The sequence below is a fragment of the Agrobacterium salinitolerans genome (genome assembly GCF_027498475.1).
In the GTDB taxonomy this organism is placed as follows: domain Bacteria; phylum Pseudomonadota; class Alphaproteobacteria; order Rhizobiales; family Rhizobiaceae; genus Agrobacterium; species Agrobacterium salinitolerans.
This window is the reverse complement of record NZ_JAPZLN010000008.1, coordinates 1-113,893: the sequence shown is the minus strand read 5'-3', so window position 1 is coordinate 113,893 and position 113,893 is coordinate 1. Positions and strand designations below refer to the sequence as shown.

Below are 113,893 nucleotides of genomic sequence, written 5' to 3'. Positions count from 1 at the left end.
CGGATAGTGGTGTAGACGCCATTGTATCCGCCATTGATGGCGAGAAAGGCTTCGGCGTCATAAGGCCAGTCGCCAGCAAGCGCATCTCGAAGTTCGGGAACGATACGGCTGCGCTCGTAGCTGTTCAAATCACTGACGGAAGTCGCGTGTAACATGGCCTTGGCAAGTGGCGGAAGCAATGCTTGATCGGGCACCGCCATGGAAAGATCGAGAACATTGGCGCCATAATGACCCGCGCTGGCCAACCGCTCCGGCTTTGCGACGAAGCGGTCCGCACAAACCCAGGTTCCGTTGCGCCCACGACCGCTGACGATCTTCTGCTGGCGCAATTCGCTCCAGGCTTCGGAGATCGTGGCGGGACTGACCCCCATCTCGTAGGCCAGATCTCGAATAGCGGGCAGCCTTGTCCCAACCGGCAATAGTCCGGCTCTTACGAGAGCGCTGGTTTCCAACGCAATTCCGCGAATGGTCTTGTTGGTTATTTTTTCAGCAAGCCAGCGGGCTTCGATGATCTCGCTCAATTTTCTCTCACTTTAAATGTTCAATAACGTAATAACATTTGTACGATCTCGAGTGTACATTTACTCTCACGGCATCGAAAATACAAACGAGTAAAAAATCATGCCGTTGAAACTTCGTCTTGCGCTTCGCGATTGGGATTATATGACGCCCCTCGTTCTGGCAGATGTCTCTTCTCCAAAGCTTCAGATCGAGGTCGATCGGGTTGGTACGCTCATCTCCAACATAGCTGAAGACGATGCTCACGACGCCGCCGAAACATCCTTCAGCCGCTACGCGCAGCTGCGCCACGACGGCGATGAAAGCGTTATCGGCATGCCGAATTTCATCATGCGCGGCTTTCGCCACCGCTGCGTTATCACCACCAAGGATAGCCCGATCCGCACCCTTGCCGATCTTGCAGGCAAGAAAATCGGGGTGACCGGCTGGCGTGATTCCGGCAATACCTGGACCCGGGCGGCGTGCCGACGCGAGGGCGTCGGCGTTGAAGACGCCATGTGGTATGCCGGCCGCCTGACGGAAACCCATCCCGTTACCGACCGTCTGGATGGCTACGGACGTCCAGGCAGGATTGAAGCGACACCCGGCGAACGGCCGATGGTCGACTTGTTGAAGGAAGGCGGGCTCGATGCCGTATTTACGCCATTCATGCCCAAAGGGTTTTTCGATCAGGATTCGCCTTTTCGACAGGTTCTGCCGGATTACCGGGCGTCGGAAGTCGCTTATTTCAACGAGGTTGGCTACGTGCCTGGCATGCATCTTATCGGGTTCAAGGCGCACATCGTGCGTGAAAATCCCTGGGTCATGGATGAACTCAGCCAGCTCATCGACGCTTCTCAAAAGATGTGGCTGGAAAAACGCGAAAAATACGCCGACACCACGCCATGGATGATCGACGAATTGCGCCGTTGCGCTGCGGATCTACCGCCGGACTGGAATGTCAGCGGCTTCAAGGCAAACGAAGTCATGATCGCCGATTTCGCCAATGAGCTTCACGCTCAGGGCATTCTGCCGCGGCTTCTGACGCCAGCGGAACTGTTTCCGCTACACGCCGCAGGCAACTGACGAACAACAGACAGGCCTTGGCAATTCAATCGTTGCAAACAAGAAGGGGAATACCGAAATGCAAACGAAACTCATTGCTTCCGCAGCCCTTGCCGGGCTCATTCTCGCCGGACCGGGTTTGGCCGAGACGGCTGCCGTTCCAAAGCAGAGCGTGAACGAGGAACTTCGCGCCCGGCTGCCGGAAAAAATCCGCTCCGAAGGCAAGATGGTTTCCGTCAACAACGGATCCTTCCCTCCCTATGAAATCGTGACGGGCACCAAGATGGAAGGCGCAAGCGCCGACCTGACCGATGCTCTGGGCGAGGTTCTCGGCATCAAGATCGAGCACGCGACCGTCGGCGGTCTGCCAGCGCTTCTGGCGGGCGTCAACTCCGGGCGCTACCAGTTCGCCTTCGGGCCGGTAGGCGATTTCAAGAGCCGCGAAGAGGCCAATGATTTCGTCGACTGGGTACAGGAATTCGTGGTCTTCGCCGTTCAGAAGGGCAATCCCAAGGGCATCGTCTCGCTGGACACATCCTGCGGCCAGCGCATTGCCGTCATGGCGGGCGGCTCGGCTGAGCGTGTCATTCAGGCCCAGGCTGAAAAGTGCAAGACCGATGGCAAGGGCGCCATCGAGGTGCAGTCCTATACCGACCAGCCGAGCTCCATTCTGGCTGTTCGCTCCAAGCGCGCCGATGCCTTCTTCTCCTCCCAGGCGCCGCTGACCTATTTTGTGTCCCAGGCCAATGGCCAGCTGGAATTGACGGGTGTCGGCCAGAAGAACGGCTTCGACGATCTCTATCAGGGCGCTGTCGTTCCCAAGGGCTCGGAACTCGGTCCGGTTCTTCTCGATGCCATCAAGGTGCTGATGGACAACGGCACCTATGCGACGATCATGAAGAAGTGGGGTCTCGAGAACAACATCCTCAAGCAGCCCGGCATCAATCTTGGGGGCCAGTTGCCAAAATGACGACCTCTGTTGACATGAAAGTGCCGCCTTCGGGTGGCACTGATCTGCGGGACGTGGCGACAGCCTATACCCCGTTCAGAACCGGGCGACTTGTGCTCTGGGTGGTCATCGCTCTTGTCGTCGCCAATTTTGCCTGGATCGTCGCCAATAACGAGAACTTCGGCTGGCCCGTCGTTGCGCAGTATTTCTTCGACCCGACCGTCATCAGTGGCCTCTACGTCAGCCTTGGCCTGACGGTTGTCGCCATGATCCTCGGCGTTATCCTCGGCCTCATCATCGCCATTGCCAGAATGTCCAAGGACGGGCTGGCAAGCTCGTTCGCTTCGCTGTTCATCTGGTTCTTTCGCGGTACGCCGCTGCTGGTCCAGCTGATCTTCTGGTACAATATGTCCACGCTGTTTCCCCAGCTTTCACTTTCGATCCCTTTCGGACCGACCCTGGCAAGTTGGGACACCAATTCCGTCATCACCCCCATGACAGCAGCGATCGTTGGCCTGGCGCTCAACGAAGCCGCCTATATGGCGGAAATCATTCGCGGCGGACTTCTTTCAGTAGATCGCGGGCAGGCGGAGACGGCTGAAGCTTTCGGCATGACTAAGGCGCGCGCGCTGTGGCGCATCATCATCCCGCAGGCCATGCGTTCCATCGTCCCGCCAACGGGCAACCAGCTGATAAGCATGATAAAGGCGACCTCGCTCGTCAGCGTCATCGCGATGGCCGATCTCCTTTACTCGGTCCAATCCATCTATAACCGCACCTTCGAGATCATCCCAATGCTTCTCGTGGCAGTGATTTGGTATCTGCTCATCACCTCGATTCTCAATGTAGGCCAGAACTACATTGAGGCCTATTATGGCCGCAGCGACCGCCGCAATACGGGTGTTGCCAAGCCCGCGCTGGAAGAGGAGGCAAGCCATTGACCGCAGTTGCAAGCACAAAGCCTCTCGTCGAGGCACGCAATGTCCATAAGTCCTTTGATCATCTCGAGGTTCTCAAAGGCATCGATCTGGATGTGATGCCGGGTGAAGTGGTGGTCATTCTCGGCCCCTCAGGTTCCGGCAAGTCAACTTTCCTGCGCTGCATCAACCATCTGGAGTCCATCCAAAAGGGATCGATTGCCGTGGATGGCGAGCAGATCGGCTACCGAGTAAAGAACAACCGGCTGGAGAAGCTTTCCTCCAACGGCATTGCGCGCCAGCGCCGCAAGATCGGCATGGTGTTCCAACAGTTCAATCTGTACCCGCATATGACGGTGCTGCAAAACATCATAGAAGCGCCAGTCGGCGTCCATGGTGAGAGCCGTAATGATGCGACCGAAAATGCCATGCGCCTGCTGGAACGCGTAGGTCTGTCCGAGAAAGCCGCCTCCTATCCGCGTCAACTTTCCGGCGGACAACAGCAGCGTGTCGCCATCGCGCGCGCCTTGGCCATCAAGCCTAAGCTCATGCTGTTTGATGAGCCGACCTCAGCGCTCGACCCCGAACTCGTCGGTGAAGTTCTCGCCACAATGAAGGATCTGGCACGGCAAGGCCTCACTATGATCGTAGTCACTCATGAAATAGGCTTCGCGAAAGAGGCGGCAGATCGGGTGGTCTTCATGGATGGCGGCCACATCGTTGAGATGGGCAAGCCGGAGGAGGTCATCGGCAACCCGCAACATCCGCGAACCCAGGCGTTCCTCTCGCGCTTCCTGTAAGCGATACATTTTCTCCCCAACTTGGCGCCAGCTCAACGGCTGGCGCACTTTTCAAGACCTTGGTGTACCCATGCTGAACGACAATCAATATGCCCGCGTTTCCGATTTCGAGCCTATGGAGGCAGAACTCAAGGCGATGCGCCGATATCTGCACGCCAATCCCGAGCTTTCGCTGGAGGAGGTCGAGACTGCCCGCTACGTGGCGGAAAAGCTTGAAGCATGGGGCTATGAGGTCACCCGCAATGTCGGCGGTCATGGCGTCGTGGCCCGCCTGAAGAACGGCACGGGTACCAAGAGCATCGGCATTCGCGCCGATATGGATGCACTGCCCATTTTTGAAGAGACAGGACTGCCCTATGCCAGCAACACGCCCGGCAAGATGCATGCCTGCGGTCATGACGGGCACACGACCGTTCTCTTGGGCGCCGCCGAATATTTGGCCCGCACCCGACGTTTCGACGGCACGGTGACCCTGATCTTCCAGCCCGCGGAAGAAAACGGAAAGCCCTCCGGCGCGCAGAAGATGATCGAGGACGGCCTCTTCGAACGCTTCCCCATCGACGCGATCTTCGGTCTGCACAATCATCCCGGCGTACCGGAAGGCACGATTTTGACGCGCTCCGGACCGATGATGGCCTCTTCCGATACGGTGAAGATCACCGTCAAGGGTAAGGGTGGCCATGCATCGCGCCCGCATCTGACGGTCGATCCTATCGTCGTGGCCTGTAATCTCGTCGTTGCACTCCAGACGGTCGTCTCGCGCAACGTAGACCCAACCCAGACGGCGGTCGTCACCGTCGGCACCATCCATGCGGGAGAGGCGGTCAACGTCATACCGGAATATGCCAAACTGGCGCTCAGCGTGCGCTGCTTCGAGCCAAAGGTGCGCGAGCTTCTGGAACGCCGTCTCACCAAACTCGCGCAGTCGATCGCGGAAGCCTATGACGCGACAATCGAGCTGGAATACGAACACGGCTATCCTGTCGTTGCCAATTCGGAAGCCGAAACCGCCTTTGCAAGGCTTGTGGCGGAAGAGCTGATCGGAAGCGAAAAGGTCGCCACCTGCCCGCTCATCCCCGGCAGCGAAGATTTCTCCTACTTTCTCGAACACAAGCCTGGCAGCTTCCTGCGTCTCGGCAACGGCATGAACTCCGCCATCCTGCACAGCCCCAAATATGACTTTGCCGATGACAGTCTTAAGTTTGGAGCAGCCCTATGGGCGCGCTTGGTTGAGAAATTTCTGCAACAGTGATCGCAATTTGCGAGCCGATGCGACCACTCAACACAATCTGTCCGCTGAACGCCCTTATCGGCATGTCGGAAGCCATATGGATCTTGATCCGCATGAATAATCTCGCCACAAGCTTAACGATCTTGTGGCCGCGAAGATTCTTGGTCGGACAATTTCAACTTGGCTTCCCGAAGTTGTAGCAGCAACGGGCGATGTTCGTCGTTGCTCAAGCGGCGTATGCTTGAATCTTGGCATCTAGCACTCCACATGGAGCGGCATTTCTACCTGCCTTATGCTGACGCGCTGCTGGACGACCGTCTCTCGTGGCACAACTCCACCAGTTGCCACATAGCGATCAAACCGCCTTGTATGTAGTAGAAGTAGAGCGCATCTTCAACGATCTAAATTAGCTGCACCGTTGAAGCCTTGGGTAGCTCTTGAACGGATTCGAACCGTCAACCTCTGAGTTCAAGTTCTTCTTTAAACATTAATCAGGTGAATCAGGATGTTAGTCACGGCTCCGGGCTGGAGGCAGATCGGCATCCTCCGCAAATAGTGCTGGAAAACCGGGGCTTTTGCCCACCCATCTGCTTCCGCACGTGACAAAAGGCTCTCCTCTGTGCTGGCTCGTTTGATATAGCCCTATGATCATTGAACAGAGACCGTTATTGTGAATTCTCGCGCTGTAGTCCAGATATGGCTGCGAACAGCGCCACCATAACTTTTGAAAGACATCCCGTGCCGCGCAAAGTCGTCGATACCCTCATCCTTGATCTTGACAACACCCTCTTTGATTGGTTCGCGGTATGGTACGCGTCTTTTGAGCCAATCTACCGGGAGATAATAAAACAGACCGACCGCGCCGAAGCAGAAATTCAGGCTGACATTCGAAATTTGCATCGGATACGTCGCACCTCCGAATACACATTCCTTCTCGAGGAAATTGAAGCACTTGCCGACTTGCGCCAGCGCGGGGACATTCGAGCGGCGTTCCGAGAAGCTATCGAATTGTCGAGGCAGGGTCGAGACCTCAACCTCAAACTCTACCCAAGCGTTTTGAGGTCCCTGTGGCGGATTAAAGGCCAAGGCACGAAGATCGTCGCTTATACGGAGTCCATGGCGTTTTACAGCGCGTACCGCCTGAAGCGCTTCGGCTTGGACGGTGTTATAGACATAATGTTTAGTCCTGAGGACCACGATATGCCAAGCGGCGTGTCGGTCGACAGTATGCGAAGACTTCCAGAGGAATTCTACGAATTACAGGTTACGGAATCGCGCCACACCCCGCCGGGTGAACTCAAGCCAAATCCACGCGTGCTGCTGGATATCATCAAGGCGGTAGGCGCGACGGTCGATCGATGCGCCTACGTCGGAGACAGCCTTTTCAAAGATGTTGCGATGGCTCGCGATGTCGGTGTCTTCGACATACACGCAAAGTACGGCGAGAGTCAGCGCCGCCCTGAATATGACCTTTTAAGGCAAGTGTCCCATTGGACGGAAGAAGATGTACAGCGTGAAAAAGCCATCTTCGAGAAGGGTCACGACTTCGAACCAAGTGCAGTGCTGACAGATTCCTTCGCTGAGATTTTTATTCACTGCGACTTCGAGTCGTTCAATATCAAACCTAGTACCATCGTAGATGACAAAACGGCGACCCAGTATGCTCTTGAAACTTGGAAGAAGACCGTCGACGTCCAACAGCATTTCAATGATCTAGAAATGCGCATAAGGAATTTCGCGATAACGGTGGTGGGTGCGCTGATCGCTTCGGTGGGCTTTACCTATCAGCAGGGCCTTCAGGCGGATGTGTTTGGTGTCAGGATTTCAGCGGGCGTGGGGCTTGTACTCGCTGCCGGCTTCGCTTGGTTAGCCTTCTTTTTTATGGATCGATATTGGTACCATATCTTCCTCCGGGGAGCCGTTAAGCACGCTAGCACGATCGAAAAAGAGTTTGCCGATCGAATTCCGGGGATCGGTCTCGGCACGACGATCTCGCAAATGAGCGGCGATGTAAAAATCCTCTGCTGGAAAACGAACTCCGAACGACGACTCACGATATTCTATGCTGCAGGCTTAGCCATGCTGGGAGTAGTCCTTCTCACTCTGCTAATCGCGCAGCCGCAACGTCCGAGTGACTACCCGCGCGATGCGCGTGTCCTCGAAGAGTCTAAACGGCCGTAGCATCAAGACGCAGCCACCTCGAATTTTAACGCAGAAGGCGGGCTCTGAACCGAGGACGCCCGCCTTCGTTGCCGAGCATCCTCTTTCTGATCTGAAAAATGACGATTCCACACGGTCATCGCCTAGGATTTTCCTCGACGACGGGTTCCTGAAACGTGCTCGGGCTCGCATTTCGCGTATGTCCTAGGTTGAAATACCGAGACAACAGCCCTAACGTGCTTGCAACGCAGAGAGGAGTAACACCGCCATTTCGGAAAAAGACCGTCGCTATTGAGACGGCCAGTCCGGCGTTGAGCGCGCTTCCAAAGCTTTGCCATCAAGCATACGGTCTAATAAGGATCGACGCTGAACGTGGATAACATGACCGAAGACAAAATTATTGGCTACCCTTTTCGTTTTGGCGGTACTTGGTACATAAGAAAGGCGAGGAACGCCGAAGAGGTAGTCGAGCTGATCACCGCAGCTGGTGTGTTCGTTGGCATAACCCCTGGCAAGCTCAGCATCGTCCATGGCGGCTATGTCGATACGGGTCGGGAAGGCGTGCTGAGCTTTCAAGTCTTGCATGCTGAGCACCCCATAGAATACGACACCGATTTGGATCACACGATCAGTATCGACCCACGGAAGATAGTCGAAGCTGAGGTCAGCAAGAAAACCCCGAATTGGCATCTCGTGGAAGCCGCCAGCCGGGAGTTTGTTGATGACGATCCTAACCGAGTTCGGTTTTCTGTCGATGCTGCCCATATCCAAAGGCTCGGTGAGCAGCTTGTCAGCAAGCAGGAAACCGCGCTCTCTGAACTCATCAAGAACGCCTACGACGCAGATGCTACGAAGGTCACGCTTACTTTCAGCAGTCAAGAAAAAATAGGCGGCAGTCTCGTTATCGAAGACGACGGCGTGGGGATGACCGAGGACGTCATCCGGTCTTCGTGGATGCGGATATCAACGAACGCGAAAGATACCGAGCCCACCTCGCCGGTGTTCGGTCGTGCTCGTGCCGGTAAAAAGGGTATTGGACGATTCTCTGTGCAGCGTTTGGGGAAGCGCCTCACATTCGTGTCCAAACCAGCAGGTGAAAGCTTTGGTTATCGCGTTCAGTTTGACTGGGACCGCGACTTCATTGCGGGTGCTTCACTTCAAGACGTATTCAGCTCGATAGAGCGCTTTTCAAAGCCCTCTGAAGATCATGGTACCCGACTTCAAATCGAGGACCTGCGTGAGCGATGGTCAGCATCGGATATCGAAAAGGTGTGGCGAGCTGTCGTCCTGCTACAGCCACCATTCCCCGTAGCGATCGACGATACCCACCTCGCTCTGGAGGGGGGCTTTAGGGTGGACCCCGGATTCAAAGTAGAAATTAACGACATTTCCCAAGAGAGCCAGCGCGAGCTATTTTCTATCGAACGGTCGTTTCTCTCGCATGCGCTTGCAACGATCACGGCTGCTATCGATGATAAGGGTATTGCCACCTTGCGGGTTACGTCCCCGAAATTCGAGTTGGATGAGCAGGCAATATGCGAAGAAAAGTTTCTTTTGACTGGTCCGGTCAAACTGGATTCGCGATACTTCATTTACAGCCCAGAACATTTTTCAGGCTTATCCATTCAACAAGCCGCACGTATGAGCCGCGAGTTTGGTGGCATTCGAATTTACCGCAATGGCTTTCGCGTCCAGCCGTACGGTGACCCCACGGACGACTGGCTTCAGCTAGCTGCCGATACTGGTCGCAGAAATATTCTCGTCCCAGCGAACAACTCGAATTTTTTCGGTCAAGTCAGCATTCCTCCTTTGTCGGAATCGCTATTCGAGGAGACAAGCAGCCGTGAAGGCCTCATAGAAAATGAAGCATTTGTGGAATTGCGCCGTTTCACCCGTTGGGCGTTAGAGTGGGCTGCAATCAGAATAGCTTCAACACGCAAGCGTAAGACCAGAGCCGGCGAGCGCAACTATGTTCCCGAACAGAAAAAGCCCTCCGAGGTTCTCAGAGACTTCCGAGAACGCCTAATTACGAGTCGGCAAGACAGCGACGTTAACGAAGAAGTCCAAGAAAGCCTTGCAGAAGCGGAACAGCTCATCGTCGAGTACGAGCGGGTTGTAGAGGAGCAGCGCGCGGCTTCCATCGAGTACGAGGAGATGCTGCGGATATTGGCTTCGCTTGGGATATCAATCGGCGTCTTCGGCCACGAAATCAAAGGCTCTCAGGGAGCACTAGTATCAAACCTTCATCTGCTGAACGATCTCGTTTTGGAAGTTGCGGACCCGGTGATGAAAGGCAAGCTTTCCGACCAGCATCTGGAGCTGCAGAAAGCGGTAAGCCGCGTCTTCGACATCGGAGGATACATCGCTGGATTGCTGTCCCAGACTGAAAGCCGGGAACTTAACGAGCTGTCAGTGCAAGGATCCGTCCAACGGTTCGTGGCGCAGTTCAAAAACTACATGACCAAGCAGGGTGTCGACTTTGTCCTCGACATATCGCCACCTTCTATCCGGACAACGGCGATGCACTCGGCCGAATTTGACTCTATGCTGCTTAACTTCCTGACCAACGCAGTCAAATCGATGAAGCGTGCCAAGGCCCATCCTAAAAGAATCAGGATATCCGCGCGGAAAATCGATCAGCACATCGTGCTCGCATTCGAAGACAACGGCACAGGATTAGAACCGGAAATCGCTGACCGCATATTCGATCCATTCTTCACGACCAGTGCTGGTTCGGAGGAGGACGGCATAGCAGGCCCCGGCACGGGATTAGGTCTAAAAATTGTTTCGGACATCGCCGAAAGTTATGGCGGATCCGTTTCGGTTGCCACGCCCAGTCATGGGTACAATTTCAAGATTGAGTTTCGCATTCTCTCAAAATAGGATTTCAGCAATCGATGTATAAGGGCGTTTTTGTAGACGACGCGGACGAGGCCTACGCCGGCGTTATGAGCACTCCTGGTGAATTGGAATTCGAATTCCTAAAGGTATCGCCTTTGACCACCCAGGCTCTGACTATCCGCGAGCGTAACCCACATGTGGTCGCGTTAGACTATAGGCTCGATGAAGTCGATGCTGGTATCGAGGCTGGACATACCTATAAAGGCAGCGGGCTAGCTCAGCTTTTAAGGGATGCCGCGATCATGCATCCAGCCAACGACTTTAGTCTCGTGCTAGTCTCCAACGAAACCAAGCTCAAGGCGGCATATGATCCCGATAAGACAGCCCACGATCTTTTCGACAAAGTATATTCCAAAGAAGAGGTCAATGAGAACCGGGACCGAGTTAGAACAGAGCTGATCGCTCTAGCCCGTGCATACCAGACTCTTCGACAGATGCACACGAAGTTTGACATCTCAACGATTCTTGGCGCGAATGAGCTTGATACCGAGCAGCTCGACAGCCAGGAGCTCCGTCGTTCTTTCGAGACCGCCGCAGCTCCGCACCTTATCGTTCGCCAGCTACTTCGAAACATGATTGAAAGGCCCGCAATCCTGATTGATGACCATTGGGCCTGTGCGATGCTCGGGATCAACCCGGAAGATTTTCATTTGATCGCACCTGTGCTCCAAGAGGCAGGAGTCCTCTACACCGGACTTCTCGGAGATGGATGGCGCAGATGGTGGTCAGGGAGACTTGAGGTCTTCAGTGAGAAGATATTCGAGGACCGACCATCAGGTCTGACCTCTGCCGAACGCGCGGCAAAACTAAGCGATACGCTAGGGAAGAAAATCAGACCGAATATGTCTCCCTGGAACGGTAGCGTCGACGAGTATCCAGTATTCGCCTGCGCTTCATGCGGCCGTCCATCGGAACTTCGCCACTCGCTTGCCGCTTATGACCCCCGAGCCCCACGATACACGACGCGTAGGCGGATCTGCTGGGATTGCATACAGAAAGACACCTATAAGCATCTAAACTCACCTTTGGAAGTGGATGAAACAGATGCGGATCTTGTAAACGACGTCCAGGAAATGGAACGTACCGAAGGTGGAAAATGACTGATTTCAGGGCGGAGGACGCTGGAAAAGCTCTGAGTGTTATCGCGGAAAAGCTACACTTGGCCGGTATACTTACCCAAGAGGGCCGTTCCGCGCTTTCCGACGAAAGCAAGAACATAATCAAGCAGAAGAGATCAAAGTCATGGTCGGTTGAAATCAAGCCTGCACGGCCTATTTCGTTCGCTCGCGCCAAGGACAAAGATGGTCACGACATTCAACTCAACCTCATTTCGAAAATAAAAGTCGCGCAGATAGACGAGCATCATCCGCCTTTTGAGTCTCTCGATATAGCGTTGGAGATGTTTGATCGCGTCGGCGACCCAATCGGAAGATGGCATGTAGATCGGGCGAATGCAGGGCAGAGCGGTCCGTCCTACCACTTGCAGTTCGGCGGCCATGCGCGGGGACATCGCGCAACGGATTTTCCCGTCAAGGAACCACGTTGGTGTCATCCACCAATGGAAATTGCCCTCCTTTGCGAAGTTGTTTCTGCCAATTTCTTCGAGGCGCTTTGGAAAAAACACCTTCGCGACGATCCCGCGTGGTGCAAGTCCATCCAGCTATTCCAACAGCTTTGCTTCGAAGCCTACGCAAAAATACTCGCAGATTGCCTACGCGTCGGTCAATCGACGGCACTGGGCTCAATGTGGGGCGATCGTTGGGTGCGAAAGGCAAAAAAATAGAGATCAAGGACGACGGCGCTGGCGCACCACTGCAAGCGCCCGTAGAAGATCATCGGAAATTTTCTTCGCAGAAGACAGGCCAGCAGCCTCATATATGAAGCTGTCGGCTCGCTTGGACGCTTCGATTCCGCTTCCGCGCCTAAGCAGCCGGTCTAGTTCTTGGAACACCGAATTCAATTCCTCTGCACCAACGTTGGGCATCAGTAGCTGCAGCCGCTCGGCATCACGTGGTTCGTGTTTCAAGACTCCAGATCCGTATCTTCGCCCCACAATTTCCGCCGACATTTGGCTGAATGACGTCAAAATGCTGATAGCGGCCAATTTGCGCATTTTGGCCGATGCCGCCGCGGGATGGAAGAACACGCGATGTATCGTGTTCGTCGACGTCCCATCGGTTTCGTTTAGCACAAGTCTCGGGCCCTCATGATGCATCACTGGAAAGAAAGCGTCTGGATGTCTGCCATCATATGTCTCAGACCAATGACGGCGCTTGCGGAAGGTACTGTTATCCTCGCGCCGCTTTGTATCGAAGGTCGAGAGATATTTTTTGATCGACGCACATTGGTCCTGTTTCCCAAGCGAAACCAAAAACGTCTTACCTCCCTCCGCAGCGTATTTCTGGAAATCCTCGTCGACAAGAGCGATGCTCGGCGATGCCTTGAATTTTGAAAGCACCCTGATGCAAGCGGACTCGGGGATCCCGGCGGCTTCCAGACCTGAGCGGCTCAAAACAAAAAAATCGTTCGCGCCCGTGACTACGCCAATTTGGACCTTAGCGAGCTTGCCAAACACCAATACGCTCTCGTGAGCGGCCACAGTCGAAAACAGCGAGGTTTCAGCCGACGTCAGGCTGAGGCTTGCCGCACTAGGACCGCTCACATCGCCCTTCCAAAGACCCTCATCCCATCGTGTTACCGTCTTCTCGAGTTCCTCGAGATCAGCAGCTATCCCTACGGCCATTCTCCCGTCTACCTCTGACGCCAAGAAACCGTCAGCTAGCAACACCACAGTTTCCTCGTCAGTTCCTTCCGAAACGAAAAGTCGATCGCGAACTATGAATGCCGCAACGCGCTCAAAGCGGCGCGGAAGATAATCCCTTAGCGCTTTCGCATAGTCAGCCTGCATGAACGCGCCAGGCAGAACCCAAGCCATACGCCCACCAACTGCGATGAATCTTAGACTGTGCCAGATGAAATAAGCCCAAAGGCTACTCCGACCTCGAACGCCTGGAACTGGCCAAACACGCGAAGAAAGATCTCGTACTCTCTCCTTTCCTATGCGCTGATGGGGAATGTACGGAGGATTTCCGATCACCGCCGTAAATCGGCTCGGCCAAACGTCAACGTCAAGACAGTCGAGGAAATCGCCCTCCACGAAACCGTCCAAGTCGCTCCGGCCATTGAACAGCCTCGACAGATGATGGAACGCCAAGGGATCGATATCACAGCCGAACACTCTTTTCGCGGGATCAGTTGCCCCTCTGCGGGTCAACGTAGACAAAGCGGAAGCAAGAAATCCACATCCGCCGAAACTAGGCTCGAGGATAAGATCCTCAGCTCCACGGATTGCCCAATCTGAAAGTATCCCGCTAAGCCGTTGCGGCGTGTAGAATGCCCCGAGCTGGCGTCGTTCTTGTAGTCCTCGCGCTGCATTGGATGCATCGAACGCAACAAATTCGCCCCCGCGCTTGTCCAAACCAGAATGAACGTTCACAAAATTCATCACCGCCTGCTCAGCCTGCCAAAATCTGGATAACCCAATCGAATATCACGCCCAACTAACTCCGAATCTTCTTTTAAAGGCTCCACCAAATCACTCTTTATCAAACTGGCGTCGCCAGCAATAGCAAACTCTACATTGCCAATCGTCTGCTAAATCGCATTGGTTGCGTTTGGCTTCATGGGACCCTGATATTCCTGTTGCTTGCTATTCATGCCGTCCATTGGAATTGAAGCTACGGAATGCCAATCAGAGGAGACCCCATGCACGAAACCTCCCCCTCCCCGTCATCTCGCGCAAGCCCAGTTCCAAAACGATCCGCCGCGCCGCCTGCGGCGTCACCTCGAGCGACTTTGCCACCATCCCGGCCGACACCAATGGCTTCGCCATCACCAGTTCAACGAGCTCCGGCAATTTTGAAGACGTCCGGCGCCCCTCCAGCTTCCGCTCCATCAACGAGCGCGCCAAAACCAGCCGATCATGTTCTTTCGTCCCGATCTCGGCGGCCGCCAAAAGCCCGTGGGCAATCGCGAGCAGCCGCGTTTCGCGGTCGCGGCCGCGGCGCCGGTCGACCGGAATGGTTTTCAGGCCAAGATTGATGGCGGCCAGATGGGCACCGGTGGTGATGCCGGCCTGGCGCAGGATCGAGGCGCAAAACGGCCGGCCGAGCCAGGGCGCATGCTGCAGAACCAAAATCTCATTCCAGGCATCGAGGGCGATGATGGCCTGCAGCACTGTCGGCAGCTCCTTTGCCTGGCGCAGTACGTCTCGCCACTCGTCGAGCCGGGCATCCTCGTCCCAGTCGAGATCGTAAACAAGCGGATCCTTCTCGGCGGCACGGGCGTCGGCGCGATCGGGCCGCTTCGCCTGCTGTATGGCAGCATCCGACCGGGCCAGTAGCGCATCGATGGCGGCATAATCGACACCCGGAAGGTTTTCGATGTCATCACCATCGTCCCCCTTCCCTTCCAGCTCGACCATTCTTGCGGGCCAGAGACTGCTGTCATCCACGGGGCTGTCAGGGCCGTCTGATGGTCCAGGCCACGCCTGGGTCTGTCGGAGCGTGCGAATGCCTTCCGGCGAGAGTGCCCAGTCGGGCGACTGACCAGCAATCCGCCGGCGGGTGCGCAACACGTCGCGGGCAATGGTGAGTTCGTGGGTCGGCGTGCGGATGTCGCGGGTAGCATCGTGGAGGACGAGGTCTTCGAGATGCACCAATTCGCCGTCGATCCACAGCGATGCGCAAGCGTCGGCAAAGTTTTGGCGTTCGAGAAAACCGGCGCCGACGGGAGAGCGGGCGATGCGCTCGTCGAGGCGAGTGAGCGCGACACCGGCGTCGAAAGCCGGTCGCATCAGGGTGTTCATGCTGATTTTTGAAACATGGTAAGCCATTGATATTATGGTAAACGATCTTTTAAACGAACGCTATATCAATATTGCGGTTCTCTACATGGTATGATTTCTGGTTGGCGTCTTAACCATCGATAAGTATCGCTTATCGCTGGTAGATTGACAGAGGCCCCGAATCCGTCGAATCTGGGCTAAATCACGCTCAGCAAAGGCTCCGAAAACATGGAAGATCGCGTCCGCTTCGCCCTCGAAAAGCTGCTCAACGTCGCCCACGGCGATACCGGACAGAGCTGCCGCGTGGCCAATTTCATCCTTGCCTGGTGGAACGCCAACGTGCATGGCGGCTTCGACCTGACAGACCTCGCCGATCTCGATCCTGAAATCTGCGACGACATGGTCACCGTCTTTACCTGGATGGCGCGCGAAGAAACGCTCTCCTATCCGGACGCCTACAAGCCGGAGATCATCCAGATCATCCGCCGCTGGCGACCGCACGTCGAGATCGACTGATGGCGTCCCCAAAGAAATCCGCCGCCCTATCCAGCGTCGAGCGCCGTGCCGTTGAGCTCGACACGATCGCCTCGGTGCTGCCGATCGAGCGCCGGGACGAACTGGCCGAGCTTCTGAGCGACCACGATGTCGAAACGTTAAAACACCTCGTCAACCAGGGCATGGGCGACAATACGCTACGGGCACTGACCTCCGATCTCACCTATCTTGAGGCTTGGGGCCTGGCCGCCACCGGACAGTCCCTGCCCTGGCCAGCACCTGAAGCACTATTGCTCAAATTCGTCGCCCATCATCTATGGGATCCGGAAAAGCGTGCTACCGATCCGGAGCACGGCATGCCATCCGAGGTCGACGAAAATCTCAGGCGTCAAGGCTTCCTGAAATCCATCGGCCCGCATGCACCTGATACGGTACGACGGCGGCTGGCGAGTTGGTCGACTTTGACCAAATGGCGTGGTTTTTCCGGTGCCTTCGCCTCCCCTGCCCTCAAACAGGCGATCCGGTTGGCGGTCCGTGCCGTTCCCCGGACGCGCCGTCGTAAGAGCGCCAAGGCAGTCACCGGCGACGTGCTGGCAAAACTGCTGGCGACCTGCGCCGCCGGCAGCCTGCGCGATCTGCGCGACCGGGCGATCCTGATGGTCGCCTTCGCCTCCGGCGGCCGTCGCCGTAGTGAGATCGCCGGGCTTCGTATCGAACAGTTGAGCCCTGAAGCGCCCATCGAGATGCCGGAAGGTTCTCCCCTCCCCTCCTTGGCGATTCACCTCGGCCGGACCAAGACGACCAATGGCGAGCAGGATGAGCTCGTCTATCTCACCGGCGGGCCGGTCGAGGCGCTGAATGCCTGGCTGGCGACTGCCAAGATCGACAAGGGGAGCGTGTTTCGGGCGATCGGGCGTTGGGGGACGGTTTCGAAGCGAGCGCTCGATCCGCAGTCGGTCAATGCCATGATCAAGCAGCGGGCGACCATGGCCGGGCTGGAGCCCGGAGAGTTCTCAGCGCATGGCCTGCGATCGGGGTATCTGACAGAGGCCGCCAACCGCGGCATTCCTCTCCCTGAGGCCATGGAACAATCGCGTCACCGATCAGTTCAGCAGGCCTCCAGTTACTACAACAGCGCCACCAGACGAAGTGGACGGGCAGCGCGTATGCTTTGATGACGCATCATTCGAAATGAATGAGTAGATTCTGCTTTTAAAATCAGACCCGCAAGTCTGCCTCACGAGTGACAACCCGTTGTGAGTTCTCGATTTGCGGACCCACCCCGTGATGAATAGAGAGCATTGCTATCGATCATATAATTGGGATATATGATCGATAGAAAGGGTGCTTATCGATCATGAAATGGAACTGGACACAGCAAGGTTGGCCAAAATTCACCTACGATATGGCTCTGCTTGAACCTTTCGAGAGCTGTTTTCAGCGCGCGTCGGGAGAAGTTATTGGCGCCATCCGTCATTTCGACAGCAAGGACCGTGATCTCCTCCGCATCGAGCTTCTCAGCGAAGAGGCTGTTAAGACCTCGGAGATCGAAGGCGAAATGCTCGATCGCTTGAGCGTACAGTCCTCTTTGCGCCGTCAGCTTGGTCTGGATGCCGACGCTCGGCCGGTCAAGCCGCAAGAACGCGGCGTCGCCGAAATGATGGTCGACGTTTATAGGACTTGGTCAGCACCTCTTGAAGACAAGACCTTGTTTCGCTGGCACAGCATGCTGATGTCAGGCAACCGCCATATTGGGACAATCGGCGGATATCGGACGCATGATGATGCGATGCAAATCGTATCCGGTCGGCATGACAAGCCTACCATACACTACGAGGCGCCCCCCTCGCGCCAAGTTCCAGCGGAAATGACCGCCTATCTGGATTGGTTCAACAGGTCAGCCCCTGACGGCCAGACTCCCACTCCAGCCCTGACGCGCGCCGGGATAGGTCATCTTTATTTTGAGAGCATCCATCCGTTTGAAGACGGAAACGGCCGACTTGGCCGCGCTCTTGCGGAAAAGTCATTTGCACAGAATCTCGGACAACCAAGCCTGATTGCGCTTGCCTATACCATAGAGCGGGGTCGCAAGACCTATTACGATCAGTTGGAACTCAATCAGCGGAAGCTCGATATCACCGACTGGCTCATCTACTTCGCGGAGACAATTCTCAAGGCGCAGCAAACCACTCTCGAACGAGTTGCCTTCTACATCGCCAAAGCACGCTTCTACGACCGGTTCCGTGATCAGTTTAATATACGGCAGGAAAAGGCTATCGCTCGCATATTCCGCGAAGGGCCTTCGGGCTTCAAAGGTGGTTTGAGCGCTGAAAATTATGTCTCAATCACTCAGGCCTCTCCTGCGACTGCGACACGCGATCTACGTGATCTGGTATTGAAAGGTGCGCTGACGCGTACAGGTGAGCGCAGGCATACGCGCTACGCGCTAAATCTATAGCATACGCTCCCGCCTTATTCGGCGCTTGATTCCTGCACAGTGGTCAGTTCTCGAAAAATGGCGGCCCCATCGACATGACTTGGCGATGTACCTCTACCAACGACATATTCGGCCCATACGCTTCTACCGGCCTGCTGTCGGTCACATGTTCAGCCAGAAAGCAAAGTTGGCCGAAGGCGAACCACTACACCTTGTCATGCTGGGATTGACCTTGCCCCCAAGTTTTATCCAGTTTTGAGTTCACTCCAGCGGTTTTGGATCCTACGACCTACTTCATTAACGACACTTGTATGGAGATCGACTCCAACCTCACCGGGTGATCCGTCAGGCCAACTGCTCTAAATCGCAAGAACGCATTATTTGCGCTCAGACCCGCAGCCGAACAGCGAGTGAATTATTGCTTCGCTCACCGAGACCACCAGGCTCAAAGTTAATTTGCTTGGCCATCTCGACAGTGTGCGTACCAAGATCGTAAACGCCCACCCCAAAGTCGGATTGATGAGTTATTGCCCTAGCCATATAGAGCCGATAAAATGTTCGCGACGTAGGAACAGGCGTGCACCGTGACAGAGCAGAGCATCTTATGGGAACAGGACGGGATAGACTCTGGCTGGCTCTTTGCCAAGAACATCGGCTCAGTGAGAAGCAGCTCCAGTTATCGCCCCGGGGGCTGGTGGTTTCTGCCGAAGTGGCTGCCCGACTCGCAAGAAAACGACATCGGCCCCTTCAAAACCAGAACTGCCGCAGTGGCAGAAGCAGAGAGACTAGCCACTCACCGACTTACAAAATAAGCATCCATTTCTGTCCGCCGTGACCTTAAAAGCGGCCTACCCTATATCCGATTCGCCTTGATGCGTTTCCAGGCAAGACGATCTATCCATTTGCCGATCATGATGGTCGTCGAACGAGCAGGGTAGTGGACCTGCTCTACCCCGCCTTGGTGACAGACAGCATTCGGGCGGCGGAATTCTCTACAGGTTAGGGACTAAGGATTCATGAGGCAGACAATTGGTCACCGACCCAGATCGGAAACTTGAGGGTCGTAGGGTTCGTAAAACTGCGGGCTCCGTTGATCTATCTCAAATCTCTCACCCAGTTGGCCTGCTGTAAGAGGTCAAATCCGAGCACGAAATCTGTAAATCAATCCAGCGCGGCTCGCTTCTTAAGGACTGATCCCCAAAGTCCTAACGACGATGCGCCTAAAAACAAATAACGACTCGGTCGCTTAACCCCGCGTCTCCACGAACAAGCAAGCGACAGAAGCTCAAGAAAGTTGCGGTGAGATCCACCCTGCTCAAATGATCGCCGCACATATTAATCCGGCGCCACGATGCCGGCCAAAGCTCTCTGACTACGCGATCGACAACCGGCACGCTGGAGCCGCCACAGGGGAGGGGACTTTAGCAGCAGCACCCATCAGGCCTGCGTGCACATGAACGGATATTGCCATTTTTCTAAGTGCATATTCTGCCGAAGAATTTCGCAAAAAAGCTTCGCTTGCGATGATGACGCTCGCTGGCGGGCAGCGTTGCTTCGGGCTTCGCCATCCCCATAAGAGCAAAAAACTCGGCGCTAGCGCCTTACTCGCTAACCGATCAACCCCAGCTCCAGTTTGGTTCCACTTCATAATACTCAGATCAATCATGCCGATGCCTTCACACACCAGCGGGAAGGCATCCCCAGCGGCTAAACGCGACAGCCAGCTTTGCGTCATCGGTACCCAGCAGATCATCGGACTTTACAATTGTAAACTTCGTGGACCGCCCATAGGGACTTTACAACTGTAAAGTTTTCGAATGGCCAAAGGCGGTTTCGGCGTTAACTTTCGATTAACTAAAAACGCCTTGTGGAATCGGATGCTCTCTGGCATCGTTGACGGAAATAACGTTTTAAAGAGCAAATAACCGTCAAGAGGAATTGATGCCACAAGCCGCAGCCCATAACGTCAGGGACACCGCGTCAAAGATCGAAGCCTACACAACGAGGCTTTCGGCTGAGCTCCGTGACATGCGCGAAGCGGCTTATCCACCAGAGGCCCGCAAATCATTCTCTAAAACATTTTCCACAGTAGACCTAGCACGCTTGTTGAATGTGCCAGAGAGCACCCTAAGACAATTGACGATCGAAGGGAAAGGCCCCCAACCTGATCGCGCCGACAACAATCGTCGAACTTACACGGTTAGTCAGGTGAGGGAGCTACGCACATTCCTCGGGGCTCTTCGCCCAGACGAAGCCGCGCAGTTGTTGCCGTCACGTCGAAACGGTGAAAAACTGCAGGTTATTGCTACCGTCAACTTCAAGGGCGGAAGCTCAAAAACCACAACATCCATACATCTCGCGCACTTCCTCGGTCTGCAAGGTTACCGCATTCTCTGCATCGATCTGGACCCACAAGCGTCGATGACAGCGATGTTCGGAATTCAACCCGAGTTCGATCTCGGTCCAAATGAAACGGCATATGCAGCGATCCGATACGACAACGAGCGCCGTCCGTTCGCTGATATCATTCGCTCGACTTATTTTCCCGGTGTCGATCTCATTCCTGGGAATCTGGAACTAATGGATTTCGAGTTCGATACGCCAACTTATCTTACCTCAAAGACCAGGGATGAGCTTGGGCTGTTTTTCGAGCGCTTGAGCGCCGCCCTGAGGAGTGTTGACGACCAGTATGATTTCGTCATTCTCGATACGCCACCTTCATTGGGATACTCAACGCTCGCAGCCCTCTACGCCGCGACGGCACTCGTCGTCACTGTACACCCTGCAATGCTGGATGTGGCATCTTGTAACCAGTTCCTGATCATGATTTCCGACCTTTCAGAGGTGCTTGAGCAATTCGGTGCTCAATTTGAGCATGATTTCTTTCGTTTCTTACTTACCCGCGTGAATCCCAATGATGGCCCTCAAAAGTATATGGCCGGCGTAATGCGACGACTGTTTGGTGATGACGTCCTGGTCGCCGAGGCTTTAGAATCAACCGCTATCGCCGGTGCGGCAGTGGCCAAGAAAACACTCTACGAGCTGGAGACAGGCGAGGTAGGCAGAGAGGCGCTTAAACGAGCCCTTGAAAGTGCCGATCGGGTCAACTTCGAGATTCTTAGTCTGGCTCACAAAGTATGGGGGCGTGATATATGAAAAAGAACATTCTCAAGCGCATGGCCGAAGAAGCATCAAGCCGTGTAGATGTACCGGAGGATGGAGCTCAGGAAAAGCCACTGCTTTCTCGTCGCAGTTCTTCTCCCGTCATCTCCAACGTCGGGAGAGCATTGAGCCATTTGTCTGAGGATAGTATCCTTTCGCTAGATCCGGCCAAAGTTGACCGTTCTCCCTATCACGACCGCTTTGAAAACGATCCCGATGCCGAGGTCGAACTTGACATTTTGAAGGTCTCGATTGCGGCGGAAGGACAGAAAATCCCTGTTCTTGTCCGACCGCACCCGTTAAAGCCCGACCACTATCAACTTGCATATGGGCATCGCCGCCTTCTCGCGATTAAAGCAATGATGGCTGAGGCGGATCGGCCAGAAATCATCAAAATTAGGGCCTACGTCCGCGATTTAACCGATCGGCAGCTCATTGAGGAACAAGCGCTGGAGAATGGAGTGAGGGAGAACCTCACTTGGATCGAACTTGCGATGTGGGCCGTTCAACTCAAGGAAGCAGGTCTATCTCATCGGGCAATTTGCCCGGTGCTTGGCCTGTCAGAGGCCAGCGTCTCTCATCTCTTTCGCGTGACTTCTGTTATCCCGAGCGACATCATTTATGCAATCGGCCGTGCCAAACACGTAGGACGCCCGAAATGGACGGCGTTTGCGGAATTGCTGAAAGGCTCGGGTAAGATTGATGCCGTCCGTACAGTCCTCGGAACGGAAGAGTTTCTCAAAGCTGACGGCGCTGGGCGCATAGCCATAGCAACCAGAGCCGGCAATGAGGCCTCTAAACCCAATCCTGGGGAAGAGCCTACGACGGTCGATTTTGCCTTGGGCAAACGTCTCTTTGGCCGCATGAAATCATCATCATCAGGGACGGTCGTTACGATCCCGAGAAAAGAGGATCATTTCGCACAATGGTTGGCTGATCGCATGCCGGACTTGATGCGTGAGTATGAAAACCACGCTGACTGATCGCACGATCAGCTAAGCTAACTCGCAACTTATAAGGAGCAGCAGCACAAAGAAAAAGGCCCCCAAAACGTTTCCGTCGTGGAAGCCTCTCTATTCCTTAGCAAGATTGAGAATCGCATTTTCACGAATCCTAGTCAAGAGTCTTGGCACCGTTTTGGTGAGCTGATTTCTTTTGCCTGAAGAAAGGTGAAGGAAAATGCAGAATAGTACGGTGACGACGCCTTTTGGGCGGCGACCGATGACGCTTGCCTTGCTTGTAAAGCACAAACAAGTCGATCAGCCAGTCCCGGAAACAAAACGCAACAAATGGAAGCTCTTTCGGACCATTTGCGAAGCTCGCCGGGCGCTTGATATTAGTGACCGATCCCTAACCGTTCTCGACGCTCTACTGTCGTTTTACCCGTCGGAAGAACTCTGCTCTTCCAACAATCTAATCGTGTTTCCGTCGAATGCCCAGTTGTCTATTCGAGCTCGCGGGATGACTGCGGCCACGCTCAGGCGACATCTTGCGGCCCTTGTTGAAGCCGGTCTCATCTTGCGCAGAGATAGCCCAAACGGGAAACGTTTTGCCCGTCGTAGCAGGGCAGGGGAAATCAATCAGGCCTTTGGCTTTAGCTTGGCTCCACTCGTATCCCGTGCCAAGGAGCTCGAAGATACCGCTGGTCGAGTGATGGCCGACCGTGAACTCGTTCAGGCACGGCGTGAGCAGATCAGTGTCTACCGCCGCGAGATTACCAAACTTATTCAAGCGGCATTGGACGAAGAAGTTGAGGGCGAGTGGAATAGTCTCCACAACCTCTTCAGGTCTCTTCTATCATCGTTTCCGCGCCGTCCTTCCATCGATGATATGGAAGCGCTGTTAAACCATTTGACGAAGCTTCGCTCAAAGATCATCAAGCTATTGGAAGATCATTATAAATCGCAAAATATGAGCGCCAATGAGTCCCAAAATGAGCGCCACATACAGGATTCAAAAACACAATCCTTTTATGAATCTGAAAACGAGACCATCACGCATAAACCTTCGGCTACAAACGTCGTAGTAAATGTGAAGACATCAAGCCATGAACAACAAACAGCTAAAATTGAAAATCACCCCCTAGAGAGAGCAAAGCCAAACGTCCCTCTCGACACCGTCCTGCGCGCCTGTGAGGAAATTCACCCCTATGGACCTGGAGGATCCGTCAAAACCTGGCGAGACCTGCTGACCGCAACTGCAGTCCTGCGATCAATGCTCCAGATAAGTCCCTCGGCCTTCCGTGAAGCCTGCCTAGTGATGGGACCGGAAAATGCCGGAATTGCAATTGCGTGTATCTTCGAAAGGGGAGGGCAGATCAATTCCGCAGGTGCGTATCTTCGCGACCTCTGCAGACGCGCCGCCCAACAACAATTTTCGGTAAAACCGATGGTCGCAGCCCTACTGAGGTCCAAAGCAAGCCCGTCACGAAGCTTTTGTGCCAATGTTGCGGCTGGATAATGGGAACCGCCCTCGTCTATCTGATTTGGTCACGCGAAAGAAGTGATTGGGCTAGGCCTTGGCCGATCAATCGAGAAACGTGACCGAGTCCATTTACACTATGGCGGAGAGCCGGCGGCAAGCGATGAAGACATACAGGCAGGGGGACTCCAATCATCTCCCCAAGGAAAAACGACTTGGCACAGATCATCCAGAAAATCACGCTCAATGCCGGCTCCGATATTGCGTCGACCCTTCAAGGCTATGTGGACGGTTTTCTAGCTTGAGCGACATCGTCTTCGCTCAAAAGGCTCCCGACTAGTCACTGTCAGAACCCTGGGGCGCTGTATAATGGCTGGCCATGGATTGGATGATCCTTATTACCAGTCGTAACCGCGAAAAAGGAGCCGACTTGCGGTCCCATCGACGATAGCTATCTGTTGTCATCCGTTATTTCTGCTGCTTTGCAGCATTACATATGTGTGACTAATTTGATGTCGCTTGGGGGGTAATTGCATCAATAATTACGAGGATTTTCGATGCCGACCTCTCCCGATCTGGAAGCCGTTGCCCGCCGTGGCGGCAAATTTCAGCGTATGGCAGCGCGCATACCGACCTATCTAACGGATTTCCGGGAGAACCCGGCCTGGTTACCCATGTTCATGCTGGCCCGGACGATGCCATTTCGCAAGGCCCACTGGCTCACAGCCCGTGCTGTACGTGGCTCCACGGAAACGACTTCCTCGATGTTCGGGAACCTGAGACCGGAAATCATCGCCGACGAATTGCGTCGAACGGGAATTTTTAACGGCTTGTCCCTGCCACCCGATGTCCAACGAGAGCTGTCCAGTTTTGGCCGTGAAACGCCTTGCTTCGGAAATTTTGAACGGAAACTTGAATTCCTTCCTGCTGAACATGCAGAGGCTGAACGGCGCTTTGGACGTACGATCCTGAGCGGGCATCATTTCGAAAAAGTGATGGGATGCGATGCCGCATTGGCTGTCCAGGAGGATCCATTGCTCATCGCGATCGCCAGACACTATTTGGCGGAGAAGCGAGACTGATTACCACACGGACCTGGTGGAGCTTTCCAACGAAATCAGCATCCGAGGCAGATCTGAGCCGTGCGTCCTTCAAATATCATTTCGATCTTGATGACTGGCGTATGCTGAAGTTCTTTTTTTATCTGTCGGACGTGGACAAGGACAGCAGCCCTCACGTCTATGTTCGTGGTAGCCATAATCGTCGCCGTTTGAAGCATCAGCTTACGCTTCTTGTGGGGCATCCTGCAGAGGAAGTGCTGGAGTATTATGGCTCGGAAAATGTTGTCGAGTTGACAGGTAAAGCCGGGACCGGCTTCGTTGAAGATCCGTTCGGATTTCATATGGGCACTCCGGCAAAGACAACCCCGCGCCTGATGATGGAGGTGGGCTTCGGCGTTTCGAAACCGTCAAAGCGGCGGTATCATGGTGAACCCATCGTCCGGTAGTTCATCAACGAGAAACCGGCGCATGTGGCGTAGCCGGGTATAAAAGAAGAGGTCTCATACTCGGGGCCTCTACGCCGGTCGGTTTGCAAATCTCGTTCCGACCCCAACTTCGGTAAAAAGACGGCCAGCTTCTGCGGGAAAGGTCAGCGACGATGGATTTCGCACGGCGAAAACCCATTTCAATTCGTAACAACGCGACGGCAAGGGACAAGAACTATTGTCGAACGAGTGAAACGACATTTTTCCGGGCACCGGCAGACAAGGAAATTATAGCACGAGGGTAATATCAACGCGGGTGGCAAACGCGGCGACCTGCCGCATTTCTCCAACATCCGAATAGATCGGGACATTGCTGATCTCGAGCATATCGGTCTCTGCGACGCGATCTCCGAACAGGAGCACTGCTTGCTGTGGATCACACCGTTTAGACGTCCAGATCAGGCCATGCGCGGCCGGCCTGCTTTGATGAATAGCCAATGCCCACTGAGCAGTGATGTGATAGTCAGTGGCCGTCGTATCGATGAGGTCTGCCCTGCGGATGCCCCATTTGGCGAGATCAGGTGCGAACAGAGGTATCAGAGCAAGATCACGCTTCAGCTCGACGACGGAATGGGCAAGCGGCTTGATATTGTCGACACCAACAGTTTTGTTCGGCTCGTCGATCGGCACATCATGAAAGATCGTCTCGTGAACCGCGCATTCGTAATCGGTCGCGAGATATTGCGTTGGGATAGGATCGCTGCCCAGGAATAGCGGCGCAAAGCGGCTGGGGCGACCCTTTCCAGGATTGAAAGAGCAGCTTCCGAAACGCTGATCATGAACCCTGTGGAACCTCGTCCCCGCCTTGATCTCGTGTGAGTTCGAGGCGGGGAAGGGGGAGGGAGGCGAGGAAATCATCCGGCGATATTTTCCGCCTCACGGGCTGCCGCCGACACCACCACATCGCCGTCTTTCAGGGCGTCGACCGGGCGCTTGCCGGCAAGCCATCCATTCGGGGAGGTAAACCAGAATGCCAATTGCCAGCCGGACTTTTTCTCACCAAGCAGGGCGAGCGCTCTGGCAACGGTTTCAATCGGCTGCCCTTCCTCGAACTGGAAGGCCGGAAAATACTCGACGCCGCCATGCCTGATCGAGAAGACCTTGCCCTTCATCTTCCATCGCGAGGCGGTCATGCTCTTGTTCTTGGAACCATGTCCGGCCACTTCCGCCAGATGCTTGCTGGTAAAGCTGGGCCACTCCCCAAAAAAACGCGCTCTCGCTTTCGCATTGCTGTCATACAGCAGCCTCTCGACGTCGGCATTGGGAGGCGTGCGCATATAGACCGAAACCAGCGCGTCGATCGCGTCATCGGTCAGCTTGCTTTGCCGGGCTTCGACGATGGCCGGGACATGCTCGACGATATCACGGATGGTTTCCCGAACCGCCTGGTTTGGGGTGTCGACCAGCACGACCATCATGTCATCCACATCGGTTTCCGGCGTCGAGTGCATCGCAGTCGCCATTGCCCTGCGCAGTTTCGCGCCGATGGAAGACGCACGCTGTTTTCCTGTCAGCTTACGCTTCAGCAGGGGGCCACCGGCGTCAGATGTTTTCCCGCCGGAAGCAGAATCCATCTCGACCTGTAGCGCGTGGGCGAATTCAGCGCCATCATAGACGCGAAGACCATTGGTGGCAGCCATCTCGATGCTCCAAGATATTTCGGTTACCTGTCGTATTATAACCTATATCACCGAAGGCTTGTTTTCAAGTGCGACCCCATTTGAGTCGGCAGGGGGGCGAACGCCACAGCAAAAAAATAGGGCCACTGGTTAACCAGGGCCCTGTAAGATGTGAAGGTCAATAACCTCCAGAGGGGAACAGCTGATACGATGGCACTGGGAGAGGCCATCAAGTGCATCAACTGTGTTCTAAATGCCTGTTATGTGTGCAGTGCGCAATCATTTATTGTGCATTGCAGCTATGCGATAGACAAAACGTGCACTTGCGCCTCTTGAGAAAGCCTTCCACCGATTGCGTCGTGACCGCGGCAGGGAAACTCAGGCTTTTTCATCGATTTCCTTCTGAGAGAGCGCTATCATCCTTCAGCGTAGATCGCGAAGTTTGCTCCTCATCGACTTCGCCGAAGCCTGATTTGTACGAGAGGCCCCTTTTCCCCCGAGAATAGCTGCCCTGTGTGCCGGTACTTCGGAGAGATTTGATTCGCGTCAATATCGGATTGTGTCGCAAAAAAGTCAGTTTATCCGCGAGGTCACGATCAGCTTTCGAAGGTGCTCAGCTTTTTCAGAAGGTCTTCGGATATCTCGAACTGACGCGCGGTTCCCCGCCCCATCGAATTCGTCCCCATGGTTTCATTCAGCATGCCTCGCTTGACGAGAAGATCGACAGTCTCCTTCGCACCGCTCCGCGTGAGCGCAGTAATTTCAACGATATTGGAAAGAGTTAGCTTCTGATGGGCCTGGCTCATCGTGTAGAGGATCGTCATCATGCCGATCTCTTTCAGCCGCGCCTGCGGTGTTTCGTCTTCCAATGGATGATCGAGGATCTCGTGGAGGATCAGCCCCGAGAAGGCAAGGTTGTGCAATTGTGTCTTGAGCGCCCTTGTCATGTTATTTAACTGTGTTATATACGTTAGTAAAATTGCGTTGCGCTCCTGCCGGACATTGTTGCCGTAGCGCGCTGTCGTTGTTCCGGAGGGGCAAGTCCATGAAAAACCTTCTGCTGAATAGTCTGCTGTCTGTTTCCTTCATGCTGCCATCCTATCTGATTTCCGGCAGCAATGCGCGTGCCGATGACTGGGGATGTCAAGTTATTCTGTGCCTTTCCAATCCCGGCGGGCCAACCCAGTATGCGGAATGCCAGCCACCGATCCAGAAACTCTGGCGCGCACTTGCCAAGGGGCATTCGTTTCCGACCTGCAGCGGTGTCGGGTTTCGTAGTTCCCAGCCCGGCTACGAGCCATATTATTGCAATGAAGGTGATCGGCTTTCGGGCAGTTACGGACCTCGCGGTCAACAGGCGACCTGTGTTTCGACCACGCTCCAGCGCGTGAGCCCTTCGCTTTGCTCTTCCGGTCGCGACAACTCAGGCGACGATTCCGGCTCTGTCTTGTCGGCACGATGGCAGCGCCAGGGCGGCCGGCTCCAGTGCATGGGTTATCCGATCACGCGCCCCAACCTGCGATCGCAGCCGCACTATATCGACGTGACCATCGATGGCGTCGGCAGGCAGCGCGTCTGGTACTGAGCATGGGCGCCACGTTCGTCGATATCGCGCAGAATTGCGCGCCAATGGTCCAGGTGGAAACGCTGGCCGCAGTCGTTAGCCTGGAAAGCAGGTTCCTTCCCTTCAATATTCGCGTCAATAGCGGTATGCCGCTTCCCGCGCAGCCCGCCAGCAAGGCGGAGGCGATCGAAATGGCGACGTCCCTGATAGCGGATCACCAGGATATCCAGATCGGGCTTGGCGGTATCGGCGTCGAGGAGCTTCGCAAACTCAACCTCTCCGTTTCCGACGCCTTTGATCCGTGCTTGAACCTCAAGGCGACCGCAACGCTTCTCGATGGCTATTACCGTCTCGCCTTGCGTTTTGGTGCTGATCCCGCCCGGGCCGAAACGGTGATGCTCCAGTCCTGGTACGGGCGGGATGACCCTTCGGTCGGAGAAATGGTCCGGTATGACGAGCAGGTGCGGAGGGAGGCAAAACGGCTTTCTCCGAAGCTCGCGTCGCTCGCGATTGGCGGGCCGCTTGATCGCGCGGATACCGCGGAGGAACAGGCTCAAGATCAATTGGCCCTGCCAGTCCCCAAACAAGCCGCCCAAACCGAAGAAACCGCATCATGGGACGTGTTCAGTTCCAGACGGCACTCTTCAGTTCTCGTTTTCCAGAATGAACGATCGGAGCAGAGTGAATGATCTCCAGAACCAGCCTTCGTCCTCTTGTCGCCTCCATGCTCATGGCCATCGCCATTGTCGCCTGCCTCGTCGAACCGGCCTTTGCCCAGTCCGCCGGCATCGAGACCGTGCTGCAGAACATCGTCACCATGCTCACCGGCAATATCGCCCGCCTGCTGGCGATCATCGCCGTAATCATCATCTGCATTGCCTGGATGTTCGGCTACATGGATCTGAGAAAGGCCGGCTTTTGGATCATCGGTATCGGCGGCATTTTCGGGGCGACCGAGCTGGTCAACACCATCGTCGGTAGTTGATGTCCATGACGAGCATTCCCGCCCTTGAAGAAGACACGCTGTTCCTGGCCTGCACTCGACCGGCCATGATCGCCGGCGTGACCATGGAAGCGATGGGCATCAACATCATGCTGACCACCATCCTCTATATCACCGCGGGATCGATTGCCTATGCGCTTGTTGGCATCATCTTCCACCTTGTGTTTCGGGCGCTCGTCAAGCACGACCACAATATGTTCCGCATCCTGCTTGCCTGGATCGAGACCCGCGGCCGCTCGCGCAACGCTGCCTATTGGGGTGGTGCAACACTCTCGCCGTTGAAGCTTGTCCGCCGCTACGACGAAAGGGATCTGAGCCTTGCCTAGCCTTGTGACGCTCCGGTCCCGAGAGCTCGGACCGGAGACCTTCATCCCCTATGTGCGTCATGTCGACGAGACCACCATTGCGCTCGAGTCGCGCGCGCTGATGACCGTGCTCGTTCTCGAAGGTGTCTCCTTCGAAACCGCCGATATTCTGGATCTCAACGGCCTGCATCGCAGCCTCAACACGCTCTACCGCAATATCGCCGACGAGCGGTTGGCGCTCTGGACGCATGTCATCCGCCGTCGCGATAACGACTATCCCGAAGGACACTTCGCCAATCGTTTTTCCGATGGTCTCAATGCCAGATACCGCGAGCGGATGGTGCGCGAGGACCTTTTCCGCAACGATCTTTACCTCACCCTTATCTGGTCTCCGAGCCGCGATCCCGCCGAAAAGGCAGCCAATCTCCTTTCCCGTCTGCGCAAAGCGCGCCGATCCGGCATGGAGCTGGACGAAGCGGCGCTCAAGCACCTGCAGGACAAGGTGATCGACGTCGCTGCCGGGCTGAAGCGCTTCGCCCCTCGTGTTCTGTCTCTCCATGAGTACGACGGTATCCTGTTCTCAGGGCCAAGCGAGTTTCTTCACCAGCTTGTCGGCGGGCGGCGTGAACCCGTGCCCCTGACGGAGGGGCGGATTTCATCGGCGATCTATTCGGACCGGGTGATCTTTGGTCGCGAGACGGTGGAAATTCGACATGAGGCGGAAACCCGCTATGCCGGTATGTTCGGCTTCAAGGAATATCCGGCAACGACGCGCAGTGGCATGCTCGACGGTATCCTGACCGCTCCGTTCGAGCTCGTCCTGTCACAGTCCTTCGCCTTCACCTCGAAGGCGGACGCCCGCACGATCATGGGCCGCAAGCAGAACCAGATGGTCAGCGCCGGTGACAAGGCTGCCTCCCAGATCGAAGAGCTCGGCGAGGCGATGGACGATCTCGAATCCAACCGCTTCGTGATGGGCGAGCATCATCTCGGCCTTGCGGTCTTCGCGCCGACCGTGAAGGAACTGACCGACCATATGGCGAAGGCGCGCGCGCATCTCACCGGCGGCGGCGCTGTTGTCGCCCGCGAGGATCTGGGGCTTGAGGCAGCCTGGTGGGCGCAACTGCCGGGTAATCTTCGCTATCGTGCGCGCTCGGGTGCAATCACGTCCCGCAACTTTGCGGCATTTTCTCCCTATCATTCCTACCCGACCGGCCAGAAGGATGGCAATGAATGGGGGCCGGCGGTCGCCATGCTGAAAACCGCTTCCGGTTCGCCGTTTTATTTCAATTTCCATCACAGCGATCTCGGCAACACCTTTGTCTGCGGCCCGTCGGGCGCCGGCAAGACGGTGCTCCTCAACTTCATGCTCTCACAACTCGAAAAGCATGATCCGCATATGGTGTTCTTCGACAAGGACCGGGGTGCAGACCTTTTCGTTCGTGCAGCCGGCGGCACCTATCTGCCGCTCAGGAACGGCGTGCCGACCGGCTGCGCGCCGCTGAAGGCGCTTGATCTGACGCCAGAGAACAGGATATTTCTCGCTCGCTGGATCGGCAAGCTGGCGGGAGCGGCGACACGGGAATTGAATGTCAGCGAGCTGCGCGATATCGCCTCAGCCGTTGACGGTCTGGCGGACCTTCCCGTCGAGCGCCGCTCCATCGGCGCCCTGCGCACCTTCCTCAACAACACCGATCCCGAAGGCATTGCCTCGCGGCTCCGGCGATGGGAGAAGGGAGGGCCGCTCGGCTGGGTCTTCGACAACGATCTGGACGACATCGGGATCGGCGCCAGGTTCATCGGCTACGACATGACCGACTTCCTCGACAATGAGGAGATCCGCGCGCCGCTGATGGGCTATTTGTTCTATCGTGTCGAGCAATTGATCGATGGCCGCCGGATCATCATCGTCATCGACGAGTCTTGGCGCGTGCTGGAGGAGGAAGAATTCCTCGCTCTTGCCCAGAACAAGCTGAAAACCTTTCGCAAGCAAAACGGGCTGATGGTGTTCTCCACTCAAAGCCCGCGTGACGCGATCAGATCACCGATCGCTCATACGATCATCGAACAGTGCCCGACGCAAATCTTCCTGCCCAACCCGCGCGGCGACCGCGCCGACTATGTCGACGGCTTCAAGCTGACCGAGCGCGAATTCGAGCTGATCTCACGCGAGCTCTCGCCCGAAAGCCGGCGCTTCATCGTCAAGCAGGGCCACAACAGTGTGGTTGCCGAGCTGAACCTCAACGGTTTCGACGACGAGCTGGCGATCCTGTCGGGCCGGACAGTGAATGTGGAACTGGCGGATGCCATCCGCGCCGAACTCGGCGAGGGACACCAGGACTGGTTGACCGTGTTCCAGCAAAGAAGGAGGACATCATGATCCGTAACGGCAGGACAGGGCTCTTCCTGGCAACCGTCACGCTGCTGGCGTCGGTCGGTTTCGCGAATGCTCAGGGCATTCCCGTTACCGACCAGGCGGCGATCGCCAAACAGATCGAGAGTATCGCCCAGCTCAAGTCCCAGCTTGATGCGCTGAACCAGCAGCTCCAGCAGGCGCAGCAGCTCTACGGCTCGCTGAACAAAATCACCAACATGGCCGATGTCGCCAGCCTGCTGAACGATTCCTCGATCCGCAAGGCACTGCCGCAGGACTTCAATGCCATCGAAAGCCTGTTCAAGGGATCCGGGAGCGGCGTGTTCGGTGACTCCGCTTCTAAATTCCTCGAAGGCAATTCCATCTACCGCACCGATGCCAACGACTTTTACGCGCAGGAACTCTCACGCGTCCAGAACAAGAACGCCGGACAATTAAGTCTCGGCCAGCAGATCTATGACGCCGCCACCAAGCGCATCGACGGCATCGATGAACTTCGTCAGAAGATTTCCAGTGCTGCCGATGCCAAGGATATCGCCGATCTGCAGGCCCGTCTGCAGGCTGAAACCGCCTTCCTGCAAACCGATATCCTTCGCATGCAGGGCTTGCAGATGGTCCAGCAGGCGCAGGTGCAGGTCGACGAGCAACGCAAGGCCGAAGACTGGCGCCAGCGCATGGATACCATGGGAGCGGCGCTCAAATGAGATGGTTCGTGTTTGGTGCGGTGCTTCTTCTTCTGACCGCCTGCTCCCCCGAGAATAAGAAGGTCTACACGGTCGATGAACTTGTCGCCGACGAGGCCTTGCTGACCAAAATCATCGGTGAATGCCGCAACAATCCGGGCGAACTCCACGACACGCCCAATTGCCGCAATGCCGAAGCCGCCGATGGCAGGCTCCGCCTTGAACGCATGCGCAAGTCGCTCGGAGGCTGAGCCATGTATGAGGTGTTCAGTTTCGTCGACGGCCAGTTCAAGACGCCGCTCGAAAATTTTATCTCCACTGGAACCTCGAACATCGCCAACTGGGTGAGCGGCCCGCTGACGGCGGCGCTGACGCTTTACGTCGTGCTCTATGGTTATCTGGTGCTGCGCGGCTCGGTGCAGGAGCCCATCCTGGAATTCGCCTTCCGGGCGATAAAACTCGCCATCATTGTCATGCTGGTGCGCAACGCCAGCGACTACCAGACCTACGTCACCAATATCTTTTTCGACATCCTGCCGAAGGAGATCGCCGAGGCGCTGAACTCCGGGACAGCGCTGAGCGCCTCCACCTTCGACAGCCTGCTGGATAAGGGCCAGAAGTGCGCCTACGAAATATGGTCCCGAGCCTCCTGGCCGGTCGATATCGTCACCGGCGTCGGCGGCATGCTGGTGATCGGCGCGAGCTTCCTCGTCGCGGCGATCGGCTATATCGTATCGCTTTATGCCCGTCTGGCGCTCGCCATCATTCTGGCGATCGGGCCGATCTTCATCGCGCTTGCCATGTTCCAATCGACGCGGCGGTTCACCGAATCCTGGATCGGCCAGCTTGCGAACTTTGTCATCCTGCAGGTGCTGGTCGTGGCCATCGGCTCTCTGCTGATCACCTGCATCGACACGACCTTTACCGCAATCGAGGGTTATAGCGACGTGCTGATGCGGCCGATCGCGCTCTGCGCCATCTGCATCGCCGCTCTCTATGTCTTCTACCAGTTGCCCGGCATTGCCTCGGCGCTCGCCGCCGGCGGCGCATCGCTGACCTACGGCTATGGCGCGGCGCGGGACGCGCATGAAAGCACGCTCGCCTGGGCAGCCTCGCACACGGTCAGGGCGGCCGGCCGCGGAACACGCGCCGTTGGCCGCCGGTTGACTGCGAACCGGGCGGAATGACCGCCTCGATATCAAGGACATTGGACAGGTTACTTTTAGATGATCCGCATCCTCTTGCCACTTTTGCTGAGCGCCAGTCTTTCCGGTTGTGCCTCGATTTCCTACCCGCTGCCCAAATGTGACGGCTATTCCAGGCGTCCGCTGAACCGCTCAATGTGGCAGTGGGAGGACAAGGAAAAGCTGCAGAAGCCTGCCAGCGAGAACGCTCAGAACCCGGTAAGCCTTGGGGTGCCTTACGCCGAAGAACCGGCTTCCGTGACGCCGGCAGCGTTTGCACATTTCGATGTCGCAGACTCCTACCGGCCATGCGAGGGCAACTGAGATGGTGAACACCGACAGCCTCAAGAGCTATTTCGACAAGGCGCGCCGCTTCGATCAGGATCGGCTGATCCAGGTCGAGCGTTCTGCCCGTATCGCCTGGTTCGTCGCCATCGCGGCCAGCGTGGTCGCTGTCGTCTCCGTCTTCGCGATCGCCGGCCTCACGCCTTTGAAAACGGTGGAGCCGTTCGTCGTGCGGGTCGACAATTCCACGGGGATCGTCGACGTGGTGTCGGCGCTGACCTCCACCGCCGGCACCTATGACGAAGCCGTCACGAAATATTTCGCGGCCAGATATGTGCGCGCCCGCGAAGGCTATGTCTGGAGCGAGAGGGAGGAGAACTTTCGGACGGTAGCGCTTTTGTCGACCCAGCCGGAACAGACCCGCTTTGCGGCGGCCTACCGTGGCAGCAATCCGGACTCGCCGCAGAACACCTATGGCCGGAGCGCGACCTCGCGGATCAACATCGTTTCGATCTCGCTGATCAACGCCAATGTGGCCTCCGTCCGATACATGCGCACCGTCACGCGCGGCGATGACGTTCGCACCACGCATTGGGTGGCGACGCTCACCTTTTCCTATGTCAACGCTCCGATGTCCTCCACCGACCGGCTGGTCAATCCCCTGGGCTTCGTCGTCAGCGAATATCGCGCCGATCCGGAGGCCATCAATTGAAACAGAGATTTTTGCCCGTTCTTTTCCTGATCGCTGGCTTTTCCTCGCCGGCATCAGCTCTGGAGATCCCGCGCGGGGCGTCCCAGGACAGTCGGGTTCGGTTTATCGACTATCAGCCCTACAACATCACCCGCGTGGTCGGCACGCTGCGTTCGTCGGTGCAGGTGGAGTTCGCAGCCGATGAGGAGATCGCCCATGTCGCACTCGGCAACAGCGTCGCGTGGGAGGTGGCGCCGGCCGGCAACATCCTTTTTCTTAAACCCCGGGAAAACCAGCCGGTGACCAACATCTCCGTCGTAACGACCAGACGGGACGGTTCGACGCGCAGCTACCAGATGGAGTTGACGGTCCGGGATGGCAGCGTCGAAGCCGGACAGAACACCTATTTCTATGTGAAATACCGCTATCCGGCCGATGAAGCGGAGCGCCGGAGAGAAGTCGCGGCCGCTCGCGCCCTGGCGGCGCAGGCCGGCGAAGCCGATCGGGTTCTGTCCCTTCACGAGGCCTACGGACCCCGTAACTGGCGGTATTCCGCTCGAGGTTCGCAAGCGCTCGAACCGCAGGCCGTCTATGACAATGGCAAGGTCACGACCTTCGCCTTTGTCGGCAATCAGGAAATGCCGGCGATCTACATGGAGAATTCGGACGGAACGGAAAGCCTCGTTCCAAAATCTGTCGACGGCAATCTGGTGCTGGTCCACGCGATCAGCCGCAAGTTCATCCTGCGCCGCGGCGGCGATGTCCTATGCATCTTCAACGAGGCCTACGATCGCGTCGGCATCAATCCCGAGACCAATACGACGTCACCGTCGGTCGAGCGTGTTGTCAAGGCCGCCCCCGGCACGGCGCAATAGGAGTTGTCATGGCCGACGAAGAAACCACCCGGATCCCGGGCGAACGTGCCGAAACCTCGACTGCCCGGCGGATCGACAATAACCCGATCCTCAAACGCGGCGCGGTTGCCGCCGCAATCGTGGCCTTTGTCGCCTTCGCCCTCTGGTCGATGCGCGGGCAGAACAAGCCGACGGATGGTGCTCAGCCGGAACGGGTGGTCATCCGCCAGACATCGGATTTCGAGCCGGCCAAGGAACCGGTTCAACCCCTGACGATGCCGGCCGAAGCCCAGCTTCCGACACCCGTGATCACCGAGAGCGCGGCCACCGACGACGACAAGCTGCTCGACGCTGCGCGGCGCGCGCCGGTGATGGCCTATGGTGCGGAAAAGACGCCGACCGCCAGGCGCCAGCAGGATGATGCCAACACCGATGCCGCCTCGAACTATGTTCCGCTCGCAAACACCCCGGGCAGCTTTACGGGGCAGGGAGAGAACGAGGATCAGCGCTTCAACCGTATGCTGACCCCGACGCAATTGCAGGGCTCGCGCGCCGGCACACTCGGCAACCGCGATTTCATCGTCGCCATGGGAACCTCCATCCCTTGCGTACTCGAGACGGCGCTTTCTTCCGATCAGCCGGGATTCACCAGTTGCGTCATCAATCGGGATGTCCTGTCGGACAACGGCCGTGTCGTGCTGATGGAGAAGGGAACGCAGGTTGTTGGCGAATATCGTGGCGGACTGCGCCGCGGCCAGAAACGCCTGTTTGTCCTCTGGAACCGCGCGAAGACGCCGAAAGGCGTGATCATTACGCTCGCATCGCCGGCGACAGACGCTTTGGGTCGTGCCGGCATGGACGGTTACGTCGACACGCACTGGTGGGAACGGTTCGGTAGCGCCATCCTGCTGTCGATCGTGGGCGACGTGACATCCTATGCCAACAGGCAATTGCGCGACAGCGACGTTGATGCCCAGAACACCACGAGCGCAGGACAGCAGGCCGCGGCGATTGCCGTCGAACAATCGATCAACATTCCACCGACGCTTATGAAACATCAGGGAGGGCTGGTCTCGATCTTCGTGGCGCGCGATCTCGATTTTTCCAGCGTCTACCGGCTGCGCGTGACCGAACCGCGCAACCGCGTCTATGACCGCGCCGTTCTCGGCGATTTTGCCCCGGACTCGAAGCTGGTAACGAAGTAGGTGTTGCGATGACTGAAGCTGCAGATTCCGGTGTCGTGCGAGAGCTTCTCCTGCCGCTGTCGCCGTTCCTTCGCGACAAGGCGCTCTATGAGGTCATTGTCAACAGGCCCGGCAAGGTCGTAACTGAAGGAGCGAATGGATGGCAGGTCCACGATATGCCGGAACTTGCCTATGACCGGCTGATGCGCCTTGCTCGGGCGGTGGCGAGCTACTCCAATCAATCGATCGACGAAACCCGGCCGATCCTGTCGGCGACCCTGCCCGACGACGAGCGAATCCAGATCGTGATCCCGCCTGCGACGACGAGGGGAACCGTCAGCGTCACCATCCGCAAACCGTCCTCGGTGTCGCTCGGCCTTGACGATCTTGACCAGGGTGGACTGTTCGCCGGGGTGGTCCGCACACAAGAGAATAGCGGGCAACCGGACCAACGATTGTTGGAACTCCATCGCGCCGGCGCTCACAGGCAGTTCCTTCGGGAAGCGGTGCTGGCGCGGAAAAACATCATCATTTCCGGAGCGACGGGATCGGGCAAGACGACGCTATCCAAGGCGTTGATCCAGTACATCCCGGATACTGAACGCATCATTTCCATCGAAGATACCCCGGAACTCGTCATCCCGCAGCCCAACCACGTCCGTCTCTTCTATTCGAAGGGTAGCCAGGGGACTGCGAAGATCGGCGCCAGGGATCTTCTCGAATCCTGCCTGCGCATGCGGCCGGACCGAATATTGTTGCAGGAGCTCAGAGATGGCGCGGCCTTTTACTACATCCGCAATGTGAATTCCGGACATCCCGGTTCAATCACGACGGTACATGCCGACTCTGCGCGCCTTGCCTTCGAGCAACTAACCTTGTTGGTGAAGGAGTCGGAAGGTGGTGGCGACCTCGAACGGCACGACATACGCGAAATGCTGACGATCGCGATCGATATCATTGTCCAATGCAAACGGATCGACGGACGGTTTCGGGTGACGGAGATCTATTTTCGCGACGCGCTTGCGTCTGGCACTGGAGAGCGCCGAAAATAGTGCCACCGATGTTGAACTGCACTCACCGGGCGGCTAATCGTTATGGTTGCTGCCGTTTAGTGTACTTTTCTCGGAGTTTTTCCAGGTTGAAGCGCCAAATGCCTTTCTCTTGAATCTCGCACATTAGCTGGTCGGCTGGGGTGAAGGATTCAAGCAGGGTGACATCCTGCATAGACGAATTGATCATGTCTTGCAGGTAGAGGCCGATAGGCTGCTGATCCTCAAAGAAACTGGCCCGGAACAGGGAAAGCCACCCCATTAAGAAGGCTAGCGGCGTTTCTGTACTGTAAGGCTTGATGAACCCTGTCGCTGGTTGGGCACCGATCTTGTGCGGGAATGGCAGGCCGATCTGCTGAGTGAACGGCGCATTCAAGTGCGGTGATAGGATCAAAGCAATTTTCTGGTCCAAGAGGAAGACGCCGTCGAGAGGCAGGACTTGCTCACTCTCGATGTATTCCATGACCTCCAGCAGGATAGATTGCCACGAAGACGACGTTTCGGTGGCAACGAGGAAATATGGGCGATAGAAAACATAATAGGTTGCCCAAACGTCCGGAGCGTCAATGCGCACCAAACGCGACATGTTTTGTGCCCTGAGTGCGCGAAACCTGCGAGCTTTTCGGAGTTCGTCGGGCATGACGGAGCGCGCTAGATTTGTCTTCACCTCACCGGCAGCGAATACGCCTTCGACGAAGAACAGGGTTGGATTGTCCCGAGCGGACGGAAAAGGTTGCGATGCATTAGAGAACACGAGATCTATCTGGCCTGAGCGCGTCTCCGTGCTATCGCTTTCCGACGCGATGACCTCACCAGTGCCCACAGTCACTGATCGCGGTAAATTCCTTTCGAAGAAATCGCGCGTGGCGATCTCAAGTGCATTGCCACGAAGTCCACGATGCTCGAAACGCTGCCGTGCTATGGCCAGTTCGAGTTCAAGGATTTTTTGTTGTTGAACGAATAGGTCTTTGAAGTCCATCGCAATGCTCCTTAGCTTAACCACGGTCCGGTTACTAGGCCACCATGATCTCAAAGGCTCCGATCTCCAGCTCAGGCAATGGCCGCCGTGTGAATGTTGCAGATCTGAGGACGTAATATTATAGCGTCCAGAATAGCTGCTTGAAGGATAACGAAATGAAGGTGCAAGCTTTGCTATTGGCATGGACGCTGGGACTCACTTCCACTTCAGCATCCGCCGCCGATATCGATGTCGATGTGCTACAAATCGTATTAAGGTACGGGATGGTGCAGGCTGACTTGAAAATCACGAATAATCTGCCAACCCGCGTCGGGCCAATCTATATCAACTGCGCGTTTTTGGACGCCAATAGGCGCTTTATCGACATCGGAAGGGGCTTGGTTACAGCGGTGGCCCCCGGTTCCGCAGCCTATACCAAAACAGCTATTGTAACGGACGAGCAGATTCAATCTGCCAAGTGCATGATCAGCAATCCACAGAGGTAGGCTTGATCTTCTTTTGGAAAAGCCATTTTGAGCCCTAGCTAAACTGAGCGTAATAGTCGCCAAGGTTGGTTAAGTTGGGGGTCAACAGGAGATGATGCATGCTAAAGCTCTTCCTCTCACTGGGCTCCAGTTCGATGTGGTATGCCGTGGTCGCGCTTGTGTTCTCAGCCAACAAGCCGCGCGTCGTTTACCTCCATTCCGAAACATGGATTGACTGGAGCGCGTTCGATCACAAAAATCCTGAAATCTGTAGGGAATGGCGGCTTTGAAGGCACTTTTGCGTCATGAAGCCCAACGGCCCAAAATTGCCGCTCATTCATTCAATCCGGATTCCCGCTATTACCCAGAAACAAAGGTCAAGCCTCGTTCTTGGCATGGCGGGCGGCGACCCAGGAAAGATTGGGAATGTCGCCTCCACCAGTCTTCACGACTTCCGTTCCGTGGAACATAATACCGTATCCGTGCTCGCCTTCCCAGGTGCAGGCAAGCTCAACCCCGAAATAGGGAAGCTGGCCCCTGACATCATGAATGACAATATAGAGGAGGCGTATTAGCGGGCGTATTGTTGGCTCGTCCCATCGTTCAGGGAGAAGCCGGCCATCGCCGCGCGTGACCTGGCTCTCAATACGCGGCAGTCCAGGCAGGTCGGCAAGAATGGTCTTGATGATCGCACGCTCAACCACTTCGTCATTCGCAATCAGCCAGCGTGCTGTTTCAAGCATGACGGAGTTGGGCGCATCACCTGAGCCGTCGTCATTCTCCAGCGCAACGGGTACTTCCCCAGGTTCAGCGAAATCGGGATACCCTCGGCGTGGATGGGGTAGAGCCACAAGCGAATGCCAGAGCGTCGAGGTTAGCGGCATTGGTAGCGCGGTTTGCCAGTATCCGTCTCCTCCGTAAAGAGCGGGAAGCCCCTCAGCGTCAAACACTGTCTTGCCGGGCGCGATCTTATCCAGAAGCATATTTCACCTCTTACCAGTAGGACGCGGTTTCGAGACAGGAGAATTTCCCGTCCGAGTGGGCATATAACGAGCAGTGCAATTTTTACGCAACTCAAAATAGCGCGACACAGTGTAGTCTAAGGAACGTTTCAGCTTCCGACTTCTCGAAACTTTCGAGGGTAATGCGGCGTCGGATTGGAGACCATCCGCAATGGCCGCTAGTGTCGCAGACTCTACATGTGGGCCAGGAAGCGGGAGCGATTTCCGTTTCCCAGCCGGTTATCCGGCGAAATTTGCAAGTCTCTCTGGTTTCAGTTCCTCGCAACAGATTCTGAACGGATTTTTCTCTGTAGCCAGCAACGAGAAGAATGCTGGGGGAAGCGGTGAGGGTGGCGGCCGGCAAAGAGGGAGAGGGGGGAAGGGGAGTTCGTGGCGGATTGTGGCGGTCGGAGAGAGGCTCCGGCCGATCCGCCACGGAGAAACGACATGGCACAGGCCATCCAGAAAATCACGCTCAATGCCGGGCGCGACATCCCGTTCAACAAGCTCGTTTTGAGCCAGCAGAACGTTCGCAAGATCAAGGCGGGCGTCTCGATCGAGGAGCTTGCCGAAGACATCGCTCATCGCGGACTGCTGACCAGCCTCAACGTTCGCGCCGAGACCGATGCCGACGGCAACGAAACCGGACTTTACCGCATCCCGGCCGGCGGCCGCCGTTATCGCGCGCTGGAACTGCTGGTCAGCCAGAAGAAGCTGTCGAAGACGGCTGCTGTTCCATGCATCGTCAGTAAAGGCGAAACGCCCGAAGTCGAGGACTCGCTTGCCGAAAACATCAAGCGCGTTGACCTTCATCCGCTAGACGAGTTCCGGGCGATCATGACGCTTCGCGAACAGGGGCTCGATGAGGAGGAGATCGCCGCACGCCTCCACGTCTCGGTTGCAACGGTGAAGCAGCGTTTGCGGCTGGCGTCGGTCTCGCCGCGGCTTCTGGAACTCTACGCGAATGACGAGATGAAGCTCGGCCAGGTCATGGCGTTTTCGATCACCAATGACCACACTCGGCAGGAGCAGGTTTGGGATACGGTCTCAAGGTCGTATAGTCAGGATGCCAATTACATCCGTCGCATGTTGACGGAAACTGCGGTCCGGGCCTCCGATCGCCGCGCCACCTATGTCGGCATCGACGTCTACGAGTCTGCCGGTGGCGTGGTCATGCGCGACCTGTTTGAACCGGACAATGGTGGATGGTTGCAGGATCCGGCGCTACTCGAGCAACTCGTGATCGAAAGGCTGACCGCAGACGCGGAAGCGCTCAGGGCCGAAGAAGGCTGGAAGTGGGTCGAAGCGGCGTTCGACTTCTCTTACGGTCACGCCTCCGGCCTTCGCCGTTTTTATGGCAGGCAGGCGGAATATACGGAGGAAGAACTCGCCCGTCATGATGCCCTGAAGACGGAATACGACAAGCTTGACGCCGAATATGCCGAGACGGAAGACTATTCCGAAGAAACCGAGGCCCGACTTGAGGAACTTGGCAATGAACTGGATGCGTGGAACGACCGGCCCTATGTCTTCGATCCGGACGACGTCGTGCGCGGCGGCGCCTTCATCTCGCTCGCTGTCAACGGCGAATTGAAGATCGAACGCGGTTTCGTCCGGCCCGAGGATGAGCCGGTTGTCGAGGCGGATGGCGGTGACGGCGATAGCCTCGGCGGACACGATACCATTTCGGGGTCTGCGATTGGCGGCGTCTCGATCAACGGCAAGTCTGCCGCTGTCGAGGAGCCGGAAGACGATGACGGTAGGCTTCGCCCGCTTTCCGATCGCGTTATCGAAGATCTTACAGCCGCTCGCACTGTTGCCCTTCGCAATGCGCTGGCGAACGACCCGGTGATGGCCTTCATAGCCGCTCTCCATGTCGCGGTCCTCAAGATCTTCTACAGATACGGGGCAGACTCGTGCCTGGAGATCACGCTGCAGCATACCACATTTGGCCAGACTCAGGGGCTTGTGGATACGGTGTGGGCGAAGGAGATCGAACAGCGACAGGAATCCTGGGGCCATGATCTCCCCGCGAACGCCGACGAGGTCTGGGACTATCTGATCACGCTCGATGAAACCAGCCGCATGGCGCTGTTTGCCCATTGCGTTTCACTGTCGGTGAACACCACGGTTCAGGCGTGGAACCGGCGGACCAAGGAAAACGTCCATGCACGACAGCTTGCCGGCTCGCTCGACTTCGGTATGGTGGAAGCGGGTTGGACGCCGACCGTCGACAACTACCTCGGGCGTGTGACCAAGGCGCATATCCTGCAGGCAGTCCGCGAAGCGAAGGGCGAGCAGTCAGTGCAGCTCATCGATCACCTGAAGAAGCCGGACATGGCGCGCGAGGCTGCCAGGCTGCTGGAGGGCAGCGGATGGCTCCCTGAAGTGCTGCGGCTTCCGGTCACCGAACCCATGGCGGTTGCCGAGGTCGATGTGACGGCAACGGATGACGTTGGCGAAGCCGGTGCCGTCGAAAATACTGACGTCGATCTGCCGGCCTTCCTGACCGAAGGCGAAGATGCGGAGGAAGTGTCCACCGATCCGGTCAGTGACGACGACGAGCATCTGGAAGCCGCCGAGTAACCACGTCAAAGCCAACCCTCACGGAAGCCCGGCCTCAAGCCGGGCTTTTCTTTTTTCAGGAGTGGAATGATGCCTGTTTATACGATCGAAACGACCTATACCCTGCCGATATTTCGGCACCGCACTTACATCGCCGACACGCCGGAGGCAGCCTGCAAGGCCGCGCTCGTTGACGACAATTGGGAGTCCTTGCAGAAGGATTATGATGCCTCCGGCGAGGTTCACGTCACCGGGATATGGGAGGGTGAAAAGGCTCATCACACCGGATCATCGTTCCCCGTACCGTCACAGTTCGACGAGGCGCTCCAGCGCCGCGCCGCCCACTTCGAGATCCTGCTCGGGCTGCTCAAGATGATGGTCCACGATACCGGTGCGATGCGAGCTTCGTCGTCGGGCTGGCTGGCCAAGGCGGCCTGGGCGGTCGCGCGAGGCGAGGCAATTCTCGCCTATGCCCCCGATCCCCAAGAGCCGGTCGGTACTCCGAAGCCAAGTCACATTCTCGCACGTTTGCACGAAGAGCGGGTCATCAACGCGATAGCCGCCGTACTTGATGTTGATGACAGCTTCGGATCACTTTCCCCGGATTCGGTGACAGATGAAGAGATCCGGTCGGCTTGCGAGACCACCATCTCAATGGTGGATCTCTCCGATGCCGTGAGCAACGCCGAATTTCAGGCGGCAATGACAGCGCTCCGGGTGGCGCACCGTCGTCTCTATCCAGATTGACGCAGATGAACCGCTGTTGGTACGGGTTGCGGTTTCGGTCAGCAGGGAAGGGAAGAGTGGGGTCGGGAGAGGGCGAACCGGGCGGTTGAGAGAGGGCTGCCCGGCCTGATCCCACCGCCTCTCTGGAGAACGATCGATGTCAAAATTCGAAACCAGCCCCCAAACCGCCACCATCGTCCCTGACGAGCGCCGCCTGGAATTCCTCCCCATCCTGTTCGGGCGCTCGCTGCTGATCATAGGGGAGAACGCTGTTTACAGTCTCATGGAACGCCTCAGCCCCCTCGATTATCGCGGCGGGTTCTGGGACTTCTATGAGCATGAGGGCAAGCCGCTGTTCCTGGCGCCGCGATCCAGATCGCGTTTTCGGATCACGGGCGAGATTACCGGGTTTCAGGGGGAGGCTTCTGCGGAAGCGGCGGGGATTATCGCCACGCTTTTTGCTTTCTCGCATCTCTCCTTCCGGCACCCGTCGGACCATCTCTCGGAAGGTTATGGCCGCCTCTACGCCTATTCGGCCGAGCATCCCGAAGCCTCCGAGATTTTTCAGGCGATCGACTGATGTGCGATGTCTGCCCGCCTCGGTTGACGCGGCTATCCAGCAATCTGAGTGGATCGGTCCGGACGGTGTGCCGCCCGGACGAGCCATCCCGCAATCTGAAAGGGTCGAAGCCGATGACGACACTGGAAAGCCACACATTCGTGACCATCTCGACAGGTCATGTGAGCGCCGTAACCGCGAGGATGCTCGACAACACACCCTGCGCGGAATGGCCTTGCGTTGGAGGGAGTTACGCCGACTATGGCTGGTTCTTCTACGCCCATGACGAAAACGCCGGCGAAGGGGACGAGCAGATTCCCGACGATCTCTTTGCCGTCATGACATGGGCGCGTCAAAAGGGGTTCAGCCATGTCCTGCTCGACCGCGATGCTGAACAGGTCGATGACCTGCCTTGGCACGATTGGTGAGACCGGTGTGTCGGCCCCGGGCTATTCAGCGCAACAGCCGCATTCTAAAAAGGACTGCGTGTCGCGCCGACCATCGGCGACGCAATCGCCGATCACATCCTCTCCGATGGTGCGATAGATCATCCGCCAGGGCTTGTGATGCCGAGACCGGTCAATTCCTTCGGAACATTCCCCCCGGGTGGGCAAATCTTCCAGCCCCAGACAGGCTTCCTCAGTTTCGACGAGAATCCGTTCAGCGGTCTGGATGCCACCGCGGCTGGCAGGCAAGCGGTAGCTATCGTCGAGATCCTGTTCCGCGTCATCAATAAACAGCTCCTGATACGGCATCAGGCATCGGGCTTCGCCAGGCGCGCACGAACGCGCGCGAACGTTTCTTTCGCGGGGCGCCTTCCCGTCCTCGACCTGCTTGTTCGTCAATGCCAGCACCTTCAAAAGCGCCAGCGCTTCCTGCGTTTCTTCATATTGCGTGATGTGCTGAAGTACCGCTTTCGCTTCGCCGTGCACTGTGGTCACCACTGGCTGCCGATCATCAACGAGCTGGCGAATAACTTCCGGTGCATGCGCCTTGAGGTAGCCGATGGGCTTTACCTGTTCCGACAGTTTCATCGATCCGATCTCCTTTTGACCAGAATATATAGACCGTCAAATGCCCGCCCGGAAGCGATGATTGCCAAGTCGCAAGAGGGGGAGGCGGGCCGTTTGCCGGGTGGCGGTTGCCGGAGGGCCAGAGAGAGGGCTTTCGCAATCGCTTGCATCGCGGTGCCAGCCCGATGGTGATGTCACCCATTCTTCCTCCACCAGCCCGGTTGGCCGCGAGAACGGCCAGCCGGGCTCTTTCGTTTCAGGAGACTTCAGCATGAACACCATGATTTCCAGCCCCCCTCGGACCCAACGACCGGCGTTGTCCGGTTTCAAGGTCGACATTTCCCGCGGCGAGCGCATTGGGCGGGTGTCGTCAGAATGGTTCTCGCGTCCGGACGACGAGCGCTATCTGTCGCTTTCCGATCTTCATCGCGTGGTCAGCGCCAGAACCGAGCAAGCGCGTGTTCGCACCGTCGAGACCGCCGAAATCCGTGTCGATGCGACCCGCGGCAATGCCGAGCGCTTGTCCCTGATCGTCCCCGGCGGGCGTGAACCGCTGGCACCGACACATTGGAGCTACGGGCAGCTTTGCAGCCTGGTCGGTGCGCCTGCGAGCTACATGCGCCAGCTCCCCGCGCCGCTCGCCGCGATCAATCTTCAGCATGGGCTCCTGAGCCACAATGCCGAAATGATGAAAACCCTGGAGATGGACGACGGCCGCCTCGAACTGCGAGCGGTCACCGGTCCCGAATACGGCCGGATCTGGGACAAGGATCTGATCGCCGCGATCATGAACATTGCCGGCAATGGGACGGGTGACACCATCTGGAAAGTCCCGGGCTTGCTCGACTGGTCGACCATGACCCATAATCCCTTCGTCGATATCACGAAGGACACGACCACACTTTATGCCAGCGATCGCGACGTCTTCGTCTTTCTGTGCGACGACGCCCACCCGATCGAAGCGGGCCGTCTGCCGAACGGCGAACCCGATCTCTATTTCCGCGGCTTCTATGCCTGGAACTCCGAGGTGGGCAGCAAAACCCTTGGAATTGCAAGCTTTTACTTGAGAGCAGTGTGTGCCAACAGGAATTTGTGGGGCACCGAAAATTTCGAGGAAATCACCATTCGCCACTCGAAATTTGCCGCACAGCGCTTCGCCCATGAGGCCGCTCCGGCGCTGACAAACTTCGCAAACTCTTCGCCGGCACCTTTCATCGCCGGCATTCGGGCCGCCCGTGAACGTATCGTTGCCCGCAATGATGAGGATAGGCAGACGTTCTTGCGCCGCCGGGGTTTCTCCAAGGCCGAAACGGGCAAGATCATCGAGACGGTTTTGTCCGAGGAGGGCAGGCCCCCTGAGAGCATTTTCGACTTTGTGCAGGGCATCACCGCGCTGGCGCGGGGAAAATCACATCAGGACACCCGGCTCGAACTCGAAGGCAAGGCGAAGAAACTGCTCGAAAGCGCCGCCTGATCACAGGGGCTCACCGCAAATCCTCATCCATCCCTTCCATCGCCCGGCCGTCGCGCCGGGCTTTCTGTTCTGGAGAACCGAAATGACAGATTTCTCATTCCACGCAGAGGTTGCGGCAGAAGCCATCGAAAAGGTCGGCCGGCTGTTCAACGCCACGATCGACGATATTCTGGGCGAGTTGCTACAAAACGCACGTCGCGCCGGCGCGACAGAGGTGGTGATCGACCAGATTAACGATCCGCATCTCGGCAAAGCGGTGCGTATCACGGACAATGGCGCCGGTCTCGAAGACCCTCGGTCACTCTTTTCCCTGGGACACAGCGGCTGGTCCGAAACCCTGTCCCGGTCAGAAGACGCAGCGGGCATGGGGTTCTTTGTTCTTGCCAATCGAGGCGCCACGATCGTCGCCCGGCGGAAGGGATCCTCGGGCTCGTGGCTCGTCCAGGCGACTGCAGACGCCTTTCATGGCAAGCAACCCGTCAACGTCGGGTCTGGGCCACAAGATCATCAGGGTGTAACCATCATCTTTCCCGAAAAAGGAAACGAGAACGTCGCCGGAGCCGTTCAGCATGCGGCCCGCTTTTATCCCATCCCGGTGGAATTCAATGGCGCGATCATGCCGTCGTCGGATTTCCTTGGCGATGCCGAGCATATCGAGGAATGGCATGGCATCCGGATCGGCGTATTCAGTGACAACCCCGGTCGATACAATTTCGACAACGCCAATTTTCACGGTGTGACGCTCGGGACGCCGCTGCCCGAGCTTCGTCAGTCATGGCACCGATCCTTCTTCGCAGGGGTCGATGTCATCGATTGTGCCCATCTCAAGCTTGTGCTGCCGGCGCGCAAGGAGGTGGTGCGCAACGAAATGTTCGATGCCCTGCTGGAGGAGATCGACCGCATCTATTTCCGCCTGATTGCTGCTTCCGGCCCGCATAGCCTGTCGTTCAAGGATTATCAGCGGGGACGCACTCTTGGCATCGCCCTCGATGAGGCTGCACCTGCCTTGAGACCATTTTCCCCGGTCTTCGCGGAATCCGACCGCAATGAACTCTTGCCCGCAAAGCCAGTCGGCCCGAACGCTCACATCTACGAGGGCAGCGGTCCCCTTGAAGAGCAGAATGTCGCGCGTGCGTTTGCCGCTTGGGGCGATGCTCCGCCGATTTTCGAACCGAACCACGCCTTTGCTGGCCATCTCTGGTACGACCGGCTAAGCAGGATCGTCCTCAAGAGCTACAGGATGGTCATTGGCGATGCCGGTGAGGAGATCGATCCAGTCGGCTCGTTCGAGACCGAGGGTCGGCCTGACCGGCTGGAGATCGTTCTTGAGATGGGAGATGCCAAGGCGGTGGATATCCGGCATCTCGAAACCGATCTGATCGTCGCAGGTCCCGAATACGGTTCGCTCCACGAGGCGGACATTCAGGTGACGCGACAATCGACGATCACACCGGTGGCATTGCGCATGTTCCTGATCGATGCATTGTTTTGCCCATCCGACGATACAGACGACGCGTCCTATGATCAGCAACTGGAATGGTTTTCTGACGAAGCGGAAGACCTGAGCGTCAACCTGCTGCAATCAGCGGCCGAGGCTGACATCAATGCCATTATCCGCGCCGTCGAGCGTGAGGTGGCGTGGCGTGTCCCGAAGAAGGGATCGATCGTGATCCGGATCGATGACCGCAAGGTTTCCGTCGAAGGGATGCCGTGCGCTGAAGATACCGCCCCGGGATCTGACTCTGACCTCGCCGGTTAGCAGCGACCGTCGCATCGGCATTCAGCATTTTCTCAAAAGGACCCGGCCATCGCGCCGGGTTTTGACGTTCATGGAAAGGAACCGTCATGACCACCCTCGAAACCAGAATTTACACCTATCCACCTATCCCGCTCGCCGACATCAGTCCGCTCGAAATGCTGATCCTCACCAATATGCTCGAATGCAGCGAGACAGACGCGGGCCTGGTGCTCTTCACCGATTTCGGGCCGACCAATCCGATCCGCGTCGCGCGCAGCGAACTGATCGACGCATTTCGCGCCTCGGCACAATTTGCCAAGGAGCCGGTCAATGTCTTCATCGCCAGCCGTGTCCTCGCCCTTCTGCCGGCCGGCGGTAACGCGGTTGAGGAGGACGCGATGATCAACGTCGATCTCAGCGAGTTCCCATGGCAGTTCATCGTCCAGGGTATCGTTGCGCGATCAGCGGATCTGCGCGAGGTCACGGTGATCCAATGGACGAACCATCCCTCGCAACGCCCCGAGTCATACGGCGCCGGCGTTTCGCTGATCACCGCCAGGGCCATCCATCATGCGAGCAGCGAAGATCTTCTCGCCCGCTTCAGGCTCCAGGACCAGGCGCTGCCATCCGTGGCATCGCCTGCGGCCCCTTCGGACACCGGCGGCACCTTGTCCTTATCCGGTATTGCTGCAATCGATCCGTTCACGGTGAAAGAGCTTGAGACGGCGCTCTGCATCTGGGAGGCCATGCTGTATTTTCGCGGGCTTCATCAGGATGGCCGGCCGGTCCCCGACACGATCGTCCGTATGTCGGAAATCTGGGATGCGGTAGGATGGAGGGCTATGCGGCTCCATGTTCGCGCGCTCGTGCCCTTTGCACTCGACGTCTATGACGGCCTGTTCGAGGACCTTGAGGAAGAAGGGTTCACCTTCGATTTCGACTTTGCGCCGGCCTTCGTCGAGGCACTGCACTGGTCCGACGAAGGAGCCTACCGCGAGGGCGAACGGCAAGAGTTTCTCGAAGACGTGATGGTGGCCGTGAGGCGCCATCGGCAAGATGTCGTCGCGCAAACGCATCCGGCTTCAATCCGGACCTTGGCCGGGCTGGCTTGTGAGGACGAACGAACATAGCCCTGTTCAAGGCAACCATCGAGATTCTTGTCGATGTTGATCATGAGGCCGAAGCCTGAGACTGCGTCGCCGAGACTTTACGCGAGCTGCTTGCCGAAACTGGTCTATGACGTCGTCAGGCGCCGAGATCGCGGTTGTTCATGGGCGCGCCGCCGTTTGACGGCTGCTCGGCCGTGTTTGCGTTAATAACCTCAGCCATTTCATTGGCAGCGACCTGGTTGCTTGCCGCCTTCAGGTCGATTGCGCCCCAGATCGAGTTTGGTTGCGTGGATTGGCGACGCCGGTTCTTGAACTCGACGACAAACGGCTTCTTCTCTGGCTTCATGGTGCTCCGGCTGATTGTAGCAGATGGATTTCTCCGTAGCAGGTGCTCTTATTCGCTGTGTCCTGTCAACGGTCAGTGGCGCGGAACCCGGATCAAGGGAGCGAGGGTATTTCGCCGTCCGCCACACGCCAGACCCACGGGGTGATCTCCAGTCGCGTTTCGATCATGTCGGCGAGCGCACGTTCATAGTCGTCACCGGCGCCTGGAGGGACGATGAACATTGCGACGGGTGCCGGCTTCTGCTCGGGCATGATCACCGACACGATCGGCGCATCGCGTGGCAGATTGAAACGCAGCCCTTTGACGGTTTTCCGCTTCAGGTGACCGAGCTTCTCCATCAGCCTGAGTTCGTGAATGTCCTCGAACGGCAGCCAGTGATCGTTGACCACCATCAGTGCGACCTCTTCGACGGATGCGATGCCGGCGGCGGAAATGCCGAAGGTGGCGATGACGATCAGATGGAACGTCTCGCTCGATCGCCACAGTTCGAGTTCGGTCTCATAACGCGCCGCCAGCCGCCGCCATGCGCCGTCCTCGATCATCAGGGGGAACGGTGTGTGTCGCACGACGATTTTCTGGCCTTCGCGCGCCGGGGAAAATTCCTTCACTTCGGCTACGATTATCATCAACTTCCGCGGCCCGGACTTCGTCGCCTGCACGCCCTTGAGCGCCGCCGCGCGTCGGGCCGCGATGCCATCCTTGTCCTCCGGCTGGAATACTTCCGGCACGTAGAGCATGTCGATAAGAGGGCCGCCTCTCGCCGACATCTGTGAGGCGGCATTTATGAGACTGGAGCGAACCCGGCCCCAGCCGCGCCTGCCTTTCCAGGTTGAACGCCATTCCGTCAATTCGCCCGCCTCCCAGAGATAATGAAGCATCGCCCTGAGCGACAGCTTTCGAGCCTCGCTGCGGATGCCGGCCTCTGATGATTCTGCCGGTGCACCTAACGCAGCACGCGGTCCCCGTTTCGTCAGCGGAAAATCCAGTTTCAGGTCGGTCTTGCCGCTGGCGTCGACCTGGATCGCATTGCCGATCAGCGGGCCAAGGCCGGAAAGCTCGTAGGGCGGCTCAAAGGAGGGGCATGCAGGATCATGGTCTCGCCCCGATAGCGGCATCCGCTTGATGAGATACTGGTCCTCGACGCGGGCGATATACATTGGCACGGACGGATTTTTGCACATGCACATTGGTCGCAAACGTTGCTCGTAGGCTTGCGCGAGAAACACCTGCCATTCAGGCTCGGTTTCCTCGATGACATGATCTCCGATTGCGAATTTCCGCATCACTGCTCTCCCTGTCTGCTGTCAAATCTATGCGGCCATCGTGCATTTTACTACCGCAAATTAGTCAGTAAGGCATGGGATGCTGCTGCACCCTGAGCAACAGGGTGTAACGCCGCGAGCGCCACAGTCACGAAGGGAAGCCGATCAGCGAAGAGGAGAGGGGAGTTCGACCGGCAAAGGTATGGTCCGGCCGAGACTGGAGAGAGCATGTTTCGGTCCGGGGTTATCGGCAATGCCCCCACGGACCACCTGCCTATCGACGCCTGCGCGTCCGGCACGATCCCGCTTTCTGCCTCTGAGCAGCCGACCGCGCACATCCACAACCCGTCTGCCCGGTAAAACCGGGCTTTTCTGTTTCAGGAGAAAAGAATGGCAATACCCAATTATGTCAGAGCAAACTTCCGGACCCTGCTGCGCGCGGCGGCGGACGACAATCTTGCGCTTATGGAATGCGTCGATTCCGGCACGCGGGAGCCTCGTTACGTGCTGTGTGCTGTTGGAAGTGACGGAACGAGCCACGTGTTCACGCCTTTTGGGCACCTGGCCGACGGAAACCCTTACGAAACCTATTTCCCTCCCGATCCTGACAATCCTGAAGGCTTTCTGACTGGGCAACAGGTCCGATCCGGCGATCGGTTGCCGAGCGACGACGACGGTGGAGGCGGGAATGCAGATCCGGCGTAAACCCCGACCGGATGAGATGCCACATCATCTCGCCCATTCGCTCTATTCAGCGCGACTTGGGGCGCATGATCAGGGTTGCTATCGTTCGACGCCTCCGGGTGCGCCGGATGTCGCCGCGCTCGTTCGTCCCGGCATGATGGTCGGCACGTCCTATGGCACGGGCGGAATCGTCATCATGATCGAAGGTTCCCATGTCCATGTCACGACGGACGGAAGGGAATATCCGCATTTCACGATCGTCTATGTGCCGGCCCACCGGTTCGGCAGGCACACGAAGGTCGATCACAACTGGATCAATGAATGCGTCGCCGTCGACGGCCGCATCCTGATGTTGTTCGAGGCCAACACCGACGAAGTCTTTTTCGAAGCTGTGCCCATCGGCCAGCCCTGAACGGCAGCACCTGTCGCTCGATCGACCTCAGCTTCCCCCTTCCAGCCAGACCCGACGCTCCACATGGAGCGTCGGGCCTTCCCGTTTTCAGGAGAGCATCATGACCATTCCTGCAATCGAATATCACCGGCCGGCAGCAGCGCCGGCCTTCCTGAAATTCCGTTTCGAGGTCGTGCGGCCCGTTTGTTTTGCGATCGTCTATTGGGACGGTCCGGGCGACACACTCTACGCCTTCGAGGATCGGACCGCGTTCGAGCGCCAACGCGCCACGGCGGAGCGTCATGTCGTGCATGTTCATGAACTGTCGGCTGAGGCTGCGGATTGGATCGCTGACGGTGGCAAAGCCGTCCTGCATGAAGTGTCGGCAGGCGGCGTCGCGGCGTTCGGCAACCTCAAGCTCGCGCCCCGCTAAAGGCCGGGTGCCCGCCGCCTTTGTCGCCCCGGAGGGAGAGAGGGGCCGGAAAGGGGAGCCTGCCGGGGCTTGGAGAGCGTCCGGGTGGGCTTGTCCTTTCCCGCTCTCGACAGGATCTCCCATGAACGTGATCTCGACCCCTGCCGCAAACGCGGTCGCCACTTCGCTCGTTTCTGCCGGCCGTGCGGACAGTATTCTCAACGCCAGCCATGAGCTTCTTCCGTTTCTCGAACGCGGCCATGCCATCGGCGCAGCCGATCTCCGGACCATCCTGACGAAGGCCTTCGGCGGCTCGGACGCTGCGGGCTTCTGGTCCTGGAAGGACGCCTATGAGGCGATGGAAGTCATGCAGGTCCTGTTTCTGCGCAAGTTCGGTTCGGCGATTGCCGCCCGCGCGAACGCGCCGCAGACAGCGCTCACCATGTTGACCAAGGTCGCAGGCCTGGTCCCGACCCACACCCGGCGCTCCGAGGAAAGCCAGCAACTCCAGCAGTTTTCCACGCCGATGCCGCTCGCCTATGTCGCGGCCCGCGCCGCCGGCATCATGCCCGGCGATATGGTGCTCGAACCATCGGCGGGAACCGGGCTGATGGCGATCTTTGCCGAACTCGCTCGCTCGCGCCTCGCGCTCAACGAATATGCGCCGCTCCGCTGCGGTCTTCTGGAACGCCTCTTTCCGGGTTCGCAGGTCACGCAGCACGATGCCGCCCACATCGACGACTATCTCGATCGCGCGGTTCGACCGACCGTCGTTTTGATGAACCCGCCGTTTTCCGCCGGCGTTCATGTCGAAGGTCGTATGACTGAGGCCGCATGGCGTCATCTCGCCTCCGCCTTCGCGCGGCTTGCCCCCGGAGGCCGTCTGGTGGCGATCACCGGCTCCAGCCTTTCTCCCGACAATCCCAAATGGCGCGACGCCTTCGTCCGGCTTCAGGGCCGCGGCGCGGTTCTGTTCAGCGCTGCGATCGACGGTTCCGTCTATGCCCGCCACGGGACGAAGATGGAAACCCGCCTGACGGTGATCGACAAGATCGCCGCCGCCGATCCGGCAAAGCTCGCTGCATCGCAGGGTGTCGCCCCCGATCTGGAAATATTGCTCGCCTGGATCTCCGGCCTTCCGCCTCGCTCACCCTCCACCGCGCCGAATTCCATCGGCGCGCTGAGCAATGAAATCCTGAGCGCCTGCGCGGCGAAGATGGCCACCCGCAAAGCCGCCGGCACCATGCGTCCCGCGGCGGTGATGGTCCCGGCAAGCCGCCCTTCAGCCGTTCATGCGCCGCGGCCTGTCGCCTCAGCCGCATCCCGGATCGACGATGAAATCGTCGTGCTCTCCTACGAATTGCGCAACGGAACGATAAACGGCCGCGCCGATGTCGCCGATGGCATCTACGAACCCTACCGGTTACAGGCGATCCGCATTCCGGACGCAAAACCGCACCCGGACAAGCTGGTCGAATCCGTCGCCATGGCCTCGGTCGCGCCGCCCAAACCGAGCTATCGCCCGCATCTGCCGAAGAGCATCGTCATTGGCGGGGATCTTTCCGACGCCCAGCTTGAAAGCGTGATCTATGCCGGCGAGGCGCATTCCGGCTATCTTGCGGGTCACTGGTCCGTCGATGCCACCTACGACAATCTGAAGGCCGTCACCCCGCAGACGGAAGGCGGCGTCCGCTTTCGCCGTGGCTGGTTCCTCGGCGACGGGACGGGAGCCGGCAAAGGGCGACAGGCGGCGGGTATCATTCTCGACAATTGGATCAAGGGTCGTCGCCGTCATTTGTGGATTTCGAAGTCCGAAACCCTGATCGAGGATGCGCAGCGCGATTGGGCCGCACTCGGCCAGGAAAAGCTGCTGATCACGCCGCTGTCACGCTTCCGCCAGGGCAAGCCGATCAAGCTCGACGAGGGCATCCTGTTCGTCACCTTCGCCACGTTGCGCACCGACGAGCGCGAGGGCAAGCAATCGCGCGTTCAGCAGATCGTTGACTGGCTGGGTCAAGGGCCAAGGAGCGGCGAAGCCGCGACAGGGAACGCAAAAGGCTTCGATGGCGTCATCGTCTTCGATGAAGGCCATGCCATGGCCAACGCTGCCGGCGGCAAGTCCGAACGCGGCGAGAAGTCTGCCTCGCAACAGGGCCGCGCCGGTCTTCGTCTCCAGCGCGCCCTCCCAGATGCCCGCGTCGTCTACGTCTCCGCGACCGGCGCATCCGAAGTGGAGTCGCTCGCTTATGCCGAACGCCTCGGTCTATGGGGCGGCGCGGACTTTCCTTTCTCGACCCGGTCGGAGTTCATCGCGGCAATCGAGGACGGCGGCGTGGCGACGATGGAAGTGCTCGCGCGTGACCTGAAGGCCATGGGGCTATACGCCTCCAGGTCTCTGTCCTTCGAAGGTGTCGAATACGACATCCTCGAACACGAACTGACCGAGGAGCAGGTCCGCATCTACGACTCCTATGCCGAAGCGTACCAGGTCATTCACAAGCATCTCGATCAGGCGCTGGAGGCTTCCGGCATCACGTCCAGCGGCGGCACCCTCAACAAAAATGCGAAAGCGGCCGCGCGCTCCGCCTTCGAAAGTACCAAGCAGCGCTTCTTCAACCATCTCCTGACATCGATGAAGACGCCGGCGCTGATGAGCGCGATCAAGGCGGATGTGGCAGAAGGCCATGCTGCAATTGTCCAAATCATTTCCACCGGCCAGTCCCTGATCGAGCGCCGCCTCGCCGAAATCCCGACCGAGGAATGGCATGACATTCAGGTGGATGTCACGCCGCGTGAGATCGTCGCCGAATACCTCAATCATTCCTTCCCGACCCAGTTGTTCGAGGAATATTCCGACGCCGAAGGCAATCTCCTTTCGCGCCCGGTCTATGATGCCGACGGCAATCCGGTCTTGTGCCGCGAAGCTGTCGTCCGCCGTGACGATCTGCTCGAACGGCTCGGCAGCCTGCCGGCGATCCCGACCGCGCTCGACCAGATCGTCCAGCAATTCGGTACGGAAGATGTGGCCGAGATTACAGGCCGAACGCGCCGCATCGTTCGCCGCCAAGATGGCGGCATGATCGACCGCTTTGCCGTCGAAAGCCGGCCGGGCAGCGCCAATCTCGACGAGACCCGCGCCTTCATGGACGACGAGAAGCCGATCCTGATCTTCTCCGAAGCCGGCGGCACGGGGCGCTCCTACCATGCCGATCTCGGTGCGAAGAACCAGCGCCTGCGTCTGCACAATCTCCTCGAAGCCGGCTGGCGCGCGGACGTTGCCATTCAGGGGCTTGGTCGCAGCCATCGCACCAATCAGGCGCAGCCTCCGAAATTTCGCATGGTCGCCACCAATGTGAAGGCCGAACGTAGGTTTTTGTCGACGATCGCCCGGCGTCTGGACACGCTCGGGGCGATCACCCGTGGGCAACGCCAGACCGGCGGGCAGGGGATGTTCCGTTCTGAAGACAATCTCGAATCGCAATATGCCCGCGATGCGCTGCGGCAGTTCTACAAGCTCGTCCATGCCGGCGGCATCGAAGGCTGCTCGCTGGAAAAATTCGAGGCGATCACCGGCCTGTCGCTGACGGCGGAAGAGGGCGGCCTGAAGGATGAGCTGCCGCCGATCCACACCTTTCTGAACCGTATGCTCGCGCTCACCATCGCCATGCAGAACCTGCTGTTCGATGCGTTCGAACAATTGCTGGCCGCGCGCATCGAGGGCGCGATCGCCGCCGGTGTCTATGACAAGGGACTGGAGACGCTGACGGCGGACCGTATGACGGTGAAGAACCGGCGGCTGGTCTACACCCATCCGGTCACCGGGGCGCAGTCTCATCTTCTGACCATCGAACGTATGGATCGCAACAGGCCGATGCTGCTTGCCGATGCTTTGAAGCTTGCCGCGCGCGATCCGCACGCTGTTCTGATGATCAACGGCAAGTCCGCCCGCCCGGCGGTGCAAGTTCCGACCCGATCGGTCATGCTCGACGACGGTTCCATCCAGCCGCGTGTCGCGCTTATCCGGCCGATGGACGAGATCCGCTTCGAAATGCGCCAGCTCGAAGAAACGAACTGGGAAGAGGCGGACGAACAGAACTTCTCGGCCGCATGGGAGGAGGAAGTCGCCAGTCTCGCCGAATTCTCCATATCGACCATGCATGTGGTCTCGGGTCTCCTGCTGCCGATCTGGAAACTGCTGCCGCAGGATTATTGCCGGGTCTATCGCCTCCAAACTGATGAGGGCGAGCGTATCGTCGGACGTCTGGTCTCCTCGGAGGGGCTGACGCGGCTTTGCCGGAATTTTGGGCTCGACCAGACCGAGGTCGTCAGCGCCGCTGAAATATGGCAGTCGCTGCTCGGTGGCTCTGCGGTGGTCGCCCTTGCCGGCAACATGACGCTCAGGCGTGTCCGCGTGATGAACGACTATCGTGTAGAGCTCACTGGTTTCACCGACGGCATGCGCGAAAGACTACGATCCATGGGCCTGTTCTCCGAGATGATCGCCTGGAAGGTCCGGTTCTTCATCCCGACGTCGGAGGAGGGACCGGGGATCCTCTCCCGCCTCATCGAACGTCATCGCATCGTCGACGTCGCCGGCCGGGGATGATCGCCATGTTGTCCGCGTCCGAACTGGCGGACCGTCTCTCGCAGAACGCTGAGGCGGTCTGCCGTCACTATCTCTCCGCCGGTCGAAGGGCCGGCAATTACTGGGTCGTTGGCGATGTCGCCAACAGCAAGGGCAAGTCGCTCTATGTCCATCTCTCCGGCTCTCGCAAGGGAAAGTGGGCCGATGCGGCGACGGCTCAATATGGCGATCTGCTCGATCTTGTGCGGGAAACCTGCGGGCTGGTGGATTTCCGCGATGTGGTCGACGAGGCGCGGCGTTTCCTCAGTCTTCCCCAACCCGCCCCGGCGTCGTCCCGCGGGGGCGACGCCCGCGCCGATCCTCCGGTCGACAGACCGGCAACCGAACGCGCGCAGCGCCTGTTCCGAATGACGCAGCCGCTTGCTGGCACGCTGGCCGACGGCTATCTGCGCCAGCGCGGCATCCTGCGGGCGGCTCTGCATCCCGCGCTCCGGTTTCATCCATCGTGCTACTATCGCGATCTTGTGACGGGAAGGACCAGCAGTTACCCGGCACTGATCGCAGCCGTCGTCGATCGCTTCGGAACGATCACCGGCGTGCACCGCACCTATCTCGATCGCTCCGGGCTCGATCCGGGCAGCATTGGCAAAGCGCAGGTGGACACGCCCCGGCGCGCGCTCGGCGGTCTGCTTGGGAATGCCGTGCACTTCCGCTTTCCGTTTCATGTTCCCGTTCCGGTCATGGCCGCCGGCGAAGGCCTCGAAAGCATTCTTTCGCTCATCGCTGTGATGCCCGCCATGCCGATGGTCTCGGCATTGACCGCCAATCACCTTGCCGCCTTCCGGCCGCCGGACGGGTGCGAGCGCCTCTACATTGCCGCCGACGCGGATGCCGCCGGCCGGCACGGCATCGAGGGATTGAGCCGCCGGGCGCAGGCGCTCGGCATCCTGCCGCTCGTGCTCACCCCGCAACTCGGCGACTTCAACGAGGATCTGCGCCAACTCGGACCGGACCGCCTGATCGCCAATCTGCGGGCGCAACTCGCCCCTGAGGATGCTCAGGCTTTCCTGTCCGCGTGATCGGGCCGTGATGGGGAGGTAAGGCGGGATTGCTGCGGCGCGGGTGGGAAGGTCGGTGCCCTGCCGGTCCCCGCCCGGATGGGCGCGCGCCTGCGGGCCTGCCGGGAGGCGACCCTTACCATGCGGCGGGCGGGCCGCCAGCCACCGCCGGAAAGGTTTTTTCCCCGCACCGGCTCTTCTCGCGCATCGGCCGCTCCGAAACCCGGTTCCCGGTGTTCGGGCCGATGCGGGGCCGGTGCTCCTCGCGGGACAAAAAACCTCCCCGGCGGGGCCCACTGCTTTGCGTGGCCGCCGCGCGGGGCGCTGCGGTTCTGGCCCGCCGCCGCATGGACAGGGATCGCCGTCAGGCCGCGAGAGGCGCGGCCCAAACCGACGGAGACTATCATGACCCTCATGCTTCCTAACGACGACGCCTTCGAGCCGCATCACGCATCCTCTCCAACCGACCGCTTCATCTACGAGATGCAACTCTACGGCCATCGCCCCTTTCAGGATGAGCCGGACCCGCGCCCACTTCCCGAGGAGCCGGTCGTCCAGTCGGCGCTGACCGCGATCTTCGACGCTCTCTACGAGATGCTCGGCGACACGCGGCTGGAACCCGATCTCGAAGACTTGCTCTGGTCGGTTCCCAATCTCTTCCACCGTGCCGGCGAGCGTATCCAGCGCGAGCTTCAGCGCAACGAAGATGCGCAGCGTACCGGCCAACGCGAACAGGATGGATCGGAAGTCAAGAGCGTCGAACTCGAACGCCATATCGCCGAAGGCATCACCCTTCTGGAGCGCCGCAACGCCTTCGAGTTCATGCGCGATGTTGCAGCCGATCTGTTCGAGGCGCAGACCGGATCGACCTGGCGCCCACGCACCGGCTCCAAGGTCAGCCACGCCAACATGACCGCGGCGATGATCGACTCCAGGGATTTTCTCTCCGCCCGCCGGCGCACCGAGACCGCTGTGCTGATCCCGACCGGCACTAAGATCGCTGTTGGCGGCGGCATGGATTACAACGACCATGAGCGGATATGGGCCGCACTCGACAAGGCCCATGCCAAGTATCCCGATCTGGTCTTGATGCATGGCGGTTCGCCGAAAGGAGCCGAGCGCATCGCCGCTTGCTGGGCCGAGGCCCGCAAGGTGACGCAGATCGCCTTCAAGCCTGACTGGACGAAACACGCCAAGGCGGCCCCGTTCCGCCGCAACGATGCCATGCTCTCGGTCATGCCGGCGGGTGTGATCGTCTTTCCCGGTTCCGGGATTACCGACAATCTTGCCGACAAGGCCCGCGGGTTCGGCATCCCGGTCTGGCGTTTCGGCGGAGACAGTGCGTAAACGGTCCCTTCGGAGGCCGCGCGGCCCATTCGCAGCCGGCCTCTGAAATATTCCCGGGCCATCGTGTGGCCCGGTGCTGTCGGCTTATCGCGCGCAAGGAAGGTCGACGTTGCCCCTGAAGGTACCAAGTATGGTTGATGTAGCATCTGCGGATGCTATAGTTCGATCAGGATATCGTATGACTGACGAGGGGTGCCATGCCGAACTCTGTTTCATCGTTTGAACAGCGACGCTCATCTCTTCGTCAAGCGGAGATATTCGTCATGTTTCCATTCCGCACAGCCGTCGTGCTCGGCGCTCTTGGGTTTGTGAATTTCGCGCTTGTGTTCAGGCAACAGGAGAGCCCATCGTGGCTGGCGACTGCAGCAACGGTCGGCATGTGGGTCCTTGTATTGGCGAGTATTCTTCGCTCAGTGATCGCACTGACGACCTCGCCGGACGGTCGCTATAACCGTGGTGCGAGCATAGCTGCGGCGTTGATCGGCAAGTTCATATCGGCTCTGCTCGAACTCAAGCGCAGGTATCTTGAGACTCGGTTCGAGAATCCGGCATCATCAATACGCTTCCGTTTTCCGTGGCAGATGAGGCATAGCGCTGTCTCGCCGTCGCTGCGGTGTATCGAGGTGCTGCTACTGTTGGTGGGAGCAATGCCTTCCGCGCTGATCCTTCTCGCCTTCGGATTGATTGTCGGCAATGCCGATCTATGGGGATCGGCACTCGGACAGCCTGCTTTTGCGATTACTATCGCTGTCGCTCTCGGATGGATGACCGTTATTCTGAGCGCTATCGCGGTCTTGCTTGTTTTGATCGACGCAATGTTTCTGCTCTTTGCCGAGGGCATCAAGGCGGATTTCGCGAACAGAGCGCACAGAATAGGGAGCTGGTTAACAACGCTCCGTTGACTTCAGTCGACCAGTCTTCAACGCGCAATCTGCCTACACAACTGAACTTGCCGAGATTGGTGATGACGAGCACCAGGCCTCATAGCTTGGTGTGACGTGCAGGGCATGACAAATTCCAATACAGGTTGGGCACACCTGCATGTGACGTAAAAAGCGGCGAGTATTGATACCAGTTTGATAAGTCGTCTATCTTTTGCGAGCAATAATGGAGATTTCGACATGATCAGTGCCGATTTGGGCAAACAGCTCGAAAGCTATATCCAACACCTTGTCGATACGGGTCGCTATGGCTCCAAGAGCGAAGTGTTACGCGAGGGCGTGCGGCTTGTGCAGGACAGAGAAACGAAACTGGCCGCACTCGATGCGTCGATTATGCGCGGGCTGGCCGATGCTGACGCTGGCCGCACGAAGCCAGCCAGTGAGGTGTTTGACCGCCTGGAGGCCAAATATCGTGCGATGGCTGCACAGGATGAACAGTCCACATGATCGTTGAATTTTCCGGCGAAACGAAATGCGATTTTGAACAAATCGCGGATTGCATCGCTAAAGAGAATCCACACCGGATGCCGACAGGGTGCCTGCACAATAATAAAACTCAAGCCTTGCATTTCTGACGATTTGTGTACACATTTTCCATTCAAACGGAGCTTCGCTATGCCTCAATCCCGGCAACAGACATCTTCCCCCCGCCGTGTCGGTGTACGCGAATTTCGCGGCAACCTGACGTCCTTCCTGAAACAGGTCGAGGATGGTCAGCGGTTTGTTCTCACCTCCCATCATAAGGTCGTCGCGGAAATAGGGCCGCCATCAAAGGATATTGTCGTTCGCAAGCCCGGCGCGTTGCGCGGGAAGATTAAAGTTGCCGAAGACTTCGACACCCTGCCAGCGGATGTTCTGGCCTCAATGGAAGACGAGGCGTGAGGCTACTTCTCGATACGCATGCCTTGTTGTGGTGGCTGAACGACGATGAGAAGCTGGGGAACCATGCGCGTAGCCTTATCGGCGATCCTGAGAACGACGTCCTCGTCAGCTCTGTCTCCCTTTGGGAAATCACCGTGAAGCTGCGGATCGGCAAGCTCGATGCCGATATAGAAGAGATTCTTGCGATCTTGCCGATTCAGGGTTTCTATCGGTTGGATATCACAGACGCACATCTTATCGCTCTTGCTGCTCTCCCGCTTCATCACCGTGATCCCTTCGATCATCTCCTCATGGCCCAGGCCGTGGCAGAGGAGGCGCATTTCGTTTCGCAGGATCAGAATGTTCCGCTTTACGGCATTCCGTTAGTGACTTGCTCGGATCCTGTCGCTTTGTGATCTCCGACGGGCCTGGGCACCGTCGATGAAGCCGCTCCAGTTCGCTCGGTACTGCTGGCTTGCCGGTAGGCAGCGTGCCAGAGGGTTCACTGTCCGGATGAACGAGCGATAACCGGGCAAGCTGGCAAAGATCGCGCATCGGATATCGGGCGCGCGCAGCGCCACCAGATGTTGCCGCACGGTCGGCAAGGGGCAAGACGGTCGCGGTGCCGATCGTTCCGCCCCCGAAGGCATGGCGAGGTGGGAGCCTCATCGCATGTCTTTTGAATCGGGAGCAGTCGCCAGGAGGTGGCGTTGAAGCGGATAGTGGCGAAGGCGCGCACGCGAGGGGTGCGGCGGTATCGCACAGCGCCGGACCGGGCAGCCATGATGGTTTCTTGCCCTTCGATTGCCCCGAACCATTCCCGTTGTATGTCGCTCGTATAGACGGCCGCCTGCTTTTGCGGCCAACCCCTGAAGGGGTAAGACTCGCCCGAAATTTTTGCAAAATTCTATTTCGGTTTCTTGTCTTGGCAGAAAATACAATTTTGCAAAATTTTCTGGCGAGCTGACCGCAGCAGGCGGCCGTCTCTTCGTGCGCCATCGGGAATGGTCCCGAGCAACCGAAGGAGACAATACCATGGCCACCACGATCGCAACCCTGACACAGAAGACCGACGGCAGCCTCGAAGGCGTTTTCGCCACTATCCGGGTCAACGCACCGATCGCCATCGTCCCGAACGCCCAGAAGGCAAGCGAGGAAGCGCCCGACTTCCGCGTCATCCACCGCCGGACCGGCTTCGAGATCGGCGCAGGCTGGAACCGCATCGCCCGCCAGACCGGTGAGGAATACCTCTCGGTGAAGCTGGAGGCGCCCGAGATCGGGGTGATCTTCGGCAATCTCGCACAGGCCCCCGGTGGCGATCCGGCGAAGAAGGTGATCCTCTGGAACAACCCGAACTGAGCGGCAAGTAGCCGGCCCCGAGCGATCGGGGCCGGCTTCGGCATTTTGGCGCTGACCGATCCCCGTGGTCATTGGAGCGGAAGCGGGCATCGAGCCCGCTTCCGCTCCTCTTCGGTGCCAAACGAAACCAAACTCTGTCTGCTCAGTCCGTCCGAGGGTGCCATGGCGGGCCGAATGCCTCAAGGACGAGCGGTTCCCCCAATTTTCAGCCACAGCCCCTGCGGGACCGCGTCAGAAAATCGGCTCCCCCACTCGCCGCCTCCGGCGGTCGCGTTCCGCGCTCCTTGACCCCTCCGGCCCGCCATGACCGCGAGCGGCGTCTTTCACAAACATCAAGGAGATGACTAATGTCGATCGATCAGCACATCGAGGAACTGCGCGCCGAACTGCGGAACGCCGTCCATCGCAACGAGCGCCGCTGGATCGAGAAGGAACTGGCAAAGGCACTGGCCGAGCGCGAGATGCTCTGGGCCGCGCAGGCAGCCTTCCTCAAGAACGAGCCGCCCTTCTAGGGCGGCATCACGCTTCTGGCGCGCTCGGCGGCTTAGCCGTTGAGCGCGTCCTTCACGGCCTTTGCCGGCGTGAAGGTTAGCTTCTTCGACGCTGCGATCTTGATCGTCGCTCCCGTCGCCGGATTGCGGCCTTCGCGCGCCGGCGTCTCTTTCACCTTGAATTTGCCGAAACCCGGCACGTTCGTCTCCGCGCCGCTCTTTGCCGCTTCGCCGATCTGCCGGAACACGCTGTCGACGATAGCTTTCGCCTGTGCTTTGGTCAGGTTCTGTTCGCCAGCGATCTTGTCCGCGATCTCGGTTGCTGTCGTCATGGAAGAAATCTCCTTGCCAGGTTGATGATCCCTTCCTGTATCGCAATCGGCCAGCGGCGATGGTAGGACAAAGAATACGGTACCGCCCTGAATCCACTGGAAATCGACGTTTTCGTCGTGTCACCTGCCTTCAGGTCGTACCATCATCGCGATATCCCCTTCGGCGTTTTGCCTTTTGAAGCCGCATCGCGGCAGTTGCGGCATCGTAGTCGCTGTCGAAGGTTTCGATCTTCGACTGGCCGCTCGTGCCGATCCGGCCCCAATTGCGGATGACCGATGCGCCGCCGAAGAGCGTCGGCTGGATCGCGAGCACATAGAAACGCCGCATGTTCTGTGACGGATCGATGCGGCGAAGATGAACTGTTCCTGTATCCTCATTTTCCATGACCGGAGTCTCGCTTCCTTTGGGAGACCCGTCCAACGACTTCTTTGAATCGATCCGCCCCGACCGATTCATTGCGGTGATGATTGGTGGGTTCGAACCGGTACCTTCGGTCAAGAAGGGTTGGGCGAGACCCCTTGCGGGGCGCGGCTCTACTCACGCCCGAAGGGGCGCTCCCGGAGCCCGCACGCGGTCTCCGCGCATCCGCGTAACGATCCTCTCGCGATGTGGCACGACCAGTAGGCAACTGGACCGTTTGCAGCTCCGTCGCCCCCCAAAAAAAAAGAAAAAGGGCGGCGCCAGAAAATCGGCTCCGCGCTCGCCGCCGGTCAATTAGTGGTCCCTGCCCCCTCTGGGCCAAAATATGATTGCTCTCTGTCTCTCGTCATGCGGACAAAACGTGTCGGGTACGCACCAATCCTTGTGCTGCGTTTATGTCGAAGTTAGACTCGCGCAAACAAGCAAGTAAATCTTACCGTCACGTTCCGCCGGGCGCTTGCCGGGCAGCTTGCAACAGGAGGCGCATCGATGACCGCTGAACCTTGCTCATCCCACCCAGTTGCTGAAGAAACTCACCCAAGTCCCCTTGGGCGTATCGTACGGTTCACGGTGAGGCTGCCCTTTGTCACTTTTGGCGTCATCGTTCGAGGGCTGCTCTACAGCGCATGGTATTTGGCCTTTTATGTGCTCTGTATGTTTCGCCCCTTCACTGGAATGATGGTGCTGGCAGCGATCGTCATGCTGCCAATGTCGATCGTCGTCTTCGCGCATCCCGAGGCTGCCCGTGGAATGCCGTTCTGGGCATTTGGCCTGATGGGGCTTGGCTTTGTCGCGTTTGCGCTCGGTTACACGCTCTTTGTCGACTGGATCACCCCGCCTGGGGCCGAGGATCCCTTCGAACGCTATCGCCGGCGCCCGAGGTGACCGTCTTGTGGATCACTTTTTCGGCGAGGATAAAATACCAGTGATTGTCGCTACGACGATAAGCGCACCGGCTTGAATCAGCACCCAAAAATCCGGCCCGTAGATCATGCACCAAAGGGCGGTAATCAAGCAAACCAGCACGCTGAAGACCAGGCATTTCACCTGCCAGCGAAGATGCTTTCCCCGCTGCGACAGGAGCAGATAAAGCGTGATCGCAATTGCCAGCAGACCGGCAAAGGTAAAGACGAGTTCCATCAAAATCCTTTCTTGTTCAAATTCTTTAAAGGCAAGCCTCACCGTTGGTATGGCATGCCACCATCGACCGCGCGGCCAAGCAGTATCGCCCTGGAATATGTCTTCCTCAGTTCCTTCGAATGGCTGAACTCACGGAAATAAGACAGTCTGTCCCGAAACTCTCCGAGCGTCCACCGCCGAGCAGGTCTGGGCATTTACGGGCCCAGTTTGACGAAACGATTTACTCTTGCCGCTGCATCCATATCCTTGCGCCGGAAGTAAATCGCGCGCCCACAGCGGATCGGGCTGTGCCCTTGCACGATGATGATCTGCTCGTCCTTGCGCATGGACTGCGTGATCTCATGCGGCATGATCAACGGCCGCCTTTGGAAATTGACGTTCTCCGATTTGCGCGACGCGCTGTTTTTCGTATCCCAGCCGATATTGCGCGAGCTTCCCTTTACCTCAACCGTCATCTCGCCGCATTGCGCCGAGACGTTGCGCGCCGTGTCGAGCGCCTTGATCGCCGCATAGGAGGCGAAAGCGCAGCCATCGATCCACGACGTCGCGCCATCCTTCCCGAAATGCCGCTCAAGCTGGCCGACGGACTGGTACATCAGCATCATCGAGATTCCATACTTTCGGCCGCGATCGCGCGCCTCTTCCAAGACGCGCATGTAACCGAGCAGGTCCACCTCATCGAGCATGAACAGCGCCCGCCGCTTGAAGGCTCCATCAGCCTGCGTCATCGCATTGATCAGCGTGCCGATGATGACACGACCGATGCCCGGATAGGAGCGAAGGATCGACGCCGGGATATTCAGGAACACGTCCTTCTTCCCGGCAACGATATCGCTCGATTTGAAGGCGTTACCACAGACGAGCGCCGCATAGCTGTCGAGCGACAGCCATTGCGTATCCTTCGACGCGGTCGAATAGACGCCGGAGAAGGTTTGCTCGGTCATGTTGGTGAACACGCCCAAGGTTTCGCGGATGAAGGTCGAGCCGGAGTTCTCCTGAATGTCGCGCAGCATGGCGAGCACCGACGGCTCGGGCTCGGATACGATCTGGCGCAGGCTGCGCAGGTTTCGCCTTCCGGCGTATTCCGGCGACAGCATGACGTGGGCGAGCAATCCCGTCAGCAGATTGTGCGCCTGGCTCTGGAAGTAGGAGCCGGTCGAGCTTTCGAAGCGAACGCTTTCCGACAGCAGCATATGGGCGACGCCGACGATATCCTCTTCCTTTTGTCTGGATGTCTCGATGCCGTCGAGCACGTTGAAGCCCATGATCGGATTCGTCGGGTCGAGTACCATGACCTCACGGCCGAGGGCGTGGGTGCGGTGTTCGACGACCATTGGTGCAACTTCGGTCGACGGATCGAGGCATATCAGCGGCCCGGTATAGCGCAGCGCCGTCGGCACGACATTGCTGGTGGTCTTGTATCCGCCCGATCCGGCGAAGAAGAGCATATGGGTGGAATCGAAATCTTGATTGTAGGTGAGGAGCGCGGCTTTGCCGCCTTGTCCCCATGTTGAGCGATCGTTCGGATCGAAAGGCAGCTCATGGACGATTTCCTTGTCGACACGGTAGCGCTCGCCGACGACGATCTCACCGTCCGACGGAAAAAGTTTTCCGGCGGCCGACATCGAAAGCCAGTCCGCATCGCCGAAGGTCGCTCGCCGCGCGCGCTTGACCTGTTCGGGAACGACGGTGGAGATGCGGGCCGAGGCCGCAACCGCCATGAAGCCGCAAAGGGCTCCCACCACGGCAACCATGTCGAGATAGGAAAGCGCATGGTCCCATCTGACGAGACCGCGCTCGACGGACGGCGCAAGACGCCCGTATTCCCGCAAGGCATAGAAGCCGACGACGCCGAGAAAGCACAGGAGGCTCACCATGGCGATCGGTCGCCGGCGGTGCATGGGCGAGGCCCATACCGTCAACAGGCCGGCGAGCGGCCCAAACAGAAGCGCCGACAACGGAGCGGCACGCAGAAACCAATATTCGGTCTTCCCAGACATGCCGGTCGCCAATCCCGCCCACCGCCAGCCAACGATATAGCCGGTAATCGCCGTGACGACGATCGGCACGAGCGTGAGCAACAGGCTCGGATGCAGTTTTCCCTTCAACGCCATTCCAGCATCTCCCCGGCGCGCGTGATCTCTCCCTTGAGTGCCGGGGCCGTGAACGCCTCTTCGCCGATATTGCGCAGTCGCCGGTGTTCGGGAGAGCCCGTTGTCACGCGCGCGAGCTCAAGCAGGCCACCGAGCAGGAACGCCCGGTCGGCTTTCGACAGGCCCGCCTTGACGACAATGCCGCCAAGCAGGAATTTTTCGCGGGCCTCCTGTTTGCGGTCAGCCGTCATTTGAAACCGCCTCCGGCGTTCCAGCCCCACTATCTGCCGGTCGACGCGCCGGAGCAGTTGCGCCACCAGAGCCTTTCTTTTCCGCTTTCCGAAATCGCGCGGCGATCTCCTCAAAAATGCGATCGACCTCCTCGTCGGTAATCTCCATCTCCGCCAGCCCCGACTTCGTGGCGGCCCTGGCGAAGCGCTCAGCGGATTTAACTATCAGAGAACGCCTGCGCTCACGCAGCTTCTCGATCTGGGAATCAATATCCAGAATGGATGTTTTTGCGGCCATCTACCTATCCCTTTCCGTCGCGACAATCTTTCGATTTATCGATTATACTAACTAGAATACGATAGTAAAATAAGCTACCTTGCGCAAGTCCCCAAAACGTCGATGCCGGAATTCCGGCCTGGGCCGTCTTCCGGAAAAGCGGCATCGGACCTGCGGTCCGATCGGTTTGAGGGCGCAATATACGTCGCTCGCGCGACGTGCTTGGAAGGTCTGGAGACGACGATGGCGATCATGTTCGTCAGAGCGCAGGTGATCGGAAGGGGAGCGGGACGCAGCATCGTCTCGGCCGCCGCCTATCGTCATCGTGCCCGGATGATGGACGAACAGGTCGGCACGTCGTTCAGCTACAGGGGCGGGGCAGCCGAACTGGTGCATGAAGAGCTGGCGCTGCCGGACCAGATCCCGACCTGGCTGAAGAACGCGATCGACGGGAAATCCGTGGCTGGCGCCAGCGAGGCGCTGTGGAATGCCGTCGATGCCTTCGAAACGCGAGCCGACGCACAGCTTGCCCGGGAACTCATCATTGCCTTGCCGGAGGAACTGACGCGGGCCGAGAACATCGGCCTGGTCCGCGAGTTCGTGGCGGACAATTTTACATCGAAAGGCATGGTCGCCGATTGGGTGTTCCACGACAAGGATGGCAACCCGCATATCCATCTGATGACGGCATTGAGACCCTTGACGGAAGAGGGATTCGGGCCGAAGAAGGTGCCGATCCTCGGCGAGGATGGCGAGCCTCTGCGGGTCGTCACGCCCTACCGCCCGAACGGCAAGATCGTCTACAAGCTCTGGGCCGGCGATAAGGAAACCATGAAGGCATGGAAGATTGCCTGGGCGGACACGGCCAACCGACATCTGGCGTTTGCCGGCCACGAGATCCGTCTCGACGGGCGTTCTTATGCCGAGCAGGGCCTCGACGGCATCGCGCAAAAGCATCTCGGACCGGAAAAGGCAGCGCTCGCCCGCAAGGGGATCGAGATGTATTTCGCGCCCGGCGATCTTGCGCGCCGGCAGGAGATGGCCGACCGGCTGCTGGCTGAACCGGAGCTTCTGTTGCAGCAGCTCGCCAACGAGCGCTCTACTTTCGACGAGAAGGATATCGCCAGAGCGCTGCACCGTTATGTCGACGATCCCATCGATTTCGCCAATATCCGGGCGCGGTTGATGGCTTCGAACGATCTCGTGTTGCTGAAGCCGCAGCAGGTCGATGCGGAAACCGGCAAGGCAACGGAACCCGCCGTTTTCACCACGCGTGAGATTCTGCGCATCGAATACGACATGGCGCAGTCCGCGCGCGCTCTTGCCGATCGCAACGGATTCGCCGTCTCCGCCGCACGAGTGGCCGAAGCGATAAGAACCATTGAGACCAAGGATGCTGAACGGCCGTTCCAGCTCGATCCAGAGCAGGTCGATGCTATCAGGCATATCACCGGCGACAATGGCATTGCCGCGGTTGTCGGCCTGGCCGGCGCAGGCAAGTCGACACTGCTTGCCGCAGCGCGCGTCGCCTGGGAAGGCGACGGTCGCTGGGTCGTCGGTGCGGCGCTTGCGGGCAAGGCGGCCGAAGGGCTGGAGGACAGTTCCGGTATCAAGTCCCGAACGCTTGCGGCGCTTGAACTGGCATGGGCCAGCGGCCGGGACCTGCTCGAACGCGGCAACGTGCTTGTGATCGACGAAGCCGGAATGATCTCTTCGCAACAGATGGGGCGGGTGCTGAAGGTTGCCGAAGATGCTGGCGCCAAGGTCGTTCTGGTCGGCGACGCCATGCAGTTGCAGCCGATCCAGGCGGGAGCGGCGTTTCGGGCGATCAGTGACCGCATCGGTTTTGCCGAACTCGCCGGTGTGCGCCGCCAGCGGCAGGAGTGGGCGCGCGAGGCCTCCCGTCTCTTCGCGCGCGGCAATGTCAGGGATGGTCTCGACGCCTATGCGCAGCAGGGCCGCATTGCGGAGACCGAGACCCGCACAGAAATCGTCGAACGCATTGTCGCGGACTGGACCGATGCTCGCCGCGAGCTTCTTCAGAAGACCACAGAGGGAGGAGACGCACCGCAGCTTCGTGGTGACGAACTGCTGGTTCTGGCGCACACCAATGATGACGTGAAGCATCTCAATGAATCCCTACGCAAGGTGATGATGGAGGAGGGGGCGCTGACCGGCGCCCGCGAATTCCAGACGGCGCGTGGGGTTCGCGAATTTGCCGCCGGCGATCGGATCATCTTCTTAGAAAACGCCCGTTTCCTCGAGCCGCGTGCGCGCCATCTCGGTCCGGAATATGTCAAGAACGGCATGCTCGGCACGGTCGTTTCGACTGGCGACAAACGTGGCGGGGCATTGCTAAGCGTTCGTCTCGACAATGGCCGTGATGTGGTGATCAGCGAGGACAGCTATCGCAATATCGATCACGGCTATGCCGCGACCATTCACAAATCCCAGGGCGCGACCGTCGATCGGACCTTCGTGCTTGCTACTGGCATGATGGACCAGCATCTGACCTATGTGTCGATGACGCGTCACCGGGACCGCGCCGATCTCTATGCGGCGCGCGAGGATTTTGAACCGAGGCTGGAATGGGGACGAAAGCCGCGTGCCGATCATGCCGCCGGCGTCACCGGCGAACTGGTCGAAACCGGCCAGGCGAAGTTCCGACCGCAGGACGAGGATGCCAAGGAAAGCCCTTATGCCGATGTGAAAACCGACGACGGTGTTGTCCATCGCCTCTGGGGTGTCAGCCTGCCGAAGGCGCTGGAGGAGGGCGGTGTCGCTGAAGGCGATACCGTCACGCTGCGCAAGGATGGCGTCGAAAAGGTCAAGGTAGAGGTCACCGTCATCGATGAGCAGACTGGAAAGACGCGAACCGAGGAGCGGGAGGTCGAGCGAAACATCTGGACCGCGGAACTGAAGGAAACCGCCGAAGCCCGCGAGCAGCGCATCGAGCGGGAGAGCCACCGGCCGGAACTGTTCAATCAGCTTGTCGACCGTCTCGGCCGGTCCGGCGCCAAGACCACAACGCTCGATTTCGAAAGCGAGGAAGGTTATCGCGCGTATGCTGAGGATTTCGCACGGCGGCGCAGCATCGATACGCTCGCCGGGATCGCGGCCGGGATGGAGGAGGGCGTTTCGGGGCGGCTGGCGTGGATTGCGGAAAAGCGGGCGCGGGTGGTGAAGCTTTGGGAGCGGGCGAGCGTGGCGCTCGGTTTCGTGATCGAGCGGGAGCGGCGTCTCTCGTGCAGTGAGGACCGCACCGAAACCCTGGCAGCGGAGATTCGGGTAATCGGCAAATATCTGATCCCACCCACTACCAGGTTTGCCCTCAGCGTCGATGAGGATGCGCGACGAGCGCAACTCGCTTCGCAGCGATGGAGGGAGCGGGATGCGATCCTGCGACCAGTGCTCGAAAAGATCTACCGCGATCCCGAAGAGGCACTTCTCCGTCTGAACGCGCTGGCATCGAACGGAAAGACCGAGCCGCGCGCGCTTGCTGACAATCTCGCTGCAGCACCTGATAGGCTTGGCCGCATTCGCGGCTCCGATCTTATGGTCGATGGCCGCGCCGCCCGCGACGAGCGCAATGCCGCCACGGCTGCACTTTTGGAATTGGTGCCGTTGGCTCGGGCCCATGCGACGGAATTCCGTAGGCAGGCCGAGCGCTTCGGTATTCGCGAGGAGCAGCGGCGCGCGCATATGTCCCTGTCGATCCCGATGCTGTCGAAGCCGGCAATGGCGCGCCTCGTTGAAATCGAGAAGATCAGAGAACGGGGCGGAGGCGATGCCTACAAGACTGCTTTCGCCTACGCCGTCGAAGACCACCAACTGGTCCAGGAGATCAAGGCCGTCAACGAGGCCCTGACCGCACGCTTCGGCTGGAGCGCCTTCACCACGAAGGCCGATGCGGTTGCCGAGCGCAACATGACCGAGCGCATGCCGGAGGATATCGCACCCGAGCGCCGGGAAAAACTCCTCCGCCTGTTCGCCGTCGTCAGGCGTTTTTCCGAGGAACAGCATTTGGCCGAAAAACAGGACCGTTCGAAGATCGTTGCCGGCGCAAGTGTCGAAGTTGGCAAGGAGACTGTGCCCATGCTGCCGATGCTCGCCGCCGTAACCGAGTTCAAGGCGCCGGTGGAAGACGAAGCGCGCAACCGTGCCGGCGCAGTCGCGCACTATCGTCACCATCGCGCCGCCCTCACCGAGACCGCGGCGCTCATCTGGCGCGACCCCGCGGGTGCAGTGGGAAAGATCGAGGAGCTTGTCGGAAAAGGCTTTGCCGGTGAGCGGATCGCAGCGGCGGTCAGCAATGATCCTTCTGCCTATGGTGCGTTGCGTGGCTCCGACCGCATCATGGACAGGATGCTCGCCGCCGGTCGCGAACGGAAGGAAGCCCTCCAGGCTGTGCCGGAAGCGGCAAGCCGCGTGCGTTCGCTCGGTACGTCGTGGGCCGCTGCCTTGGATACGGAGACTCGAGCCGTCATCGAGGAGCGCCGGCGCATGGCGGTCGCCATTCCCGGTCTGTCGCAAGCGGCCGAGGACGCGCTCCGGACATTGGTGGCGGATGCAAGAAAGCAAAAGAAGGACAAGGACAAGAACGCCAGGCGCGATATCGCCGCGGGTTCGCTCGACCCGCGCATCATCAGGGAGTTCGCCGCTGTCAGCCGGGCGCTCGACGAGCGTTTCGGCAGGAACGCCATCCTGCGTGGCGAGAAGGATGCCGCCAATCGTGTTCCACCCGCACAACGCCGTGCCTTCGACGCGATGCGGGAGCGCCTGCAGGTTCTGCAGCAGGCGGTACGAACAGAAAGCAGCCAGGAGATTATTGCTGAACGCCAGCGGCGGGCTATCGATCGCGCGCGTGGCGTCACCCGATAGGCATTTTGGAGAACGAAAGGAAGTCCAACATGGCAGACCAGGAAACCTCTTACGACGCGATCATCCGTGCGGAAATTGCGATCGAGATCCTCAACCAGTCGCGCGCCATCGTCACCGCCCGCGTCTATCAGCTTGAGGACACGGATCCCGCTGCGGCCGAGACGCTGCGCCGGCGCCGGCGCGATCTCATCGAATTGCAACAGAGTATCCGCGTCGCGGACCCCGCCACGGTTGAGGACCTCATCACCGTGTGGGGACCGCGCGTGCAGGACGAGACCCGCTTCTGGGCGGAGTTCTGATCATGGCGGAGGAGGTTTCCGGGCCGCTTTCGCCCGAGAGGAATGAAAGCATTTTCCGCAACGACATTGTTCCGGATTGTCTGCCGGATGCGATGCGCGCAGTTGGCCGGCCACGGCTTATCCTGCTCGGCGGTCAGCCGGGCGCGGGCAAGACGGCGGTTCTGATCGCGAGCCATGCCGAGTTCGAACAATCCGGGTCGACCGTCCGCATTGTCGGTGATGATCTCAGATCCTATCATCCGCAATTCCTCGCCTTTCAGCGTCAGGACCCGGAAACCGCCTCGCAGTTCACGCAAGCGGATGCCGGCCGCTGGTCGGAAAAGCTGCTGATCGCCGCGGCCGAGCGTCAGGTCAACATCGTCTTCGAGACAACGATGCGTACCCCGGAAAATGTCGCCCGTGTGATCGGGATGGCGCGTAGGGCCGGATACGAGGTCGAGGCCCGCGCCGTCGCTGTCAATCCGCGCCTGAGCTGGCAGGGCAACCACTATCGCTTCGAGGAGATGCTGCGGCTTGGCGATGCCGCGCGCATTCCGCCAGAGCATATCCACGATGCCGCGGTCGATGGCTTGCGGGTCAGCCTGGAAAAGGTCGAGGCCGAACGGCTGGCGGACCGGGTACAATTGCGCACACGTGGCGGCACGGTGCTCTATGACAATGAGACCCGCAATGGCGAGTGGCAAGAACCTCCCCGCGCGCGGCAGGCGCTGGAGGCGGAGCACACCCGGCCGATGACCCGTGGCGAGCTGCAGCGCTTTGCCGACGACTGGAGCTATGTTCTCAGCCGGATGGAAGAACGCAACGCTCCGGATGAACGCATTGGCGCAGTGAGGAGGCGCGCCGCCGAGGATGTAAGCTTCCTGCTCGCCCAACGGCGTGAAGCCGATGGTGAGGAGCATTCGCGCCGAGGGAGGGCGATTTTCCAGCGACAGGCCGATACGCTTAACCTGTTCGTCGAACTCTACGACAATACCATCCGCGATGCAGAGCGCCGGCCGGTCGGCAATATCGAGGCCCACGCCTTCGGCCGCCTGACCCAGACCTATATGGCTCTCAAGCTGATCGAGGCGGCTCGGGATCTCGGCCTCTTGCCGGAAGACGGCAAGATCGTTGGGACGCGCGCCATGGTTCAGGACAAGCGTGGATCGCAAGAGTTCCCGTCGGCGCACCGCTTGCCGGCGGATCTCGCCGTAGAAACGCCGGACGGATCGCGCCGGCGGCTCACGGACTATCTTGAAGTCGCACTGAACCGTGTTGTGGTCGATCGTGACGTATTCAGCCGGACCGACCGATTGTCACGCATGGCCAATGTCGTGGACTCGTGGCTCGAAGCCGGTGGGATGAGAAAAACCCTTGCACGTGCCGCCAACGCCGTCGCCACGGGTAGTCAGTCGGCCGATAGTGCGATGGCTGAGATGGTCGAGCCGGGTTATGCCGCGGCGATCGTGCATGCGCGTCATCGCCTGGATCGGAATATGGCAATCGCCGAGCGGGCTGCTATTGCCACTGCGATCGTGGATACGAGCGGAGAGCCGTTTCGCGCAATGCGGGACGATCTTCGACTGCGCACCGCCGATCTCGAAAATCGCGCTCGGGCAAAAGCCATGATGGACGCGGTGCTGGTCGAGACGGCGCGTCATCGGCACCTTGATCCGGAGCATCGCAGAGCAGCCGAAGAGTTCATTCGCGGGATTGGCGACAACGAGCGCAATCTTGGTACGAGACGCTCGCCGGATCGGAGCAAAGGGCCGTCCGATCCACTGGTACCGGCGCGAAACCTGCCTGATCTCACCGAGCCTGAGATCAGCGACCGCCTGTATGGTGCCTCGCGGTTGGCTGGCAAACGCTCCGAGATCGAGAACCTGTCACGGCTGGTATATGGCAACAGTCAAACTGTCTCGGCATCCCTCGACAGCATCACCGATGCGCGCAGTGGTGCAACGGCTGCTGACGATGTTCGTACCGGCCGCCTTGGCGACCTGGCCGGGCAGGGGCGAACATGGTTGCGCGGGCCGAGCCCTGAGCGGCAAACGGCAGAAGCCAATGCGCCGCGGCTTGCGACGGCCCTTGCCGACTATGGCCTGGCGGTGGATTTCGAGCGGTACCAGATCGTCACACAACATCGCGAGGAGCAGGCGAGGCAGCGTGTGGAGATCCCGCGTCCGTCGTCGGGCCTCTCCGAGGTCTTGCGGGCCGACAGCCAGGAGCAGCGTCGCCGATTGGCCAGCGACCCTCCGCTGCGCCGTGAGCTCGAATCTTTGACGCTAGCAATCACTAAACGGCTCTCACCTGTGGAAAAGATCGACCTGAAGGATGGCAACACAGCCAGATTGGCTTCGTTCCTAGGGATATCGCCGGAGCAGGCAACAGCGTTGCGTGGTGTCTACGAGCGCGCGAGGGTGGTGCAGGAAAGGGCGATGCGGCAAAACCACGACCTTTCCCGCACAAATCAGCTCGATATCCAACGTTAGCGCTTGGGCACTCACCCATAGGCCCTGTTGGCCTATAGGCATTTCGCGCTACCGGCTCCGTCGTCGGCCACCTGCCGGCAGATTGCCCGAAACGGCGCTCTGTCCGCAGGGAGCCATTCGATTGCTTGCTCGCTGCACGGCAGGTATTTTAGAAGGCTGCCTTCAAGCAGCGTCCGAATTCCATAGAAAATGACGAGATGCCTGGCTGAAACATGAAGGAACAGACCTTTGTCCACCGGCCGGATGATCACCCGTCCGTCACCGAAGTCCAGCAACCTGTCGGGACCTGCGGACACGATGGACCGGCAGAAATCCTGGACCCTCGCGCAAACCTTTTCGGCTACGCATTGTGCATGCGCGACAGCGACGAAGGCCTCGGCAATATGTTTGTACATTTGATCTCCAATTTAGCCCCAACGGCCCGGCCTGCTGTGCGTCGGCAACCCACCGTGGTGGAAAACGCTTCAGTTCACGCCAATATCGCTGCGAACATTCCGGCTTCAGTTCTCGTGAAGCGCGGGCGTCTGTAGAGCGGTTCGACGACATGGATCTTGCTGCGCATCTGCTCGAGAACGCGCGGTGACACCTCGAAGGCGCCGCAGCATACCGGAAATCTGCCAAACCCTTCGGCGCGGCCGAGTTCGTCGAATTCGGCGCCTGCCCGCTGATAGATCCGCTTCATGTGCGGTTCGTAGTTAGAGATCAACATATCGATACCATTGTCCAGAGCGACTTCGCAGAGGGCGAGCAACAGCAGCGAAAAGGCTCGTTCCGGCCGCATGTCGGGAAACGCGTGCCCGACAGCCCCATCATCGATGCACATCCGCGTGCCTTCCCATATCCCGGGCGCGATGAGATCGCAGGCGTCGGGGAATGTATCGCGGAAAACGTCGTAGAGCAGCGTCGGACCCGTCGTTGGCATCAGCCGGACCGAACCGTATAGCCGTTCCCGTTCTTCGTCGCACCAGAGCAGATACGCGGGATGAAGATCGTCGTATCGGTCGCGCTCGCGTGGACCGGACACGGGGACAGCCCAGCCGAGTTGGTCGACGAAAACTTTTTTCCTCAGCCGGAACGACTGGTCGAGCAGGCTCCGATATTTGTGAAATTCATGCGCTTGAACAAGGAGATACATGTTGGCCTCCATCTGATGACGGAAGCAAGCATGCGGCTCCTTGCGTCCCCGAGAAATACTCGAAAATCAGCTCCCCGAATCCTGAGTATTGCCATACGGGTTTATTAGGCGAAGCTGAATCGCAAGAGCAGTCGCAGAGGTGGTCGATGCGGCCCCTAGCTTGGTCCGGGCGGTCGTCAGGTATCGTTGTGTGGTATGTTCGGACAGTCCCAGGATTTCGGCGATCTGCTCGTTGGTCTTGCCGAGCGCGCTCCAATGGAGGCACTCTTTTTCGCGTGGCCCGAGCCGTGGAACTGGATCATTCTTACCGTGCAGCTCGAAAACAGCCTTCTTGTGGATCAGGAAAGCGAGTTCCAGCCACTCGCTTCGATGCAGACTAATGCTCGCGCTCCATTCCGCCGGCCGCTTGTGAGAATTAAAAGACAGCAGGGCGCGACGCGACTTGTCGACGATGGGAATGGAGTAACCGCTTGCACCAACGCCGTGTTCCGCAGCATCGGCTAGAAATTCGTGGGCTGTTGCCGGGATTTCGACCTCGCGCCAGTCAAAAGGCATTTGCCGCATGACGCCGTCCCGGAGGATGGGATCGACTTTGGCGTATCCTCTGAGAAGATAGCGTGAAACCCAGAGAGTGGGATACGTGGTCCTTACAAAGGGTGTGTCAACGACATCGGCGATTGCCTGGGCTAGATGATAGGTGGAAAAGTCGATTCTATAGGCGTCACTGAGGGCGTGGAGAGCGCTCTCGACATCCGGCGCTGCGTTGATCTCGCGAAACGCGATTTGGAAAGGCGCTGATTGAGGGTCCGAATCCATTTTAAACTCCTTCAGGGGAAGGCAGGTGTTCGGCGCGCCTCCTGGTCCAATCGCTCACATGGAGGGTGGCCGCCGAACCTCCCATCGACAGAGATGCCGTGGGACGGAGATGGATAGTGTCATGTTATTGTATAACATATCGCATAATCTATCTTATGGAACTTTTGGTGGTCCAGTTGCAATTTGATCAGGCGGAGAAACCGAAGGATTAACTCCGCAGGTTCCATGTTGATCGGGTCACAGAACGGGTCCAAGACCACGCATGAGCACGCCGCTATCAATTTTTCTGGTGCTCTGCACTTCCTCAGGAGTGCCGCCATTCGCCGCCGAGCGGTATCCCGCCTCAACAACCGCGAATGCATGCTCGGCATCTCGCAAAGCTGCGATGGGAGGTCGACCGGCCCGAAGATCTGCCCAGCATTGCCTTAGAAAGGTCGAGTAGTAGGCGTCCGTATTGTATTCCACCGTTTCGGAGCGCCCCTGCTGCTGATCGCGCGATTTCCTGTAGAACTGGTCCGAAAATCCTCGGACATACGAATTTCCGTGCGAGATTGAAAACGAGAAGTCGCGCTGATCCTCTGCCGTCGATGGATATAGATACCCCGTCTCAATTACGCCGATCTGACCCGCGGCGGTGCGGCATGTGAAAATCGCCTGCTCCTCAACCGTCACATCAGGTCGATAGGTCTGCATTTGAGCAGAAACCTGTGTGATGGGGCTGTTTGTCAATGATGAAATCAGGTCGATGAAGTGAACCCCAACATTCAGCGTGGATCCACCACCGGCAAACTGTTTGTCGAGCATCCAACTGCACCCTCCCCGCTCATATCGAGCGACAGGCCCAACAATGAATCGAAATGAGAGATGCTGATAATCGTCGTGGGAAAAACCTTCTGACACTGACAGGCGGCTCGCGAGGTCGCTCACTCGCAGGATGAACGGGACACTGACATAGACGCCACGCTCTTCCGATAGATGGCGTATTCGGCTGACTTCCTGAAGATTAACACCGCACGGCTTTTCAATAAGGAACGGTATGCTGCGCAAGATCAATCGCTCGGCCAACTCCGCCATATCTGAGTGTCGGCTAAAGACCAAAGCAAAGTCGAAATCCTCTTTGAGAAGATCTTCGTTCGACGCAAATAACTTCGTGTTCAGCTGACTGGAGAATTTTTGTCCTGCATACGATGCGGTGTCGGATATACCAATCACCTCTATTCCCGAATCCTGCAGCGCGGACAAATATAAAGGAAAGTGCCAATGGCTGACGTCGAATATCGCAATTCTCATACTTTCCTCCGCAGTTTGATTCGTTAACCAGAATCATTTCTCAGCCGTTGATGCGGTGCCCGCTAAAGATCGTTGCGCTTTGCACTTCGTAACAATTTAAGAAGTGCGTGGGCAGTATTCACGTCCCTAGCCGGCTGGTCAGATCCACAGACCGCGGGGACTGAAAAGTTGCGGCCGCACCGCTGATGTGTTAATAGAATTGTATTCCGGCAAACAACTATCGTGGTATCATGCGACTTGTCAAATCCCTCATCGACCGCTGCTTTGATCTCATCACACTTCTCAGTGAAAACGCCAGCGGGTTGTCGCTTGGGGAGATCAGTCGGCGATTAGACGTTCCAAAAAGCGCGGCTCATCGCCTGCTTACAAATTTGTGCGAGCTGGGTTGGGCTGAACAGGTTCCTGATAGTGGTTACTATCGCCTGTCACTGAGACTGGCGGTTGTTGGCCAACGTCTCCTTGCAGGCACAAAGATCCCCGATATCTGTCAGCCAATCCTTGATCGCTTGGCAGACACGACGAAGGGCCTAGGCAGAATTGCTATTATTGATCCGGACGGCCTAACGTGGATTGCCCATTCGCAAGGGGTTCGCTCAGGTTTGATATATCAGCCTGAACTGGTGGCAAAGGTGCCGCTTCACACGACAGCAAACGGCAAGGCGTGGCTGGCGACACTTGACCGTGACGAGGCTTTGGCTCGCGCTGTGGCCAGCGGTCTCGGGCGTACAGACATCGGAGGCCCCCGGGCCATCACGACCAAGCAGACATTCTCGGCAGCCCTTGATGAAACGCAAGAACAGGGCTGGGCAAGTGCCATTGAGGAAGCCGAGCCAGGCGTTGCCGCTATTGCGGCTGTTATAAAGGTCAGCGGGCAGGTTGTCGGTACCGTCAGTGTTGCTGGTCCAATTCACCGGTTTTCGCCGGTCGTGGTCCCAGAAGTCGCAGAGCAGGTAAAGGCAGCGGCGCAGGAGCTTTCCGAACTGTGGCCTTATCGGGTGACACTTCCTGGTCATCAGGCACCGATAGCTACCGTGGCAAAAGGTATGAAAAAAACCGTTTAAGCCAACAACGTAACTTCGAGTTTCTCTAACGGCGAAGGCGCAGCTTGACACCCGCAAACGTTAATGGAATAACGTTCCGATAAGAGCGACTAGCAATCGCGGTCCAGGAGGGGCCGTCTTTACGGCCATGGGAGGTTCGAGTGGCAAATGTTGAGCTTAAATCAGTGCGCAAGGCGTATGGCGCGGTAAAGGTGCTTCACGGCGTCTCCGTCAACATCGACGAAGGTGAATTCGTCACACTAGTAGGGCCGTCGGGCTGCGGAAAATCGACCCTTCTGCGCATGATAGCTGGACTGGAGGGTATTACCGGCGGCGAGATTCAGATTGGTGGACGCACGGTCAACAATATTCCGCCGAAAGAGCGCGACATAGCCATGGTTTTTCAGAACTACGCGCTCTATCCTCATATGAGCGTCGCTGAAAACATGGGCTTTTCCCTGAAGCTAAAGAAGGCCTCCAAAGAAGAGCGTGAAACGCGCGTCAAGCGCGCTGCAGAAATTCTCAGCCTTACCAAACTTCTCGACCGATATCCTCGCGAACTTTCGGGCGGTCAGCGGCAGCGTGTGGCCATGGGCCGTGCAATTGTCAGAAACCCGCAGGTTTTCCTCTTCGATGAACCGCTTTCAAACCTGGATGCCAAGCTTCGGGTTCAGATGCGTGCAGAGATCAAGGAACTCCATCAGCGTCTGAAGACCACGACCGTCTATGTGACGCACGATCAGGTGGAAGCGATGACGATGGCCGACAAGATCGTTGTCATGCATGACGGATACGTCGAACAGGTCGGCGCGCCTCTTGATCTCTATGACAAGCCCGACAACATGTTCGTTGCCGGCTTTATCGGTTCGCCCGCGATGAACTTCCTCAAAGGCCGGGTCGAGCAAAGTCGCTTCGTCCTGGAAGACGGGTCTTCGCTGCCTCTGCCCGATGGCTTCGACCAATCGCCCGAAGAGAGCGTCATATACGGCGTGCGACCGGAACATCTCACCTTGAGCGACAGTGATGGCTTGGCCGTCACGGTCGCCGTTGTGGAGCCGACAGGCTCGGAAACGCAGATTATCGCCCGCCACGGCTCCCAGAGCATCGTGTGCATTTTCCGGGATCGAACTCTTCCGAAGGCGGGTGAAACCATCCGGGTGATTCCGGAACTCTCCCGCATCCATCTTTTTAGGGAAAGCGACGGGAAACGCATTTCCTGACCAACTGATAACGACAGCTGGAGCAGGACGTATCCGCACATCGTCGCTAGGAACGGAAGAAAATGTCGACACCACCCATTCAAGCCGCTGCCAACCCGGTTGCAGCAAAGATCACGAGCCAGGAACCCGAGGCCAACGAAGAGGCGCGCTTGACGTGGGCGCCATATCTCTGGTTTGCGCCCGCCGTTCTGATCCTTTTTCTCGTTACCCTCTATCCGACGGCCTTCGTTGCTTGGCTGAGCTTTCAAAAAACGAAGTACTACGAGTTGGCAGGCTTTGTCGGACTGGCAAATTACCAGGAGGTGCTGACGTCGCCCGAATTCTGGGACACAACGCTGATCTCGCTGATCTACGTTTTCGGCTCACTTGCAGGCGCCGTGATCCTCGGCATGGCAGCGGCCCTTTTACTCAACAATGCCGGCGTTACCGGTTCGGCCCTGCGTGTCTTCATTCTGTTCCCATGGACACTTTCCATGTCGGTGGTGGGGAGCATCTGGCTATGGCTTCTCAACCCATCTTTCGGCCCTATTCCCTACCTCATCCAAGCAACGGGATTCGATCCCGGCCTCATGCTGGGCGACCCGGGGCTGGCATTGCCGCTGATTACACTTGTCACGGCCTGGTGGTCATTTCCCTATGTCATGGTCATGGCCACAGCCGCGATGCAGTCGATCCCCAAGGAACTGTACGAGGCCGTGGAAATTGATGGTGGCGGTGCATTGGTCAAATTCCGTTATGTCACGCTGACACATATCATGCCGACCCTTGGTAGTGCGGCGCTGACCCTTTCGATCATCTACCTCACCCTTATGACGTTGATTATCGTGATGACGGGCGGCGGCCCTCTGGGATCGACCACCACGCTGAGTTTCGAGGCGTTCCGTGGCACGATCCAGGCTGTGAACATTGGCCCGACAGCTGTCGTTTCGATTGTCGTTCTTTTCTTAAATGTAGCGCTGGGTGCGCTTTACACACGCCTCACTGGCCGTGTCACCGGATAGGAGATCCCGAAGTATGAGTACCGCTCTAACCTCAGATCGTCCAGCCGGACGGGTTGCCGCGATAATAGGATCCCTGTTCATTGCACTCATCGTTCTTGGCCCGATTTTGTGGGCCTTGGCAACATCATTCAAGACGGAAGTCGAGGCCGTGGCCGTTCCGCCGACGCTGTTGCCAAATTCGGCGACGCTCGAGAACTACATCAAGGTCTTCCAGGATCAGTCATTTCTCCAGGATCTATGGAATTCTGTCGCGTATGCGGTTGGCGCCGTCGTCATCGCCCTTCTTGTCGGAATACCCGCCGGCTACGCTGCCGCGCGTTTCAATTTCGCCGGAAAACGAGCGCTGATGCTCGTCATTCTTGCAACCTCAATGGTGCCGGGCGTCGCCTTGCTGGTTCCGACCTATTATCTTCTCGACTCGGTCGGTCTCCTCAATAGCGGAATCGTCGTGACAATTATTCTCTCCGCGAGGATCATCCCGCAGACGGTGTGGTTCATTGCCAATTTCGTCGAGGCTGTTCCGGTCGAGATCGAAGAATCGGCTATCATGGATGGAGCCAACCGGTTCGATATCATCTGGAACCTCATCCTTCCGTTGATACGACCAGGCATTGCCGCCGTCGCGACAATCGGAATTGTCACCACCTGGAACGATTACATCACAGTTGCGGTCTTTGCGCCTGATGTGGCCAAACGAACGCTTCAGGTCGCTCTTGTTAATCAGGTCTTTGATGCGATCGGCATCTCCTGGTCCTACATGATGGCCTTTGTGATGATCGCATCCATGCCAGTCATCATCATGTTCGGCTTTATGCAGAAGTGGTTTATCTCCGGCCTCACCGCTGGCGCTGTCAAAGGCTGACCAAAAATCCATCAATCACACCAGGGAGGAATATCATGAAGGCCAAATCAAGAAGAGCTTTGCTCGGGGCGGCAGCGATGCTGAGCCTCAGTGCAGGTGTCTCAACGCTTTTTACACATACGGCTTACGCTCAGAGTAGGGAGATCATCTACTCGACGTTTCTCGATCCCAACAACGACAAGGATCCTCGAGCGGCGGCCCAGACAAAGATGATCCAGGCCTTTGAGACGAAGAATCCGGACATCAAGATAAAGCTGCTTGTTGACCCGACAGGCCAGTCCGTATCTCGCTCGATCAAGTCCGGAAGCCAGACGCCTGATGTTGTGCGCATTGTCGGCTTTGCAATCGCTGAATTCGCGTCCACAGGCAATCTCGTGGATCTGGGCGAGCTTGTAAAGAAAGATGGGATTCCAGAAGACGATTGGCTTCTCCCGCTCTCCAGCGCCAAGGTTGGCGACACTTTGTTTAGCCTTCCGCAGGACTTCCGCATTCCTATCCTGTTTTATCGCAAAGGTGCCCTTCAAAAAGCTAGCGTCACCCCACCAAAAACCTGGGATGAAGTCTGTGCCGCCGGCCCTAAATTCACCGAGGCAAATACCATTCCGTTTGCGGTCCCGCTTGGAGCAACGGGCGGCCTCGGGGGAGCGCAAGGGCTTGGTGAATTCTATCTGAGCTCAATGCTTCCGGGAAATGAAGGTCAATATTTTGGACCGGATGGGAAGATTGCTTTCTCGAAGGAGTCCTTCGTCCTCGCCGCAAAGACCATCAAAGAATTCTTCACGACATGCAAGGTTACGCCGATGCGAAGCGCCCAGATGGGGATCAACGAGGTTCATGATGGCATTCGGTCTGGAACGGCGGCGATGACGGTCTTCGGCCTATATCGTTTCAAGACCGTTCAACAGCAGGGCGGTGGAGACGATCTGGGCTGGGCCCCCGCTCCTGCCTTCTCGGATACCGACAAGCAGACGGTTTACAGCTATCACATTGCCATGAACAAGAAGTCCGAAAAGCAGGATGCCGCGTGGACCTTCATCAAGTTCATGGTCTCGCCCGAGGCGCAGGCCATTGCGGCCGAAGGCGGTGAAGTCGTGTCACGGAAATCGGCATACAGCGCGCCGTACTTCCAGAATGCGGCAGCTCAGAATCAGGTGCAGTGGGCGGATCTCATCAGCAAGCGCGGTCGCACTGTGGCTTACACGCCGATTTTGTCGACGTTTCACACGATTGTCGGCGAGGCTTTCCAGAGAATGATCCTGCGCGATGGATCGGCTGAAGACGCCTATGACGAAGTCGTCGAGCGTTATGATGCAGCCCTAAGCAAGGCGCAGTGATCGCCTGATTGTAAAACAGGCGGGGCGGAACCGGGAGCATTCTCCGTTCCGCCCCGCTTTTTTAGTTCACGAGGTGAGGGTGTTTGGCGACAACATTCTGAAAATAGGCGTAGTGGGAATTTTCGAGGCGCTATCCTGGGGATCGCGCCTCATGTCTTTCCAGCTCAACCCGCCGGCACGTCAATGACGTCCGAGCAGCCTGACCGCGTCGGTTACTTCATCTTCGAGGGATCGATGGTTTTGCCCGTCGTGGCCGAGTCAAAAATGGCGGCGGTTGCCTGAAGACTTCGCATCCCGTCTTCGCCACTTACGAGCGGCTCTTCCTCGCCCGTGATAACGCGTGTGAAATGCTGCAGTTGCAGGCGGTAAGCGTCGGTGGCGGCTTGCACCACACGGCCTTCGCGACTGATCGGCTGCGTCCATCCGGCTTCACCATCGACGCGGTAACGCCACAGGTGCAGGTCCGGGAACTCAAGTGATCCCTCTGTACCGAAGAAGCGATAGGAGTTTTCCCGACTGACGGGAAACAAGGGGTTTTCGCCCGAGTTTAAATCCCACGACCATGGCGACGGGCTGGCATCGCTGCCAATCAGCGTACCCAGTGCGCCGTTCTCAAAAGCGAGCAGGACGGCAACCGTGTCCTCAACCTCATGGCTTCGAGCCGAGGCTGTGGTTTTTGCCGTAACGCTGCTGATCTCTCCGCAGAGGAAACGGAGAAGATCGATATCGTGCACAAGGTTGGTCAGGATCGGACCAGCGCCGATGCGGCGGCGCCAGTCCGGTTCAAAATAGCTGACGGGCTTTAACAGGGCCCAAATCACATTGACTGCCAGCAGACGACCAAGTTCATGCGTGACGATCTTGCGGGCGTGCTGAACAATAGGATTGTGCCGTCGGTGGTGGCCCACCAGGATTTTTGCCCCGCTCGACTGCGCCGCCGCAATTAGTTCGTCGGCTTCGCCCGGCAACACGGTAATCGGCTTTTCAATGAGCACAGAGACTCCGTGAGAGATCGCGATCACGGCTATGTTGCGGTGAAGCTGTGTGGGGGCAGCGATGATGACCCCGTCCACCTTCTGCCGTTCCAGTAATGTTTCGATGGTTCGATAGTGGTTGACGCCCACATCCGCAGCGAAGGTCGCGGCATTATCCGCAGGATCGACGATGCCGACAAGATCGACGGTTGGCTCGTCTGCGCAAAAGAGGGCGTGGCGGCGCCCGATGGCACCCGTGCCAACGACGGCAATTCTGACGGCGGGACGCGCAACGCTGATACGACTAGGCATTTTGTGCCCCTGATGAGACGGCATCAGCCTTGCGACGGGCGATGCCGGGAATCCGGTCAAGAACCGAGAGCGTAAGACCGCCGTCGACCATGATGTTTTCGCCGGTGATATAGCGATTGTTCGGGTCGATCAGAAAATCAACGAGACGCGCGACATCGACAGGCGCGCCAATCCGCTTCAGAGGGACAATGGCCTCTCGTTGGCGCGTGATGTCATCGTCGTCGTATATCGAGCGCGTCATGGGTGTCATTATCATTCCGGGAGAAACGCTATTGACCCGAATGCCGTGCTCTCCCCATTCGAGCGCCATCTGCTTGCACAACATGATGAGCGCCGCCTTCGCGGCACTGTAAGCTCCCGTCTGGCGATGCGGATGAACGCCGGATTGCGATGAGATCGCGACATAGGCACCCTGGCTTTTCTTCAGATGCGGGAAGCCTTCCTTCGCAAGAAGCCAGCTGGCGCGGCAGGTTAAAGCGAACATGTCTTCCCAAACGTCGAGCGACATGTCTTCCAACGATGTCGGATCGACAGCGCCCGCGTTGGAAACAATCGCGTCGAGACCTTTGAACGCGTCCGTTGCTGCGCCGACGAAGTAGTCGGGCACGGCAGGATCGCGAAGGTCGCCCTCGAGGATCAGGACTTCGCAACCCTGATGCCGCAGTTCGTCTGCAAGTCTCACCACGGATTCGCGGCTCTTTCGAACGCACATTGCTATCGCTGAATTTGGCCTGTTGGCGATTTCGCGGCAAATCGTGCCCCCTATCCCCTCGCTCACCCCCGTCACGAGAACGCGCATGTCTACCTCCCTATCTGTTTTTGAATGCACACTAGATGGGCGTCGTCTTTGTTGCCAGACGCTGTGAGTGAGCTCACTCCTGAACTCCCGCCCTCATCCCGCAGTTTGCAATCCGATGCCTATGCTATCGGAACGATATTCCATAATTTACAGCCGCACCTAATCTGTCAAGGCTCGAAAGATGGCCATTTCCTCTTCGGGGCAGCGTTTTTCGCCCGGTTGACAAGCTTAGTTTGCTAGATAGAATGATGTTCCGATAGTGTTTCGGTTGAGACTTTGGGAGGTTTGGCCGGTGCAGCCATGGGTGGGGCACGCAGGCTCAAGTGAGGTCTTGCCGCACTGACGACGTATCATCTGACGAGGCGCCCTGGCGCACGACAGCGAACAAGTGCAACAGGGAGGAAACCATGCACGAGAATTTCAAACTTTCACGCCGTTCACTTTTAGGCGGGATCGCTGCTGCATCCGTGGTCGCCGGGGTCGGAAGTCGCAAGGCATCGGCCCAGTCGGGCTCCACAACCGAGGTGAGTTACAACGGCTTTCTCGATCCGGCAAACGCCAAGGATCCACGCGCAGCCGCGCAAAACCGCATGATCGAAGCATTCGAGAAAGCAAACCCATCCATCAAGATCAAGGTCGTCGTGGATCCGTCGGGCGCAAATGGCATCCGCGCTGCGCGCGCGCGTGCCGGTGCGCCGGATGTCATACGCGTCACAAATTTTCAACAGCCCGAATATTCATCTACCGGCTCAATCTTGCCTATTGACGAACTCGTGGCGCGCGATGGGGTTGATACGAACGATTGGCTCATCCCGTTGGAGCAGACGAAGGTCAACGGACAATTATGGGGTTTGCAGCAGGATTTTCGCATTCCAATCCTCATCTACCGCAAGAGCCGGTTTGCAGAAGCTCAGATCTCTTCTACTCCGGGCACCTATGAGGAAGTCGGTGGCTTGGGAGCGAAACTTACAAAAGGAGCAACGATCGGGTACGCTGTCCCGCTTGGCATCACGGGCGGTATAGGCGGCGCACAGGCATTCAACGAGTTCATCACCAGCTCGATCCTTGCCGGTAATGACGGCCCCCTATTCGCTCCCGATGGACGAAACATCGCTTTTGCTGATGATCGGCTTCTGCTGGCGGCATCGACAGTGTCCGATCTCTTTGCAAAAAAGGCCTCCACGCCTGTCAGTTTGCAATACGGATACAATGAGTTGCAGGACGGTCTGCGGTCTGGAACGGTCGCCTCCGCATCGTTTGGGCTTTACCGATACAAGGGAATCGAAAAGGCGATCGCCGACAACGATCTCGCCTGGGCTCCGGCGCCCACTATTGCGCGAAACGACAAGCTTACCGCTTATGGCTTTCAGTTGAGCATCAATGCGAACTCGCCGAACAAGGAGGCTGCGTGGGAGTTCGTGAAATTCATGGCAAGTCCTGAAGCGCAAGCTCTCGCTGCGCGTGGCGGAGAGGTTGTCGCGCGGGCGAGTGTTTACAAAGACCCTTATTTCTCGACGCCTGAAGCCGCGGACCAACTGGGCTGGAAAAACCTCGTGCAGGAGCGCGGACGCCTGGTCACTTACTCTGTCATTCAATCTATCTTCAATCAGATTGCCGGCGAGGAATTCCAGCGCATGATCCTGCGCGGCAGCACGCCTGAAAGCGTCGTTTCGCAGGTCAAATCCCGCTACGCCGAGGCTCTTTCGAAATCTTGAGCGGTCAGGAGCCGCCTCTCGCAATTGGGATGCGGTGCAACCACAACCGCACTTAACGAAAACAGCAACGATCCCAAAGCAGCTTGCTTCGCGTTCATCAATGTCGATTGAACCGAGTTTGGCGCAGGAGACACAGCCATGAGGTATCGATATCTAGGCCGGACCGGGGTCCAGGTCAGCGAGTATATGCTCGGAACCATGAGTTACGGATCGGACGGCAACGCCGACGAAGGCGAATGCGTCGATATCGTGCATCGGGCCCTCGACCGGGGGATCAACTTCATCGATACTGCTGACACGTATTCCCACGGGGAAGCCGAGAGCATTGTCGGCAAGGCGATTTCAGGACGGCGTGACAAGGTCGTACTGGCGACGAAGTTCAGGCTTCCGGCGGGCGACGGCCCTAACGAACAAGGTGGATCGCGCTACTGGATAATGAAGCAGGTCGAAAACAGCCTGCGGCGGTTGAAGACAGACCACATTGATCTCTATCAGATGCACCGTCCGGATCTTCAAACCGATATCGAAGAGACGCTGGGCGCATTGAGTGATCTCGTGACCCAGGGCAAGGTTCGTTACATCGGATGTTCTACAGCACCCGCGTGGTATATTGCTGAAACCCAGGCTGTCAGTTGTCTGCAAAAGCTCTCCCGGTTTGTCAACGAGACATCTCCCTATTCGATTTTTCAGCGCGCTGTTGAGCGCGAGACATTGCCGGCCGCTCAACACTACCGGATGGGTTTTACGGCATGGAGCCCTCTGAACGGTGGGTGGCTGACGGGCAAATATTCTGCCGGCGCCATGCCGGCCGGTTCGCGCGCGGACCGCGTCCAAGGCCAATGGGGAAAGCACTACCCCATTTTGCAATCGCGCTTCGACATGCAGCGCGCCGGCAATCGCCGAAAGCTGGAATTACTTCCGGAGCTTGAGGCCATCGCCCGACAGGCAGGACTTTCCCTCATGCACATGGCTCAGGCGTTCCCACTTGCACACACCGCCGTCACTTCCGTCATTCTCGGACCCCGCACGATGGAGCAATTCGACGGAATGGAGGCGGGGTTCGAGGCGAAGCTGGACAATTTGACACTCGACCAGATCGACGCGCTCCTTCCACCCGGTGGGCTGATCGAAGAGGCAGATCGTGGCTATGTCTCGCCGTGGCTGGCTCCCGAGATTCGTCGGCATGCTGGCACGGGGTCCGGCAAGGCCGCCTAGCGTCCGAAGGGACCCCGTCCTTTGCTACCCTACAGCAAACAGGTTTCATCCTCTTTAAAGAGTGCGGCATACGCAGGACGCGAAATCACTTTCGGCCGAACTTTACGGTTCCGCCGAAAGCACAAAATCGAACGCTGTTTCCGGACCGAACGTGATAACGATTTCACCTGGTTTTTTAATTTCGATAGCCCCGCAAAGACTTCCCGTCGTGAAGACCGAACCTGCGAGCAGCGATGCTGAAGGCCTCGAGCGGTCATTAGCATAGCCAAGAAGCCATGTGAGAACGTCGCCGGCTGGATGTTGCGCAACGCCGTCATGAAGCGTTGCTCTGTCCAGCGACACCGCGAGTGGCATTCCCCCAAAAGGATCAAGCGTCGAGGCCGGAAGCCTTGGACCGATCACATAGCCCATGTTCCCAAGTCGATCAGCCAGAAACAGAGGATAGGATATCCTTGCGCCTTCTTCGACTGCAGACCAGACCAGTTCGGCACCGAGGTAAATCTCCGAGATTGCGTCTGCAAGGCCGCTTCGGGAATAGGCACCATTTGACAAAACTGGTAGATTTTTACCCAGCTTTACGGCGATTTCGACTTCGAGTTTTATGCCTTGTCGCCAGATAAGAGTTGGTTTCGGGCTACTGCGGACGAAGGGATGCAAGGGAGCGACCACGTGGTCATTGCTCGGCGAGCTCGCAACCTTCCAGGCACGACTGTCGATATTCTCCAGTTCAGAAACAACGCCTTGAATCTCCATCGCACTCTCACGATCGGCCGGGAGTGTCTGGAATTGCGTTGTTGGAAGTTGCTTTCCCTCGCTTCGAAGTCTGACGAGTGTTTGAGCTAGGTTATTTGTATCCATCATTTGATATGAATCGCTCATGGCGTTTCCTTGTTTCTGATGCCGTGAAAGAAGTTGAAGTAGAATTGCAATCCGTCAGCCTTGCGACGCTAAGATTATCACTCAGTGGGAAAAGGCTGCGAAAAACAGGGAACCAGATACGATAGCAAGCCATATGGATGCAGCACGCTGGACGATAGCAAAGCGAACATTTGTGCCAACTTGTGATCGGGTGAGCCTTCCAAGGGAGCACCAGACCACGGTCACGCCAGATGCGGCAGCGCAGAAAAACGCCAGTTTCAGTAGAAACTGGCCATCGGTCGGTGGTGGCAGAAGCACAAAAGCGACGATAAGCGCCTTTGGATTAAGCGCTGTCGTAGCGAAGACCCGCTTTGCGGACACCTCCATATCGCTGATGATGCCGGATCCTGACTTCCACAGACTGATCGCCAGATACATAACCCAGGCGGAAGCAGTCAATTCAGGACATTCGTGGCGGAAGGCAGGCTCTTGATTATCATTGCACCGAACCAGGCTGCCGGCAGGATCATCGTCAGATAGCCCAGGAGTTCCGCTGGCAAAAGAAACCGAAGGCTGCGATGACCGCTTTGCGCGCCGGCAAGTGCGACAAGGGTGTTGGTGGGGCCTGGCGCAAGAAGGAGCGCGACGACTGCAAAGAGAAAGACTGGATAAGTCATGCGGCCCTTCCGGCGAAATTTTGAAGCGATACACCAACTCTGACAAAAGCTCCGGGCGCAATGACACACAGACGTCTCATTGCAGCTTTTCGAGCCATGTGTCGGTTTCGTTGGCATGGGGGATACTGGATTGGCTACCGGCGCGGCTACAGGCAAGTCCTGCTGCCGTCGCTGCACGGGTCATGGCGTCCTTTAAGGAAAGCCCGCGATCGAGCGCCGACGCCAGGACGCCGACGAAACAATCTCCCGCCGCAGTCGTATCCTTCGCTTCGATCGACAAGGCCGGAATTTTGATAATCTCTCCGCCAACGCTTGCTTCAGCCCCGTCACCGCCGAGCGTCTTCAGGACGCCTGTTTCAAGCTTGAGCGACAGGTCCATTGCAGATGAACCGGTGTCCAGCCAGCCCGCAAGCGCTTCTGCCTCGTCCTCGTTCACCACAATAAGATCGCAAAGCGACAGGACCTCTTTTTCGAGATGAATGGCCGGAGCCAGATTGAGAATGGACATGGCATTTGTAACGCTCAGGCGTCGAATGAGCTTCTCGATCTCGGCGGGGTCGTTTTCCATCTGCATGAGGACAATGCGCGCTTCCTGAACGAGGGCGTCGTCCACCTCATCGGAGGAAGCAACGAGATTGGCACCGGAGGCGACCGCAATCATGTTCCGGCCATGGCTGTCGATCAGGATCGAAGCACAGCCCGTCGGTTCGGTCACACGGAGCACGCGGCTGAGATCCACGGTGTCCTTCAAATTCTTCAGCGCGACATCGGCAAGGGCATCATGGCCCACCGCTCCGACCATCACAACGTTTGCGCCATCGCGCGCCGCCGCAATGGCCTGGTTTGCCCCTTTGCCGCCCGCTTCTGTGCGAAATTGATCGGCCAGAAGCGTCTGGCCAGGCTGCGGCATCTCCCTGACCGAAAAAACCAGATCGGCATTGATGGAGCCAAACGTGACAATCACGAAAAATCCTTCCTGAGATGACGCTGATGCGGGTCGTGAATGCGTGCCCGGAAATAGAGAGAGGATACACAGGACCAGAATTTCGCCGCCATCTTACGGCAGGCAAAGTTCTGGTCCTGGCCGCCGAATTACTGTCCGGCGCGCTGAGCGATCGCCTTCCGGAAGCGAATCGTGCCCTCGTGAATATGGTTGAGCAAATCCAGAACGGCCCAGTGACGCTCGGTGATGTCGTAGTCGGTGACTCGGGAGTGAGCACTCCGGAACGTTCCAAGCTGCGTGTGGTAGGTCTTTGCTATTCCGGGATAACTCATCGATTCCGCCATGGCGGCAAGGGCTAGGAATATCTCCAGATCGCGCCGCAACGGGGAATCTTCGGTCGCGTGTTTGTAGAGCCATGCATAAAGATCCGGATGGATATTTGTGAACACTCCGGCAAACCCCTTCGACCCCTCGCGGATCGCCGCCGCAGCAATGGCAGCGTTGGCGTTAACGACGGCAAATCCGGAATCTGCCGACATCGCAACCCGTCGACGGACGGTGTCGAGATCGCATGAGACGTCCTTGAGTGTCACGAAACGACCGGTGTCGCGGCAGAATTTGAATTCATCGTCGCTCAGCAGGCGGCGATAGGGTGCGGGGCATTCGTATAGTCCCAGAGCAAGATCGCCCGGCACCCAGTTCAGGACCTTCTCAACGCCTGCGCGGAACGCCTCCGTTCCACTATCGCCGGTATCGAGCCGGTTGGTAACAAGCACCAGGGCATCGATGCCGGTATCGGCCATTGCCATCAGTTCGGTACGCTGGTCGTCTGCGCTATCGCTGATGTGACCGGACGCGATAACGGAAACGCGGCCCTGCGCCAACGAAACAACGCGCCGAGACAGAGAAACACGCTCGTCAAGGGACAACCTCTGCATCTCACTGGACTGGCACACGGCGAAAAGCGCATCGGCGCCATTGTCGACATACCACTCGACGAGCCGTTCAAGCCCGTCCCAGTCGATTTGATTGTCCGGTGTAAACGGAGTTAGCATGACCGGGACAATTCCATGCGCATTTTTGCTCATCAGTGCTTCTTTCATGTGGATTTACGGATCGATTTGATATTAGAATAGCATTCCAGTAACGAATTTGGAATAGGGAGAGTAGGCGCGTGAGTGTAAAAAGATGGGAGGACGATGCGACCGTCTGGCATGGTCCGGATTACGGCGCAGAGGTTCTGCATTATCACCGTGAGGTCAATTCGGCGGCGGTTGCCGGACGCATCATCACCTGCGTCGAAGTGGTCGACTGGACAGGAACGGGTAGCAGAGATCTTCTGATATCCGCTTGGGATCCCTGTTACGATGGCCGGGTTTTTCTGCGACGCCAGATCGGCATTTATGAAGATGGAACGCCTGTTTTGGGCGAAGAGGAACTGATCGAAGGTGTTCGCGGCTATGTCACGGCCGTAAAAGACGGCGACACTTTCCACCTGGTGTCAGCATCGCGCATGCGCAAGCAGATTTATATCTTTCCCAACATCGGTCCGAAGGGAGCGCCGGAATTCGGCGAACCCGTTCGGCTCGATCTGGATGCAGACTGGGTCAAGGGCAACGAATACTTCCATATGGCCCGCTTCCACGACATTGATGGCGACGGCGTGCCTGAATTGATCGTCGGCAGCGACTACTGGGACGACTACTGGCCAAACGGTCTCGAGTGGAACGACGAAGGGTATCGCGGTTATGACGATGCCGGGCGCTGGCTCGGTGGGCCGTTGCGCGGCTTTCTGTATGCCTTCAAAAATACCGGCACGCTTTCACACCCGGTACTGGAAAAGGGCAAAGCTCTTATTGCCGGTGAAACGGCGCTCGAGGTCTACGGGCAGCTTGCGCCTGCCTTCGGTCGATTCGGTGGGCAGAAGGATAGCCTTATCGCTGGCGAATTCTGGAATATCCTGCATATCGCGCGGCAACGCGAGGACGGGTCCTTCGAGCCGACCAGCCTTATAAGAACGCCAGACGATGAAGTTCTTGAACTCGATCAATGCATCCATCTACCTTGCGTCGTGGACTGGGATGGCGATGGCCGTGAAGATATTCTCGTTGGCGCCGAGGACGGTTACGTCACCTTTCTCAAGAATTGCGGCTATGGAGCGGATGGGCTCCCGAGGTTCGAAAAGCGCGGACGCGTTGAGACCACCAAGCCTCTGATCCACGCGGGCGTTTTGCCAAGCCCGGCCGCCCATGATTTCAGCGGTGACGGACATTTCGATCTCGTCGTCGGGAACAGTAGCGGGGAATTGCTGTTCTATCCCAGCCGGGAAGAGAATGGCTCGATCTATCTCGGCAAGGAAAGCATGCTGGAAGCTGGCGGCAAACCCATCAGGATCGCAGCCGGTCTGGACGGCTCGATTCAGGGGCCGTCTGAAAAGATGTTCGGCTATTCCTGCCCGACAATTGCCGATTGGACCGGCAGTGGACACATGGATATTCTTGTCAGCGATGTCACCGGTCGCCATCGACTGTTCCGCAATACCGGCGAGAAAACGATCCCGCCGCGTTTTGCCGAAGAGGAGTTTCTCACCTATAACGGCAAGCCGCTGAAAACTGTCTGGCGCGTCCGCCCGGCCGTCGTCGACTGGCAGGAGAGCGGCCACTTGCATTATCTCGCTTTGGACGAAGACGGCGTCCTCAGCGACTGGACGCGCGCTTCCGATACCGAACTCGTTGATAAACGGCATATCCGCTGGGAAAATGGCGATGCGGTGCGGTTTACCGTCGATGTCGGTGGCGGTAGAGGCCGGGTGAAGCTCTGCATCTGCGACTGGGAGGGAACCGGCCGGAAAGACCTTATTTTCGGAACCCATGCCCGCGCTTGCGTTCCCCCGGATCCAAAAACCGGCGCTCCGCGCAACACCACGAAGCAGGCCGGCTTGTTCCTGTCCCGGAATGTCGGAACACCGGAAGAGCCTCGCTTTGCCTTCCCCCTCCCTATCAGCTTCAAAGGTGAGACTATTGCGATGGCCATGCACGTTGCCTCTCCCGAAGCGGTGGACTGGGCCGGTCGTGGTGCCCTCGACCTGATCGTCGGCGTCGAGGATGGAACCATCGTGTGGCTGAAGCGAGAGGAATTGTCGTGGTAGGGAGCTTCGAGATTCGTGGAACCACCCGGCTCATGGGTGTGATTGGCGATCCCATCACGCAAGCTAAAACGCCTGCGGCCATCAATCCCCTGTTTGCAGAACGCGGCGCCGACATCGCCTGCGTTCCTTTGCATGTCCCGGCAAGCGACCTGCACAATATCTGGGTTGGTCTCAAGGCTATGCCGAACCTGATCGGGTTCGGCATCACCCTTCCCCACAAGCAGACAGCAGTCGAACTCTGCGACAGTCTCGACCCGGTGGCCGCACGTGTCGGTGCGGTCAATGTCGTTCGGCGCGAAAGGGATGGCAGCTTCCGTGGTTACCAGTTCGACGGGAAAGGGTTCGTCAGTGGCCTTCTGGCAAAACATGTCGTGATCGAAGGCCGGGATGTGTTGTTGGTCGGGGCTGGCGGGGCTGCCGTTGCCATAGCATTCGCGCTCGTCGAAGCTGGTGCCAGAAGCATAACCGTTTCCAACCGGACAGTGGACAAAGCGGAGGCTCTGGCAGAAACGGTCAATGCCGGTTTCGGTCGAGGCGTTGCAAAGGCGGGAAGAGCGGAGCCTCAAGCGGGCGCGCTGGTTGTGAACGCCACGTCCCTTGGCCTCAAAGAAACAGATGCCCTGCCACTCGATGCCGGACTTCTGCAGCCCGGCATGACCCTTGCTGAGGTCATCGCCCAGCCTGAGACAACTCCACTGTTGGCGCTTGCAGCGAAGAACGGCGTGCAAGTTCATTCGGGAATTCACATGATTACCGGGCAGGTCGGATTGATTGCCGACCATCTTTGCGAACTCTGGGGATAGATAATTTTATGACACATAAACGCCGCGCGCGCTGCCGCGCGGCGTTTGATAATTATAACACCGTTCCCGCAGGAAGGCCTGCCGCGAAGCCTGCCATCAATCTTATCTGTGCGCCCAGCATATCTTTACCATCGGACGTCGTAGCACCGGCCGCGCGCGCGGCACGCAAAAGGGCCGTCTCGCCGGTAAGGCTCGCAATATCCGCAACCAGCATATCCGGCCGGATCGCTGCATCCGGCATGGGGAAAACGGCCGTTCCTTTGATGCCGATCGGTGAAGCGTTGATCACCACATCATACTCCCAGCCGCTTGATGCATCGACTGCGCGCGCGCATTCGCGCCCCGTCACCGCATTGATCATGTTGGCGGTGAACGCAATCGAGTCGGCTGACAGGTCCATCAGGCCAAGCTGCCCTACCCCTTCTTCAGCAAGCGAAAAGGCAATGGCGCGTCCCGCGCCTCCTGCACCGACGACCAGCACGCGGCTTCCGCGAATTCGGGCCTTCGCCTCTCCGAGACCTTCGACAAAACCGATACCGTCAAAAAGCGCTCCGTGCATACGCCCATCGGCGCCTCGCTGTACGCAGTTGACCGCGCCGACAGCCCTGGCAGTTGGCGTCAGAGTGTCGCAACGTTTCGCACCATTAACCTTATGCGGCACTGTCGTGCTGATTCCGCTGACATTGGACATAGCGGCAAACGCGTCCCATGCGTCTGCGAAGCGCTCTGCCGTGACATGAAACGGCACCGCATAGATGTTCTGGCCGGCGGCGGCGAAGATCGGATTGATGAGAGTTGGCGTTTGCACTTGGTAGATCGGATCGCCGAACACAGCGTAGATCCGCGAATGGCCATCAAGGTTCGGAATTGTTTCTTTCATGCCATCACCTCCTGGCCGAAAAGCTGCCGGCAGCGATCGATGGCGATGTCCATCACCTCGCCTGGATCTCGTGACCACCAGTCTGTTGAGAAAATTTCAACCTCTACCGGTCCATGGAAACCGGCACGACGGACCATGCCCTCGATGCCGGGCAGATCGATGATGCCGTCTCCCATCATACCCCGGTCTGTTAGGAGATGCCGGGTAGGCAGAAGCCAGTCGTTGACGTGAAAGCCGAGAAGCCGTCCCCCGCGGCCAGCACGGTCGATCTCCGCTCCAAGACGCTCATCCCACCAGACATGGTAAACATCGACGACCACACCAATTCCAGGTCCCAGTGCTTCCGCCAGAGCATTGGCATGGGACAGGCTCGCGATGACCGTGCGATCGCCAGCGAGCATGGGATGAAGCGGTTCGATCGCCAGCTTGATGCCGATCTTTCGGGCCATATCGAGCAACCGGCCGAATGTGTCTTCCACCCTCCGTCTTGCCGCTTCGAGATTTTTTTCGTTTTCTTGAAGGCCGCCTGTAAAGACGAAAACATGGTCTGCCCCAAAGCGCGCGGCACGCTCCAGTTCAGCCTCTGCGCAATCCAGATACTCAGGTACGAACGGGCCAATGCGGTTGTAGCCGGAGACAGTCATACCTAAGTCATCAAGGACCGACAGCGCGTCGGCCTCGCCAATTTTGGCGATTTCGTCACACCAGACCGACACGGTCTTCAGACCCCGGTCTGAAGAAAGACGTAGAAATTCAAGCATATTTGCTCTTTCGCGGACGGTAGCGTGGTTGAATACGATTTCTGTCATAAGACCTCTCAGAACTTGTAGATGCTGAGCCAATAAGATTGCCGAGACCCCGTTGAGCTATCCCCGTAGTCTGCGGACCCCCGACAGCGAGACAGTCCAACGCCCCCGGGGTGAAAGCACGGAGACGGGACTGGCGTTTCGCCTATGAGCAGGGCGTTTTCGGTCGAAATTGAAACTTGGCCGATTTCAGACCTCCCTCGCACGGCCTTGTAGCAGTGCAAGAACTCTATTATCGGAATGGCGTTCCATTTGCTACTTTTTTCTTTTGTGCGTTGGGGGATTAATTTCACTGAATTTCGCGAGTTTTCTCGAACGGGAAATTACAACTCGGCCAAAAAAGCGCCGGCGAGTAGTGAGATCGAGATTGTCGCTTGGAAGCTATGCCAAATGCTGAGAATGCGCTGACTGGCGGGCTACACAACGCTCGAACTCAAAGTGGCCTATCACCGCCCATTGAACGAGAAGACTGGTCCTGTGCGCGCCGAAGCTGATCGACTCGCAAGGCCGGCTCTGTACGTCCGCAACCTCGACCCTGCTTGTGTTCCCGATCGAGCCGTGACCTTCGTGATCTCGGGCCAACCGCATACAGAGACAAATCATCTCATCACGAATTCATACAGAGAAGTCTTTCGCGACGAGCCCGCGAGCCCCGTGTGCGGGACACGGAGCCGACGTTCAAAGCCGATATCACCGTCGACCCGCTGACCTACCCCTCAGCGGTCGGCGAGTAGAGTTGACGGTCGTGTCGCGTCGGTTCTGGTGCGATGCGGTTTTCTGCGGGCGGCGCATCTTCTGCGAACAGTTCGACAAAGATGGTCTGGCTCGCTATGGCCGCCGCACTCAACGGCTCGAGACGATCGTCCACCATCTTGGTTTGGCGCATGGCAGCATACCAGCTGCAGCTTTTGCCAATCTCGTCTGATGATGCCGGCGGCAATTTGGTAGGAGGTAGCGGGGCCAACCTTAATTGCAGACCCTTTGCTGCAAACGATTGCGGCCTTGCCCTGCAACGCGCTTAATGGAAATCATGTGTTTTCGTCAACCGTGAATGGGTAATAGGGTCTGCTGTTGCAGAAATAAAACGGCAACCTTCTACTTCGTTCATCGCTGCCTTGCTGTTTGAACGTCACGACGCGGAGGCGCGCCGAACATGCGAGAATACTCGCGGCTGAACTGGGGTACACTTTCGTATCCTACCCTGACCGCGGCGATATTTGCATCGACCCGCTCTGTCAGCATCAGATTTCGGGCGGCATAGAGACGCAGGCTCTTTTGGTATTGAAGCGGGCTCGTCCCGGTGAGACGTCGAAAATTATGGTGAAAGGTCGAGCTTGCCATTGCGGCTAGCGCAGCAAGCTCTTCTATCCGCAGCGGCTTCATGTAGTTGCCCTTCAACCACTCGAGAGCGCGAACGACACCCGTGGCTCTGTATCCTTCGCTCGCCATACGCGTTAGCCAGTTTCCAGCCTCGCTTTGAAGCAGGCGCACGTAGATCTCGGATTGGATTATGTCCGCCAGCAATGAAATACTGTCGGGCTTGAGGTTTAGATCGACCAGGCGCGAGAATGCATCCAGCAGTTCCTCGGACGCTCGGCCTCTTGCGATACCGACAGGGTCGACCGAAGCATCCGGCTCCAAAAGCCCCATCTTTTTTGCTACGTCGTGAAGCCTCTGCAGATCGATCCGCATGACCAGAGAAAGATAAGGCTTGGCTGCTGAAGCTTCGATCACATGCGCTGAGGTCGGAACATCGATGGAGGTGACAAAGAAGTCACCAGGCTGAAAAAGCATTTCATCCTGATCGAACATGACGCGCTTCGCACCGCTGAGAATGATCGCGATGCAAGGTTCGTAAAAACATCTGCTTGGTTCGTCCGGCTGTGAAAGCTTGAAAAACTTCAGCCCGGAAAGTTTGCTTGGATTTGCACCTTCACTGACGCAAAGGCGTTGTACCACCGAAGCCAATTCGAGGAACGGAGTCCGCAATGACGTCCAGCGTTCATCGACAGCTTGAAACTGATTCATTTCGGTACCTCTCGTTCCGCTCCGCAAAATGTGATCGCGAAGAGAGATCCGCCGATCAGGTATCGACAGGATTGTGCAAAAAATCAGTCGAATCAAGATCACGCCGGATGAAACCAGCGCCTATTCTTCTCTCCGGTGGTTTTGTTTTCGCATCTGAAAATTAACAGGCGGAAGCGTGCCTAGAAGTCGAACAACAGACGTTAAATTCGTCATGGAGAAGAGATTGAGAAACATTGTCCTCGCAGCGGCCCTGTCGTTGGCTGCCATAGCTCCATCCACAGTGCGCGCCCAGGAAGCCGTCGTCGTATCGGACAATCCGGAAGTGCTGTTTACCAGCCCTGACCCGAAGCTGAATGCCAACAAGCAGGTTGTCTACAAGATCATTCTTGAGCTTCTGGAAGCTGGCCATTGGGACAAGGCCAGCCAGTATATCGCTGACGATTATGTCCAGCACAACCCGAATGCTCAAAGTGGACTAAAGCCGGTCGTTCAGTACTTCACCGAAGTGCTCAAGGTGCAACCCAAGCCGATCCCCGCGGAAATTAGCATGAAGATTGCCGACGTGGTTGCCGAGGGCGATCTGGTGGTCGTGACATATGCGCGGACCGAAAAGGATCCGAAAGATCCGTCAAAGACCTACAGCACGACGTGGTTCGACATGTGGCGCATCAAGGATGGCAAGGCCACCGAGCATTGGGACCCAGCCTTGCTCAACGAAGCGCCCGACTTACGCTGATCCCGGCAGGTCCGAGACTTCGTGCCCGGCGCCACCATTTCCCGTTACCCAGGGGACCAGCTGGATCTGCATGTCCACGGCGCCGTCGTCGATCCAAGGAAACACCGCGCCCATTGATCGCTAACACAGCCTGTGCCGCCAGCCGCGCGGTGCAACGCTTTCCCTTTAGATAGTCACCAGGATACTTTCATGGAACGTCGGAAATTTCTCGCCCTCGCGGCTGGCAGCGCAGCTGCCACGATGGTTGCCCCCCATCTGGCAAGCGCGCAGACTCCATCATTTGAAGCGCAAACGGTCCAGGGTACCGTCATGGCGACCCGTGGGAACATCACGGGCACAACCCTTCCGCTGAATGGGCCTGCCGCCGATGGCATACGGTATCGCCCGCGGTTCCGCTTCGGAATGGGCGGAACCCAGATCGGCAACATATTCGCTCCCATCAGCGACGCTCAAGCGCAAGCAACCCTGCAGACAGCTTGGGACGGTGGCATACGCCATTTCGACACATCCCCATTCTATGGCCACGGCCTCTCGGAACATCGACTGGGCGCATTCCTGCGGGATAAGCCGCGCGATGCGTTTCTGGTTTCAACCAAAGTCGGCCGTATTTTCCACCCGAGCCGACAGCCACTCGCGCCAACTCTTTGGGCTGAGAAGCTGAACTTCTCCTATGAGTATGCCTACACGGCTGAGGGCGCTCGTCGGTCTGTGGAGGATAGTCTGCAGCGGCTCGGCCTCGCCAGCATCGACATCGTTTACATCCACGATCTGGGTCCAGAAAATACCGAACTGCCGCAACCATGGACACGCGCCTATGAGATCGCCCGTACCGGGGCGATGGTCGAACTGGAGCGCATCCGCAACGAGGGTTTGATCAAGGCATGGGGGTTCGGGATCAATCGCCCGGACGCTGCGATAAAGGCGGCAACCGATGACGCCCCAACGCCTGATATCGTCCTGCTTGCCTGCCATTACAGCATCATCGAACACGAAGAGGCCCTGGAGCATACCTTTCCGGCACTTGCCGAAAAGGGTATTACCGTAACCGTGGGCACACCGCCGAACGACGGGTTTCTTGGCGGACGAAATCGTTACCATTTCAGTGACAAGCTGCCGGCTGGCGCTGTCGAAAAAAGGGCTCGTCTGGCCGCGGTCGCCGATAGACACGGCATTGATATCCGCACCGCGGCACTTCAGTTCGCGGCTGCGCCTTCGATCGTTTCCGCGATAATCCCCGGCGCCCGCGTTTCTGGGCAGGTCGAGGCCAATATCGAGTCGATGAAGGTCGGCATACCGAAGGCTTTCTGGGACGAACTGCGCAACGAGCAAATCATTCTGCCTGAAGCACCCGTTCCGGTCTGACTTCCCTGGCCTGACCCCATGATGAACAGGTCGGAAGGCACGTCGATGGCGTCGACAGCGTTCAGCTTTCCCTCGACCTTGATGGCGATACATTCCCAGGTGAATCCATCGATCACGTTGAGCGTGCGGACTTTCCTGCCATCGCGTGCGGTCCTCGACGAAGTCGTAGGACCTGACGAGATTGGGGTATCGTCGCGGACGATCTTCATCCTTGCCTTGGCCGCGGCGGGAGAGAATGACCCCTTCATTCTGGTCACTCACTCGCTCGGTGACCCTACAGCATGGCCTAAGTTTGGCGATCAGGTAACGGGGCTGGTGTTCGTCGACGCGACTCATCCGGATCGGGTCGCTCGATTTTCAGAAGTGGGTCCAATGATTTATGGAACTCATGTCACTCGTGGCGGTGATTGCGGCTTTCCTGTCAGCATAGGGTGTCGGCGGCTCGAAGCGAAATCTTCCGGATGTGCTGACGGAATACCTGTTGGAACTCCCTAAAGTTATCAAATCCGAGAGCAGTGGCCACTCTGACCACGGTTGAGGGCGAGACTACGCATCGGTCCGCAAGCGTTTGCGCGGTGCCGAATGCTACGGTTTCCGGATGGGCGAGAGCCGTGCGTGCGACGCGCTCCTGTTGCTCTGGGAGTCTGAGCCTGGTAGCTACGATCATATCCTTTAGCTCCGCGATGGTCGTCGGCTTTCGAACGGTTTTTTCCGTGCTCATGATCGTGCTCCCGTTGCATGTTCGCTATGACTCATTGGGAAGGGTCGTTGGAAGTTGTCATCTAACTCCCTGAAGTTTGTCGGGATGGAACGACAGGACCGCGCCACGTATGCTCTCGGAGGCGCGATGGCGGGGCATGGAAACCGTTCCTCGGATGGCGACATCCCGTCTCCATCCTCGTTGAAGCTGTATCCTGGGACCGGTAACTGTAGTTGTAGAAGCACCTTGATTAAGTTCCTCGCATCGCACCATCCTCCGGTAAACCAGTACTATGCGGCTGCTCGATCCGAAGTTCGGGCCGCCGCTAGATCGAACACGAGGAGTTGTCCGACAGAGACTATTTTGCTTCTCCGAAAGCTCCGCCAAGAACCTCTGCCAATTTCACCGGCGATCCGTTCTTTGCAGACTGGGTTGCAGCTTCCGCCATGGCGAGCGCTGCAACACCATCATCAAGCGTGACCGGCAGTGCAGAGCCTGTCTTCACAGCGGTTACAAATGCTGCCCATTCCGCTGCATAGGCGGGCATGTAGCGTTCAAGAAAGAAATAAGTCGGCTTTGCGCTCGTCACGCCGGACGCGCTTGACTTGATTAACGTATTCTCCAGCACGTTCTGAGCCTGTAGCAGGCCTTCGGAGCCGAGGAGCTCTAGCCGCTGGTCATAACCGTAGACGGCTCGGCGGCTGTTCTTGATCACGGCAATGCGGCCATCCGCATAGGCAAGGGTCACGACGGCGGTATCGACATCGCCTGCCGCGCCAATTTCCGGATCGACAATCGATGTACCTACCGCCGAGACGGAGACCGGCGCTGCCCCCATGATGAAATTAGCCATGTCGAAATCATGGATCATCATGTCCCGGAACAACCCGCCCGAGACCTTGACATAGGCGACCGGCGGCGGAGCCGGGTCGAAAGAGGTGATCGAGAGTAGTTCCGTCTTGCCGATTTCACCACGGTCGGCTGCTGCCTTGAGAGCCACAAAGTTGGGATCGAAACGGCGGTTGAAGCCGATCATCACCGGCTTGCCGGTAGCGGCGGCCACCTTCTGGCAAGCCTGAGCCCTGGCAAGGCTGAGGTCGACAGGCTTTTCACAAAGCACGGCCTTACCCGCAGCCGTCGCCCGCTCGATCAAGTCGGAATGCGTATCGGTGGAGGTGGCAATCAGCACGGCATTGATGGCGGGATCATTGAGGATCGTATCGGTCGAGCGGGCTTCCGCGCCATATTGGGCGGCGATCTTCTCAGCAGCGGCGTGATTGATGTCGGAGACGGCCACAAGGCGGCTACCGGGATTGGTGGAGATGGCGGCGGCATGGACGCCTGCGATACGGCCTGCGCCCAAAAGGCCGACGTTCAGGATGGTGGATGACATGGGTGATCCTCTTCGGATGATAGCATTCAGATAGTGAAAGCAGTGCGGAAGGCTTCAAGTGCAGCTTCCGGATCACCGGAGGCAAAGGCTTCCATCCCGACCGGTCCCGCGTATCCCATGGATTTCAGGGCTTTTGCGACGCCGTGCCAGTTCACTTCGCCCGTGCCCGGCTCGCAACGGCCAGGATTATCAGCCACCTGAACTTCACCGATCCAGGGCAGGCAGGCTTCGCACCAGCGGATAAGATCACCTTCACCGATCTGAGTATGGTAGAGATCGAGGTTAATACGCAGTTGCGGGCGGTTGACGGCCGCAACGAGCCCAAGCACGTCTGCCGTCGAGCCGAAGGGGCAGCCGGGATGATCGATTGGGTTGAGGTTTTCCAGCGTGAAGACCTGACCTTCGGCTTCTACCAGATCGCAGATGCGGTTAAGTGTATCGCGCGCCCGCTGTTCCATGCCCGGCGCGAAGGCACCGATCCTGGGGATCGGAATGCCCATGTCGCCAAGCCCCGTGCCATGCAGATTGAGCCGGTGGACACCGAGCCGCTTGCCGACCTTCGCCGTTTCCTTGGCAGACGCTAGAAGCATGTCGCAGCCTTCTGCATCGGTGAGCCGACCTACGAGATAGCCATTCATGATAGTGAAAGTAGCACCGGTTTTTTCAAGCGCATCAAGGTTCCAGGCGGGCCAGTTCCACAGGCCGACTCCGAAGCCCATTTCCTTGAGGCGGCTTGCCCGCCATTCGATTGGTTTGTCGCGCCAGAGCATTTCGGCGCAAGCGGCAAGTTGGAAGCTCATCTTAGATTTCCTGAAGTTTGAAATCGGCCGGTGCAACGGGCATGACACCCTTGAGAAGGGCCACGGATTTCTCGAGGCCCTCAAGTGAGTTGAGAAGCACGTCCTCATGCTCAATTGAAAGCCAGCCGTCGTAGCCAGCCATCTTCAGGCGATAGCAAAACTGTCGCCACCACTCCTCGCCGTGGCCGAAGCCGAGCGTGATGTAGGACCAGGAACGGGTCGGAATATCAGTCAGGTTGCCGTTTTCGAGGAGGCTGGTCACTGCCTGCTTTGGCGCGTTCAGGAATGTGTCCTTGGCATGGACGTGATAGACGGCCTCACCCAATGCCTCGGCCGCTATCAGCGGATCGGCTCCCATCCAGAAGAGGTGCGAGGGATCGAGGTTCGCGCCAACGATAGGGCCGACTTCTTGACGGAGTTTCAGGAGCGACGGCACGTTGTAGACGCACTGGTTGCCATGCAGTTCGAGCGCAATCTTTTCCACGCCGCATTCATTTGCCAGCGCCACGATCTCGATCCAGAAGGGCAAGAGTTTTTCTTCCCACTGGTATTTGAGGATCACCTGCGTTTCCGGCGGCTAGGAAGAAACGACCCAGTTCGGCATAGTATCGGACGGATTGCCCGCAGGTAGGCCAGACATGGTGCAGACCGCCTTGATGCCCATCTCGCCTGCGACCCGGATGGTGTTCTTCAGACCTTCGCCCTGAGCCGGATCGGTGGGATGCAGGGGATTGCCGTTGGCATTCAGGCTGATCACATCAAGCCCACGATCTGAAAAGGCTTTGAGGAAGTCCTTCTGCGCGACCGTGTTGCCCAGCATGGATTTGAGATCGAAATGCGGTGCGGTCGACCAGCCGCAGGTGTTGACCTCTATACCGGAGACGCCCATGCGGGCAGCGTTGTCGAGAAGGTCTTCGAGAGGCATGCCGCCGAGGCTGTCAGATACAAAACCCAGTTTCATGCGTAGAACTCCGGCTTGGAAATCATGGCGACGCGGTGCTTTTGGCCGGAAGCGAGTGCCGTTACGCCTGCTTCGGCGGTAACGGCTGCGGCATAGCCATCCCAGCAGCTCGACGCGGTCTCGGGAAACACGTCTGTGTCGACGAAGCGTAGGAAGGCACGGTTCTGGCGTCGATAGGCATCGAAGTAGCGAGTCCGCCAATCGGCATCATAGCCGGTATGGACGCCAAGCGAGCGTTCGAGATGGGTATAGGCGACATAGTTCATGGAAATGCTCGCCTGCTCGCCCACGAGTTCGGCGCGAACGTCGTATCCGTACGCAGCGTTGTTGTTAATCTCGATGTTGACGAGCTGGCCATCGACTGTTTCTAGGACCATGAAGACGGGCGCGACACGTCGATCAGAGCGCTTCGGCTGGAAGGCAGAGATCCAGGCATATTCGGTGCCAAGCACATGGCGCACGACGTCGAACTCATGCGGGGCGGAATTGGTGATTGCCATGGCACCGGTGAAGTCGGAGGCTGGCGTTTCCACATTGCGATGGAAGTTGTGCATCATCAGGGCTCGGCCTAGCGTGCCAGTTTCAATTGCCTCTTTCATCTCGACATAAGACTGATCGTAGCGCCGCATGAACCCGAGCTGGACGAACTTTTGACCAACTTCCTGTTCGGCCTGCATGACCGAGAGGCACTCGGCCGAGGACGGCGATAGGGGCTTTTCGCATAGCACCTTCTTGCCCGCGTTAATGCAGGCGAGCGACAGCGGCGCATGGGTGAAGTCCGGGCTCGCGACGATCACCGCATCCACATCGGCACGGGCAATCACGGCTTCCGGATTGCTTGCAACGTCTGCTGCACCATGGGCATCGGCCACCTTGCGAGCGCGGACTTCATCCATGTCGCAAACCACCTGAAGGCTCGCGCCAGGCATTTCCTCCGCGACGATCTTGGCGTGGTCAGCGCCCATCAGTCCCGCACCAATGACTGCGATACGCACCATTGGACAAACTCCTTCCATTCGGCTGGCACACAGCCCAACCGCTTCCATTCAACACATTCGGTTACGTGGCGGCTATATCAGCTACATTCAGTGCGCGGCGGGGGCGGAACACCGTCATGTGTCTCCCTGTAGCCTTCGATGGAGGCTTCGAGCGTTGCCATGGATTCCCCACCGGCCATCAGATCGGCGATCTGCTCGCGTGTCTTTTCCCCCTTGCGGAAGTCGGCTGCGATCGCACCGCGAATGAGCACCGCGAAGTGATCGCCCACGGCCATGGCATGCATCACCTGATGGGTGCAGGTCAAATACCCGAACAATGTCGTTGAGGCCGATCACGGCAAGCTGAAACAGCTGATCAGGTCGGTCAGAGGGTTCAAGACGTTAAGGACAGCCTACGCGACGATCAAAGGTTTCGAGGTGATGCGGGCTCTACGCAAGGGCCAGGCTGCGATCTTCAACTTGACCGGCGATGCCCGTGGCGAAGCTCGCATCGTTGAACGAGCCTTCGGGGTTGGGCCCAGCGCCCTTACCGAAGTTGTGGCAATCTTCGCCCAGAACCTCGACACAAAAACCGCGTGACTGAGGTATAGCGCCCGCCTTCGCGGCCAATCAGAATTCTTGCAACAGAGCCCTCCTTCCTGTACCCTCTCAATGCCATGATGGCGCTATCAAGCGCAGCCATCAAGTATTTGAGCAGAAATTGCTTTGAGTGTCTCTCTGCGAATAATTTTGGCAAGCTCGCTGACAATATAGTTTATTGGCGAGCGTGGAAAAAGAGTGCAAGAATAAAGCGTGATCGTCGGTTGCGTGATCCGGCGAACCGAAAGACGTGGATCGTCCCGCACATCGTGCAGCAGCCCAAGAGGCAGTATGGTGGTGCCTCCCCCTTGATAGATAAGCTGCTTCACCGCCGCAAATTCGTCAATCTGAGCGATAACTTTGAGGTCGATTTCGTGTCGCTTGGCCGCGATATCAATCGCCCGCCTCAAAGCATGGTGCCGGCCGTGGAGAAGCAGCGAATGGGAAGCGGCTTCCCTGAACGAAATAGTTTGAAGCGTTGTGCTGCCGTCATCATCTGACTGCGCGCGGCAGACGTGGAACAATTCGGCGCTCATAAGGTGCTCCTGATGCGAGCCATGCGCCGGCCGCTCGGAATTCATGACGCCCAGATCGATCCGGCTATCATTTATCCATTCTTGAATCTGAGAGCTTGATCCGCCAAGTGTTTGAAGCTCGACATTAGGGAAATCTTCCTTGAAGCGGGTGATGATTTGGGCGCCTAAGGGCACACTGATTACCCCGGTCCATCCAAGTCTGACCACTCCATGCGGATCCGCGCCGTGCTCCACGATGTCCTTGCGTGCCCGGTCCAGACCCTCCAGATTCGGAACGATAGCTGTCAGGAATGTAGCCCCTTCAGAGGTCAGAACAACGCCACGGCCATGACGATGAAATAGCTTCGTCGCCAAGCCAAGCTCAAGAAGCCGTATATCCCGGCTAAGTGCAGGCTGCGCGACGTTCAGAAGTGCGGCGGCGCGGGTAAAGCTACCGGTTTCGGCAACTACCTGGAAATGCCGTAACTGCCTTAGTTCCATCCGGCTCTGCGTCCTTGTTCACATGGGTTCGGACAAATGCGTTCTGCTGATACCGATCAGAGGTATAACGGAAATCAATATCTGAAAAGCGCATACCGACGTATCTGGACACATTGTGATGGCATAACAACTTTCGAATTACAGAGGAGAAACTCGATACACCCACTGCGTCGTCTCAAGTCGCCAACGCGGGTCGGTGTACGAAAGGGAGGAAAAATGGATTCTCGTCACACTCGACGTACATTCTTGCAAGGCGCCGCAGTCGCGACAGCCGGAACGTTCTTGTATACACCGTATGTGCGGGCACAGGGGACGGGCGGCAAGCTGTCGGTCGCCCTGAACCAACACTGGGTTCCGGCAGTCGAAATCGTCCAGCGCAAGGCTGTCGAAGCTTGGGCGAAGAAGAACAATGTCGAGGTCTCCATTGACTTCATTGGGGGTGCCGCGACGCTGACAGTGCCGGCTGGCGAAAGCCGAGCTCGTGAAGGCCATGACCTGATCGAAATGAGCATGTGGCAGTTCGCTCAGTACCAGGACTCGCTGGAACCGCTGGACGACGCCATCAAGTCCCTTGCCGACCGGTATGGCCCTCCTGTCCCTGCCGCCGAGTATGGGCTCAAGCATTCCGGGGTCTGGCGCGGTGTTCCGGCCACGCAGACCCATACGAAATGTATGGAGTCTCGCATAGATCTCTGGAAGCAACACGTCGGTGTCGACCTCCAAGATCTGTTTCCGGCAGGAGTCCGAGATCAGGCGAGGATCGACCGGGAATGGACGAATGAGACCTTCCTCAAGGCAGCCAAGAAGCTTCATGCGGCAGGAGTTCCGTTCGCTCATCCTATCAGCAGCGCATCGAACGCCGACGCGAACGACTGGCTCAGCCCGCTGTTCCTGTCGTTCGGCGCCGAACTGGTGAATGCCGCCGGCGAGATCGTCATCGACTCGGATGCGGTCCGGGCTGCTCTCACCTACTTGCAGGAATTGACCCGCTATATGCCCGAGGACATCTATTCCTGGGACGACGCCGGCAACAATCGCTGGCTTGTATCGGGTAAGGGAGCAACGATCGTCAATCCGCCCAGTGTTTGGGCAGGAGCCCTTAAAGACGCGCCGGATATCGGCAAGCAGCTCTGGCACCACGATCTTCCATCGGGCCCCGCCGGGCGCTTCAGGGGGCTGCTCGTCCACGGCTATGGTGTCTGGAATTTTGCGAAGAACATCGGCGCTGCCAAGGAACTAGCGCAATGGCTCGCCGAGAAAGAGCAATTCGCGAGCTTCGTCGAAGCCTCCAACGGTTACGACATTCCACTATTCGACTCCTACACCGATATCCCCGTTTGGAAGAATGCAGGGCCGCCGACAGGCAGCATCTATAACTATCCCGTCCGGGGAAATGAAGTGCTCACAATCTGCGGATACCCGGCACCCGCAGACATTGCCAGCAAGATTTACTCCGAGAAGCTGCTGTCGAACATGATCGGGCGCGTCACACAGGCGGGCGAGACTATCGACTCTGCAATTAGCTGGGCCTCTTCGGAAATCGAAGGCTATTTGCGTGGATGACAACGGGAGCCGCTGCTTTTTGGGTGCCGCGGCTCAACTTGACAGTGGGAGGAGAGAAGAATGGCTAGTCTGCAACTCGATAGCGTCCGGAAAAGCTACGGAAGCGTCAATATTTTACATGGCATTGATCTTTCGATCGACGATGGCGAGTTCATTGTGCTCGTGGGGCCGTCCGGATGCGGAAAGTCCACGTTGCTGCGCATGATCGCCGGACTGGAAACCATAACCAGTGGGGACATCGTGATCGGTGAGCGGCGGGTGAACCAGCTACAGCCCAAGGAGCGGGACATCGCTATGGTATTCCAGAATTATGCGCTCTATCCGCATATGACCGTCAGGGACAATATGTCCTTCAGCATGCGACTGAAGGGGCTACAGAAGGCAGACATCGATGCAGCGGTTGTAAATGCGGCAGCCATTCTGGATCTCGGTGAGTACCTCGACAGATACCCTAAACAGCTCTCGGGCGGGCAGAGGCAACGCGTTGCGATGGGACGTGCCATCGTTCGTCAGCCAAGTGCGTTTTTGTTCGATGAACCGCTTTCCAACCTCGACGCAAAACTGCGTGTCCAGATGCGCACCGAAATCAAGGCGCTTCAGCAGCGGCTAAAAACGACATCTGTCTATGTGACACACGATCAAAGTGAAGCCATGACAATGGCCGACAGGATCGTGGTGATGAACCGCGGGCGGATCGAGCAGATAGGCCATCCCCTCGATGTCTATGATCACCCGAACAGCACATTCGTCGCGGCATTCATTGGTTCACCCGGCATTAATTTGCTGGAGGGTGTGGTCGAGGAGACCGGCCTCGGAAAATCGGTTTCGATAGGCGCTGTGGCAATGCCACTGCCGGATGGCGCGCCTGCTCAAGCGGGCGAGAAGGTTGTCTACGGGATTCGACCAGAGCATTTTGCTCTTTCCACGGACGGAGCAGGAATTCCGGCAACGGTGCACCTGATCGAACCGAACGGTCCCGACACGCTGATCATAGCCCACCTTGGCGACACAGAGATCCGTATCCTCACCAAGGAACGGCCGAGCCTTAAGGAGGGGCAGCCCATTTTCCTTCGCCCGTCTATCGAGTCCGTCCACCTGTTCGACACAAGCTCAGGACAACGCCTGAACTAGCCCGCATGCGGCATGCACGCGGTGCTGCACGGACAACAATTCCACGGGAGGATTTGGCCATGTCGGCCCATTTTAATACAGCCCAGAGCAGCACATTTGCTGACCGTCTTTTCCAATTTGCCAACTCTCGATCAACACTGGCTTTCTTTCTTTGTCTCCCCCTCATCATCCTGCTCGGGGGACTGGTCGTTTACCCTCTCACGAGCGCGATTTACCTGGCCATGTTGAACAAGGCCGAAACCCGCTTTATCGGTCTGGATAATTTCTTCTATCTTGCCACCAGACCGACATTCTGGATGGTTTTCGGCCAAACGATCGGTTTCGCGTTCTTTGCGGTATTGTTCAAAGCCGTCATTGGTTTCGCTGGAGCGCAGCTGCTGAATGGGTTGCCGGAACGCGGCCAGCGTCTCTGGCGCGGGATGCTGCTCGTGCCGTGGGTCATCCCGCCAGCATTAGGGACACTTGCCTGGTGGTGGATGTTCGATTCAAGCAATGGTGCGATCAATGCCGTCATTGTCGCACTTGGGGGAGAGAAGATCGGCTTCCTGTCCGACGTATTCTGGGCGCGCGTTTCGGTCATCGCTGTTGATGTATGGCATGGAGCGCCATTCTTCCTGATCATGTTCCTGGCTGCACTGAAATCCGTTCCGGCGGAATTGCATGAGGCCGCCAAAATTGACGGTGCCAACGCTTGGCAAAGGCTAATCTACATAACCCTGCCAACGATGAGGAACGTGATCGCCATCACCATGTTGTTCTCGACCATCGTCACGATCTCTCAATTCGACGTTGTGCAGGTCCTGACAGGCGGTGGGCCGCGCAATCTCACGCATCTGCTTGGAAGCTATGCCTTCAGTGTCGGCATCTCGGGAGGGGACGTGCCTCTCGGGTCAGCAATCTCTCTGTTCATGGTCCCGTTGCTGGCCGTGTTCGCCTTCTTCATTCTGCGCGACGTGCGCAACCGCTCGCGGAGCAATTGACATGAGCAAGGATCATACAAAGAACCGCAATTTCCCTTCAGCGATCTTTTCCACCAGCGGCGGCGGAGATCGCAAGTGGGCGCTGATCGGCGCTTATCTCTGCCTGGCGATTTTCGTCCTCATCTTCTTGTTTCCCCCCTATTACATGATCGTGACTTCACTCAAGTCGAATGGCGAAATTGCATCTGTCGGCGGCAATCCGTGGATGATCAATCAAGGTGCAACACTTGAGCAGTACACTAAGCTGATCCGCGACACGCCGTTCGTCACGTTCTTCCTGAATTCAATCGTCGTTGCCGTGTGCTCGGTCGCCATCACCATGGTTGTCAGCATCATGGCTGCCTATTCTCTGGCACGGATGCACTTCTTTGGGGCCGGTGCATTGGCGACAGGGATATTCCTCACATATCTGGTTCCCGGAACATTGCTATTCATCCCACTATTCAGGGTCGTGGCGGGTTTGGGACTGATTAACTCCATTTGGGGGCTTATTCTGATCTACCCCACTTTCATGGTGCCGTTTTGCACCTGGCTCATGATCGGCTATTTCGGCTCTATTCCGAAGGAACTCGATGAAGCTGCTCGGATCGATGGATGCAACCATTTCCAGTTGCTCGTCAAAGTCTTCATCCCTGTCGCGATGCCTGGGATCGTCGCTGCGATCATCTTTGCATTTACCGCGGCTTGGGGTCAGTTTCTCTATCCAACCGCATATATCTACAGCACCGATCAGAATGTTCTCACATCTGGCATCATGGCGAGCTTGATCCGCGGGGACAGCTACTTCTGGGGTGAACTCATGGCCGCCGGTGTGCTGGCCGCGGCACCTCCGATCATCATTTTTGTTTTTCTGATGGACTATTACGTGTCCGGACTGACATCCGGCGCTACCAAAGGTTGAACGACGTTATCGTCCTGCATTTTCGGAACCCATGCCATGACAACACATCTATATCATACTCCGATCGATGAATCGGTCCTGGAGTTCGAGCATGAAGTCAACGAACTCTGCGGGAGGATCGCCAGATCTGCTATCCCTCGGCGTCCAATCGTGTTTCTCGGCGCGTCCTCGATCCGCCTATGGCACGACATGATTGAGCGGCTACGACCGCACAATGTGGTTCGTGTAGGGTTCGGCGGCGCTACATTGGCAGCGATGACACATTATTTTTCGCGCCTCGTCTCTCCCTTGGATCCTTCGATCTTGATAATTTGGCCTGGTAGCAACGACATTGGAAACTATGGAGCGACTGCCTTGCAAGTTGCCGACCGCACCGTCCAATTGGTGAAGGAGGCGCGTGCAGAACTACCCGATCTTACAATCCATTTTATGTCCGTATTCGTTCCACCTGGTCGCATCTATCTCGCCGATGAAATTAGAAAAGCGAACATTATGGTGGAGACAGAATTGCAAAGGAATTTCGAGGATGTCTCATTTATCGACGCACATTCTGCTCTCTTGGGGGAAAATGGCGCACCGCTCGGTCGGGTCTTTTCCGATGACCGCATTCACCTTAATCGCGCCGGCTATGACATTGTCGAAGATATCATCCGCAGAAAATCAGGCATATTGACAGGAAATGGGTGATGCGGGGGCGTTCGCCGCCACCCCTCTCCGGCTTCGAGCCTTTCTCCTTGATCCTTTGCGCCAGTTGGACGGCAGCTGACTTTCGAAATCACCGCTCTGGTGGAGTGTAGAGAGAACGTTTCTTCTGCTGCGATCAACAGTAAAGCTGCGTGATATTGTGTGTCGGTAGGGTAAGGGGTCACCGGAAGGCGGTCCCAACCGTTCTCAATGAGCAAATCACTCTCGGTTTCCTCGAGAATAGAGGAATTTGAGACCCAGTTGTCATTAGGGTCCCACCGGATGCCAAGGGAGGTGTTATTAGGCCCGGTCGGCCCGAAGCTGATGAGGTGACGGCCCTTCTCAAACGGCATCAAGTGCCTAACGTGGTCCGCCCGGTTCTCGATCCGGGCGGCAGGACATCGAGGAGTGGAGACGATGGACAGGAGAAGCTTTGAACTGATGGGGTGGATGCCCCCATCGGAGTATGATGCCTGCCCAGCGCCATGGTGGCGCTCACGG

At 57.9% G+C, this 113,893-nt stretch carries 106 protein-coding genes and 6 pseudogenes (1 of these 112 cut by a window edge); 73 read left to right on the top strand and 39 right to left on the bottom strand.

All coding sequences use genetic code 11. The features are described 5' to 3' along the window. Positions 1 to 521 carry the 5' end (the start) of an aminotransferase-like domain-containing protein gene (locus tag O9X91_RS22445; RefSeq protein ID WP_269834391.1) on the bottom strand. Its footprint begins 670 nt before the window's first position, so only the first 521 of its 1,191 coding nucleotides appear in the window; it begins with the start codon at positions 519 to 521; its stop codon lies beyond the left edge, outside the window. Between the two features lie 100 nt (positions 522 to 621). On the opposite strand from O9X91_RS22445, the gene O9X91_RS22440 reads away from it, so the two are divergent. The 9 genes from O9X91_RS22440 to O9X91_RS22400 all read left to right on the top strand — a co-directional run bounded on the left by O9X91_RS22440 (position 622) and on the right by O9X91_RS22400 (position 12,304). After that, a complete protein-coding gene (locus O9X91_RS22440) occupies positions 622 to 1,584 on the top strand; it encodes an ABC transporter substrate-binding protein (RefSeq protein ID WP_269834390.1) in 963 nt (320 codons plus the stop codon). A 58-nt stretch (positions 1,585 to 1,642) separates the two neighbouring features. Then, positions 1,643 to 2,533, top strand: coding sequence for an ABC transporter substrate-binding protein (locus O9X91_RS22435; RefSeq protein WP_269834389.1), 891 nt, complete (start codon positions 1,643 to 1,645; stop codon positions 2,531 to 2,533). Then, positions 2,530 to 3,453, top strand: coding sequence for an amino acid ABC transporter permease (locus O9X91_RS22430; RefSeq protein WP_269834388.1), 924 nt, complete (start codon positions 2,530 to 2,532; stop codon positions 3,451 to 3,453). Before O9X91_RS22435 ends, O9X91_RS22430 begins: the two co-directional genes overlap by 4 nt. After that, entirely contained in the window at positions 3,450 to 4,229 is a 780-nt protein-coding gene (locus O9X91_RS22425) for an amino acid ABC transporter ATP-binding protein (protein WP_269834387.1), read from the top strand. The genes O9X91_RS22430 and O9X91_RS22425 overlap by 4 nt, the downstream gene beginning before the upstream one ends. A 70-nt stretch (positions 4,230 to 4,299) precedes the next feature. Then, positions 4,300 to 5,481, top strand: a complete 1,182-nt coding sequence (locus tag O9X91_RS22420; protein ID WP_269834386.1) for a M20 aminoacylase family protein — start codon at positions 4,300 to 4,302, stop codon at positions 5,479 to 5,481. A 675-nt stretch (positions 5,482 to 6,156) separates the two neighbouring features. Continuing rightward, positions 6,157 to 7,641, top strand: a complete 1,485-nt coding sequence (locus tag O9X91_RS22415; protein WP_269834385.1) for an HAD family hydrolase — start codon at positions 6,157 to 6,159, stop codon at positions 7,639 to 7,641. A gap of 360 nt (positions 7,642 to 8,001) precedes the next feature. Then, complete coding sequence (locus O9X91_RS22410; protein ID WP_269834384.1) at positions 8,002 to 10,503, top strand: sensor histidine kinase; 2,502 nt, start codon at positions 8,002 to 8,004, stop codon at positions 10,501 to 10,503. A gap of 14 nt (positions 10,504 to 10,517) precedes the next feature. Then, positions 10,518 to 11,621, top strand: coding sequence for a hypothetical protein (locus O9X91_RS22405; RefSeq protein ID WP_269834383.1), 1,104 nt, complete (start codon positions 10,518 to 10,520; stop codon positions 11,619 to 11,621). Further along, positions 11,618 to 12,304, top strand: a complete 687-nt coding sequence (locus O9X91_RS22400; protein ID WP_269834382.1) for a hypothetical protein — start codon at positions 11,618 to 11,620, stop codon at positions 12,302 to 12,304. Before O9X91_RS22405 ends, O9X91_RS22400 begins: the two co-directional genes overlap by 4 nt. Positions 12,305 to 12,307: 3 nt before the next feature. Here the strand turns inward: O9X91_RS22400 and O9X91_RS22395 are convergent, their stop codons facing one another. Both O9X91_RS22395 and O9X91_RS22390 read right to left on the bottom strand, forming a co-directional pair. Further along, entirely contained in the window at positions 12,308 to 14,026 is a 1,719-nt protein-coding gene (locus O9X91_RS22395; protein WP_269834381.1) for an Eco57I restriction-modification methylase domain-containing protein, read from the bottom strand. A gap of 246 nt (positions 14,027 to 14,272) precedes the next feature. Beyond that, entirely contained in the window at positions 14,273 to 15,415 is a 1,143-nt protein-coding gene (locus tag O9X91_RS22390; RefSeq protein WP_269834380.1) for an RHE_PE00001 family protein, read from the bottom strand. A 180-nt stretch (positions 15,416 to 15,595) separates the two neighbouring features. Between O9X91_RS22390 and O9X91_RS22385 the strand changes: the two genes are divergently transcribed. From O9X91_RS22385 to O9X91_RS22355, 7 genes and pseudogenes are all read left to right on the top strand, one after another. Continuing rightward, positions 15,596 to 15,883 (top strand): DUF7673 family protein, encoded by a 288-nt coding sequence (locus O9X91_RS22385; protein ID WP_142914002.1) that lies wholly within the window; start codon positions 15,596 to 15,598, stop codon positions 15,881 to 15,883. Next, on the top strand, positions 15,883 to 17,037 hold the full coding sequence (locus O9X91_RS22380) for a site-specific integrase (protein WP_142914003.1): 1,155 nt from the start codon (positions 15,883 to 15,885) through the stop codon (positions 17,035 to 17,037). Before O9X91_RS22385 ends, O9X91_RS22380 begins: the two co-directional genes overlap by 1 nt. A gap of 182 nt (positions 17,038 to 17,219) precedes the next feature. Further along, positions 17,220 to 18,320 carry a Fic family protein gene (locus tag O9X91_RS22375; RefSeq protein ID WP_142914004.1) on the top strand — a complete coding sequence of 367 codons (1,101 nt, stop codon included), beginning with the start codon at positions 17,220 to 17,222 and terminating at the stop codon, positions 18,318 to 18,320. A gap of 1,920 nt (positions 18,321 to 20,240) precedes the next feature. Next, positions 20,241 to 21,455: a plasmid partitioning protein RepA gene (gene repA / locus O9X91_RS22370; RefSeq protein ID WP_142914006.1), complete on the top strand. Its 1,215-nt coding sequence runs from the start codon at positions 20,241 to 20,243 to the stop codon at positions 21,453 to 21,455. After that, positions 21,452 to 22,444 (top strand): plasmid partitioning protein RepB, encoded by a 993-nt coding sequence (gene repB / locus O9X91_RS22365; RefSeq protein WP_142914007.1) that lies wholly within the window; start codon positions 21,452 to 21,454, stop codon positions 22,442 to 22,444. Before repA ends, repB begins: the two co-directional genes overlap by 4 nt. A 196-nt stretch (positions 22,445 to 22,640) precedes the next feature. Further along, positions 22,641 to 23,921, top strand: coding sequence for a plasmid replication protein RepC (gene repC / locus O9X91_RS22360; RefSeq protein WP_142914008.1), 1,281 nt, complete (start codon positions 22,641 to 22,643; stop codon positions 23,919 to 23,921). Between the two features lie 518 nt (positions 23,922 to 24,439). Then, positions 24,440 to 25,389, top strand: a pseudogene (locus tag O9X91_RS22355) (phytanoyl-CoA dioxygenase family protein). 267 nt (positions 25,390 to 25,656) lie between these two features. Here the strand turns inward: O9X91_RS22355 and O9X91_RS22350 are convergent. The 3 genes from O9X91_RS22350 to O9X91_RS22340 all read right to left on the bottom strand — a co-directional run bounded on the left by O9X91_RS22350 (position 25,657) and on the right by O9X91_RS22340 (position 27,994). Beyond that, the gene (locus O9X91_RS22350) at positions 25,657 to 26,286 is read right to left on the bottom strand and encodes an RES family NAD+ phosphorylase (RefSeq protein WP_142914009.1); all 630 of its coding nucleotides are present in this window, start codon (positions 26,284 to 26,286) and stop codon (positions 25,657 to 25,659) included. After that, a complete protein-coding gene (locus O9X91_RS22345) occupies positions 26,283 to 27,068 on the bottom strand; it encodes a hypothetical protein (protein WP_142914010.1) in 786 nt (261 codons plus the stop codon). The genes O9X91_RS22350 and O9X91_RS22345 overlap by 4 nt, the downstream gene beginning before the upstream one ends. A 575-nt stretch (positions 27,069 to 27,643) precedes the next feature. Then, positions 27,644 to 27,994, bottom strand: a complete 351-nt coding sequence (locus tag O9X91_RS22340; RefSeq protein ID WP_080855390.1) for a MarR family transcriptional regulator — start codon at positions 27,992 to 27,994, stop codon at positions 27,644 to 27,646. Positions 27,995 to 28,092: 98 nt separating this feature from the next. Here O9X91_RS22340 and O9X91_RS22335 point away from each other — a divergent pair, with 98 nt between their 5' ends. Genes O9X91_RS22335 through virB11 form a run of 13 tightly spaced genes read left to right on the top strand, consistent with a single transcriptional unit; the run spans position 28,093 to position 38,226 of the window. Next, positions 28,093 to 28,632: a hypothetical protein gene (locus O9X91_RS22335; protein WP_142914011.1), complete on the top strand. Its 540-nt coding sequence runs from the start codon at positions 28,093 to 28,095 to the stop codon at positions 28,630 to 28,632. Between the two features lie 2 nt (positions 28,633 to 28,634). Beyond that, the gene (locus O9X91_RS22330) at positions 28,635 to 29,300 is read left to right on the top strand and encodes a lytic transglycosylase domain-containing protein (RefSeq protein ID WP_142914012.1); all 666 of its coding nucleotides are present in this window, start codon (positions 28,635 to 28,637) and stop codon (positions 29,298 to 29,300) included. Continuing rightward, positions 29,297 to 29,596 (top strand): TrbC/VirB2 family protein, encoded by a 300-nt coding sequence (locus O9X91_RS22325; protein ID WP_142914013.1) that lies wholly within the window; start codon positions 29,297 to 29,299, stop codon positions 29,594 to 29,596. Before O9X91_RS22330 ends, O9X91_RS22325 begins: the two co-directional genes overlap by 4 nt. Positions 29,597 to 29,601: 5 nt before the next feature. Further along, a complete protein-coding gene (locus tag O9X91_RS22320) occupies positions 29,602 to 29,940 on the top strand; it encodes a VirB3 family type IV secretion system protein (protein ID WP_142914014.1) in 339 nt (112 codons plus the stop codon). After that, a complete protein-coding gene (locus tag O9X91_RS22315) occupies positions 29,933 to 32,299 on the top strand; it encodes a VirB4 family type IV secretion/conjugal transfer ATPase (RefSeq protein WP_142914015.1) in 2,367 nt (788 codons plus the stop codon). The genes O9X91_RS22320 and O9X91_RS22315 overlap by 8 nt, the downstream gene beginning before the upstream one ends. Continuing rightward, entirely contained in the window at positions 32,296 to 32,997 is a 702-nt protein-coding gene (gene virB5, locus O9X91_RS22310; protein ID WP_142914016.1) for a P-type DNA transfer protein VirB5, read from the top strand. Before O9X91_RS22315 ends, virB5 begins: the two co-directional genes overlap by 4 nt. Then, positions 32,994 to 33,227 carry an EexN family lipoprotein gene (locus O9X91_RS22305; RefSeq protein ID WP_142914017.1) on the top strand — a complete coding sequence of 78 codons (234 nt, stop codon included), beginning with the start codon at positions 32,994 to 32,996 and terminating at the stop codon, positions 33,225 to 33,227. The genes virB5 and O9X91_RS22305 overlap by 4 nt, the downstream gene beginning before the upstream one ends. Before the next feature lie 3 nt (positions 33,228 to 33,230). After that, positions 33,231 to 34,163, top strand: coding sequence for a TrbL/VirB6 family protein (locus O9X91_RS22300; RefSeq protein WP_142914018.1), 933 nt, complete (start codon positions 33,231 to 33,233; stop codon positions 34,161 to 34,163). 39 nt (positions 34,164 to 34,202) lie between these two features. Then, positions 34,203 to 34,484, top strand: a complete 282-nt coding sequence (locus tag O9X91_RS22295; protein ID WP_142914019.1) for a hypothetical protein — start codon at positions 34,203 to 34,205, stop codon at positions 34,482 to 34,484. Position 34,485: 1 nt separating this feature from the next. Further along, on the top strand, positions 34,486 to 35,157 hold the full coding sequence (locus O9X91_RS22290; RefSeq protein WP_142914020.1) for a VirB8 family type IV secretion system protein: 672 nt from the start codon (positions 34,486 to 34,488) through the stop codon (positions 35,155 to 35,157). After that, entirely contained in the window at positions 35,154 to 36,011 is an 858-nt protein-coding gene (gene virB9, locus O9X91_RS22285) for a P-type conjugative transfer protein VirB9 (RefSeq protein ID WP_142914021.1), read from the top strand. Before O9X91_RS22290 ends, virB9 begins: the two co-directional genes overlap by 4 nt. 8 nt (positions 36,012 to 36,019) lie before the next feature. Beyond that, on the top strand, positions 36,020 to 37,195 hold the full coding sequence (gene virB10, locus O9X91_RS22280; protein ID WP_142914022.1) for a type IV secretion system protein VirB10: 1,176 nt from the start codon (positions 36,020 to 36,022) through the stop codon (positions 37,193 to 37,195). 8 nt (positions 37,196 to 37,203) lie between these two features. Next, on the top strand, positions 37,204 to 38,226 hold the full coding sequence (gene virB11 / locus O9X91_RS22275) for a P-type DNA transfer ATPase VirB11 (RefSeq protein ID WP_142914023.1): 1,023 nt from the start codon (positions 37,204 to 37,206) through the stop codon (positions 38,224 to 38,226). Positions 38,227 to 38,266: 40 nt separating this feature from the next. Here the strand turns inward: virB11 and O9X91_RS22270 are convergent, their stop codons facing one another. Beyond that, on the bottom strand, positions 38,267 to 39,202 hold the full coding sequence (locus O9X91_RS22270) for a DUF6602 domain-containing protein (protein ID WP_269834379.1): 936 nt from the start codon (positions 39,200 to 39,202) through the stop codon (positions 38,267 to 38,269). A gap of 140 nt (positions 39,203 to 39,342) precedes the next feature. Between O9X91_RS22270 and O9X91_RS22265 the strand changes: the two genes are divergently transcribed. Then, positions 39,343 to 39,687, top strand: coding sequence for a hypothetical protein (locus tag O9X91_RS22265; RefSeq protein ID WP_142914026.1), 345 nt, complete (start codon positions 39,343 to 39,345; stop codon positions 39,685 to 39,687). Positions 39,688 to 39,785: 98 nt separating this feature from the next. Beyond that, entirely contained in the window at positions 39,786 to 39,956 is a 171-nt protein-coding gene (locus tag O9X91_RS22260) for a hypothetical protein (RefSeq protein ID WP_161596392.1), read from the top strand. Positions 39,957 to 40,043: 87 nt separating this feature from the next. Here the strand turns inward: O9X91_RS22260 and O9X91_RS22255 are convergent, their stop codons facing one another. After that, positions 40,044 to 40,649 carry a DUF6985 domain-containing protein gene (locus tag O9X91_RS22255; RefSeq protein ID WP_142914027.1) on the bottom strand — a complete coding sequence of 202 codons (606 nt, stop codon included), beginning with the start codon at positions 40,647 to 40,649 and terminating at the stop codon, positions 40,044 to 40,046. Between the two features lie 465 nt (positions 40,650 to 41,114). On the opposite strand from O9X91_RS22255, the gene O9X91_RS22250 reads away from it, so the two are divergent. The 4 genes from O9X91_RS22250 (at position 41,115) to O9X91_RS22235 (ending at position 44,945) form a co-directional block, all read left to right on the top strand. Further along, positions 41,115 to 43,253 (top strand): ParB/RepB/Spo0J family partition protein, encoded by a 2,139-nt coding sequence (locus O9X91_RS22250; RefSeq protein ID WP_142914028.1) that lies wholly within the window; start codon positions 41,115 to 41,117, stop codon positions 43,251 to 43,253. A 69-nt stretch (positions 43,254 to 43,322) separates the two neighbouring features. Beyond that, entirely contained in the window at positions 43,323 to 43,979 is a 657-nt protein-coding gene (locus tag O9X91_RS22245; protein ID WP_142914029.1) for a hypothetical protein, read from the top strand. Positions 43,980 to 44,115: 136 nt separating this feature from the next. Next, a complete protein-coding gene (locus O9X91_RS22240) occupies positions 44,116 to 44,538 on the top strand; it encodes an antirestriction protein (protein WP_142914030.1) in 423 nt (140 codons plus the stop codon). A 113-nt stretch (positions 44,539 to 44,651) separates the two neighbouring features. Beyond that, complete coding sequence (locus tag O9X91_RS22235) at positions 44,652 to 44,945, top strand: DUF5983 family protein (protein ID WP_142914031.1); 294 nt, start codon at positions 44,652 to 44,654, stop codon at positions 44,943 to 44,945. A 21-nt stretch (positions 44,946 to 44,966) separates the two neighbouring features. Here the strand turns inward: O9X91_RS22235 and O9X91_RS22230 are convergent, their stop codons facing one another. Then, positions 44,967 to 45,272 carry a type II toxin-antitoxin system RelE/ParE family toxin gene (locus O9X91_RS22230; protein ID WP_142914032.1) on the bottom strand — a complete coding sequence of 102 codons (306 nt, stop codon included), beginning with the start codon at positions 45,270 to 45,272 and terminating at the stop codon, positions 44,967 to 44,969. Continuing rightward, a pseudogene (locus O9X91_RS22225) lies at positions 45,272 to 45,551 on the bottom strand (type II toxin-antitoxin system Phd/YefM family antitoxin). The gene O9X91_RS22230 and the pseudogene O9X91_RS22225 overlap by 1 nt, the downstream one beginning before the upstream one ends. Positions 45,552 to 45,801: 250 nt before the next feature. Between O9X91_RS22225 and O9X91_RS22220 the strand changes: the two are divergent. The 3 genes from O9X91_RS22220 to O9X91_RS22210 all read left to right on the top strand — a co-directional run bounded on the left by O9X91_RS22220 (position 45,802) and on the right by O9X91_RS22210 (position 49,872). Further along, positions 45,802 to 47,004 carry a DUF932 domain-containing protein gene (locus tag O9X91_RS22220; protein ID WP_142914033.1) on the top strand — a complete coding sequence of 401 codons (1,203 nt, stop codon included), beginning with the start codon at positions 45,802 to 45,804 and terminating at the stop codon, positions 47,002 to 47,004. A 217-nt stretch (positions 47,005 to 47,221) separates the two neighbouring features. Further along, positions 47,222 to 48,763: a hypothetical protein gene (locus O9X91_RS22215; RefSeq protein WP_269833160.1), complete on the top strand. Its 1,542-nt coding sequence runs from the start codon at positions 47,222 to 47,224 to the stop codon at positions 48,761 to 48,763. Between the two features lie 86 nt (positions 48,764 to 48,849). After that, entirely contained in the window at positions 48,850 to 49,872 is a 1,023-nt protein-coding gene (locus O9X91_RS22210; protein ID WP_142914035.1) for a hypothetical protein, read from the top strand. 115 nt (positions 49,873 to 49,987) lie between these two features. Here the strand turns inward: O9X91_RS22210 and O9X91_RS22205 are convergent, their stop codons facing one another. Continuing rightward, the gene (locus O9X91_RS22205) at positions 49,988 to 50,197 is read right to left on the bottom strand and encodes a hypothetical protein (RefSeq protein WP_142914036.1); all 210 of its coding nucleotides are present in this window, start codon (positions 50,195 to 50,197) and stop codon (positions 49,988 to 49,990) included. Positions 50,198 to 50,289: 92 nt separating this feature from the next. Further along, positions 50,290 to 51,480 carry a DUF1173 domain-containing protein gene (locus O9X91_RS22200; protein WP_142914037.1) on the bottom strand — a complete coding sequence of 397 codons (1,191 nt, stop codon included), beginning with the start codon at positions 51,478 to 51,480 and terminating at the stop codon, positions 50,290 to 50,292. A 369-nt stretch (positions 51,481 to 51,849) separates the two neighbouring features. Between O9X91_RS22200 and O9X91_RS22195 the strand changes: the two genes are divergently transcribed. The 12 genes from O9X91_RS22195 (at position 51,850) to O9X91_RS22140 (ending at position 63,609) form a co-directional block, all read left to right on the top strand. Then, a complete protein-coding gene (locus O9X91_RS22195; RefSeq protein WP_244614289.1) occupies positions 51,850 to 52,164 on the top strand; it encodes a DUF6117 family protein in 315 nt (104 codons plus the stop codon). After that, a complete protein-coding gene (locus O9X91_RS22190; RefSeq protein WP_142914038.1) occupies positions 52,148 to 52,555 on the top strand; it encodes a hypothetical protein in 408 nt (135 codons plus the stop codon). Before O9X91_RS22195 ends, O9X91_RS22190 begins: the two co-directional genes overlap by 17 nt. A gap of 100 nt (positions 52,556 to 52,655) precedes the next feature. Further along, on the top strand, positions 52,656 to 52,967 hold the full coding sequence (locus O9X91_RS22185) for a hypothetical protein (RefSeq protein ID WP_142914039.1): 312 nt from the start codon (positions 52,656 to 52,658) through the stop codon (positions 52,965 to 52,967). Between the two features lie 121 nt (positions 52,968 to 53,088). Continuing rightward, positions 53,089 to 57,552, top strand: coding sequence for a strawberry notch-like NTP hydrolase domain-containing protein (locus O9X91_RS22180; protein ID WP_269834378.1), 4,464 nt, complete (start codon positions 53,089 to 53,091; stop codon positions 57,550 to 57,552). Further along, on the top strand, positions 57,549 to 58,610 hold the full coding sequence (locus O9X91_RS22175) for a DUF7146 domain-containing protein (protein ID WP_162520605.1): 1,062 nt from the start codon (positions 57,549 to 57,551) through the stop codon (positions 58,608 to 58,610). The genes O9X91_RS22180 and O9X91_RS22175 overlap by 4 nt, the downstream gene beginning before the upstream one ends. Positions 58,611 to 58,994: 384 nt before the next feature. Further along, a complete protein-coding gene (locus O9X91_RS22170) occupies positions 58,995 to 59,936 on the top strand; it encodes a DUF2493 domain-containing protein (protein WP_142914042.1) in 942 nt (313 codons plus the stop codon). Between the two features lie 197 nt (positions 59,937 to 60,133). Then, positions 60,134 to 60,838 carry a hypothetical protein gene (locus O9X91_RS22165; protein ID WP_142914043.1) on the top strand — a complete coding sequence of 235 codons (705 nt, stop codon included), beginning with the start codon at positions 60,134 to 60,136 and terminating at the stop codon, positions 60,836 to 60,838. Between the two features lie 219 nt (positions 60,839 to 61,057). Further along, complete coding sequence (locus tag O9X91_RS22160; protein WP_142914044.1) at positions 61,058 to 61,324, top strand: type II toxin-antitoxin system ParD family antitoxin; 267 nt, start codon at positions 61,058 to 61,060, stop codon at positions 61,322 to 61,324. 168 nt (positions 61,325 to 61,492) lie between these two features. Next, complete coding sequence (locus O9X91_RS22155; protein WP_080855055.1) at positions 61,493 to 61,759, top strand: type II toxin-antitoxin system Phd/YefM family antitoxin; 267 nt, start codon at positions 61,493 to 61,495, stop codon at positions 61,757 to 61,759. Continuing rightward, positions 61,756 to 62,154, top strand: a complete 399-nt coding sequence (locus O9X91_RS22150; protein ID WP_142914045.1) for a type II toxin-antitoxin system VapC family toxin — start codon at positions 61,756 to 61,758, stop codon at positions 62,152 to 62,154. The genes O9X91_RS22155 and O9X91_RS22150 overlap by 4 nt, the downstream gene beginning before the upstream one ends. Positions 62,155 to 62,773: 619 nt before the next feature. Continuing rightward, positions 62,774 to 63,097, top strand: a complete 324-nt coding sequence (locus O9X91_RS22145; protein ID WP_080855056.1) for a DUF736 domain-containing protein — start codon at positions 62,774 to 62,776, stop codon at positions 63,095 to 63,097. Between the two features lie 347 nt (positions 63,098 to 63,444). Next, positions 63,445 to 63,609, top strand: a complete 165-nt coding sequence (locus O9X91_RS22140; RefSeq protein WP_162854308.1) for a hypothetical protein — start codon at positions 63,445 to 63,447, stop codon at positions 63,607 to 63,609. 32 nt (positions 63,610 to 63,641) lie between these two features. On the opposite strand, the gene O9X91_RS22135 is transcribed toward O9X91_RS22140, so the two are convergent. Next, positions 63,642 to 63,920, bottom strand: a complete 279-nt coding sequence (locus tag O9X91_RS22135) for an HU family DNA-binding protein (protein WP_142781645.1) — start codon at positions 63,918 to 63,920, stop codon at positions 63,642 to 63,644. A 130-nt stretch (positions 63,921 to 64,050) separates the two neighbouring features. Beyond that, a complete protein-coding gene (locus O9X91_RS22130) occupies positions 64,051 to 64,305 on the bottom strand; it encodes a WGR domain-containing protein (RefSeq protein ID WP_142914046.1) in 255 nt (84 codons plus the stop codon). A 525-nt stretch (positions 64,306 to 64,830) separates the two neighbouring features. Between O9X91_RS22130 and O9X91_RS22125 the strand changes: the two genes are divergently transcribed. Next, positions 64,831 to 65,226 carry a hypothetical protein gene (locus O9X91_RS22125; RefSeq protein WP_244614290.1) on the top strand — a complete coding sequence of 132 codons (396 nt, stop codon included), beginning with the start codon at positions 64,831 to 64,833 and terminating at the stop codon, positions 65,224 to 65,226. A gap of 12 nt (positions 65,227 to 65,238) precedes the next feature. Here the strand turns inward: O9X91_RS22125 and O9X91_RS22120 are convergent, their stop codons facing one another. From O9X91_RS22120 to O9X91_RS22105, 4 genes are all read right to left on the bottom strand, one after another. Continuing rightward, a complete protein-coding gene (locus O9X91_RS22120) occupies positions 65,239 to 65,481 on the bottom strand; it encodes a hypothetical protein (RefSeq protein WP_142914047.1) in 243 nt (80 codons plus the stop codon). A gap of 194 nt (positions 65,482 to 65,675) precedes the next feature. Continuing rightward, positions 65,676 to 67,595, bottom strand: coding sequence for a Ti-type conjugative transfer system protein TraG (gene traG, locus O9X91_RS22115; RefSeq protein ID WP_142914048.1), 1,920 nt, complete (start codon positions 67,593 to 67,595; stop codon positions 65,676 to 65,678). Continuing rightward, the gene (locus O9X91_RS22110) at positions 67,586 to 67,825 is read right to left on the bottom strand and encodes a conjugal transfer protein TraD (protein ID WP_142914049.1); all 240 of its coding nucleotides are present in this window, start codon (positions 67,823 to 67,825) and stop codon (positions 67,586 to 67,588) included. Before O9X91_RS22110 ends, traG begins: the two co-directional genes overlap by 10 nt. Then, positions 67,815 to 68,102 (bottom strand): TraC family protein, encoded by a 288-nt coding sequence (locus O9X91_RS22105; RefSeq protein ID WP_142914050.1) that lies wholly within the window; start codon positions 68,100 to 68,102, stop codon positions 67,815 to 67,817. The genes O9X91_RS22110 and O9X91_RS22105 overlap by 11 nt, the downstream gene beginning before the upstream one ends. A 222-nt stretch (positions 68,103 to 68,324) precedes the next feature. Here O9X91_RS22105 and traA point away from each other — a divergent pair, with 222 nt between their 5' ends. From traA to O9X91_RS22090, 3 genes are read left to right on the top strand one after another with little or no spacing between them, the layout of a single operon-like run. Continuing rightward, entirely contained in the window at positions 68,325 to 72,962 is a 4,638-nt protein-coding gene (traA, locus tag O9X91_RS22100) for a Ti-type conjugative transfer relaxase TraA (RefSeq protein WP_142914051.1), read from the top strand. A 29-nt stretch (positions 72,963 to 72,991) separates the two neighbouring features. Further along, positions 72,992 to 73,261: a hypothetical protein gene (locus tag O9X91_RS22095; RefSeq protein ID WP_142914052.1), complete on the top strand. Its 270-nt coding sequence runs from the start codon at positions 72,992 to 72,994 to the stop codon at positions 73,259 to 73,261. Between the two features lie 2 nt (positions 73,262 to 73,263). Then, positions 73,264 to 75,732: a zeta toxin family protein gene (locus tag O9X91_RS22090; protein WP_142914053.1), complete on the top strand. Its 2,469-nt coding sequence runs from the start codon at positions 73,264 to 73,266 to the stop codon at positions 75,730 to 75,732. A 32-nt stretch (positions 75,733 to 75,764) separates the two neighbouring features. On the opposite strand, the gene rctB is transcribed toward O9X91_RS22090, so the two are convergent. The 4 genes from rctB to O9X91_RS22070 all read right to left on the bottom strand — a co-directional run bounded on the left by rctB (position 75,765) and on the right by O9X91_RS22070 (position 78,973). Beyond that, entirely contained in the window at positions 75,765 to 76,127 is a 363-nt protein-coding gene (gene rctB / locus O9X91_RS22085) for an SMa0974 family conjugal transfer regulator (protein WP_142914054.1), read from the bottom strand. A 74-nt stretch (positions 76,128 to 76,201) separates the two neighbouring features. Then, positions 76,202 to 76,867: an acyl-homoserine-lactone synthase gene (locus O9X91_RS22080; RefSeq protein WP_142914055.1), complete on the bottom strand. Its 666-nt coding sequence runs from the start codon at positions 76,865 to 76,867 to the stop codon at positions 76,202 to 76,204. A gap of 66 nt (positions 76,868 to 76,933) precedes the next feature. Continuing rightward, positions 76,934 to 77,683, bottom strand: coding sequence for a LuxR family transcriptional regulator (locus O9X91_RS22075; RefSeq protein ID WP_142914056.1), 750 nt, complete (start codon positions 77,681 to 77,683; stop codon positions 76,934 to 76,936). Between the two features lie 237 nt (positions 77,684 to 77,920). Next, positions 77,921 to 78,973, bottom strand: a complete 1,053-nt coding sequence (locus O9X91_RS22070; protein WP_142914057.1) for a Gfo/Idh/MocA family protein — start codon at positions 78,971 to 78,973, stop codon at positions 77,921 to 77,923. A 230-nt stretch (positions 78,974 to 79,203) separates the two neighbouring features. Between O9X91_RS22070 and O9X91_RS22065 the strand changes: the two genes are divergently transcribed. The 5 genes from O9X91_RS22065 (at position 79,204) to O9X91_RS22045 (ending at position 84,430) form a co-directional block, all read left to right on the top strand. Beyond that, positions 79,204 to 80,034 (top strand): IclR family transcriptional regulator, encoded by an 831-nt coding sequence (locus O9X91_RS22065; protein ID WP_142914058.1) that lies wholly within the window; start codon positions 79,204 to 79,206, stop codon positions 80,032 to 80,034. 140 nt (positions 80,035 to 80,174) lie between these two features. After that, positions 80,175 to 81,233 (top strand): ABC transporter ATP-binding protein, encoded by a 1,059-nt coding sequence (locus tag O9X91_RS22060; protein ID WP_142914059.1) that lies wholly within the window; start codon positions 80,175 to 80,177, stop codon positions 81,231 to 81,233. A 62-nt stretch (positions 81,234 to 81,295) separates the two neighbouring features. Next, the gene (locus tag O9X91_RS22055; protein WP_065658870.1) at positions 81,296 to 82,234 is read left to right on the top strand and encodes a carbohydrate ABC transporter permease; all 939 of its coding nucleotides are present in this window, start codon (positions 81,296 to 81,298) and stop codon (positions 82,232 to 82,234) included. Positions 82,235 to 82,247: 13 nt separating this feature from the next. Continuing rightward, positions 82,248 to 83,096 (top strand): carbohydrate ABC transporter permease, encoded by an 849-nt coding sequence (locus O9X91_RS22050; protein ID WP_065658869.1) that lies wholly within the window; start codon positions 82,248 to 82,250, stop codon positions 83,094 to 83,096. Positions 83,097 to 83,131: 35 nt separating this feature from the next. Then, entirely contained in the window at positions 83,132 to 84,430 is a 1,299-nt protein-coding gene (locus O9X91_RS22045; RefSeq protein WP_142914060.1) for an ABC transporter substrate-binding protein, read from the top strand. A gap of 212 nt (positions 84,431 to 84,642) precedes the next feature. On the opposite strand, the gene O9X91_RS22040 is transcribed toward O9X91_RS22045, so the two are convergent. After that, complete coding sequence (locus O9X91_RS22040; protein WP_161596394.1) at positions 84,643 to 85,716, bottom strand: Gfo/Idh/MocA family protein; 1,074 nt, start codon at positions 85,714 to 85,716, stop codon at positions 84,643 to 84,645. After that, entirely contained in the window at positions 85,709 to 86,515 is an 807-nt protein-coding gene (locus tag O9X91_RS22035) for an SDR family NAD(P)-dependent oxidoreductase (protein ID WP_142914062.1), read from the bottom strand. The genes O9X91_RS22040 and O9X91_RS22035 overlap by 8 nt, the downstream gene beginning before the upstream one ends. A 407-nt stretch (positions 86,516 to 86,922) precedes the next feature. Here O9X91_RS22035 and O9X91_RS22030 point away from each other — a divergent pair, with 407 nt between their 5' ends. Both O9X91_RS22030 and O9X91_RS22025 read left to right on the top strand, forming a co-directional pair. Then, positions 86,923 to 88,230 carry an extracellular solute-binding protein gene (locus O9X91_RS22030; protein WP_142914063.1) on the top strand — a complete coding sequence of 436 codons (1,308 nt, stop codon included), beginning with the start codon at positions 86,923 to 86,925 and terminating at the stop codon, positions 88,228 to 88,230. A 138-nt stretch (positions 88,231 to 88,368) separates the two neighbouring features. After that, complete coding sequence (locus O9X91_RS22025) at positions 88,369 to 89,445, top strand: aldo/keto reductase (protein ID WP_142914064.1); 1,077 nt, start codon at positions 88,369 to 88,371, stop codon at positions 89,443 to 89,445. 102 nt (positions 89,446 to 89,547) lie between these two features. Here O9X91_RS22025 and O9X91_RS22020 read toward each other — a convergent pair whose 3' ends face one another. The 5 genes from O9X91_RS22020 to O9X91_RS22000 all read right to left on the bottom strand — a co-directional run bounded on the left by O9X91_RS22020 (position 89,548) and on the right by O9X91_RS22000 (position 93,026). Beyond that, positions 89,548 to 90,324: a fumarylacetoacetate hydrolase family protein gene (locus tag O9X91_RS22020; RefSeq protein WP_142914065.1), complete on the bottom strand. Its 777-nt coding sequence runs from the start codon at positions 90,322 to 90,324 to the stop codon at positions 89,548 to 89,550. A gap of 81 nt (positions 90,325 to 90,405) precedes the next feature. Then, entirely contained in the window at positions 90,406 to 90,762 is a 357-nt protein-coding gene (locus tag O9X91_RS22015) for a hypothetical protein (RefSeq protein ID WP_204814869.1), read from the bottom strand. Then, positions 90,759 to 90,980, bottom strand: a complete 222-nt coding sequence (locus O9X91_RS22010; RefSeq protein WP_204814871.1) for a hypothetical protein — start codon at positions 90,978 to 90,980, stop codon at positions 90,759 to 90,761. The genes O9X91_RS22015 and O9X91_RS22010 overlap by 4 nt, the downstream gene beginning before the upstream one ends. Positions 90,981 to 91,056: 76 nt before the next feature. Continuing rightward, positions 91,057 to 91,944, bottom strand: coding sequence for a ribokinase (locus O9X91_RS22005; protein ID WP_142914066.1), 888 nt, complete (start codon positions 91,942 to 91,944; stop codon positions 91,057 to 91,059). A 128-nt stretch (positions 91,945 to 92,072) separates the two neighbouring features. Then, positions 92,073 to 93,026 carry a dihydrodipicolinate synthase family protein gene (locus tag O9X91_RS22000; protein WP_244614291.1) on the bottom strand — a complete coding sequence of 318 codons (954 nt, stop codon included), beginning with the start codon at positions 93,024 to 93,026 and terminating at the stop codon, positions 92,073 to 92,075. Positions 93,027 to 93,097: 71 nt separating this feature from the next. On the opposite strand from O9X91_RS22000, the gene O9X91_RS21995 reads away from it, so the two are divergent. Both O9X91_RS21995 and O9X91_RS21990 read left to right on the top strand, forming a co-directional pair. Then, a complete protein-coding gene (locus O9X91_RS21995; RefSeq protein ID WP_269834377.1) occupies positions 93,098 to 95,071 on the top strand; it encodes an FG-GAP repeat domain-containing protein in 1,974 nt (657 codons plus the stop codon). Continuing rightward, on the top strand, positions 95,041 to 95,874 hold the full coding sequence (locus O9X91_RS21990; RefSeq protein ID WP_244614292.1) for a shikimate dehydrogenase family protein: 834 nt from the start codon (positions 95,041 to 95,043) through the stop codon (positions 95,872 to 95,874). Before O9X91_RS21995 ends, O9X91_RS21990 begins: the two co-directional genes overlap by 31 nt. Positions 95,875 to 95,926: 52 nt before the next feature. Here O9X91_RS21990 and O9X91_RS21985 read toward each other — a convergent pair whose 3' ends face one another. Together O9X91_RS21985 and O9X91_RS21980 are read right to left on the bottom strand one after the other, a co-directional pair. Then, positions 95,927 to 96,754: a shikimate dehydrogenase family protein gene (locus O9X91_RS21985; protein WP_142914068.1), complete on the bottom strand. Its 828-nt coding sequence runs from the start codon at positions 96,752 to 96,754 to the stop codon at positions 95,927 to 95,929. Beyond that, on the bottom strand, positions 96,751 to 97,563 hold the full coding sequence (locus tag O9X91_RS21980; protein ID WP_142914069.1) for a sugar phosphate isomerase/epimerase family protein: 813 nt from the start codon (positions 97,561 to 97,563) through the stop codon (positions 96,751 to 96,753). The genes O9X91_RS21985 and O9X91_RS21980 overlap by 4 nt, the downstream gene beginning before the upstream one ends. A gap of 648 nt (positions 97,564 to 98,211) precedes the next feature. Here O9X91_RS21980 and O9X91_RS21975 point away from each other — a divergent pair. Next, positions 98,212 to 98,473 (top strand): annotated as a pseudogene (locus tag O9X91_RS21975) (transposase family protein); the annotation flags it as partial. 191 nt (positions 98,474 to 98,664) lie between these two features. Here the strand turns inward: O9X91_RS21975 and O9X91_RS21970 are convergent. Continuing rightward, positions 98,665 to 99,588: an AraC family transcriptional regulator gene (locus tag O9X91_RS21970; protein WP_142914070.1), complete on the bottom strand. Its 924-nt coding sequence runs from the start codon at positions 99,586 to 99,588 to the stop codon at positions 98,665 to 98,667. Positions 99,589 to 99,811: 223 nt separating this feature from the next. Here O9X91_RS21970 and O9X91_RS21965 point away from each other — a divergent pair, with 223 nt between their 5' ends. The 3 genes from O9X91_RS21965 (at position 99,812) to O9X91_RS23915 (ending at position 102,181) form a co-directional block, all read left to right on the top strand. Then, entirely contained in the window at positions 99,812 to 100,324 is a 513-nt protein-coding gene (locus O9X91_RS21965) for a nuclear transport factor 2 family protein (protein WP_244614293.1), read from the top strand. Positions 100,325 to 100,513: 189 nt separating this feature from the next. Continuing rightward, positions 100,514 to 101,686, top strand: a complete 1,173-nt coding sequence (locus tag O9X91_RS21960; protein ID WP_142914072.1) for an aldo/keto reductase — start codon at positions 100,514 to 100,516, stop codon at positions 101,684 to 101,686. 45 nt (positions 101,687 to 101,731) lie between these two features. Further along, on the top strand, positions 101,732 to 102,181 hold the full coding sequence (locus O9X91_RS23915; protein WP_162520604.1) for a hypothetical protein: 450 nt from the start codon (positions 101,732 to 101,734) through the stop codon (positions 102,179 to 102,181). Here the strand turns inward: O9X91_RS23915 and O9X91_RS21950 are convergent. The 6 genes and pseudogenes from O9X91_RS21950 to O9X91_RS21920 form a co-directional block, all read right to left on the bottom strand. Beyond that, positions 102,108 to 102,353: a MurR/RpiR family transcriptional regulator gene (locus O9X91_RS21950; protein ID WP_306801670.1), complete on the bottom strand. Its 246-nt coding sequence runs from the start codon at positions 102,351 to 102,353 to the stop codon at positions 102,108 to 102,110. The genes O9X91_RS23915 and O9X91_RS21950 overlap by 74 nt on opposite strands. 391 nt (positions 102,354 to 102,744) lie before the next feature. Then, positions 102,745 to 103,767, bottom strand: a complete 1,023-nt coding sequence (gene iolG / locus O9X91_RS21945; protein WP_142914085.1) for an inositol 2-dehydrogenase — start codon at positions 103,765 to 103,767, stop codon at positions 102,745 to 102,747. Between the two features lie 38 nt (positions 103,768 to 103,805). After that, positions 103,806 to 104,579 (bottom strand): TIM barrel protein, encoded by a 774-nt coding sequence (locus tag O9X91_RS21940; RefSeq protein ID WP_142914074.1) that lies wholly within the window; start codon positions 104,577 to 104,579, stop codon positions 103,806 to 103,808. A 1-nt stretch (position 104,580) separates the two neighbouring features. Then, positions 104,581 to 105,540 (bottom strand): annotated as a pseudogene (locus tag O9X91_RS23850) (sugar phosphate isomerase/epimerase family protein). After that, positions 105,537 to 106,538, bottom strand: a complete 1,002-nt coding sequence (locus O9X91_RS21925) for a Gfo/Idh/MocA family oxidoreductase (protein WP_204814873.1) — start codon at positions 106,536 to 106,538, stop codon at positions 105,537 to 105,539. The pseudogene O9X91_RS23850 and the gene O9X91_RS21925 overlap by 4 nt, the downstream one beginning before the upstream one ends. A gap of 77 nt (positions 106,539 to 106,615) precedes the next feature. After that, positions 106,616 to 106,834, bottom strand: a pseudogene (locus O9X91_RS21920) (sugar ABC transporter ATP-binding protein); the annotation flags it as partial. A 1-nt stretch (position 106,835) separates the two neighbouring features. Between O9X91_RS21920 and O9X91_RS21915 the strand changes: the two are divergent. Next, positions 106,836 to 107,117: pseudogene (locus tag O9X91_RS21915) on the top strand (DDE-type integrase/transposase/recombinase); the annotation flags it as partial. A gap of 89 nt (positions 107,118 to 107,206) precedes the next feature. On the opposite strand, the gene O9X91_RS21910 reads toward O9X91_RS21915, so the two are convergent. Beyond that, a complete protein-coding gene (locus O9X91_RS21910; protein WP_269834376.1) occupies positions 107,207 to 108,133 on the bottom strand; it encodes a LysR family transcriptional regulator in 927 nt (308 codons plus the stop codon). Positions 108,134 to 108,349: 216 nt separating this feature from the next. On the opposite strand from O9X91_RS21910, the gene O9X91_RS21905 reads away from it, so the two are divergent. The 5 genes from O9X91_RS21905 to O9X91_RS21885 are packed head-to-tail and all read left to right on the top strand — an operon-like array spanning position 108,350 to position 113,395. Beyond that, entirely contained in the window at positions 108,350 to 109,696 is a 1,347-nt protein-coding gene (locus O9X91_RS21905; RefSeq protein WP_161596395.1) for an ABC transporter substrate-binding protein, read from the top strand. Positions 109,697 to 109,756: 60 nt separating this feature from the next. Continuing rightward, entirely contained in the window at positions 109,757 to 110,827 is a 1,071-nt protein-coding gene (locus O9X91_RS21900) for an ABC transporter ATP-binding protein (protein WP_142914077.1), read from the top strand. 59 nt (positions 110,828 to 110,886) lie between these two features. Then, positions 110,887 to 111,807 carry a carbohydrate ABC transporter permease gene (locus O9X91_RS21895; RefSeq protein ID WP_142914078.1) on the top strand — a complete coding sequence of 307 codons (921 nt, stop codon included), beginning with the start codon at positions 110,887 to 110,889 and terminating at the stop codon, positions 111,805 to 111,807. A gap of 1 nt (position 111,808) precedes the next feature. Further along, complete coding sequence (locus O9X91_RS21890; protein WP_142914079.1) at positions 111,809 to 112,708, top strand: carbohydrate ABC transporter permease; 900 nt, start codon at positions 111,809 to 111,811, stop codon at positions 112,706 to 112,708. 36 nt (positions 112,709 to 112,744) lie between these two features. Continuing rightward, positions 112,745 to 113,395 (top strand): GDSL-type esterase/lipase family protein, encoded by a 651-nt coding sequence (locus tag O9X91_RS21885; protein WP_142914080.1) that lies wholly within the window; start codon positions 112,745 to 112,747, stop codon positions 113,393 to 113,395. Positions 113,396 to 113,893: the final 498 nt, after the last annotated feature.

Excerpts from the sequence above, each read along its gene's own strand:
- O9X91_RS22235 (WP_142914031.1), top strand. The coding sequence starts at position 44,652 with ATGACGACACTGGAAAGCCACACATTCGTGACCATCTCGACAGGTCAT.
- O9X91_RS22330 (WP_142914012.1), top strand. The coding sequence starts at position 28,635 with ATGGGCGCCACGTTCGTCGATATCGCGCAGAATTGCGCGCCAATGGTC.
- O9X91_RS22180 (WP_269834378.1), top strand. The coding sequence starts at position 53,089 with ATGAACGTGATCTCGACCCCTGCCGCAAACGCGGTCGCCACTTCGCTC.
- O9X91_RS22435 (WP_269834389.1), top strand. The coding sequence starts at position 1,643 with ATGCAAACGAAACTCATTGCTTCCGCAGCCCTTGCCGGGCTCATTCTC.
- O9X91_RS22440 (WP_269834390.1), top strand. The coding sequence starts at position 622 with ATGCCGTTGAAACTTCGTCTTGCGCTTCGCGATTGGGATTATATGACG.
- O9X91_RS21985 (WP_142914068.1), bottom strand. The coding sequence starts at position 96,754 with ATGAAAGAAACAATTCCGAACCTTGATGGCCATTCGCGGATCTACGCT.
- O9X91_RS22090 (WP_142914053.1), top strand. The coding sequence starts at position 73,264 with ATGGCGGAGGAGGTTTCCGGGCCGCTTTCGCCCGAGAGGAATGAAAGC.
- O9X91_RS22120 (WP_142914047.1), bottom strand. The coding sequence starts at position 65,481 with ATGGAACTCGTCTTTACCTTTGCCGGTCTGCTGGCAATTGCGATCACG.
- O9X91_RS21940 (WP_142914074.1), bottom strand. The coding sequence starts at position 104,579 with ATGAGCTTCCAACTTGCCGCTTGCGCCGAAATGCTCTGGCGCGACAAA.
- O9X91_RS22055 (WP_065658870.1), top strand. The coding sequence starts at position 81,296 with ATGTCGACACCACCCATTCAAGCCGCTGCCAACCCGGTTGCAGCAAAG.
- O9X91_RS22420 (WP_269834386.1), top strand. The coding sequence starts at position 4,300 with ATGCTGAACGACAATCAATATGCCCGCGTTTCCGATTTCGAGCCTATG.
- O9X91_RS22110 (WP_142914049.1), bottom strand. The coding sequence starts at position 67,825 with ATGACGGCTGACCGCAAACAGGAGGCCCGCGAAAAATTCCTGCTTGGC.
- O9X91_RS22400 (WP_269834382.1), top strand. The coding sequence starts at position 11,618 with ATGACTGATTTCAGGGCGGAGGACGCTGGAAAAGCTCTGAGTGTTATC.
- O9X91_RS22240 (WP_142914030.1), top strand. The coding sequence starts at position 44,116 with ATGTCAAAATTCGAAACCAGCCCCCAAACCGCCACCATCGTCCCTGAC.
- O9X91_RS22105 (WP_142914050.1), bottom strand. The coding sequence starts at position 68,102 with ATGGCCGCAAAAACATCCATTCTGGATATTGATTCCCAGATCGAGAAG.
- O9X91_RS22300 (WP_142914018.1), top strand. The coding sequence starts at position 33,231 with ATGTATGAGGTGTTCAGTTTCGTCGACGGCCAGTTCAAGACGCCGCTC.
- O9X91_RS21890 (WP_142914079.1), top strand. The coding sequence starts at position 111,809 with ATGAGCAAGGATCATACAAAGAACCGCAATTTCCCTTCAGCGATCTTT.
- O9X91_RS22305 (WP_142914017.1), top strand. The coding sequence starts at position 32,994 with ATGAGATGGTTCGTGTTTGGTGCGGTGCTTCTTCTTCTGACCGCCTGC.
- O9X91_RS22190 (WP_142914038.1), top strand. The coding sequence starts at position 52,148 with ATGCAGATCCGGCGTAAACCCCGACCGGATGAGATGCCACATCATCTC.
- O9X91_RS22255 (WP_142914027.1), bottom strand. The coding sequence starts at position 40,649 with ATGCTTCTGGATAAGATCGCGCCCGGCAAGACAGTGTTTGACGCTGAG.
- O9X91_RS22065 (WP_142914058.1), top strand. The coding sequence starts at position 79,204 with ATGCGACTTGTCAAATCCCTCATCGACCGCTGCTTTGATCTCATCACA.
- O9X91_RS22290 (WP_142914020.1), top strand. The coding sequence starts at position 34,486 with ATGGTGAACACCGACAGCCTCAAGAGCTATTTCGACAAGGCGCGCCGC.
- O9X91_RS22340 (WP_080855390.1), bottom strand. The coding sequence starts at position 27,994 with ATGACAAGGGCGCTCAAGACACAATTGCACAACCTTGCCTTCTCGGGG.
- O9X91_RS21895 (WP_142914078.1), top strand. The coding sequence starts at position 110,887 with ATGTCGGCCCATTTTAATACAGCCCAGAGCAGCACATTTGCTGACCGT.
- O9X91_RS22050 (WP_065658869.1), top strand. The coding sequence starts at position 82,248 with ATGAGTACCGCTCTAACCTCAGATCGTCCAGCCGGACGGGTTGCCGCG.
- repA (WP_142914006.1), top strand. The coding sequence starts at position 20,241 with ATGCCACAAGCCGCAGCCCATAACGTCAGGGACACCGCGTCAAAGATC.
- O9X91_RS21885 (WP_142914080.1), top strand. The coding sequence starts at position 112,745 with ATGACAACACATCTATATCATACTCCGATCGATGAATCGGTCCTGGAG.
- O9X91_RS22195 (WP_244614289.1), top strand. The coding sequence starts at position 51,850 with ATGGCAATACCCAATTATGTCAGAGCAAACTTCCGGACCCTGCTGCGC.
- O9X91_RS21905 (WP_161596395.1), top strand. The coding sequence starts at position 108,350 with ATGGATTCTCGTCACACTCGACGTACATTCTTGCAAGGCGCCGCAGTC.
- O9X91_RS22375 (WP_142914004.1), top strand. The coding sequence starts at position 17,220 with ATGAAATGGAACTGGACACAGCAAGGTTGGCCAAAATTCACCTACGAT.
- O9X91_RS22165 (WP_142914043.1), top strand. The coding sequence starts at position 60,134 with ATGCCGAACTCTGTTTCATCGTTTGAACAGCGACGCTCATCTCTTCGT.
- O9X91_RS22010 (WP_204814871.1), bottom strand. The coding sequence starts at position 90,980 with ATGACTTATCCAGTCTTTCTCTTTGCAGTCGTCGCGCTCCTTCTTGCG.
- O9X91_RS21900 (WP_142914077.1), top strand. The coding sequence starts at position 109,757 with ATGGCTAGTCTGCAACTCGATAGCGTCCGGAAAAGCTACGGAAGCGTC.
- repC (WP_142914008.1), top strand. The coding sequence starts at position 22,641 with ATGCAGAATAGTACGGTGACGACGCCTTTTGGGCGGCGACCGATGACG.
- O9X91_RS22185 (WP_142914039.1), top strand. The coding sequence starts at position 52,656 with ATGACCATTCCTGCAATCGAATATCACCGGCCGGCAGCAGCGCCGGCC.
- O9X91_RS22130 (WP_142914046.1), bottom strand. The coding sequence starts at position 64,305 with ATGGAAAATGAGGATACAGGAACAGTTCATCTTCGCCGCATCGATCCG.
- O9X91_RS22170 (WP_142914042.1), top strand. The coding sequence starts at position 58,995 with ATGACCCTCATGCTTCCTAACGACGACGCCTTCGAGCCGCATCACGCA.
- O9X91_RS22230 (WP_142914032.1), bottom strand. The coding sequence starts at position 45,272 with ATGCCGTATCAGGAGCTGTTTATTGATGACGCGGAACAGGATCTCGAC.
- O9X91_RS22095 (WP_142914052.1), top strand. The coding sequence starts at position 72,992 with ATGGCAGACCAGGAAACCTCTTACGACGCGATCATCCGTGCGGAAATT.
- O9X91_RS22220 (WP_142914033.1), top strand. The coding sequence starts at position 45,802 with ATGAACACCATGATTTCCAGCCCCCCTCGGACCCAACGACCGGCGTTG.
- O9X91_RS22270 (WP_269834379.1), bottom strand. The coding sequence starts at position 39,202 with ATGGACTTCAAAGACCTATTCGTTCAACAACAAAAAATCCTTGAACTC.
- O9X91_RS22260 (WP_161596392.1), top strand. The coding sequence starts at position 39,786 with ATGCTAAAGCTCTTCCTCTCACTGGGCTCCAGTTCGATGTGGTATGCC.
- O9X91_RS22350 (WP_142914009.1), bottom strand. The coding sequence starts at position 26,286 with ATGATTTCCTCGCCTCCCTCCCCCTTCCCCGCCTCGAACTCACACGAG.
- O9X91_RS22380 (WP_142914003.1), top strand. The coding sequence starts at position 15,883 with ATGGCGTCCCCAAAGAAATCCGCCGCCCTATCCAGCGTCGAGCGCCGT.
- O9X91_RS22075 (WP_142914056.1), bottom strand. The coding sequence starts at position 77,683 with ATGGATTCGGACCCTCAATCAGCGCCTTTCCAAATCGCGTTTCGCGAG.
- virB5 (WP_142914016.1), top strand. The coding sequence starts at position 32,296 with ATGATCCGTAACGGCAGGACAGGGCTCTTCCTGGCAACCGTCACGCTG.
- O9X91_RS22135 (WP_142781645.1), bottom strand. The coding sequence starts at position 63,920 with ATGACGACAGCAACCGAGATCGCGGACAAGATCGCTGGCGAACAGAAC.
- O9X91_RS21950 (WP_306801670.1), bottom strand. The coding sequence starts at position 102,353 with ATGATCGTAGCTACCAGGCTCAGACTCCCAGAGCAACAGGAGCGCGTC.
- O9X91_RS22415 (WP_269834385.1), top strand. The coding sequence starts at position 6,157 with ATGGCTGCGAACAGCGCCACCATAACTTTTGAAAGACATCCCGTGCCG.
- O9X91_RS22035 (WP_142914062.1), bottom strand. The coding sequence starts at position 86,515 with ATGCGCGTTCTCGTGACGGGGGTGAGCGAGGGGATAGGGGGCACGATT.
- O9X91_RS22020 (WP_142914065.1), bottom strand. The coding sequence starts at position 90,324 with ATGAGCGATTCATATCAAATGATGGATACAAATAACCTAGCTCAAACA.
- repB (WP_142914007.1), top strand. The coding sequence starts at position 21,452 with ATGAAAAAGAACATTCTCAAGCGCATGGCCGAAGAAGCATCAAGCCGT.
- rctB (WP_142914054.1), bottom strand. The coding sequence starts at position 76,127 with ATGTACAAACATATTGCCGAGGCCTTCGTCGCTGTCGCGCATGCACAA.
- O9X91_RS22125 (WP_244614290.1), top strand. The coding sequence starts at position 64,831 with ATGACCGCTGAACCTTGCTCATCCCACCCAGTTGCTGAAGAAACTCAC.
- O9X91_RS22160 (WP_142914044.1), top strand. The coding sequence starts at position 61,058 with ATGATCAGTGCCGATTTGGGCAAACAGCTCGAAAGCTATATCCAACAC.
- O9X91_RS22335 (WP_142914011.1), top strand. The coding sequence starts at position 28,093 with ATGAAAAACCTTCTGCTGAATAGTCTGCTGTCTGTTTCCTTCATGCTG.
- O9X91_RS22410 (WP_269834384.1), top strand. The coding sequence starts at position 8,002 with ATGACCGAAGACAAAATTATTGGCTACCCTTTTCGTTTTGGCGGTACT.
- O9X91_RS22040 (WP_161596394.1), bottom strand. The coding sequence starts at position 85,716 with ATGCCTAGTCGTATCAGCGTTGCGCGTCCCGCCGTCAGAATTGCCGTC.
- O9X91_RS22175 (WP_162520605.1), top strand. The coding sequence starts at position 57,549 with ATGATCGCCATGTTGTCCGCGTCCGAACTGGCGGACCGTCTCTCGCAG.
- O9X91_RS22140 (WP_162854308.1), top strand. The coding sequence starts at position 63,445 with ATGTCGATCGATCAGCACATCGAGGAACTGCGCGCCGAACTGCGGAAC.
- O9X91_RS22155 (WP_080855055.1), top strand. The coding sequence starts at position 61,493 with ATGCCTCAATCCCGGCAACAGACATCTTCCCCCCGCCGTGTCGGTGTA.
- O9X91_RS22395 (WP_269834381.1), bottom strand. The coding sequence starts at position 14,026 with ATGAATTTTGTGAACGTTCATTCTGGTTTGGACAAGCGCGGGGGCGAA.
- O9X91_RS21980 (WP_142914069.1), bottom strand. The coding sequence starts at position 97,563 with ATGACAGAAATCGTATTCAACCACGCTACCGTCCGCGAAAGAGCAAAT.
- traG (WP_142914048.1), bottom strand. The coding sequence starts at position 67,595 with ATGGCGTTGAAGGGAAAACTGCATCCGAGCCTGTTGCTCACGCTCGTG.
- O9X91_RS21970 (WP_142914070.1), bottom strand. The coding sequence starts at position 99,588 with ATGAATCAGTTTCAAGCTGTCGATGAACGCTGGACGTCATTGCGGACT.
- O9X91_RS22385 (WP_142914002.1), top strand. The coding sequence starts at position 15,596 with ATGGAAGATCGCGTCCGCTTCGCCCTCGAAAAGCTGCTCAACGTCGCC.
- O9X91_RS22205 (WP_142914036.1), bottom strand. The coding sequence starts at position 50,197 with ATGAAGCCAGAGAAGAAGCCGTTTGTCGTCGAGTTCAAGAACCGGCGT.
- O9X91_RS22025 (WP_142914064.1), top strand. The coding sequence starts at position 88,369 with ATGAGGTATCGATATCTAGGCCGGACCGGGGTCCAGGTCAGCGAGTAT.
- O9X91_RS22430 (WP_269834388.1), top strand. The coding sequence starts at position 2,530 with ATGACGACCTCTGTTGACATGAAAGTGCCGCCTTCGGGTGGCACTGAT.
- O9X91_RS22405 (WP_269834383.1), top strand. The coding sequence starts at position 10,518 with ATGTATAAGGGCGTTTTTGTAGACGACGCGGACGAGGCCTACGCCGGC.
- traA (WP_142914051.1), top strand. The coding sequence starts at position 68,325 with ATGGCGATCATGTTCGTCAGAGCGCAGGTGATCGGAAGGGGAGCGGGA.
- virB10 (WP_142914022.1), top strand. The coding sequence starts at position 36,020 with ATGGCCGACGAAGAAACCACCCGGATCCCGGGCGAACGTGCCGAAACC.
- O9X91_RS22145 (WP_080855056.1), top strand. The coding sequence starts at position 62,774 with ATGGCCACCACGATCGCAACCCTGACACAGAAGACCGACGGCAGCCTC.
- O9X91_RS22245 (WP_142914029.1), top strand. The coding sequence starts at position 43,323 with ATGCCTGTTTATACGATCGAAACGACCTATACCCTGCCGATATTTCGG.
- O9X91_RS22295 (WP_142914019.1), top strand. The coding sequence starts at position 34,203 with ATGATCCGCATCCTCTTGCCACTTTTGCTGAGCGCCAGTCTTTCCGGT.
- O9X91_RS22000 (WP_244614291.1), bottom strand. The coding sequence starts at position 93,026 with ATGAAAGAAGCACTGATGAGCAAAAATGCGCATGGAATTGTCCCGGTC.
- O9X91_RS21925 (WP_204814873.1), bottom strand. The coding sequence starts at position 106,538 with ATGGTGCGTATCGCAGTCATTGGTGCGGGACTGATGGGCGCTGACCAC.
- O9X91_RS22070 (WP_142914057.1), bottom strand. The coding sequence starts at position 78,973 with ATGAGAATTGCGATATTCGACGTCAGCCATTGGCACTTTCCTTTATAT.
- O9X91_RS22325 (WP_142914013.1), top strand. The coding sequence starts at position 29,297 with ATGATCTCCAGAACCAGCCTTCGTCCTCTTGTCGCCTCCATGCTCATG.
- O9X91_RS22320 (WP_142914014.1), top strand. The coding sequence starts at position 29,602 with ATGACGAGCATTCCCGCCCTTGAAGAAGACACGCTGTTCCTGGCCTGC.
- O9X91_RS22390 (WP_269834380.1), bottom strand. The coding sequence starts at position 15,415 with ATGGCTTACCATGTTTCAAAAATCAGCATGAACACCCTGATGCGACCG.
- O9X91_RS22250 (WP_142914028.1), top strand. The coding sequence starts at position 41,115 with ATGGCACAGGCCATCCAGAAAATCACGCTCAATGCCGGGCGCGACATC.
- O9X91_RS21960 (WP_142914072.1), top strand. The coding sequence starts at position 100,514 with ATGGAACGTCGGAAATTTCTCGCCCTCGCGGCTGGCAGCGCAGCTGCC.
- virB11 (WP_142914023.1), top strand. The coding sequence starts at position 37,204 with ATGACTGAAGCTGCAGATTCCGGTGTCGTGCGAGAGCTTCTCCTGCCG.
- O9X91_RS22080 (WP_142914055.1), bottom strand. The coding sequence starts at position 76,867 with ATGTATCTCCTTGTTCAAGCGCATGAATTTCACAAATATCGGAGCCTG.
- O9X91_RS22030 (WP_142914063.1), top strand. The coding sequence starts at position 86,923 with ATGCACGAGAATTTCAAACTTTCACGCCGTTCACTTTTAGGCGGGATC.
- O9X91_RS23915 (WP_162520604.1), top strand. The coding sequence starts at position 101,732 with ATGGCGTCGACAGCGTTCAGCTTTCCCTCGACCTTGATGGCGATACAT.
- O9X91_RS21910 (WP_269834376.1), bottom strand. The coding sequence starts at position 108,133 with ATGGAACTAAGGCAGTTACGGCATTTCCAGGTAGTTGCCGAAACCGGT.
- O9X91_RS22210 (WP_142914035.1), top strand. The coding sequence starts at position 48,850 with ATGACCACCCTCGAAACCAGAATTTACACCTATCCACCTATCCCGCTC.
- O9X91_RS22200 (WP_142914037.1), bottom strand. The coding sequence starts at position 51,480 with ATGCGGAAATTCGCAATCGGAGATCATGTCATCGAGGAAACCGAGCCT.
- O9X91_RS22345 (WP_142914010.1), bottom strand. The coding sequence starts at position 27,068 with ATGGCTGCCACCAATGGTCTTCGCGTCTATGATGGCGCTGAATTCGCC.
- O9X91_RS22045 (WP_142914060.1), top strand. The coding sequence starts at position 83,132 with ATGAAGGCCAAATCAAGAAGAGCTTTGCTCGGGGCGGCAGCGATGCTG.